Origin of the sequence: Hyphomicrobium zavarzinii ATCC 27496, assembly GCF_000383415.1 — a bacterium.
Lineage (GTDB): Bacteria > Pseudomonadota > Alphaproteobacteria > Rhizobiales > Hyphomicrobiaceae > Hyphomicrobium_C > Hyphomicrobium_C zavarzinii.
This window is the reverse complement of the sequence record NZ_KB911258.1, coordinates 1-114,664: the sequence shown is the minus strand read 5'-3', so window position 1 is coordinate 114,664 and position 114,664 is coordinate 1. Positions and strand designations below refer to the sequence as shown.

The window sequence follows — 114,664 nt, the reverse complement described above, 5'->3', positions numbered from 1 at the left end:
ATTGCCTGTGGTTCGCGTTCTATTGGGGCAACCACGAGGGCGCGAAGCGCTACATCGGCGTCTATGCGGTGCTGAGCCTGGCTCTCTTCATTCTGGACGGTCTGATCATGCACGCGCTCGCCTATCAGGCGATCCTGCCTGACAGGTGGATGGAGTGGTATGCGCCGGGCGGGGTCGTCGATACGAGCGGCTCGAAGCTGCATGCGATCGAATGGCCGCGCTACTTGTTCATCATGAGCCTGTCGGCGCCGGCCGTCGGTCTCTATCTGATCGCGTATGCGGACTATTTCGCCACGCGTTCCGACAAGACGCCGGAGTATCGCGCATTCGCCCGCCTGCTCGGCCGCACCATCGCCGTCCCGGGACTGGCCGTTTCCGCGCTTCTCGCGTCGTGGTGGCAGCTCGACCATCCCGCTGCTACAGGGCTCTCGGAGCAACCGCTGGGCTGGCTCTTGCCGGGCTTCCTTCTCGTCCTGGCAGGCCTCACGGCAGCGGGATACCAGCGCCTTCACGGCTATGCGTTTCTCGGGATCGGCCTCGGCGTTCTGGCGCTGCTCGCCTTCTGGCGAGAGGTTGTTCGCATCACCTACCTCACGCCCTTCGGCTACATCGCATCGGACTACAAGGTCCATGCGGATTGGCCGTCCCTTGTCCTGTTCTTCTCCACGCTGGCCGGCGTGGGCGGGCTGGTTGGCGGCTACTACCTGGCGCTCCTCTACCGCGCTGGCCGTGTGCAGGGCACCTATACCGCCGAGCCCCCGATCGCGCGTCTCGGCACGGCTGCAGTCGCCGTGCTCGTGGTGTGGATCGGCGTGTTCTTCGTCTACGGCGTCGCGATCTGGATCCGCAACGCGCTACTCGCATAGGAATTGGAGGAACCCATGTTTTCGGCAAAGATCAAGATCGCGTTTGCTTTCGCACTCATCGGACAAACCGCTCTCGCACATGACGCGAACGCGCAATCTGCGGATATCGCCGCAGGTCAGAAGCGTGCGGAGGTGTGCATGGCCTGCCACGGCGAGAAAGGCCGAAGCCAAGTGCCGGGCATCCCGCACCTTGCGGGCCAGGATCGCGACTATCTCATGGCCGCACTCAACGCCTATCGCGCGGGGAACGTGCGGACGGATCCGACCATGGTGGAGATGGCGAAACCACTGACCGACAAGGACATTGAGAACCTTGCGGCCTTCTGGAGCTCGCTCGGCTCCGTCGTCGCGGTGCAGGAGTAGAAAAAAGGGCCGGGGTCCCGTTTGCGGGGTCCCGGCCCGATCCTTTGCCGGTCACATCCTTTTCCCGTCGCACTTCTTTGTCTTCATGTCGCAGCTCGTTTCCCACGTGTCGCAGTATGCGGCCGCGCGCAGGCCCTCTATACAGCCTGACCGCGATCGCAGACCTTCACACGGCAAAGCCGCGTCCTACCCATCAGGATCCGACATGATGACCGGCATCACGCTCTATGACGTTGTGGCCTTCACCACGTTTCTCGTGTGCTGGCCGGGCTACCACTGGGCCGCGCGGCATGTGGATGCGCGCCGCCCGAGCCTGATGTCTCTCGTCAAAAAATTCCGCCATCAGTGGATCGAGCGGATCGGCCAGCGCGAAAGCCACGTCGCGGATGCGACGCTTCTCGGCAACCTGCTGCGTGGGGCGCTGTTCTTTGCCTCCACCACCGTGCTCATCCTCGGCGGCCTGCTGGCACTGCTCGGCACGGCGAGCAAAGTGGCGGAGCTCACCTCGCACCTGCCGTTCGTGCGGTCTTCCGATCCCGCGCTCGCGGAGCTGAAGGCGCTCATCCTGATCCTGGTTTTCGTCTACGCCTTCTTCAAGTTCACGTGGTCCGCCTGGCAGTACAACGTGCTGTCGATCCTCGTGGGCGCCATGCCGGATCGCGATCACGACGGCCCGCAACGCAAGACCTACATCGCGGCGGCCGGGGACGTGGCCGCGCTCGCCGGAGAGGCCTACAACAATGGCGTGCGGGCCTACTATTTTTCGATCCCGCTGATGGCCTGGCTGGTCGATCCGCTGCTGTTCCTCGGCGCCACGCTGCTCGTCACCCTCGTGCTCTACCGCCGCGAGTTCTCGTCGCCCGTGATGGACGCGCTAAAGAGCGTTCAGAGGCAAGCCGCCTCCGAATGAGGCATACGCGTAATCAGCGCACGCCGTGCTAGGCTCGCGGAATGAGTCGGCAGGCCGCGAGGTGGCTGATGAACGAGCGCGTCAAGGCAATCCTGATAACCGCTCTCAAGCTCTCTCCTGAAGAGCGGGCCGAACTCGCCCAGACGTTGCTCGATAACATCGAGGCCGATTCAGCGCTCGTGGATCAGCTTATGGCCGAGGATTCTTCAGGCCGCGCGGCCGAGGAAACGCTGCCGCAGCCCACTTCCGACGTTCTCGCCAAATATCTCGACATCTGAGAGCGCTCCCGGCTTTGCCCGCGCGGCCGGCATGTCGAGGGCATTCTCCGCGATGGCCTTGCGAAGCTGCTCCATCTCGTACTCGAGCGAAGCGATGGTCTCCTCCGTCTGCGCGGTTTCAGCGCGAACCTTACCGATCTCGGTGTTGAAGTCGTCGAGCGCGCGCTGGATGACCGCGAAGGCCGCATCTGCGTCCATGATGGAGTTATCCCCCTAATCCACAGGACCGAGGTAGTGCGATTCCGAGCCGTCGCGCGCACGGCGTTCAGAGTTTTGCTCAGTTTTATGGGTTGCACAGACTGTCTTTAGGCGGGCCTCCCTCCGGCTTTAGACGGAGAGAGGCAGCCAGGCGATCAGCCCAGAAGAGCGGCGGCCGCGTCGGCCTCGCCGTACATGGTCATCATCGGCTCGTCGTCGAGGATCGCTTCCTCGTACTTGCCGTAGCCGTTGAAGTCACCGGCAATGGCGCGGCCGTAGGCCCCCACGTTGCCGATCTCCAGATAGTCGCCTTCCTTGATGCAGGCCGGCAGCACGAACGGACCCTTCATGTGGTCGATGGAATCGCAGGTAGGTCCCCACAGCTCGTAGGAGATGGGCGCCTCGCCGCCTGCGGGCTCGCGGTTGATCAGGCGAGCCGGATAGATCCAGCCGAGATGGGCCGCATCGAACAGCACGCCGTAGCCGCCATCGTTGATGAAGAGGTCGTTGCCGCGACGGGCTTCCACCCGCACGATCAGGCTTTCGGCCTCGGCGACGAGCGCACGGCCGGGCTCGCACATCAGGCGCACATTCTCGCGCACCGGAAGCTTGTCGATGCTCTCACGGATGGCCTGGAGGAAGCGCGCAAGCGGGGCAGGCTTCATGCCGGGATAGATCGACGGGAAGCCGCCGCCGACATCCAGCCGGTCCACGACGACGCCCGCCTTGCCGATGAGGCGCTGCACCTCGGCAAGGGCGTTGACGTAGGCGTCCGGCGTCATGGTCTGCGAGCCGACGTGGAAGGTGATGCCGAGCTCTGCTGCGACCTGGCGTGCCTTGACCAGGAGGCGGGCGGCCTTCTGGCCGCCGGTGCCGAACTTCCGCTCGAGAGGAATGCGGCTGTTTATGGCGGGCACGGACACGCGCACGAACAGCGCGAGATCACGCGCGGTGCCATCTTCGCCCGCGGTTTCCTCGACGATCTTCTTCAGCTCGTCCTCGGTGTCGAGCGAGAAGCTCCTGACGCCGTGCTGGTGATAGGCGCGACGGATCGCTTCGCGCGACTTCACGGGATGCATGAAATGCAGCTCGGCGCCGGGAATGGTGGCCGCATCCTCGATCTCGGGCAGCGACGCCACGTCGAAATGGCGGATGCCGGCGCCGTACAGGGCACCGATCAGAAAGACCGAGCTATTCGCTTTGTAAGCATAAGCCACGTCTCCGTCGAAATTTTCGACGAACCAGCGCGCCGCGCGGGCGGCGGCGTGGGGACGGGCACAGAGAACGGGACGCTCCGGCTTACGTGCGGCGACAAGATCAGCCGCTGAGGCAAAACGCTCCATATCAACGGACCTCCACCAACAATCGGGTTGGAAAAGAAGCGCCGTGCGAAGCGAGATCGCCGCCGTGCGTAAGGTGGATTTAGGGCCTATGGGCCGCGATGTAAAGACCCTTGCTGCAGAAAGGATTATGCGACGTTTTCATGACGTTATTCGGCTGACCCGAGACAGGGCGCCAATCATGAAAACGTCGCCGTGCAATTGCCGCTATTTCCTCTCCTGAGCCCGGCGCAAGGCGGCAGCGAGGGCGCTCTCGCCTGCGGGCTCCGCGCTTTTGCGCGGGGGCGGGGAAAAGTTCCGGGATCCACCCTGCGGGGAGGACGCTCCCGAGGGGCGCTGCGCGCCGGCACCCGCCGCGGCGCTGCGGTCGATTGTGCCCGAGCGCATGGTCAACGCGATGCGCTTGCGCTCGGCGTCCACCTCCTTCACGCGGACGCTCACGACGTCGCCCACCTTCACCACCTCGCGCGGGTCCTTCACGAACCGATCGGCCAGCTCCGAGATGTGCACGAGGCCATCCTGATGCACGCCGATATCGACGAACGCACCGAAAGCGGCGACGTTCGTCACCGTGCCCTCGAGTTGCATGCCGATCTTGAGATCCGAGATCTTCTCGACGCCGTCGGCAAAGGTCGCGGTCTTGAACTCGGGACGCGGGTCGCGGCCGGGTTTCTCGAGTTCCGCGATGATGTCGGTCACCGTCGGAATGCCGAAGCTGTCGTCGGCGAACTCTGCGGGACGCAGCGACTTCAGGAACGCGCGGTCGCCGATCATGGCCTTGAGCGGGCGCTTCGTCTTCTCGGCGATACGCTCCACCACCTCGTAGGCTTCGGGGTGAACGGCGGAGGCATCCAGCGGGTTCGTGCCGTTCATGATGCGCAGGAAGCCCGCCGCCTGCTCGAACGCCTTCGGCCCGAGGCGCGGCACCTTCTTCAATGCGGCGCGTGTCTTGAACGCGCCGTGCTCGTCACGGAAGGCGACGATGTTGGCGGCGAGCGTCTGGTTAAGGCCGGACACGCGCGTCAGCAGCGGAACGGAGGCCGTGTTCACGTCGACGCCGACGGAGTTCACGCAATCCTCGACGACCGCGTCGAGCGAGCGCGCAAGGCCGGTCTGATCGACGTCGTGCTGATACTGGCCGACGCCGATGGCCTTCGGCTCGATCTTGACCAGCTCGGCCAGCGGATCCTGGAGGCGGCGCGCGATCGAAACGGCGCCACGCAAGCTGACGTCGAGACCGGGAAACTCCTTGGCGGCGAGCTCGGAGGCCGAATAGACCGAGGCGCCAGCCTCGGACACCATGACCTTGGTGAGCTTGAGCTGAGGCATCTTGCTCATCAGCTCGGCGACGAGCTTGTCGGTCTCGCGGCTGCCGGTGCCGTTGCCGACGCTCACGAGATCGACCTTATGCTTGGCGCAGAGCGCCGCGAGCGCGGCCAGCGAGCCCTGCCAATCGCGCTTGGGCTCGTGCGGATAAATTGTCGTGGTGTCGACGAGCTTGCCGGTCTGATCGACGACGGCGACCTTCACGCCCGTGCGCAAGCCGGGATCGAGGCCCATGGTGACGCGGGGGCCCGCGGGTGCGGCCAGCAGCAGATCCTTGAGGTTCGACGAGAACACGGTGATGGCCTCGGAGTCCGCGCGCTCCTTGAGACGGGTCAGCAGATCCGACGTGATGGTGGTGGCTAGGCGCGCTTTCCAGGCGAGCCGCACCGTCTCGCCTAGCCAGGCGTCCGCAGGACGGCCTTTGTCGGCGATGCCGAACGCCGCGCGGATCTTTGCCTCCGCGGGATGCGCCTTGGTCTCGTCGTGCGCGACGTCGAGATCGATGTCGAGGACACCCTCGTTCACGCCGCGAAGCAGGGCGAGCGCGCGGTGGCTCGGCATCTCCTTGATGGCCTGGCCGAAGTCGAAATAGTCCGAGAACTTCGCGCCTTCCGTCTCCTTGGCCTTCTTCACCTTGGAGGTGAGCGTGCCTTCGCCCCATTCCCATTCGCGCAGACCGCCAACGATGTCTGGGCGTTCGGAGATGCGCTCGATCAGGATGTGGCGGGCGCCGTCGAGGGCTGCCTTCTGGTCGGCCACGCCCTTGTCGGCCGCCACGAATTTCTCGGCCTCTGCAACGGGGTCGAGCGCGGGATTGGCCAGCAGCGCTTCCGCCAGCGGCTCGAGACCCGCTTCTCGCGCGATCTGCGCCTTGGTGCGCCGCTTCGGCTTGTAGGGAGCGTAGAGATCCTCCAGCTCGACCTTGGTGCCGGCCGCGTTGAGCGAGCGGGCGAGCTCCGGAGTGAGCTTGCCCTGCTCCTCCACGCTTTTCAAAATCGAAGCGCGGCGATCCTCGAGCTCGCGCAGGTAGACAAGGCGCTCGGACAGGGTGCGGAGCTGCGTATCGTCGAGCCCGCCCGTCTTCTCCTTACGGTAGCGGGCGATGAAGGGAACCGTCGCGCCTTCATCGAGAAGGGTCACGGCGGCGGCAACCTGCCCGGCCGCAACGCGCAATTCGTCGGCAATACGCTGATTGATCTTGTCCATGGCCTACCTACAGAACGAAAAATCCCTTCCTCCTCGGAGAAAGGTCAGTCAGTCGGCATCCCTCTGAACCTTCAAAGGGACACTTGGCTCAATCGGAGACGTATCTGGATCCGGACACCCATCGACGAGGCTTAGATCCAGATAAGTCAGGTAAATTTTGTCCGGACTCGTGCTTCGCAACACCTATGCAAGAGGACGGGATTCCGGCAATGCGATGGCTTCATTGATCTAGGATGCGCGCTGCGTCAACTGTGCGGCGGACGAGGTGGCGGCTTCTCCTTCGAGAGCTTTGTCCTCGAGGTCGAGCGAAACCAAGCGCTCGCCCCGGCCGCTGATGCGGGACGCGGAGGCGGAGACCTTCTCGAGCGCCTTGCCCGACAAGGAGAAATGGCGCTCGAGTTCCGACACGCGCTCGACCAGGCGCGACACGTCGGCCAGCAGCAGACCCACCTCGCGCTGGATGAGCCCGGCCTGATCCCGCATCTTGGCGTCTTTGATAACTGCTTGCACGGTTTGCACCGCAAGCATGAGAATGTTGGGCGCGACGATCACCACACGCGCCCGGTGCGCGCGCTGGACGAGGTCGGCGAAATGCTCGTGCAGATCGCCGTAGACCGATTCCGAGGGCACGAACATCAGCGCCGTGTCCTGGGTTTCGCCCGGGATCAGATATTTCTCCGCGATGTCGTCGATATGGCGGCCGACGGCTTCACGGATGGCATCGCGGGCGGCCTTCACCTCGTCGGGAGCGCGGGCCACGCGCAGGGCTTCGAAGCCTTCGAGGGGAAACTTGGAATCGATGACCAGGGCAGCAGGCGTGTTCGGCAGGCGGATCACGCAATCCGGCCGCTTTCCGTTGGAAAGCGTGGCCTGGAACTCGTAGACGCCGGCAGGCAGCGCATCGCGGATGATGGTCTCCATGCGAAGCTGCCCGAAAGCGCCGCGCGCCTGCTTGTTGGCGAGGACGCCGGAGAGCGAGCCCACCTCGGACGAGAGATCGGCGAGGCTCTGCTTGGCTTCCGCAATGACGGCGAGACGTTCGTTCAGCGTCGAGAGGGTTTCGGTGGTGCGCCGTCCCGCCTCCGCCAGATTGTCGCCGAGCCGAGCCGAAACCGTATCGAGGCTCTGCGCCATGTGCCGGGACAGAGTATCGACCCGCTCAGACAGGCGGGCCACGGTGTCGCCGTTCTGGCGCTGCGTCTCGGCAAGGCTGTCCGACAGACGGCGGCTCACGCCATCGAGCGCGCTGCCGAGGCGGGCTGCCACCTGCTCCACACGCTCGTCGAGCGCACGCGCTTCTTCCGACTGGCGGCGCACCGTCATCTCGCTCATGGCGGTGAGGCGCCCCTTGATCTCCGCGAACTCGGCTGCGGCCAGCGCCTCGCGCTTCTGGGCCTCGGAGGCGCGTCTCAACCCCAGTGCCATCCATAGCAGCACAACGGCCAGCACGACGACGGCGCCGGCCACCAACGCGGGGTCGAGGCCGCTCGCAGCCGCGGTGAGAACCTCACGAAGCGCGGCAAGCCAGTCAGCCAGGGAAGAAGGGCTCGGTTCCACCATAGCCTTTGCGATTATCCGATTCGGCTGTTGAAAATTCGGCGCGGAGCGAAGCGCTCAACGGTTGGCCATTCCGGCGGGCGCAATGGGCACATAAATGGCCGCGCGGCCTTCGATGGCGGGGCCCTGCGGATCGACGGCGGCCGCCTCGGGCGGCGCGACGGGCGCCGACCGGCCCCTGCGCCTCGTGCGGCGCGCATTCTCCGCGGCCTCGCGGGCGCGAACCTCCCGCTCACGCTCGGGGGCGGTGCGAAGGAAGGTGCGCCAGTCTCCCAGCACGGCGAACCGCTGCTTTTCGTAGTCGTAGGCGATGCCCAACGGATCGCGCCGTTTGCGCTGACAGATGGCGACGATCTCCTCCTCGCCGCTTTCGTCGAAGCGGAGCTGATAGCCCGCGTCGTGGCCGGGAACCTGGATCGTGACGGAGGGCGCCACCAGATTTTCCGGCTCCAGCTCGTTGGGAAACAGCACGATCGCCTTGCCCGCCTTGTCCACGTTGATGAGCGTGAGATGACACGCCGTGCTGACCGAGGCGTTGAGGGTGACGAGGTCGCGCGGCCTGTAGGCCGGCTTGTCGGTCCAGAGCACGACGTCGATCTCGTCCGCCGCCGGTGCGGTTGCCGCCTCGTCTGTCGGACGCCGGCCGTCGAGAGCGGCCGCGAGGCGATTCCAGGCCGCACGCGTCAGTACGCCATGCAGAAGGCGCCGGGCCGGAAGGAGAAGATCGCCTTCCATCTTGGAGAGCGTGTTCGCGAGATCGGCCGGAGGGAGGCCACGCTCGGCGGCGGCGCGCAAGAGATCCACGTCGCCGTTCCACGAGCGGGCGAGCTCTTCTGCCGCGCTGAGCGCGGCGCCATCAAAACTCTTCACCATTCTTTCGAGCGCGCCACCCGGGCGCGCGTTGCCGAGAAACTGGGCTGCGAACCAATCGATCGGGATTGCATCCCCGCTCACGACCGTGGGCGGAGGATCGATCAGAACGTCCTCCTCGTCCGCCGGCCGGTGGAACTCGCTCAGCCGGAAGGTCAGGATGGCGCTTTCCTCGCCAACCGTCTCGATATCCATGGCTCCGTTGCGGCGAGCCAGCGCCTGGAGGAACGTTGTGGCGGCCTCGCGGAACTCCTTCATGCGCGCGGGCGTGGTACACGCGTTCCAGAGATGGGCCAGCGCAACGAAGCGCGTATCGGCGGCTTTTGCCTCACCCGCCGCTTTCATCCAGCGGTCGATCTGCGCTTCCATGTCGGCTTTTCCGATCACCGCGCGGTCGCGGCATCCTTCGTCGCGCGCAGGCAGGCTTTCTATCCAATCGCGCACAGTCTCGATCTCGCCGGGCGTAGCGGGACCGGGAACGGGCGGCGCGGCGGTCTCTGCGTCCGGCTCCTTGCCCGTGCCTGCCGCCTCCGATTTCTTGCCGTTGCCCTCCCGTTGCACGGGCTCCTTAGCCTGGCTCGAAGCCAGCGACTGTTGTACGAGGAGTTGCTGATAGATGCGGGATGCATCGGGGCGCTTCGGCGTCACAAGACGCGGGTTAGCTGCGATCGCGTCGAGGTCGAGCGGTGCTCCCTCGCCCTTCGCGGGATCGCGGCAGGCCGGACAATGGGCTTCGAGCACGGCGCGCGCGCGTTCGGGCAGCGGCTTCGTCGGCTCGGGCGGCGACGCGGCGGATGAAGGCGCGTCCTGGGCCGTGTCCGGCTTGGCGGCGGCCGGCACAGCCGCACCCGCGCCCAGCGCAATCGCCACGGCGAGCAGACCGCCCGTCCTCGCGAGCGCTTGCGCAAGCGTTCTCATCGACCCCGCCATCACCTCTCCTGTTCCAGAGCAGAATACCGGCTGGATGCGGGAGGCGGCTAGCGTCGCTTTGGCCACAGCGCAGTGTGGATAATTTGCGCGCCTGTTTACCGTCGGTATTTACCTAACGAGCCCACGCGCGGCCCGCTCGCCGAGCTGCGCCGCCGCAAGAGGTAGCCCCGGCGGCTCGTGTGTCCTATGTGTGAAGGTAAACCTCGAACAAACGGACCGCGGAACTTCATGGCGCACGGTGGAAAGATCCTGATCGATCAGCTCGCGGCCCATGGTGTCTCCCGCATCTTCGAGGTCCCGGGCGAGAGCTTCCTGGCGGCGCTGGACGGCCTCTACGATATGCCCGCGATGCAAACCATCATCTGCCGTCACGAGGGCGGCGCGGCGCTTATGGCGGAAGCGACCGGCAAGCTCACCGGCCGGCCCGGGATCGCATTTGCGACGCGCGGGCCCGGCGTCGTCAACGCCGTGGCGGGGGTCTACGTCGCGCAACAGGATGCGACCCCGATGATCCTGTTCGTCGGACTGCCGACGACGCCGCTCGAAGAACGGGCTCCGTTCCAGGAGATCGACATCGAGGCTCTGTTCGCGGGTATCGCCAAGTGGACGGCGGTGATACGCTCGGCGGACCGGATCTCCGAATATGTGGGGCGCGCCTTCCGCGTAGCGCAGTCGGGCCGTCCGGGACCTGTGGTGATCGGGCTGCCGGAGAACGTGCTGTCGTCCCCCAGCACGGCGCCGCTCGTTCCGCCCACGTCGCTTGCTGGCGGCGCCCCCACCTCCCGTGACATGAGCGAGCTCGCCCAGCGCCTCGAAGCAGCCGAACGGCCGCTTCTGGTCGTCGGCGGGCCTGGCTGGAGTGCGGACGTGGGCCGCGCGATCGGGACTTTCGCGGCGGCCTTCGACCTCCCTATCGCATCCTCGTTCCGCTGCCAGGACTACGTGGACAACCGCCATCCCTGCTACGTGGGGCATCTCGGTTTCACGACCGACCGGAAGCTCAAGGACGGGCTGCGCGCGGCCGACCTCGTGATCGCGATCGGCGCGGAACTGGGCGACATCGCGACCGGCGGCTATTCGCTGCTCGGCGGGCCGGGGCAGACGTTCGTGCAGGTGCATCCGGAGCCCAGCGCCATTCTCGGCTATCGCGATGCCTCGCTCGTCATCGCCGCAACGTCGGAAGCCTTCGCGGAAACGCTGCCCGGCTTCGCGCCCAATCTGCGCGGCCCCGCAGGCGGCACGCCTCCCGAGCGGCGCTGGAGCCGGTTCAGGTCCGATCTCAGGGCCGCTTACGAAGCGAGCCTCGCGCCACGCGCCACGCCGGGAGCGGTGCGAATGGAGGACGTCGTCACCACGGTTTCGCGCGTGTTGCCGGAAAGCGGGCTCATCACAAACGGTGCGGGCAACTACTCGCAATGGGTGCACCGCTATTTCGAGTTCAAGCGCTTCCGCAGCGGGCTCGCGCCCACGTCGGGGACAATGGGCTACGGCCTTCCGGCAGCGATCGCGGCCAAGCTCGAGCACCCGGAGGCACCCGTCGTCTGCTTCGCCGGAGACGGCTGCTTCGCAATGACCTCCAACGAGCTCGGCACGGCGGTCCAGTATGGATTGCCGATGGTGATCCTGATCGCCAACAACGGCATGTATGGCACCATCCGCATGCATCAGGAGCGCGCGTATCCGGGGCGCCCCAACGGCACCAGCATCGTCAATCCCGATTTTGCCGCGCTTGCCAGGAGCCACGGCGCGCACGGCGAAACGGTGACGCGTGGCGCGGATTTCGAGGGTGTCTTCCGCGCTGCACTCCACGCGGACAGGCCGTTCGTCATCAACCTCAAGCTCGATCCCGAGGCCATCAACCCGATGGAGACGCTTTCGGGCGTGCGTGAAGGCGCGGCGGGGGAGAAGTCGCGCTAGCGAGCTGCGCAATCCGTTTCGCTTCCCGTCACGAGGCAGGCGATCTCGGGAGGCGGCGTCTCGCCTCGCGCCCGCATGGCGTTGGCCCACGCGGCGAGCTGCTCGCGTGGCACGAGGCGCTGGAGCACCGTGAAGTTCATTCTGCCGAAATCCCAGGCCGGGATGATCACGGGAGCTTCATCCTTCACGCTGACCACGATCTCATCCAGCGGCTTGGGCGACTTCCCTCCACTCTGCCCAACGCGGTGCACGATCCCGGCAACGCCAGTTTTTTCCACCACGCGCGTCCCCGCACTCGCGCCCGTGCACGTGTCCACCACCATACGGCCGTCCGATACCTCGATGCTTTGGAGCTGGTGCAGCGTGGTGAGGAACACCCACACCACAGCGATCAGCAAGACCGGCGACAGCACCAGGAACAGGATGTTGAGCACGCGAAGCTGGTTCACGTCCCTGCGCATGAAGAGACGCAGGATTGCGTAGAGACCCGCCATGATCAGCGGCACCAGGACAACCGCCCACCCGGCGGCGCCCCACGCGAGCTCTCCGCACGTCTGATCTGCCCATGGCGATCTGTAGAGCGTCTCCATCACCCTTCTCCAAGCCTTACATCACGCACCAAGCCACGCTTGCGGGCTCAAAGCTATAGCCGCGTCGTTGTCGCAGGAAAAATCCCAAGGCCGCAGGCATGGTGTCGAGGCGTCACGCTCGGCAAAGTGGGGCTGGCTTTGATATCATCGCCGCGGCCGCAGCAGGCCGACTGGAGATCCGTCATGCGCCAGCTCAAGCTGAGCCGGGCTTTCACCCTCATCGAGCCGGGCCCCGTGGTCCTCGTGACGACCCGCGACGGAGACACCAACAATGTGATGACCATCTCCTGGACCATGGTGATGGACTTCACGCCGGTATTCGCCCTCACCACCGGTCCGTGGAACCATTCCTTCGCGGCGTTGAAGCGAACCCGGGAGTGCGTGATCGCCGTTCCGGCTGTGGACCTGCTGGATCGGGTCGTCGGGATCGGGACATGCTCCGGCACGGACACCGACAAGTTCGCCAAGTTCAAGCTGACCGCCGTACCGGGCAAGCTGGTCAAGGCGCCTTTGATCAAGGAGTGCCTCGCCAACATCGAGTGCAAGGTCGTCGACCTGGTCGACAAGCACAACATCGTCGTTCTGGAAGGTGTCGCAGCCTACGTCGATCCCACGCACAAGGAGAAGCGCATGATCCACGCGGTCGGCGACGGCACCTTTGTCGCGGATGGCCGCCGGTTCGATCGCCGCAAGATGATGGCGTCGAAACTTCCCGAGGGGCTTTGAGGCGCTGGTCCTATTCCGCCGCCAGACGGGCGTAGGTGCCGTTCGGCACGGGGCAAGCGGCCCAGAGCTGTTCGAGCGCATGGACGAGACACGCCATCTGCTCGTCGGTGTGCACGGGTGACGGCGTGAGGCGCATACGCTCGGTACCCTTCGGCACCGTGGGATAGTTGATCGGCTGCACATAGATCCCGTGACGGTGGAGGAGCGCATCCGTCACGGCCTTGCAGTGAACGGGGCAGCCGACCACCACGGGCACGATGTGGCTCGGGTTGTCCATGACAGGCAGGCGCCTGGCGTGAAGCGCGCTCTTCAGCGTCCGCACCCGCTCCTGATGGCGGGCCCGCTCAATCGTGCTGCTCTTCAAATGGCGGATGGAGGCGAGCGCGCCTGCCGCGATCGCGGGCGGAAGCGAGGTCGTGAAGATGAACCCGGGGGCGAATGAGCGGATGGCATCGCAGAGCGTGCGAGAGCCTGCGATGTAGCCGCCCATCACGCCGAATCCCTTGGCCAGTGTGCCGTTGATGACGTCGATGCGGTGCATCACGCCGTCGCGCTCGGCAATGCCGCCGCCACGCGGGCCATAGAGACCGACGGCGTGCACCTCGTCCAGATAGGTCATCGCCCCGTATTTCTCGGCGAGATCGCAGACCTCCGCGAGTGGCGCGATATGCCCATCCATGGAGTAGACGCTCTCGAAAGCGATGATCTTCGGCGTGCCCTTGGGAAATTTTTTGAGCTTCGCTTCGAGATCGGCCACGTCGTTGTGGCGGAATATCTGCTTCTCACCCCGCCCGCGGCGGATGCCCTCGATCATTGAGGCATGATTTTTCTCATCGGAGAAGACGACTGTACCGGGGACGAGCGCGACGAGGGTCGAGAGCGTCGCGTCGTTGGCGACGTAGGCCGATGTGAAAAGAAGGGCCGCTTCCTTGCCGTGGAGGTCGGCGAGCTCGCTCTCGAGCTCCACGTGATAGCGTGTCGTACCGGAGATATTGCGCGTGCCGCCGGAGCCGGCTCCAGCAACGTCGATCGCCTCGTGCATGGCCGCCAACACCGCCGGGTGCTGGGCCATGCCGAGATAATCGTTGGAGCACCAAACCGTGACCTCACGCGGCCCTTCCGTCGCGAAATAGTCTGCAACCGGAAAGCACCCGCGGCGGCGTTTCAAGTCCGCAAAGACGCGATAGCGGCCTTCCCGGTGAAGGGCCTCTAGGCGTCGCTTGACCATGTCTTCGAAATTCATATCCACCTCCGTCTTTTCGACAGGAGCGCGCACGCTCATTCGGTCTTCAAGCCAAGCTCAGCCGCCGCGGCCATGATCTGGCCGGATGCGGTCGCGTCGTCCTTGAAGACTTCGAGCGCCTTGCGGAACGCCGCCGTGGCGGCCTCCCTCTCGCCCAGCACGACGCGAGAGCGCATCAAGCGTGTCCAGCCCTCGATGTCGCGCGGAGCGCTTTCCAGTCGCTCCGCCAGGCCATCGACCATGGACCGGATGGCGGCGCCCTGCTCGCCCGACGGCCTTGCTTCGGGCGCGTGCTCCTTCCCGGCGTCCGGTGTGCCGCTGCCCGTGCCTTCGGGCGCCGTTTGCGAAGACGCTCTCATCTCCGCTCCGTTGCTTTCGGACGCTTTCGTTTTCGCCTGGTCCAGCGCCCGCTTCAGCTCCTCCGAACTCGCATCAAGCTCTACCGCCCGCGCATAGGCGCCTGCCGCCTCGGCATAACGCCCGGTGTTGAAGTAGGACCAGCCGAGCATGCGCCAGCCCTGGAGGTCGCCCGGCGCGGCCTCGAGCCGAGCCGCGAGCCGCTCGATCATGGTGCTCACATCTGGAAGCATCTTGTCCGACGTCGACGCCGAGGTGTCTGCCGAGGCCGTCGGCACAGGCCCGATGGAGCGGGTGTAGTCGTCGAGGCGCGCGAGGATTGCGCCATCGCTCTCCTCCGCGGGAGAGGGCTCAGGCCCCTTCGCCACGTAGGATGTGGCTGTGCCGATGCCAGCCACGGCAAGGAATGCCGCTGCCGCCGCGATGAGGCTTCCGGAGGTCGCAGTGTTCAGCTTCCGCAGCTTGAGCCGCGCGTGAATATCCTGCGGAAGCGCGCTCCAGGCGAGATCCAGCCGCTCTTTCCGCGAGCCTTTTGTAAGCAGCGAGACCATCAACCGCGCCGACACGGCGACGGACGAGACGATCAGAAGCCATCCGATGAGCGTCAACGACATCCGCAAGCCCTCCTCTGGCGCCACGACGCGGCGCGGTGATAGCCCGCCTTGGCGACACACTTCCGGCTCCGTTCGGTGCAGCCGCCTCCGGATCTCGGGATGTAGTAGACATAGCCGCCGATGTGCTTCGGATAGTGGCCGCGGGCGTAGTAGTAGGGATAGTCGTAGTAGATGTATGCCGGCCCCACGGGCAACCAGATGCGCGGGGCACGAGCGCGCCTGTGAGCGTATCTCCTGCTTTCAAGAACGTAGCTCCTGCTCTCCCGCGCCTTCGCGCCGGATTGACCGGCCGACGCGGGCGAGATCACCGGCGGCGTTCCGAGGAGACACGCAAGCAGCAGACACGCCATCACGCCCCTCGCGAACAAACTCGTGTACGTCATGGCCTGGCCTCCCCCTGTCAGAACTTTCTCCTGACCTCGGCGCGGATGCCGAAGTTGTCTTCATCCTCGCCTTCGAGGATCTGATAGGTTGCGTCGGCGCGGAACAGCCAGGCCCGATCGATCGGGATCTGATAGCGAACGCCGAAGCCATACTGCGTGTCCTTGGCGCCGACACCGTCGTTATCGAACGGCTCCACCATTGCCACCTCGAAGACGAGTTGCTGGTCGAGGTTGAACAGATACTGCAAGCCGAGCGCGCCACCGAAGGCGTTGGAGCCGGTGTCGTCGAGTTTCGGGTATCCGGTGAGGGCATCGGTCTCGAAGTTGATACCGACGTTCTTCAGGATGCCGGCGCCGTTGCCGTCTACCAGAGGCTGCGGATTGCCGAAGCCGACAAAGAAGTTTGCGTAGGGCAGAAGCGTGCTCGGCAGGCCCGTGACCAGGCTGTTTTCCGAAATGACGGCGACGCCATCGCTCTCTCCGTTGGGAGCATCACCGAAGTTCGCGAACACGCGGGTCGAATTCGAAACCGTGTTGTAGTAGCGGTGCGTATAGGCGGCCGTGAAGAAGTGCGTGAGAAGATCCTCCTGCTCGTCACGCCCCTGGATCAGGCCGTAGCCCGTTTCGACGTAACCGTCGAAGGCGTCGATGAAGGCGGTCACGCCATAGAGGTTGGCGAGGTGGTTGTCGCCCTTCGCGTTTCCGATGAGGCCCGCGTTGTCGACGTTGTCGAAGGCCGCGAAGAAGGTCACGTCGAAGTTGGAGAGGCCGAGCGCCGCCGAGTTCTTTGCGGGGAGGCTCACGGCGCCGCCGAGGATTGCGTCGTTGGCCCAGATGCCGTTCTGCAGGAACAGCGGGAAGAGACCCACGGTGAACGGCAGATCGAAACTCGCTTCCGTGCCGGAGAGGCCGGAGTAGATCGAGCCGAAGTCTCCCTCGAAGAACAGCGTCTGCGGATTGAGGTCGAGCTCGTCGTTGAACTTTCCGTTTCCGTCGGCGCCGCCGAACTCGAAGCGCGTGAACTCCTTGTTTGCCTTCTGAAGCGGCGTGAAGAACGCGTGAATGCGCTCGGTGCCGGTGATCTTGAAGTCCACGTCGAGGTTCAGACGCGTCGCGATCTGCGCGATGTCCTTGCCGTTATTGTTGTTGTAGGCGACCGCCGTGCGCCAATCGCCGTAAACCGCAAGGCCGGGAAGAAGCGGGTTCTTCGCGCCAAAGAGCGTGCTGCTCTCGTCATAAATGCCGGAGGTGTACTGCTGACGCCCGATCTCCACCGGCGGGCGCGGGGGCTCGACGGCACTCTTCGCGCCATAGATGTCGACCTGTCCTTGCGGATTGTAGCCGCCTTCGTATTGCGGATCGGGGCGGAACAAATCTTCCTTGGCCTTGGTTTTTGCTGCGGTCTTGGTCTTGGCTTTGCCGGGGGCCTTGTCGGAGGTCTTCTTCTCCGCAGTTTCCTCCTCTGGCGCAGCGCCCAGGTGCTGGGGAGCGGCGCGGCCTTCTCCGGCATCGACCCAGGAGGTCCGCGGCAACACTTCGGTCGACCATCCCTGCGCTTGGGCGCCGCCTGCGCTTTCACCGGCCGTCGCACCGGATATGGCGAGATAAGCGCCCACCGACAGGACGACACCGGCAATCGTTGTGCTCGCACGGTACGCAATACACATCATGTGGAACTCCACGCCGTGGCACTAACCAGCGGAGCAAGGCTGGATACGCGCGTCTTTGAACTCACCCAATTCGAAACGCCCGGCCCTCGGGGCTAGCCCTTCACGTCGAACTCCACGGCGTAGGCGTGAAAGTTCATGATGCGCTCGTTCATGCTCTGCTCCATTTCCTTGGTGGAGCCGACGAAACGCATGAAGTAGATCGGCTCGGCGCGGCTGCGCATGCGGAACGCCAGGCGGTATTTGCCGGGCTTGGTGATGAGGTTGCCCGGCACCTTGTAGCGCGCCGCCTTCTCGGCCAACGGCGGCAACGAGCGGTTCTCCATGCGCACGAGCGGAGGATGGTTGAGCACGGTGGTCGGCACACCCGGCGGACGCAGATGCGGCAGCGGATCGATGTCGAAATTTACCGGGAGGTACATCTCACGCTCCGTGCCCTTCACGTTGGTGGTCAGGAACTTGGTCTGGAAGTGCACCAACTGCTGATCCGTCTTGATGCGCCCTGCCGCGACGTCCAGGCTGTGCAGGTCGGCAATGTCGCCGTTGCTGTCGACATAGCCCGACTCCCAGATGTTCTGGCCATCGGGATCGAGGAGCGCGACGTTCACCCAGAGCTGAGGCTGCGCACCCAGCGATCCAGACGGCAGGTTATGGCCGGAGTTGGTGTTCTTGATCTTGTAGGAGAACGCCAAATCCTTGCCGACCGCTGGCGTGCCCTCGATGTTCGGGCCGTCGACGTGGCTGCCGTTTTCAAGCACCTGCTGGCGGATCTCGTCGCGCTCGTCGAGTCGCTTCAGATTCTCGTCGATGATCTGGCGCGCGTCCTCGCGCTCGGCCGCGTCCGCCCACCGCTTCGGGAACGCGGTCTTGACCTTGCCGTCGGCGACCTTGTCCTCGAACTCCGAGGTGCCCCATCCGGCACGCCAGTCGAACTCCAGCCAATCCTTGATGCTGATCGCTTGCGCCTTAGTGTTGTGCGGGAAGACGCCGGGGTGAGCGATGGAGTAGCCCGGACCGATGAAACGATGGTTGGCGTGCTTGCGCCCCGGATTGACCTCCTTGCCGCCGACGATGGCGGAGGGCGCCGTCGCATAGCCTTCGGGCTTTCCTGGCACCTTGCCCATGTGGCAATCTTGGCAGGTGACGCCGGCTTTGCGCGCCGGGCTGTCGCGATACTGGTCCCAGACGATCTCGAGCTTGATCCCGAGATTGACCGCCACCTGATGGCAGCTCACGCAGAACTCCGACTTGGTGATCTGATCGTTGGTGATCATGCCTTTGTGAATGTCGTTGCCGCGCCCCTTCGGGCTGGTCTTGACGGCGAAGGTCTCCTTGTTTGCCAGCACGTCTTTGATGACGCTCTTCTCACCGCTGCCATAGACCGGCTCGTAGATCTTGCCCGGCTCGACGCGGCGCTCCCCGTTGACCTTGCCGTATTGCTCCTTCACGCGGTGGCAAGTGATGCAGCTCACGCCTTCCCGCGATATCTGGCTGCGCGCCCAGAGCGGGGTTTCACGGTTCTCGCCAAGCTGGGTGCCGACCTGCTGATGGCAGCGCACGCAGAAGGTGCCGACCGTGCCCTGGGTCAGGTCCTGGAACTTCTGCTCGAACTTGTGGAACATCGGCGAGATCGACGCGTAGGCGTGCTGTGACGACGCCCACTCCTCGTAAATCTGCTTGTGGCATTCACCGCATTGCGCGGCGGTGGGATAGAGCGTCTCGTCGTTGAGGAGGCTGTCGTGCCCCTCGGGCTTCGCCTTATCAAGATCGGCCTTCTTGACGGATTTCTCCTCCGCCTTGAGCTTACTCTTCTGATCCCCCTTGCTGGCCGCCTGGGGTGGCGTGCGCACATCGGCCGCGTTGGCTTCTGCCTTGTCGCTTCGCGCGAGCGGTGCTCCACGCTGCGTCTCCGCGGTCTTCACCGGCCCGGCTCCGGCTGATCCGGCCATAGCATGGCCGAGGATCGCCGGGGCCAGGACTGCTGGGCTCAGCAGCATCGCGCTCGCGAGAACGCACGAAACAATCGAAGCATCGGGCAATCTTTTCATCGCCTTACCATCTCGATAAATTTCAGGGCAGCATCCCATTCAACTCGCTTGCGCGAAAACGGCGCCCGACCGCCGCATGGAATTTCTGATCCAAAATTAGTACGTGAAAATTGTCGGCGATAAGGCTGCGAATAAAATAGAAATTACGCGAAAAATGCAAAAACTGAGACGATCATCCACCCACCGTCGCGCAACGTTCAATCCGAGCATCCAAAACGGAAGGACACATACAAAACAATTCGCTGAGCAGATGCCGCGCGATCGCCTGACTCCAAGAAGCTTTTTGTTCGCTTCGTCTTTGAGCCCGAACGAACACAACACTGTTCATCCATGATAAAACCTATCGCATGCCGGAGCATCAAAAACACGGTTCACTCTGGGCATCGCAAACGCCCGCGCGGACGCTCAAAATCCTGCATGGAATAAAAGCGCCGCTCAATTCGTTATTGCGAATCTGCTTATTCATATGGCACCGATATTTCGCCACAATTGACACATGAACAGCCGTTGCTGTTTCTTTTTATTTGTTATTCTTGAAATCTTCATTTCCGCAAATAGACGTATATCGCCAACAAAATGTCATTCTCCGACCACGATGGGTCTTTAGGCAAATCCCTATAATCATTGCGCCTGACACGTTTCTCGGAGCGCGCTCCTCAATCCTGCCGGGGCTGCACAATGACGCGACGTCACCAAATCACGATCAACGGACAATGCTTCCTCGCGCACCACGGCGAGCTTCTCCTGGATGCGGCGCTCAGCAATGGCGTCAACCTGCCTCACGACTGCCGAGCTGGCCATTGCGGCACTTGCTGCGTCAGGCTGGTCGCGGGCGAGGTGAGCGGTGGCGCGGGCTCCGAGGCTGGCATTGTTCATGCCTGCCAGTGCCGCATCGTCGACGACGTGGTGATCGAGAAAAAGCAACCTTCGGGTGCTCGCACGGTCGAGGGTGTGCTGAGCTCGTTGCGCCCCCTCTCGCCGGAGGTGATCGAGGTCGGCATACGGACCCAGCGCGCGCTTCCCTATCACGCGGGACAGTACGTGCAGATGCGCTTCAACGGATATCCGAGCCGTCCATTCAGCATCACCCACCCCTTGCACGGCGATGCAAGCGGCGCGTCGATCTGGTTTCACGTCCGGCGCATGAGCAACGGCTTGGTGACCTCGTCGCTCGGCAAGCGCATCAAGCCCGGTCATCGGGTGACGCTTTCCGGACCTTACGGCTCGGCGCACTTCCGGCCCAATCTGAATGGCCGGCTGCTGCTCGTCGCAACCAACACCGGCTTTGCGCCGATCTGGTCGATTGCCGTCGCCGCGCTTCGCGAGAACCCAGCGCGCATGATGATGATCATCGCCGGAGGACGCGCCCTGGGATCGCTCTACATGGCTCCCGCTCTCGTGCGGCTCGCGAGCTTCCCAAATGTCCATGTGGTGCCTGTGTGCAGCACGCTCGAGGCGCCGATCTCAGCGGTTCAGCCAGGCCGGCCGACGGACTATCTGCCGCGCCTGCTGCGGAGCGACGTGATCTACGCCTGCGGCGCGCCGGAGATGGTGGGCTCCGTCAAAGCCATCGCCGCTGCGGCCGGCGTGACCTGCCATGCGGATCCTTTCCTGCCGACCGCAGACGGCGCGTCCGCGCAAAGCGGGCTGAGCCGCACATTCGGGTGGCTCGCTCTCAATCGCTTCCGCACTCCGCGAGAGCTGCCGATGGAGGCTGCAAGTTTGGCCGACGCAAGGGTGAGAAGTCATTATCGTCCTCAGAGCGCATAGCCTTCGGTCGATCCGGTTCGGCGCTGGCTCGCCTGTCCGGTCTTCCGTTCTTCTCGTCTGCGGCTTGCTGATGCTTCTCGGCTTCGCCGCGGCGGGCGCAACTGCGTCCGACCCAGCGAAGACAGTCGGGCCTAATGCCTGCGCGGAATGCCACAAGGAAGAAGCCGAAGCCTGGAAAGGCACGCATCATTTCAAAACATTCCGCGAGTTGCCGCGCGACACGAAGGCCAACGAGATTGCCGATAAAATGGGCGTGCGGCGCATCAAGTCGGACAACTTGTGCAAGAGCTGCCACTTCACGACGCAGCAGAAGACCAACAGGGAGGAGCCGATCGCAGGCATCTCCTGCGAATCCTGCCACAGCGCCGGGCAGGACTGGATCAAGGTTCACAGCGGGTTCAGCGGAAAGACCGTTCTGTTCGAAAGCAAGGCCGAGGAGAAGGAGCGCTGGAAGCTCTCCGATTCAAAGGGAATGATCCGGCCGCGCTCGTTCTACCTGCTGGCGAAGAACTGCTACGGCTGCCACGTGGTGCCGCAAGAGGATCTCGTCAACAAAGGCGGGCACAAGTCCGGGAGCGACTTCGAGCTGGTGTCCTGGTCGCAGGGCGAGGTCCGGCACAACACCTGGTATTCGAAGGGCAGAGAGAACGTGGCGGCCAGCGCGGCCCGCAGGCGGATGCTCTATCTCGTTGGCCTCGGCGTGGAGCTCGAGACCGCGCTACGCGGGATCGGCCGGGCGAAAGTCAGATGGCTCTACGCCTTCGAGATGGCCAAGCGTGCCGACCGCGCGCGCAAGCAACTCACCGCGGCAGCGCAGGCCGCGCCGGACGTGCCGGAGATCGCGGAGATCATCAAGTTTTCCAAGTCGGCCGGGCTGAGGCTGAACAATGAGCGGCGCCTGACCGCCGCAGCCGACGGCGTCTCGCAGCAACTCGTCCTCATTACCGAGAAGTACGACGGCAGCACGATGACGGGGCTCGATAGCCTCATCCCCGGGCCGGACAAATACAAGGGCACAGCGAGAAAGCCGCCGAATTGATCCCTTTGGGAGCAGAGCCACGCGTTTGAGCAAGTCCTGAGGTGCTGCCGTGACACCTGACGCCATCGGGCGCCGCCCGGCGAAATATCCCGCAAGCCAGATCGTTCAGGGGGCTTTGATCGCGGCCCTCTCGGGCGCGCTGTTCTGGCTCGTGTGGATCTATGGCAACGGGCTGCGCGATCCGCGCTATCTCGACGGCTGGATTCTGGCGGGCGGGATGGGGCTGCAGATCTCCTTCCACGTCGCCATCAAACGGGGCGCGTTCTCGCCGAAATCCGCCACGCGCTGGCGGAAGATCCATGTCTTCGCCGGATATCTGCTAATCGCCGCCTTCATCTCGCATTCGGATTTTTCTCTGCCGGATACCGGCTTCGAATGGGCGCTGTGGGCGGGCTTCGTGCTGGTGACGCTGAGCGGCATATTCGGCACCTATCTCGCTTGGTCGTTGAAGGCGAAGGGCCATATCGACGAGGGCGTGAGCTACGATCGCATCCCGGCCCTTCGCGCCGAGATCGCGCAGAAGGTTTATGCCATCGTCGCGACACCCGATCCGGCAGCGACCGCAATCGCCTTGCCGGGACTGCCGCATGATGCGTGGATCGCGGATCTTTACTCCACCCATCTCAGCGCCTTCTTCCAGGGCCCGCGCAACATGCTCGCCCATCTCGTCGGCTCGCAGCGTCCGCTCAGGCGGATGACCGACGAGATCGACGCCCTCTCGCGCTATGTAGGCCAGCAGGGCCAGGAGAAACTGGGTGCCATCAGGCGTCTGGTCGTCGAGAAGGACCGGCTGGATTTCGCCCGTGTCTATCTCTCGCTCACCAAAGGCTGGCTGTTCCTCCATGTGCCCGTCACTTATGGGCTGACGGTTCTCGGGGTGCTGCACGTCCTCGTCGCGTACGCGTTTTCATCGGGAGCCTGGTGATGTGGCGCCCCGACTGGATCAGCTCGGTTTGGCCGCTGAAGTCAGAGGCACAGGCGGCGCCCGGCGCTTCCCGCGATCGCATTGCCAAAGCGCTCGCGCTCGCGACTGTCGTCTGCGTGGGCGCGGCGTTGCTGCTCTCCAAGGGGACGCAGCTTTTCATGCCGGGGCCGCTTGCGAGCGCTCACGGCGGCATCGAGAAATGCAGCGCCTGCCACACCAAGAACGGCGACAGCAAATTAAGCTGGGTCCATGGTCTCGTCGCCGGCGACCCGCTTGCCGACAGCAAGGCGTGCCTCACCTGCCACAAAATGCCGGACACGGCCTTCAATGCGCATGGAGCTTCGGCCGACGTGCTGGAGCAGAGCACGAGACGGCTGACCAAAATCGCAGCGCAAACCCCTCAGCCGCACGCGGCGCGCGCGCAGGCCGCCGCCTTTCCCACCCATGACGTGGTCGAACGGGGACTCTTTTGCGCGACCTGTCATCAGGAGCATCGGGGCGCCACTTTCGATCTCGCCAAGATCTCCAATGAGCAGTGCCGCTCCTGCCACGTGGTGAAGTTCGACAGCTTCGACAGCCGCCACCCGCAGTTCGAAGCCTATCCGTTCAAAAGGCGCTCACGCATCGTCTACGATCATGCCGGACATTTCGGTAAGCATTTCCCGGAAGTGGCGAAGAAGACCCCGGGACGGCGCATCCCCGACACCTGCTCGGCCTGCCACAACAGCCGGGAGGACAAGCGCGTGATGGCGGTCGCGCCCTTCGAGCAAACCTGCACCGGCTGTCATCTCGACCAGATCGCCGGCAAGGAGCGGGCCAGCGGACCAAAAGGCATCGCGTTCCTCAGCGTGCCCGGCCTCGACCTCGTGACGCTCAAAAAGAAGAAAGCCTCGGTCGGCGAATGGCCCGATGCGTCCGAAGCCGATCTCACGCCGTTCATGAAAATGATGATCAGCCGGAACGAGGACGGCCGCGCGTTGATCAAGGCGGTGGACAGCCTCAACCTGCAGGACCTGACGGCCGCCACCGATGAGCAGATCCGGGCCGTGACCAGGCTCGCGTGGGAGATCAAGGGGCTGTTCCACGCTCTCATCTCGGGAAAAGCCTCGGACGTGCTCGGCACCTTCGACATCGGCGGCGGTGCGACGCTCTCCCCCGGTCTCGTCACCGACCTCACCGCAAGCATTCCGCGCGATGTGATCGTCAGCGCGCAACAGCAGTGGCTTCCCAACCTCGCGACGGAGATGGCGAACCGGCCGCAGGCGCGCGATCAGAAGCAAAGCGGCTGGAGCGCAACGATCGAGGACGCGAGCCCGGGCGGGGCAACTTCCGAACGCGAGGCGCGGGCCTCGGAGGATGCGGCCCCGGCCGCTAAGAATCCCAGCCAGCAGGATTCCGGGAGTAAACCAGCCAAGCCCCATGGCGTGGAGGTGAAGACCTACACCACGAACGCCGGGCCGGAAGACAGCAGCGATGGGGCATCCGGAGAGGACACCGGCGGTCCCATCAAAGGGCGCTCGCTCTTGCCGAGCGGAACACCTCGCGCGATCGAGGCTCGCAGAAAGGACGCGGAGCAGGCGGGCGACGCCGAACCGCCGAGCGGAAAGACCGAAAAGGAAGATCGCAACGATGACGTGCGTCGCGCGGGCGACCCGGATCGCGCAGACAAACCAAGCTTAAAGGAAGGTGGCGTCGGAAACGCCGACGCCGCGCCGAAGCCCGATGCCACCAAGGAGGCACAGCCTCCGGCCGAAGAGCCTCCAGGAAAAGCTACCGAGCAAACCGACGATCTGCTGTTCCCGACGGAGGATGAGCTTCGCGCGATCAAAGCGGGCACAAAGAGCCCCGCGGTGGCAGCGGCGCAGTCCGAACGCGCAGACGGAAAGGCCGAGGCCAGAGACGCCAAGCCGGATCGCGCGGCATCCAAGGAGGCCGCCATCGAGGCACGTGCCGACGCTGAAGCCGGAAGCCCGGCCTCCGGGTCAGGGGCGTCTCCAAAGGGCGCGGCGCCCGTCATCAGCATCGCAAGCGATGTCGATCCGGAGAGCTGGGCCGACTATGGCGGCTGGTACCGACAGGATTACGCGATCTACTACCGCCCCACGGGCCACAAGGACAAATTCGTCTATTCGTGGCTCGTTCTGACAGGGCCTCACGCGTCGAAGGGCAATGCGAGCCCGGCGACGGCAGTCTTCGATGCTCTCACGGGCAAGGACGCCCAGGGATCTTGCACGAAGTGCCACAGCATCGACGACGTCCAAGGCAAGGGACGGCTCGTCAATTTTTCTTCTGCGTCGGCGGCGGGCAAGCAGGGACGCTTCACGTCCTTCATCCATGAGCCGCATTTCGGCAGCGTCGAGTCACGCGGCTGCCTCACGTGCCACAACCTCGAGAAGGAGCGCCCCTATCTCAAGAGCTACGAGCAGGGCAATCCGCACACCTTCTCATCCAACTTCGGTGCGGTGAAGAAGGACCTCTGCCAGAGCTGCCACACCAGTGGCATGGCGCGTCAGGATTGCCTGTTGTGCCACAGCTATCACGTGAACGGCGTGACCACACCGATCACGAATACGAAGCTGCCAACCCAGTAGGCCGGCGCGCCCTGCTCCAAGATCCGCACGCTCGGGGTCCCTCGCCCCCTCCGACGTGGAACCAGACCGCCCTTCCCAAAGCCTCTTCCCCGACCTGGCGGCCCCCAAAAAAGCAAGCCCGGGCCGTCATTGAAGCTTGCACCCTACCAAAGGGTGAGATCTAATGTCGCAGGGGCACCTATCTGCAGAAGCAGGGCACTGAGAATGAACAAGCCCGGGAGGAATGGCCCGCATATTCGACACGCGGACGTTGTGCGTGCGACAGTGGAGCTATCGTCGTGTGCCACCCAATCTGCCGTGGCGGCGTCCTGGCGCCGGTCGCTGCTCTACCATCAGCTCAATCCCGAAGCGTCCTCTCCGCCGGAAAGGATCGAGGAAGCCGGGCTGCGCGAAGCTCGCGAGCGGCTCGGCATACTGGTAGGCGCCGCCGGCCCGGTCATCGATCGGATGCTGGAAACCCTCGGCCAATCGGGCTTCTGCGTCCTCCTCACCGACACCGACGGGGTGATCGTCGATCGGCGCGGCCTGCCGTCCGACGATGACATCTTCTCGGGTTGGGGTCTCTGGACGGGAGCAATCTGGAGCGAGGCGAAGGAAGGAACCAACGGCATCGGAACATGTCTGGCCGAGCAGCGTCCCGTCGCCATTCTCCGCAATCACCACTTCCGCGTGCGCAACACGGAAATGAGCTGTATGAGCAGCCCCGTTTTCGACCATACGGGGCGGCTGGCGGCTGTGCTCGACGTCTCCTGCTGCCGCGATGACGTGATCGCGAGCCTGGCCCCTCTCGTCAGCGCGCTCATTGCCGACGCGGCGCATCGCATCGAATGCGCGGCTTTTCGCGCCGCATTTCCGAACTGCCGCATCCTCATGATCCCCTCGCAAAGCCAATACCCATCGGCTTTGCTGGCCGTCGACCGCTACGACCTGGTGGTGGGCGCAACGCGCATGGCCCGCCAGGCCCTGGGCTTGACCACGGATTGGCTGGAAAGACCCGCCGCAGACCTGATCGGCGACGGTAGCCAGGCGTCGAGCCTGCGCATCGCCGAGCAGGCGGAGCTCCGCCGCGCGCTGGCGCGCACGAAAGGCAATGTTTCCGCGGCCGCGCGGGAGCTCGGCATCGGCCGCGCCACGCTTTACCGCCGCATGCGCCGCGCGGGATTGTCCGAATACTCCGAGATCCCAGACATCCCCCTCGGGATCGCTCCGGCCCACGGGGAGGGGCCTTTCTGTCTCAGGACTGAGACACATCCCGCCAGCCACACGCAGCGGGACTGGTGACACGAACCTCCGGTGCGCACACACCATTGCGCCAAGCCAGTTCGGCTTAGCTTCGGGATGCTCCGGGGCCATGACTGCGCCAATGACGCGGCGCGTCGGGACCTCTCCGCGATCTCCCAGGAGGAAACCTTGATCCAGAACGCGCCCAACGCAGCACTCGAGACCGGCGAGCCGCTCCGGGAGGCTTTTTCCGTCGAGGTTCTTGCGCCGCAATGACGACGAAGCTTCTGATCGTGGAAGATCATCCGATCTACGCCGAGGCGCTCCAACTCGCCGTCACCAGCTCCATGGACAATACGTCGGTCACGTGTGCGTACACGATCGCCGAGGCCTTGCGCGTGCTGGCCGGATCCCAGCGGTTCGACCTTGCTCTTCTGGATCTCTGGCTCCCCGACAGCCAGAGCCTCACCGGCCTGCTCGAACTGCGCGTGTGCTTTCCCAACCTCCCGGTCATCGTCGTATCGGCTTCCGACCACGACTCCCTCGTGCACGCGTCCCTGCTCTGCGGGGCAGCCGGCTTCGTCTCAAAGGCTGAGAGCAAGAAGGTTCTCGTCGAGGCCATTCATTCCGTTCTCGCCGGGGACCAGGTCATACCAGGGGGCTCTCCGGGGCTACAAACCGAGCTGAGCCCCAACCTCGACGGCGCAATCAGAAAGGTGATGTCGCTATCGAGGCAGGAGCTGCGCGTTTTGAAGCTGATCCATCAGGGCTATTTGAACAAGCAAATCGCCCATGAACTCGAAATCACAGAATCGACCGCGAAGGCTCACTCGAGCCAAGTCCTGAAGAAACTCGACGTTATCAACCGCACGGCAGCGGCGATCGAAATCGCAAAGCTCGATCTGAGATCGATCGTCGGCCTTCTGGAGACCGGTATTTATCAAACCGATCCTAGCGCTATCGGGTTTTCAGAGGATCCCGCGTAGCGTCCCTTTCCAATTCGAGTCTCTCGAAGCAGGCAGCCTCTCCTGCCTGCCGATCGAACGCTTCCAGACGGACACTTGCTCCCCGGCGGCTGGATTTTGCACTATTTTTTTGCACTGCGTCACGAGATCTAACTATCTATTTTCACTATCTAATCTAGATGCATGCTCGTTTGTTGATCCAAAGTTCGATTGCTACTGCGTCAATCTCATGCTGCGATAGCACATTGCATGGCGACACGACCTCAGCTCGTGCACATCTGGCGGGATAGATGCCAAATGACCTTGCGGCGAACGATAAAACAAAGCTCCCAGCACCACGCTCCGGTTTCCGACCGGAACATCATCAACACGGCCCGATTTATCGTGGCCCAATTTCCCGACATCTCCGACGAGGCTGCTTTCTCGCTATTGAAAGCCGCTGCACATCCCGCAGACTCGCGCGCTGCGCCGCGATCGCATAGACGACCGCCCCTTCATCCCAGAAAGCCGAACTGAACTCGCGTCGCGCTGCGGGCGACTTCCGCGCGCTCGCCATACTCCGCGATCGCTCCGGGGCAGCTATTTCCAGATCCTGTCGTACAGCCCGAGCACGACCTCGAGCAGGATGAGCGCGATGATGTACCATTCGAGGCGATGGCTGGTGCGCGTGCTCACAAGATCGGTGAGTGTCGCCGAGGTTTCCTGAATGGCTTCGAGCTTGCGCGCGATCGCGCGGCTTCTCACAGTGAGATCGTACTCGTCGACCAGGCGAGTCCAGAGCCGCTCCAGCTCCGGATGATCCCAGAGAACGTCGGGTTTCTCATCGAGATCGACACGGCCGGCGAGGCGCTGCTGGATCAGGAGCGCATCGCCAATCTGGCGCAGAAGCTCGGCCTGCGGCTGCTCCGGCAAGCGCCCGCCCTTCAAACGCTCGGCGAGGGGCGCGATGCGCTCGAAAGCCTGGGCGATGCGCCGTTCGTCGTAGGCCATTGCCACGCTCGTCGCCAGCGCCTGCGCAATCAGCACCAGACGGTTCGCGTCCAGGCTTCGGATGTGAAGCGTGCCAGCGGGGCCTGCGAGGTCGTCGGCGTCCGGTTTGACGACGAGGTGCGCAGTTTCGCTTTCGCGCTCGCTCTCCTCGATGGGCTCGGCGATCCGTCCCGCCAGACTGTCGATCAGCGCGTCCTCGGCGACCGGGGTGAGACCCACGAAGACAGCGGTGCCGCTCTTGAACAGGACGACGGCGCCCCCCTCGGGCGTGCGGAACGCCAACGGGCTGGTCGAGAACGTGTCCTCACGCTCGAGGCCCCTGAGATCGATCCGCTCCCCGAGTTGTAGGGCGCGCACAGTGACGGGCTTGTCCATCTCGATCCTGCGGGTTGCTGCTTCGCTTCAGCGGGCGGCGTCTTGCTTGGGTCTGCTGGTCAGCCGCAGCGCGGTGAGCACTGCGAGCACGATGCCCAGCCCGAGGCCTACGGCGGGGCCGATGATGAGGCCGTAGGCCATGGCGCCCCCGCCGTCCTGGTCATGGACGCCGAACCACTCGGTTTGCGCAATGTAGACGCACATGGAGAGGACCCACCCGGCAACCGCGCCGACCACAAAGGCGAGCACCACAAAGGCCAGGATACGCATTCAGGCTCCCCCCATCACGTCAGTCAGCAAGCTTACGATGGGCGCTTCTCTCGGGAAAGGCTTGCCAATTCAAGTCAAGCACAGTAGAAGCCGCCCCATCTCACACGCGTACTTCCATGCGCCTTGCGGATTGAAAGCCCCGCAGGGTCGCTCCGGTGGAAACTTCAACTCGTTGATCGAGCTTGATTTTTCTTCTCAGGGTACGCGGAGGATCAACCGGAAAAGGATACGTCGCACATGTCCGTGCCGCAATTCAACATGCGCCAGCTTCTGGAAGCCGGCGTGCACTTCGGTCACCAGGCTCACCGCTGGAACCCCAAGATGGCGCCCTTCATCTACGGCGCCCGCAACAACATCCACATTCTCGACCTCACCCAGACCGTGCCGATGCTGCATCAGGCACTGAACAAGGTCTCGGATACGGTCGCATCGGGCGGCCGCGTGCTGTTCGTCGCCACCAAGCGCCAGGCTTCGGATTCGATCGCTGAAGCCGCCAAGAAGTCGGCTCAGTACTTCATCAACCATCGTTGGCTCGGCGGCACGCTGACCAACTGGAAGACGATCTCCACCTCGATCCGCCGTCTCCGTCAGCTCGACGAGATCCTGGCCGATCCGCAGGGCCGCACCAAGAAGGAAATCCTGAACATCCAGCGCGAGCGGGACAAGCTCAACCAGGCGCTCGGCGGCATCAAGGACATGGGCGGCGTGCCGGATCTCCTGTTCGTCATCGACACGAACAAGGAAGGCATCGCGATCAAGGAAGCCCGCAAGCTCGGCATTCCGATCGTCGCCATCGTCGACACCAACTGCGATCCCGACGGCATCGACTTCCCGGTTCCGGGCAATGACGACGCCGGCCGCGCTATCACGCTCTACTGCGATCTGATCGCACGCGCTGCTCTCGACGGCCTCGAGCGGGGCCAGGGCTCTTCCGGCATCGACATCGGCGCTTCGGCAGAGCCGCCCTCAGAGGATCTGGTAGCCGTCACCGTGTTCCGCGGCATCGACGGGCCGCGCGGCGAGGCCGACGACCTCAAGCGCATCACCGGCATCACGGTCAAGATCGAGCAGAAGCTCAATGACGCTGGCGTCTTCCACTTCTGGCAGATCGCCGACCTCGACGCCGACAACCTCTCGGCGCTCGACCGCAAGCTGAAGCTCAAGGGCCAGATCGAGCAGGAAGGCTGGGTCGGCCAGGCCAAGAAGCTCGTCGAAGCTTCGGCCGCCTGAGACGGCAGGTAAGTCAGCGCGAGGCGGGGTTCCCGCCTCGTGCATCGATTTCTCCCGCGCGGGCCGATCCTCGGCCCGCCGGTTGCCATTTTACCGGGTCGTTCCCGCGCTTCGCCGAAGCACGCCAAAGGCCCGAACACTCGAGTGAACGTGCTTCGCACCGAAAAGCCGTTTCACGCTTTTCCGAAGCACCCCCAGAGACACCGCACCCTGCGAGCCCGGTGCAAAAAGGAGCAGTCATGAGCACGATTTCCGCCGCCACCGTCAAAGAGCTGCGCGACAAGACCGGCGCGGGCATGATGGATTGCAAGCAGGCGCTGACCGAAACCAACGGCGACATGGAAGCCGCGATCGATCTCCTGCGCAAGAAGGGCCTTTCGAAGGCTGCCAAGAAGTCCGACCGCGTTGCGGCTCAGGGCCTCATCGGCGTTCTCTCGAAGGTCAAGTCCGGCGCAGTCGTCGAGGTCAACTCCGAGACCGACTTCGTCGCGCGCAATGCCCAGTTCCAGGAGATGGTGCAGAACATCGCGTCGCTGGCGCTGGCCGCCAACGGCGATGTCAGCAAGCTGCTTACCGCCACCTATCCCGGCACGTCGGCCACCGTCGACCAGCAGATCAAGGACGCCATCGCCACGATCGGCGAGAACATGGCTCTGCGCCGCACGGCCGCGCTCTCCGTCAAGGAAGGCGTTGTCGCCGACTACGTGCACAGCAAGGCCGCCGACGGCCTGGGCAAGATCGGCGTGCTCGTCGCGCTCGAGAGCGCCGGTGACACCGATAGCCTGATGGCGCTCGGACGCCAGCTCGCCATGCACATCGCCGCCTCTAATCCGATGGTCGTCAACGTCGAGGACCTGCCGAAGGAAGCCATCGAGCGTGAGCGCGCGATCTACGTCGAGCAGGCCAAGGCCGAGCCCAAGAACGCCGGCAAGTCGGACGAGATCCTCGCCAAGGCAAGCGAAGGGCGCCTGCAGAAGGAGTTCATCAACCAGTCCGTTCTGCTGAAGCAGGTGTTCGTCATCGACGGCAAGGCGACCGTCGCCGAGATCCTGAAGTCGGCGGAGAAGGACGTCGGCGCTCCCGTCAAGGTCGCGGGCTTCGTGCGCTATGCCCTCGGCGAGGGCATCGAGAAAAAGGCCGAGGATTTCGCCGCGGAAGTGGCGAAGACGGTCGGCGCAGCCAAAGCGGGCTGACCGCAGCAAGATCAAAAGCCGGCGAGAGCGCCGGCTTTTTTTTGCGAGTGCGCGCGTTTGGCTGTCGAGCTTTCGGCCGGAACGCGCTAACTCGCTCGCACGACGACACGACGAAGGTTCGAGATTGCGGAGGCCCGCATGGCTACGGATGGTGGATCGCTGAAATACAAGCGCTTGCTGGTCAAGCTATCCGGCGAAGCCCTGATGGGGCGCAACGGATACGGTCTCGATACGGCTGTCGTGGACCGCCTAGCCGCCGACCTGTCGCAGGCGCTGGCGGCGGGATGCGAGCTCTCGGTCGTGGTCGGCGGCGGCAATATCTTCCGGGGCTTGCAGGGCGCCGCCAAGGGCATGGACCGCGCGACGGCGGACTACATGGGCATGCTCGCCACGGTCATGAACGCGCTCGCGCTTCAGAGCGCGCTGGAAGCGGCCAACGCGCCGGCGCGGGTTCTTTCGGCCATCACGATGCCGACGGTCTGCGAGCCGTATGTGCGCCACCGGGCGCTCTACCACCTCGAACGAAAGAGAATTGTCATTTTCGCTGCCGGAACGGGCAATCCGTTCTTCACGACCGATACGGCCGCCACGCTGCGGGCGATCGAGATGGGCTGCGATGCGGTCGCCAAGGCTACTCAGGTGGATGGCGTCTACTCCGCGGACCCCAAGAAGGACCCCAACGCCCAGCGCTTCGAGCGGCTCACCTATTCCGACGTTCTCGCCCGCGACCTAAGGGTCATGGACGGCGCGGCAATCGCCCTTGCCCGGGACAATCATCTTCCGGTAATTGTCTTTTCCATCGAGGAGCCGGGCAATCTGAACAAGCTGCTCACGGGATCCGCACGGGCGACGGTCATTCACGACTGAGCCGCAAGGACCTCGGTTTCAAACGGCCGGGCGCGCCCGTCTCCGGGATCGAGCATCTCAGACGCGCCCCCGCGCCACATCCGATCGAGAGACCCCCGCGGCGCGGACCGGTCTCGAGCAGTCCCGATCCAGGCTCGCGCGCGTTTGCGCCGGCCGGCGAAGACAAGAAGGAGAACACCCCGGTGTCGATCACGACTTTCGATCCCAAGGATATCGAGGCGCGGATGCGCGCTTCTCTCGAAGCTCTCAAGCGCGAGCTGGCAGGCCTGCGCACCGGCCGCGCAAGCGCCCATCTGCTCGATCCCGTGCAGGTCAACGTTTACGGCGCGCGCATGCCGATCAATCAGGTGGCGACCGTTACGGTGCCGGAGCCGCGCATGATCTCCGTGCAGGTCTGGGACAAGAGTAACCTTCAGGCCGTCGACAAGGCGATCCGTGAGGCCAACCTCGGCGTGAACCCCGTCGTGGACGGCACGATCATCCGCCTGCCGATCCCCGCCCCCACCGCCGAGCGGCGCCAGGAGCTCGCCAAGCAGGCTCACAAATATGCCGAGGCCCACCGCGTGGCGGTGCGTAACGTGCGGCGCGAGGGCATGGACCTTCTCAAGAAGCTCGAGAAGGACGGCAAGATCAGCGAGGACGAGCACCACAAGAACTCCGCAAAGGTGCAGGAGCTTACCGACAAGCTCATCAAGGAGATCGACCAGACGCTGCAGACCAAGGAAGCCGAGATCCACAAGGTCTGAGTGGCGGTTTGCTTCCGTCCCATCAATAAAGATGTGACTTACTCTCCAAATTCCATACGAAGACTGGAGCTCCCGTGCCAGAGTGATGAAACTGGCACGGTAGCGCCCGCAAGCACAGTTTCCCGGGTCTCGATGTGCCGTCCGGTACTGACGTGGGCCGTCGAAGCGGCCTATGATCCGGCCTCGGAGCGCGCTGGATAGCACCCGGAAGACTCCGGTGCTTCCCCTACGCGCCCCCAGGAAACAGGCCTTTGGGACGTTTTCCGGTCAGACCGCTTCCCGGCCGGATCGGACAGCGCCCCGATGGTTTGTTTTTTGCTGCATTTTTCTACGATGAACGTGTGTCCACTTCGCTCGAAAATGCTCTAGTGTCCCTGTTCCGAACGTACGGCCCGCGCCATCGGCGCAGGGCTGGCCGCAACGATCCGACCACCTGAAGCCGCAACAAAGCTCGAATGCCCGTGGCAGACAGATCGATATCCTCCGAGGCGACGCCCAGCGCAGCAATCATGCCTCGGCACGTCGCTATCATCATGGACGGCAACGGTCGGTGGGCGGCGGAGCGCGGATTGCCCCGCGCACTCGGACATCGCTCAGGCGTGGAGGCGGTGCGGCGCACGGTGAAGGCGGCGATCGATCTCTCTATCCCCTATCTCACCCTCTACAGCTTCTCCTCGGAAAACTGGTCGCGCCCGCAGGCCGAGATCGACGACCTGATGGGGCTGATGAAGCGCTTCATCCGCTGCGATCTCGCGGAGCTGCATCAGAACAACGTGCGCGTCCGCGTGATCGGCGAGCGGGAGAACATCGATCCCGAGATGCAGGCCCTCATCGACGAGGCGTGCGAACTAACGCGCGAGAATACGCGCCTGACCTTGATCATCGCCTTCAACTACGGCGCGCGCAGCGAGATCACGCGGGCCGCGCGCCGGCTGGCGGAGGACGTGGCCGCGGGACGCCTCACGCCTGCGGACATCACGCCGGAGCGGATCACAGCCGCGCTCGACACCGGCGACGTTCCGGACCCAGACGTTCTCGTCCGCACGAGCGGCGAATGCCGTCTTTCCAACTTCCTGCTTTGGCAGTGCGCCTACACCGAGTTCGTCTTCCTTGATGCCTACTGGCCCGACTTCGGCCGCGAGCTGCTTCTGGAAGCCGTCTCTCAGTACAAGGCGCGCGAGCGCCGGTTCGGCGGCCTGCCCTGCCGGTCGACGGCTTAGAGGCCGGCCCGCATGGAAGAAGATGGAACTCTTGCAGAACCGCGGATCATCGCGCCACCACCCAAGTCTTCCGACCTCTGGTCGAGAGCCGCGTCGGCCATCGCGCTCGCTGTCGTCGCCTTCGGCCTCGCCTGGGCCGGCGTGCTCCCGTTCGCGGGGCTCGTGCTCGTCGTGGCGCTGGTGATGAGCTGGGAATGGTGCCGTGTCGTGCGTGGCGAGGGCATCGACATCTGCCTGATCGTGCAGGGCCTCTCCATCATCGCGGCCGTCGCGCTCGCGAGCTTCGGGTTCGCCGCGCTCGGCGTCGCCGTGCTTCTTATCGGCACCATCATCGTGCTCGCGCTCGAATTCGGCGGGCACCCGATTTTGTCCGCAGCGGGCGTTGGCTATGCCGGGCTCCCGGCGGTGGCGCTGCTCTGGCTTCGCGGCGACGAACCGAATGGGTTCCATGCCGTGCTGTTCATCGTGCTCGTGGTCGCTGCGACGGATACGGCCGCCTACGCCTTCGGGCGCCTGATCGGCGGTCCGCGTCTCGCCGCCCGGATCTCGCCCAACAAGACGTGGAGCGGGCTCATCGGAGGCATCACGACGGCGGGCCTCGCGGCTGGCACCTTCGGGTATGTGATCGGAAGCCCGGTTTTGGGCCTCGCAGCGGCAGGCGTTCTCATGGGGCTCATCGCGCAGGCGGGAGACCTTGCGGAATCGGCGCTGAAGAGGGCCTTCAACGTCAAGGACGCGAGCCAACTGCTCCCCGGGCACGGCGGCTTCATGGATCGTATGGACGGTCTCGTGACTGTGGCCGTCGCTGTCGCGCTGGCGGCGCTGTTTCTCGACCCACAGGCGCCTGCGAGCGCGCTCTTGGCAGGGCTGCCGATCGGCGGCGAATGAGGCGGCAGGCGCCGGCCTGTGCTGGTAGAATGACCCGATGTGACGCATAACGCGTCCGCGCAACGGATGGAGACTGGCGTAGCATGGCCGAGGCGGTCAGCGTATCGAACGGCGCGGCTGACCGTAAGGACCGGCCTGGCGATCTTGCGCGGGCGGCGCTCAGCGCATCCGGCGGGCCAGTGCGGATCTCGATCCTCGGCGCCACCGGCTCCATCGGCAAGAGCACGCTCGACCTCGTCGGACACCATCCCGAGAAGTTCGACGTCGTGGCCCTGACCGCGCAATGCAATGCGCGCCGTCTCGCCGAGCTTGCGATCACGCATCGGGCGAAGATCGCGGTCATCGGCGAGGAAGCTCATTACGACGAACTCAAGTCTCTGCTTTCCGGGACGGGTATTCGCGCCGCGGCCGGCGCCGCCGCCATCGAAGCCGCCGCGCTCGAGCCCGCCGACTGCGTGATGGCCGCCATCGTTGGTGCGGCAGGGCTCAGGCCCACGTTCGCCGCCGCGCGGCAGGGTTCGCGCGTGGCACTCGCCAACAAGGAATGCCTCGTTTGCGCAGGCGACATCTTTTTGCGCGAGGTGGAACAGCACGGCGCGGAACTGCTGCCGGTGGACAGCGAGCACTCGGCCGCTTTTCAATCGATCGGGCAGACGCCGGGCCGCTCCATCGAGAAGATCATCCTCACGGCCTCTGGCGGGCCGTTCCGTACTTTCGACAAGGAACGGCTTTCGCGCGTGACGCCGGAGGAGGCGCTCAAGCATCCCAACTGGTCGATGGGCGCGAAGGTGACCATCGATTCCGCGACGCTCATGAACAAGGGGCTGGAGCTGATCGAGGCGTTCCACCTTTTTCCAGTCGGCGCGCACCAGCTCGAGGCGATCGTGCATCCGCAATCCGTGGTGCACTGCCTCGTGATGCTCGAGGACGGCTCGGTCATGGCGCAGCTCTCGCAACCGGACATGCGCACGCCGATCGCGCTGGCGCTCGCCTGGCCCGAGCGGCTTGCGACGCCGGTCTCCCGCCTCGATCTCGTGACACTCGGCAGCCTCTCGTTCGAGGCTCCGGATCTCGACCGCTTCCCCGCGCTCGGTACCGCGATCGAGGCGCTTCGCCGCGGCGGCGCCGCGCCCGCTGTTCTGAACGCTGCCAACGAGATAGCCGTCACCGCATTCCTCGAACGGCGGATCGGTTTCCTGGAAATCGCCAGCACCGTGGCCTCTTGTCTTGAAAAGGCCGAAGCTCGGGGTCTCTTTAATGGTGTCGATACACTGGACGACGTGCTCGCCGTCGACGGCGAAGCGCGAAACATGGCACGGATGATGCTTCCGGGATAAATTGCGCAAAGCGGCCGGAAAAGGTCCCCGCCGGGAGCGGGGTGCGCACGACTTAAGCAACGGGAATTAAGCAGAATGATGGAAGGCTTACTCAGCCAGGTTCTCACGTGGATCCTTCAGGGGCTCGGCTTCCTGTTCGTGCTCAGCGTGGTCGTATTCTTCCATGAGCTGGGCCATTTTCTCGTGGCCCGCTGGTGCGGGGTCACCGTCACGACCTTCTCGATCGGCTTCGGGCGTGAGCTTTTCGGATTTTACGACCGCCACGGAACGCGGTGGCGGATCGCGGCTATTCCGCTCGGCGGCTACGTCAAGTTCCTGGATGACGCCAACGCGGCGAGCCAGCCCGGCACCGCCGTCGAACTCTCCCCCGAGCAGCAGGCCGGCTCGTTCCACGGCAAGCCGGTGTGGAAGCGCGCGCTGGTCGTCGCCGCCGGTCCGGCTGCGAACTTCCTGATCGCGGCCCTCATCTACACCGGCGTCAATGCAGCCTATGGCGTCTCCATGGTCAGCGCGCGCGTCGACGAGGTGGTCGCGGGCATGCCGGCCGAGAAGGCGGGCCTCAAAGCCGGCGACCTCATCACCGAAATCGACGGCTGGTCGATCGAGAATTTCGACGATGTCGTTCGCATCGTCACCACGAGCAGTGGGCGGACGCTCTCCGTCACCGTCGATCGCGACGGCAAGAGCCTGACGTTCCCCGTGCACCCCGCCATGCGCGAACACAAGGACGACCTCGGCGTCACGGTCAGCCTCGGCGACATCGGTGTCCGGCGCAACATTCCGGCCCGGATCGGCGCCGTCATCCCGGATTCGCCAGCCGCGAAGGCCGGTTTTGCTGCAGGCGACGTGATCGTCGCCATCGACGGGACGCGCGTCAACTCGTTCGAGGACGTGATCTCAGCGGTGAGCCCCGCGGCCGGACGTTCCCTCGCCTTCACCATCGACCGTAAGGGTACGCCCCAGACGGTCGACGTGATTCCCGAGACCACCCAGACCAAGCAGCCTGACGGGACAACCGTAGATCGCGGACGGATCGGCGTCGCACCCGATCGCCCGGAACCGGTCGCCGTCTCCTTTCCGGAGGCCGTTCGCCTGGGAATCCGCGAAACCTATGCAAACATCGTTCAGACGATCACCGGCATCGCGGACATCGTCACCCGGCGCCAGTCGGCCGATCAGGTTGGCGGCCCAATCCTGATGGCCGAGGTCACGGCCCGTGTCGTCGAGCTCGGCTGGGAGCCGCTGCTGCGCTGGACCGCCCTCATCTCCGCGAACATCGGCCTTTTGAATTTGCTGCCGATTCCCGTCCTGGACGGCGGTCATCTCGTGTTCTACGCGATCGAGGCCATCCGGCGCCGCCCGCTGAGCCAGCGCGTGCAGGAGATCGGCTTCCAGATCGGCATCGCGGTGGTCTTGATGCTGGTCGTGTTCGTCAACCTCAATGACCTGATGCGCCTTGGGAAAAGGTGGCTATTTGGTGGCGGCTAGAATCTGAATTGAGTGACGTAAACTTGCCACTTCCCAGCCTCTTACCCAGTTGTTAAGAATGGCCTAAGTGAACGGCTTAGGCGGCGCGATTCGAGGCTGGGGGCTTCGATATTTGTTGCGCCGATTTGGGTCGCTTATTCGGGGGATCAACCTCGGACAAGATCACGACGGGACTACGGCGCTGAACCATTGCCGACGGGTTCAGGAGCCGAGGGGGATCGGCACAAGAAAGGCGAGGCAGATCCGCACATGGTGCAGTTACGGATCATGTCATTGGGGGGAATGCGCCTCCTCTTTTGGCTGGCAGCAGTAACCCCTGCAGCTTTTGTCACGCAGTTCGTGACTATGGCGAGCCCTGCGCAGGCGCAGGGTGTCGTGCGAGAAATTCGCGTGGAAGGAAACCGGCGCGTCGAGCCGGAGACCGTGCGCTCCTATCTCCAATTCTCCGTCGGCGAGGCTTATGACGCCGGCAAGGTCGACCGCTCGCTGCAGGCTCTCTTCGCTACGGGCCTTTTCGCAGACGTCTCGATCGATCAGGACGGCCAGGCTGTCGTTATCTACGTCGTCGAAAATCCGGTCATTAATCAGGTGGCCTTCGAAGGTAACAGCGAAGTCGACACCGACACGCTGCGCGCCGAAGTTCAGCTCAAGCCGCGCTCCGTCTACACCCGCGCCCGCGTACAGGGCGACGTGCAGCGCATTCTCGACGTCTACCGCCGGCAGGGCCGCTTCGCCGCGTCCGTCGAGCCCAAGATCATCGAGCTCGAGCAGAGCCGCGTGAACCTGGTCTTCGAGATCAACGAAGGCGGCGCCACCAAGGTTCAGGGCGTCAACTTCGTCGGCAACCACGCCTTCTCCGACGCACAGCTCCGCGACATCGTCTCGACCACTCAGAGCGGCTGGTTCGACTTCCTCAAGGGCACGAGCATCTACGACCCCGATCGTATGAACCTAGACCGCGAGCTTCTGCGCCAGTTCTACCTCAAGAACGGCTACGCGGATGTGCGGGTCGTGGCAGCCAATGCAGAGCTGGATCGTGAGGGCTCGGGCTTCTACGTGAACTTCGCGATCGACGAAGGCGAACTCTATACGTTCGGCAACGTCACGATCGAAAGCTCGCTTCCTGGTGCCGATCCGCAGAGCCTGATCGGCGAGGTGCTCACCCATCAGGGCGAAACCTATAACGGCGCCGACATCGACAAGAGCGCAGAGAAGCTCACGCTTCTCACCGCCGAGCAGGGCTTTGCCTTCGCCCGCGTGCGTCCGCGCGCGGTGCCGGACCCCGCAACGCGCACGATCGCGCTCACCTACATCGTCGATGAAGGTCCGCGCATCTACATCGAGCGCATCAACATCAGCGGCAACCTGCGCACCAAGGATCACGTGATCCGCCGCGAGTTCCGCCTCGCTGAGGGCGATGCTTACAACCCGCTGCTCGTCGACCGCGCCAAGAAGCGCCTCAACGGTCTCGGCTTCTTCAAGTCCGTCGATATCAAGCGCCGTCCCGGCTCTGCACAGGATCGCGTCGTGCTCGACGTGGATCTCGTCGAGCAGTCGACCGGCGAACTCTCGTTCGGCGCCGGCTACTCGACCTCGGAAGGCGTGATCGGCGACGTCAGCATCAGCGAGCGCAACCTGCTCGGCAATGGCCAGTTCCTGCGCCTCAAGCTGGCGGGCTCTCTGGAGCGTATGCAGGTGGACCTCTCGTTCACCGAGCCGCGCTTCCTCGACCGCAACCTCTCGGCCGGCTTCGATCTCTTCCATAAGGAAGTCGATCAGACGGACGAGTCGGGCTTCTCGTCGACGCGCACCGGCGGCACCGTTCGCCTTGGCTTCCCGCTCTCCGAGAACCTCTGGATGCAGACGGGCTACACGCTCGACTACAGCACCATCGACGTGGAGGCGAAGTACGAAGCGCGTGTCTCCAAGCTCGTGATGGAGGAAATCAGGACACGCGGCGAAGACTCGCTCACCTCCTCGTTCGGTACCTCGCTTACCTACGACAAGCGCAACCATCCAAAGAACCCGACCAGCGGCTACTATCTGCAGGTTTCGACTGATATGGCTGGTCTTGGCGGCGACGTTCAGTACGTCCGCGTCAACGGTGAAGGCCGCGCTTACTATCCGATCTCCGAGAAGATCACCTTTGTTGGCCGTGTTATCGGCGGCCACATCGAAGGCTGGGGTGGCGACGACATCCGTCTGACGGACCTCTACTATCGCGGCGGTGAGACGATCCGCGGTTTCGATCGGGGCGGCTTCGGTCCGCGCGATCTGGCCAGCTCGGGTCGGGACGCGATTGGCGGTACGACCTTCTGGGCATCGACGGCCGAAATCCGCTTCCCCCTGCCCTTCATTCCGGACGACCTTGGCCTTTCGGGCGCGGTGTTCGCGGACGCTGGCTCGCTGTTTAATGCCAACGACTTGGCTAAAAAAATGGATGCTGCTGGTCAAATCGATCTCGCGGACGACTCCTCGATCCGCTCGTCGGTCGGCGCCAGCATCATGTGGAACTCGCCGGTTGGCCCGATCCGCATGGACTTCGCGAAGGCGCTCACCAAAGAGAAGTACGACGAGGAACAGTTCTTCCGCTTCGGCGCTTCGACCAAGTTCTAAGAGACATACCCATCTTGAAGGCGACGCCGCGCTCTGCGCGGCGTTTCCTTTTGGGCCCCCCCCTCAGCCCCTCCTCTTCGTTGCATAGGTCTCGCCCTTGGCGGCCTGTTTACGGGGTGTATGCCGTGGGCTTTGAGATTTGGGCCGCCGGCCGCCTCCGTCGGGTTTTCCGCTGAATTGGCGCGCTTCTCCCGGCCCTGGCGCTTGTTAAAGCGCGCTTTTTGTCGGAAAACCGGGGCCCAACTTCGAGTATCCGGCGCGCACCGGACGTCCCGTGCCGCCGCGTCATCCCTGCCGGGCCACTCGCGAGAGCGCCCTCAAGTCACGCTCCGGGCCAGCGGCATCCGAAGCGATCGAGATCTAGGTTATCGAGGTCCACACGCCATGAACCACCCCGGTTTCTTCCATAACGCCGGGCCCTTCACGCTGGCTGAGATCGCTGCGGCGGTTCAGGCTGAGGTGCGGGGCGACGACGCGGCCAAGACGCGTAAGGTCGACAGCGTGCAGCCGCTCTCCGAGGCCTCACCACGTCACCTCTCGTTCTTCGAGAACCGCAAGTATCTGCCCCAGCTTCTCGCGACGCAGGCGGGGGCGTGCCTGGTCTCCGCGCAGTTCGCCGATCGCGTGCCAGCGCATACCATCCCGCTCATCGTCAAGTCTCCCTACCGCTCGTTCGCAATGGCGCTCGGGCTCTTCTATCCGGAAGCTATCCGCAGCAAGGCGGCCGGGGCGGGCGAGGAGCAGCGCATCTCTCGCTCGGCGCAGATCGAGGATGGGGCCGAGATCGAGCCAGGCGCCATCATCGGCCCCGAGGCCAGGATCGGGCGGGGAAGCCGCATTGCCGCCGGTGCCGTGGTCGGCTACCGGGTCTCGATCGGCCGTGACTGCTACATCGGCCCGCTTACATCCGTGATGCATGCCCTGATCGGAGACCGGGTCATTCTGCACGCGGGCGTGAGGATCGGACAGGACGGCTTCGGCTTCGCGATGGGCGCCCAGGGGCACCTCAAAGTGCCGCAGGTCGGGCGGGTCATTATCCAGGACAACGTCGAGATTGGAGCAAATTCAACCGTCGATCGCGGGGCGCTTAAGGATACCATCATTGGTGAGGGGACGAAAATTGATAATCTCGTCCAGATCGGGCACAACGTAGTCATCGGGCGCCATTGCGTGATTGTCGGGCAGGTCGGTATTTCGGGATCGACCGAACTCGGTGACTACGTCGTCATGGGCGGTCAGTCCGGCGCTGTCGGACACATCAAGATCGGCAACGGAGCGCAAATCGCAGGCGGCTCTCATCCGAAGGACGATGTTCCGCCGGGAGCTGTGCTGGCGGGTACTCCCGCGCGACCTTTCAAGCAATGGGCGCGTGAAGTGGCCGCCGTAACGCGGCTCGCAAAGCGCGGCGGGGATCGCCCCGACGACGACGCGAGCAGCACCTGAAATTTTTGGATCGAATGCCCTCGCCAGAGTCGAGACCGGTTGGGCAAAAAGGAGTGTAATGGGGATGGACGACGCGACGAAGAAATCTTCAGCGACGACAGCGGATATCAGCAAGATCCTGAAGCTGCTGCCGCATCGCTACCCCTTCCTTCTTCTCGATCGCATCTACGACATCAACGGCGATGAGACGTGCGTGGGAATAAAGAACGTCACGATCAACGAGCCGTTCTTCCAGGGGCACTTTCCCCAGTATCCGGTCATGCCGGGCGTGCTGATCATCGAAGGCCTCGCGCAGACGGCGGGCGCGCTCTGCGTGCACAGCCTGGGCGAGGACTACAAGACCGAGCTCGTGTATTTCATGGCCATCGACAAGGCCAAGTTCCGCAAGCCGGTGCTGCCGGGCGATCAGCTGCACTACCACGTGAGAAAGATCCGGAACCGCGGCCGCGTCTGGCGCTTCTACGGCGAGGCGAAGGTGGACGGTCACACGGTGGCAGAGGCGGAGATCAGCGCCATGCTCGCCGACACCGCAGAGGCTCGGGCGTTCGCGGCGAGCAAGAATGGCTGAGACCAGGATACACCCCAGCGCGATCGTCGAGGACGGGGCCCGGATCGCGGACGGCGTGACGATCGGGCCGTTCTCGGTGGTCGGCGCGAACGTCACGCTCGGAGAAGGCGTCGAGCTTCAGAGCCATGTGGTGGTGACCGGGCGCACGACGATCGGCGCACGGACCCGCATCTTCCCGTTCGCGTCCATCGGGCACCAGCCGCAGGATCTCAAATACAAGGGCGAGGCCTCGACCCTCGAGGTCGGCACCGATTGCCTGATCCGTGAAGGGGTGACGATGAACCCCGGCACGGAAGGCGGCGGGCTCAAGACAGTGGTCGGCAACTCGTGCGCGTTCCTCGCGAACTCTCACGTGGGCCATGACTGCACCGTGGGCAACAACGTCATCCTCTCGAACAACGTGATGCTTGCCGGGCACGTCGAGGTCGGCGACTTCGTCATCATCGGCGGGGGCGCGGCCGTGATCCAGTTCGCCCGCGTGGGCCAACACGCCTTCCTCGGCGGAATGAGCGGCCTCGAGCAGGATCTCATCCCCTACGGCATGGCGCTCGGCAATCGCGCCTACCTCTCCGGCCTCAACATCGTGGGGCTACAGCGGCGCGGCTTCTCGCGCAGCGAGATCCACGACCTGCGGCGCGCCTACCGTCTTCTGTTCGCGCAGGAAGGCACGCTTCTCGAGCGCGTGGCCGACGTGGCCGACGAGTTCAAGGACCACGCGACGGTGATGGAAATCGTGGCCTTCATCAAGGCTGGCGGCAAGCGCTCGATGTGCACGCCAAGAAACGGCGCGGACGCCTAGGGCGTCCTTCTCTTCAGGGCTTACTGCCCCTCTCCGGCGCCGCCTTCGCCGCTGCGGCCGTCGGAGAACTTCGTCTTCGCCGTGGCGTGCTTCTGAATGGTATCGAAGTACGCGCTATCGTCGCCGATCGTGAGCGTCGGCGAGCAGTTCGGCGTGCAGCTATAGGACTGGCGCAATCCGCCCTTGGTCAGATTCACCGTGCGGACCTCGTCGCGCTGAACGACGATGCGCTGATCCTGGATGATGTTGCGCTCCGCATCGAGCGCGATGATGTTCGTCACACCGAAGGTCTTGCCCGTCACCACGAGCAAGTTGCCGCCCTGGATCGCAACGTCGGCGATCGATGGGTTGCCGATGATGACGCTGGCCACCGGCCGCGGCAGACGCAGAAGCTGCGACTGGTCGTAGGCGACGACCAGATCCGAAGCTCTCGCCTTTGCCGACACGAGAAGAGCGGCAAGCACGATGAGCGCGCCCGTTGCCAGCATTGCCCGGCGAACGGGGGCATCTGTGCGCACGGCAATGGCTGCAGTCGGCACCATGGCCCACTCCTCCTGTTCCAGATTGCCACCAATCTGCGGCCGATTAGGTAAACGAAGATCTAACGCGCGCTTCGAAACGGGCGCGGCATGCTGCACATGAGGGAACGCTTTCGCACCGCGAGCGTTTTTTCACGAGCAAGTGGATTTCTCACAGGAGTTTTCATGTCGCGCACTACGCTTCTCATTCTCGTGGCGGCCGTCGTGCTGATGGGAGGTGCTCTCGCAATTGCACAGAGAGATGCATCCGGCCCTGCTGTTTCGAGTGGCGAAGGAACGCGCGTCGACGCGCCAGGCACTACCGTCGAGTCCGACAACGAGAAGACTCGCATTCAAGCGCCGGGAGTCGACATCACCGTTCCGAAGAGAAATGACGAAGACTGATAGTTTGAATTTATCATTTCTCTGAAGAGCGACTTGGCTTATCCTCCTGCCCGTTTCACGTCCTCCGGAGGAACTCAGCCGTGACTGCTCTCGAGCTTCTCTATCCCTCGGGGTCTCTCGCTTATGTGGAGGTCGTGTTTCGTCTCGTGCTCGCAGCGGCGCTTGCGGCGCTGCTCGGCTGGGATCGGGAAGAGCGAGATCGTCCGGCCGGCATCCGCACCTACATGCTGGTTGCGCTCGCGGCTTCAGTCTTCACAGTGCTGACATTCGAAATCTACGAGACGGTACGCCTCAGCCATTCCGAGGGCGCGTCCGATCCGATCCGTATCATCGAAGCCGTCACCGCGGGCGTCGCGTTTCTCGCGGCGGGCACCATCATCCAGGGACGCAATAGCGTGCGAGGGCTCACCACGGGTGCTGGCATGTGGATGGCCGGTGCACTCGGCGTCGCGTCAGGCGCAGGCCATTACATGCTCGCGATCGTGGCCGCGCTTCTGTCGTTCGTGATTTTGAGGTTCATCCAATCGCCGCGGTCCAGCCCGGACAGCTCGCGGGAGTCCGCTCTTATCATCGAAGAGGATGAAGAAGGCGAAGACACCGACTTGCGGCGCTGAACTCGGCGAAGCGGGCGGCGGCTTGCGCTTCGGCCTCGGCGTCATAGCCCCACTGCTCGCGCTGCCACGTCTCGTCCACGGTTGCCGCGGCCCATGCCTCGTCGAGAGACAGACGTCCCCTGGAATGAGCGAGCGCCAACAGGGCCGAGCCGCCGATGGTGGTCAGCACGTGAAGCGCTGCGAGGCTCAGCGCATCCAAGCTGCCCAGCGCGCGACCGATGGCTTGCAGAGCCTCGGGCGGCTGCTCGATCGGCATCAAGCCCTTCTGAAGCTTGAACTCCGCTTCCAGCTCCTCGCGCGCCCATGCGAGCACAGGATCCCATGCCGAGGCCTGCCGGCGCACCAGCGTCTCCGGAGATTCGGCGCGGTAGCACAGAAGATCGCTGCCCGAGAACGCCACCACATCGCCCACGACCTCCGCCATGCGGGCGGACACGGCATCGATGGCGGAGTTCGCGATGCGGGTGAGCGGCATTGTGGCCGGGTCGATGCGTTCGCCCTGCTCTGCCCATTCGGCGGCGATGGCGTCCGCCAGCGCCTCGGCCGGAACGACGAGCGCGCGCTTGCCGGGGGTCTTGATGGCGCGTCCATCGAGCAGGATCGCGAAGCCTTCCGGCTGCTGCTCGACGGAAACGGACTTGTAGAAGCGCTTCGGAAGCGGAGCGCGCAGCGAATCCTTGATCTCGAGCCCCGGCGCGCCATTGGCCTTGCCGTTGGACCTCGTCTCGTCACCCGTCATCAAGCTCGCTCCCGATGGAATACGATGCGATCGAGCGCCTGCTCGAGCTCGGCGCAATCGGCCGAGACGTGGTGCGCGCCGGCCGCCCGGAGCGCATCCTCCGGGTGGTAGCCCCAGCTTACGCCGATCGCGGAGGTGCCGGCCTCTCGTGCCATCTCGATATCGAAGGTGGTGTCACCGATCATCACGGTGTCCGGCGTTTCGGCGGCCGTCTCATCAATGGCGGCGTAGATCATGGACGGATGTGGCTTCGAGGGGTGCGTGTCGGCCGTCTGGATGGTGGCAAACAGATCCCCCCACCCCTCACGCTCGAGCACGGCGTCCACGCCACGGCGCGATTTACCGGTGGCGAGGCCCAGAAGAACGCCGTCCCGTGCCGCGAGCTTCGCCAGCGTCTCGCGGACGCCAGCGAACAAGGGTTCCACGTGATCGGGCCGACGGCGCAATTCGCCGAAGGCGGCCTTGTAGGCTTCCGCCAGCCGGTCGACGCGCTCGAAGTCCGTCCCCTCCGGCACGAGGCGCGCGACCGCAATGTCGAGCGACAGGCCAACGACGCCGACGATGCGGTCACGCGGGGGTGCGATCAGCCCTTCCGATGCGAACGCGCCCTGCATAGCGGCCACGATGACGTGCTGGCTGTCCACCAGCGTTCCATCGCAATCGAAGATGACGAGCTTCACGGCCGTCATGCCTCAGCCATCGTCCTTGTCGAAACGGCGCGGATCGAGACCCAGCAAATCCCAGGTGACGAGCATGTGGGGCGGCAGGGGTGCGGAAACGTCGATCTTCGCCTTCCCGGCCGGGTGCGGAATGATGAGCCTGCGCGCGTGAAGGTGCAGCTTCGGCTCGATGTTCTCCGCCACCAGATCCATGCCGCCGTCATATTTGTTGTCGCCGACGATCGGGTGCCCGATCATTTCCATGTGCGCGCGGAGCTGGTGCTGACGCCCGGTGACCGGCTTGAGCGAGACCCACGACGCCTTATGCGCAACCCGGTCGATCACCGAGTAGTGCGTGGTGGCGTGCATGGCTTCCTTCTGCTCGCCGGGCCGCGCCTTGCGAATGCGATCTCCATCGGGACCGGACGCCTTGACGAGTGCGGCCTCGATCTTGCCCTGCGGCGGCTTGGGCACGCCCTTGACGAGAGCCCAGTAGGTCTTGGCGGCGGAGCGTGTCTGGAAAATGCGGCCGAGCTTCGCCGCCGCGGCGCGATGCTTCGCGACCAGCAAAACGCCCGTGGTGTCACGGTCGAGCCGATGGACAAGACGGGGGCGGTCCCCGAAGCGGTCGACCATACCGGCGAGAATGCCGTCGATATGGCGGCGCGTCCCCGTGCCGCCCTGCACCGCGATGCCGAACGGCTTGTTGAGGACGAGCACGTCGTCGTCCTCGAACAGGATCATGCTCTCGATCAGCTCGCGATCGGCCTTCGATGCAGACGGAACGGAAGCCTGCGCGGCGGCGGGGCTTCCTTCGCGCGGCGTGCGCGCGGCCTTCGGCACGCGGATCTTGGAACCGGCTTCGAGGCGCTCCTTGGCCTCGACGCGCTTCGCGTCCACCCTCACCTGCCCGGACCGCAGCAGCTTCTGCAGGTAGCCGTGGGTGATTTCGGGGAAGTGCACGCGGAACCAGCGATCCAGGCGCATGCCCGCCTCGCGCTCCGTCACCTCGATCGTCTCAACGCGCTCCTGCGCGCGGTCAGTCATGGGAATGGGGTCTTTCAGCTTCGTGCGGACAAGCTTCGATGGGCCGCAAACTCCATCCTCGGCCGCTTCATGCCTGTCGCAGCCGTTTCCGTTCGCCGGAGGACTTCCGATAGCACCCTTGCCGGGCGCGCGCGAGGGCTCAGTCGGCGCGCGATCCGCCGCGGAGCGGGCCGCCGATCACCCAGCCGATGGTCCAGCCCACGATGAGGCCGGCGAGGTTCACGACCATATAAGCGAGCTGGTTGATGTTCTCGGCCTCGTCCGAGCTCTCGTACTTGAACTGGAGGGCGGCCCAATCCGCCACGGGGCCGCTCAAAAACTTCATGGCGAGGGCGGCGCCCACGATGGCGAAAATGATTGCAACGAGATAGCGCATGAACCCCTCCGGTCGTCCTCGGGTGTCTCCGCTTGCGCTCCCCACCCCTCTTGGTCGTCTTCTTTCGCGCTCACTTAACTTCCCAGAACCAGATCTCTCCGGCGCCGGCATAGTTCGAATAGTAACCAAGCCAGGAGAACCACTCCATCAGCCATTTCGCGGAGGAGCGGTAGCCGTTCCACACGTCGATGTGGTCGCCGGTGGGGCGCCCCGTATCGGAGGAGCGGCGCCAATAGTCCTGGATGTAGATGATGCCCGTGCGGCCGAAGATCTTCGGGTAGAACTCGGCGGCGTCCGCGCCGATGAACTTCTCCGTCGGGCCGATGCCGTCGATCTTCGCCCGCGCGATGCCCTGGGCGAGCTGGCTGGCGTTGATGAAGTGCATCTCATCGCGCGGATGGACGGAGCAGTGCGAGATGCCCGAGAGCTGCGACGGCTGAACGCCCGCCCTGCGGAGCGCGACGCCCATGCGGATGGCGCACTGGTTCGAGAAAACCGGAAAACCCGCGAGGATCGTCTTGCCTTCAAGATTGGTGAGATTGTGGGGAGCGATACACGGGGTCGACACGCTTTCGTTGATCGGATGCCCGCGCCAAAGATCGTTGAATTCAATCATGAAACGCTTCCCTACCTCGATCCGCCCCGTCGAGCGGCCAGAGCGCTCAGTCCCTCCCCGGCCGTCGCGCCACGGACTATAGGGGGCGGCCGCGAGGTTGGCCAGATCGCCCAGGCCACGGTTTTCCGGTTATCTGAGCTGCATGAGCCTATTGGCTGTCCTGCCGCTTTCTGCGCAGGCCGTCCCAGTAGGAGAGGCGTTTACCAAGCTCCCGCTCGAAGCCCCGCTCGGGGGGATCGTAGAACTTGGGACGGGTGCGCATCTCGTCGGGAAAGTAGTTCTGCCCCGAGAAGGCGTCCGGCTGGTCGTGGTCGTAGAGATAGCCGTCGCCATAGCCCTCCTCCTCCATCAGCTTGGTGGGGGCGTTGAGGATGATCTTGGGCGGGCTCAGCGAGCCGTGCTCCTTGGCGGCACGCATGGCCGCCTTGTAGGCCACGTAGTTGGCGTTCGATTTGGGGGCGGTGGCCAGGTAGATGGTCGCCTCCGCAAGCGCCAGCTCCCCCTCGGGGCTGCCCAGAAAATCGAACGTCTCCTTGGCCGCGTTGGCGATCACGAGCGCCTGGGGATCGGCAAGGCCGATGTCCTCGATGGCCATGCGCACGAGACGGCGGGCGATGAACAGGCGATCCTCTCCCCCGTCAAGCATCCGGCACAGCCAGTAGAGGGAGGCATCGGGATCCGATCCGCGCACGGCCTTATGGAGCGCAGAGATCAGGTTGTAGTGACCATCACGCCCCTTGTCATAGAGCGGCGCGCGGCGCTGCACGAGCTTGACGAGAGCCGCCCGGTCCAGAGGCTTGCCGCCGGGCTTCACCGCCAGCAACACCTCCTCGGCAAGATTGATGACGGCCCGGCCATCGCCGTCGGCCATCGACTTCAGGGCATCGCGGGCGTCCGCGTCCAGCGGGAGGGGCCGACGCTCCTCGGCTTCGGCACGCTTCACGAGATCCTCCAGCGCATCCTCGTCGAGACGGTTCAGCGTCAGAACAGTCGCGCGGGAGAGCACGGCGGCGTTGATCTCGAACGACGGGTTCTCCGTTGTCGCGCCGACGAGCGTGATGGTGCCGTCCTCCATATAAGGCAGGAAGCTGTCCTGCTGAGAGCGGTTGAAACGATGGATCTCGTCGATGAAGAGCAGCGTGCCGCGACCCTGCTCACGGCGGGCCTTGGCCCGGTCGAAGGCTTTGCGCAGCTCCGCAACGCCGGAAAAAATCGCCGAGAGCTGCTCCAGCTCGAGCTTGGTCTCATGGGCGAGAAGGCGCGCGATGGTGGTTTTTCCGCAGCCGGGCGGTCCCCACAGGATGAGGCTCGGCAGACGGCCGCTTGCGAGCAGGCGCGTCAGCGTGCCTTCGGGCCCGACGATGTGCGCCTGCCCTGCCACCTCCGACAGCTTCTGCGGCCGAAGACGATCGGCCAGCGGGCGGGGCGCGCTTTTTTCGAGCCCGGCGGCTTCAAAGAGATTGCTCATGGATCCGATGTTAGCCTGGAGGGGACGCTTCGCCTATCCCGGCACCTGGAGATTGAACACCTTGTCGCCGCGGCGCACGGCCACGAGCCACATGCGCTGACGAACGGCAAGCTGCTTCTCCAGGTCGCTCACGGTCGAGACCTGCACCTGGCCCACCTGCACGATGATGTCGCCCGGCTGGAAGCCAAGGCGCGCGGCGGTGGAAGAGCGGCGGACGGAGAGAACGACGACGCCTTCGCCTTCATCGATGCCGAGCTCGTCGGCGACCGCGGGCAGAATGTTGGAAACCCGGGCGCCATCGAGCGGATGCTGCCCGGCGAGGTTACGCACGTCGTCGCGGCCGGGCTGCGGCGCGGCCACGAGGGTCAGCTCGAGCGTCTGCGGCTGTCCTTTGCGGATGACACCCACTTTGACCTGGCTGCCGATGCCGCGCGTCGTCAGGCGATAGTGGACCGCGCGCGCGTCTCCCACCTCGAAGCCATCGACGTTGACGATGACATCTCCCGCGATCAGTCCAGCGCCTGCGGCCGGCCCCTTATCGGACACGCGCGCGACGACGGCGCCTGCGACACGATCGAGACCCAGCGCCTCGGCCATGTCGCGCGTGACCGTCTCCAGGCGCGCACCGAGCCACGGCCGCTCGACCTTGCGGCCCTCCACGGCACCCTGCACGTAAAGGCGCACGAGGTTCGACGGGATCGCGAAGCCGATGCCCTGCGAGCCGCCGGATTGGGAAAAAATCATCGTGTTGATGCCGACGAGCTTGCCCGACATGTCGACGAGCGCGCCGCCCGAGTTGCCGGGGTTGATCGCCGCGTCGGTCTGAATGAACACCTGGGAATCCGAGTTTCCGATCTCACTCCTGGCGAGCGCGGACACGATGCCGCTCGTCACCGTCTGGCCAACGCCGAACGGATTGCCGATGGCGAGCACCATGTCGCCCACTTCGAGCGTGTCGGAATCCTCCAACTCGAGCGTCGGGAAGCGATGATCGCCGTTCTCGATCTTGAGGATCGCGATGTCCGTCTTGTCGTCCTGGGTCAGAACCTTCGCGTCGAACTCGCGCTTGTCGGCGAGCGCGATGCGGATCTCGGTCTCGCCGCGCCCCCGGATGACGTGCGTGTTGGTGACGACGATGCCTTCCGGGCTCACGATCACGCCGGAGCCGAGCGAGCTTTGAATACGCTCGGAGGGCTGGCCGAATGCATCGCCGAAGAACTGACGGAAGAAGGGATCGTTGGCGAAGGGCGAGGAGAAGGTCTGCACGCGGCGCTGAACGTAGACGTTGACGACCGCCGGCGCGGCGCGGCGCACGATCGGCGAGAACGAGTACTGCGCAACCTCGCGCGACGGCGGCACCTCACGCGCGACGCCGATCTCCGCCCTTTGCGCGGTCGCCTCCCGATCGAACATCGAGGCGCCCGCGACGCCGAGCAAGCCAGCCGCAACGAGAGCGGCGAATTCCTTGAAATAGCGAGACATAAATCCTGCCCCTGTCCCTTGCTCCGGTCGCATCTTCTACGCCGAACCGGGGTGCGGTTCGCGTTACAAATGTTCCAGATTCCGCCCGTGGATATAGGACAGGGATGGGACGTGCGGAAGATGGCACAGGCGCCCTTGCAAACGCTTGTTCCTTCAGTCTTTTTCTTGAGGTACCCAGAACTCGCCGCCGTTGCCCGTGAGACTTAGCGGGCGACCAGCCCCGCGCGATAGGACGAAGGCGACCAGCCGCTATCCTGCTGTGGCTCGGCCGCCGCGTAGCTGCGGGGTGCATAGCTTGGGTTTGCCGCGTTCCGGTTGAACGCGCCGTCGGCGTAGGCAACCGGCGGCACCCCCACGGGCGGCTGGGCTTCCTGTGCCACGCCCTGCGGTCCGAATGCCTTGCGTCGGTACTGCTCCCACTCCCGCGCGGACTGATCCCGCTCGTAGGCGGCGATGTCGGTTCCGCCATTCCCCGAGCGGCTGGCGAGATACTGGCGCTCGCGGGCATCGTTACCGTCGAGGGGGGCCGGTCCGGCGTAGCGGACGCGAACCCGCCCGGTTCCGCCGGACATGAGGCCCAGCTCACGCGCCGAGGCTCTGGAAAGGTCGATCATGCGCTCGCCCACGTAAGGGCCGCGATCGTTGACGCGCACCAGAATGGTGCGGTCGTTGGCGAGGTTTGTCACGTAGACGTAGCTCGGCATCGGCAGCGTCGGATGGGCGGCCGTCAGCGCATTCATGTCGAAGACTTCGCCGTTGGCCGTATGGCGGCCGTGGAAATCACTGCCGTACCACGAGGCCACGCCGATGCGATCGTAGTCGGGCTGCTCGCGCGGATTGTACCAGCGTCCGCCAACCTGATAGGGCTCACCCACCTTGTAGCGGCCGCCACCCTTGGGAATGCGCTCGTTCTCGCCTGCGACACGACGGCTGGCGGAGACGCCCCATTTGGATTCGGGGAACATGGGCTGCTTGGACGACGAGGCGAGCGGTGAGAAGGCGCTCGACACCGCGCTCTGCGTGCTGGAGCAGCCGCCCAGGGCGCTCGCAACCAGCGCAGCGGCCAGGGCGACGAACGGCGCCGGACCTAGTTTGCGCGCGGGGATCTCTCGAGAAATCGGTTTCAAAAGCCGAGGCGCGGACGCACCTTGGCTGTACACACTCAACATGACGCCATCCCACGGGCTCCGAACGCGAGCCCTCCTGCCTAGCCGCTTCCGGGTGCCGCTGTTTGCGCGGTCTTCACCGATAAGCCCTCGCAGCATCGCAGAAAGCGATTGCCATCCCGTTAAGTGGCGCGGCCGGGGGCCTTCATGCCGCGTTAACCTGTCCTTGAGGGCCAAGGCCGGAGTGTGTATAGGGTCCCACGCCGCTCGGCGACCGGCGCGCCGGCAGATGTGCCAGCTCGTTTTGGAACTGGGCCGAAGCTTCGCAGCTCGCCATTCGGCGAGAGGCTTCGACAGCTTCGGACGTTCGCGGCCAGAACAGCCCTGGCTTCGGCGCGCGCCGAGACGGACCCTGCGGAGGGATGGTCGAGTGGTTTAAGGCACCGGTCTTGAAAACCGGCGTGGGTGCAAGCCCACCGTGGGTTCGAATCCCACTCCCTCCGCCATAGCGTCCAATCCTACATCGTTGAAAATGTTAAGCGCACTCCTTCCGGCAGCGGCGTATGTCGTAGCTACGAGGGGTTCCTACACACAATGACTAGCCAAATCCCGTGTGATTGATGGGAGGCCGGTCCATTTTCAACGGATGCCCCATGTCTAGGAAACGCGAACCGGCTCGGCCCCGCAACGTCAACGGATACTGGTGCCTCGTCCGCCGCGTGCCGAAGGAATTTCAATGCCTCGAAGCACGCCGGTGTGGTGATGCTATCGACCAACATCCGTATCTCCGATGACCCGCGCGGGATCAGAGCCCAACACGCCGTCGATATTATCGATGCCGAGCTGCTCCTGTCCTGGCGCGATGCCGCGATGGGCAATGTTGGTCAATCCCGAAACCGGCTTCAGAAGGCGCAGGACACCGCCCGCAGCTTCGGCTGCGATTACATCGAAGCGCCATCCCTCAAGCCCCAGCTCAGCGAACTCCTGGGGCGAATGATGCTGCTAACCCAACTTGGGCAGAACGAATTGCCAAGAGCAGCTCCAGCGCTCCGTCGGCAACATCCTGCTCTCGCCATCACCGTTTGTGCTTTTCAAGCCAGACCTTCACATCGGCCAAATCATAGAGAACCTTTGCCTTGCCGCCCTCTCCAAGACGGACATACCTAGGCCCACGCCCGGTACACCGCATCTTTTCCAGCCCGCGGGTCGACATCTTCAACAACTCGGCCAGTTCAGCAGTGCTGAGATAGACCGGTGGCGTCCTGTTGCTGTCACTCATTCCTGTAAAATGGGAGACCGCATCGCCGGGATGGCGCGTTCGGGGCGTTGACGGCTGCTGGCGAGATCGGGTTTTGAGGTGAGCCTCTACCCGAGTATCTGCAGCAGGTTTTGAGAGCCGCTATTCGAAATTTCAAGCGTTTGAATCGCTAGCTGCTCCTGCGTTTGCAGGGCCTTCATTTTGGCAGCCTCCTCGCTCAGGTCTGCGTCGACGAGCTGGCCGATGCCGCGGGTGTTGGAGTCGATGAGATTTTTTACGAAGGCGTTGTTGCCCTCAATCCGCGCCTTCGTGGCGCCGACGACTGACGCGGACAGAGTGAGCTCGGAGAGCGCGTCATCGACCGCCTTGATGTAGCGGTTCAAAATCTCCTTATCGAGATCCGTGTCCGTCAGGCGCGAAATGTCGATATTCGATACCGCGACTTCAGACGCGGCGGACCTGTCCGAACTCGCAATCTCGCGGGTACGTGTGAAAGTCGGGGAACTTACACTCGTGATCATTGCGGCCTCCATACGTAGGGGCCAGTCTAGCGCGCGCTTGCTGACATTTAATTTTCACGATGTGGATGAATTGATTCAAATTGAGGAGACGTCAGTTTCTGGCCCGTGGCTAACCAAACCCATGGAGCAGGTTCGTCTCATTAGGCGAAATCGCCAGCATCCATGGCCGTGCCGAGACGGCTCTACAGACCCGCGTCCGCTTGCAGGCCAAGATCGGGCATACTTCCGCGTCAGCTTACATCAGTACTGAGTGCCTTGGCTTCCGAAGTCAGAGGCAAGAGTTGAGAGCACCTGGTCGGCGGCCTCGTTGAGTTGGTTGGGAACGGAGGCGTTCGATGCGTCAGATGCGATTTTACCAGAATGTCCCTTGCTTCCTGGCCCGCCTTGATAAGGCTGTCGCACACCGGGAGAATGGCCGTCCCGCAAGGGACGGCCAAGAGTTCACATTAAACCGGCCCGAACACGCAGCTTATGCAGCTGCGATGTTGGCAACGGCGGTCTTGCCCGACCGGCGATCTTCCTGCGTGTCGAACGAGACCTTTTGGCCTTCGTTCAAACCATGCAGTCCTGCGCGCTCAAGCGCGGTGGCGTGGACGAAGACGTCCTTGCTGCCATCGTCCGGCTGAATGAAACCGAAGCCCTTTTGGGTATTGTAGAATTTCACGGTACCATTTTGCATTTTAGTTCCTCATTTTGCCAAGCAAAAGCCAATGCTCACGCTCAAAAGCGTGGCACATCCGGTAAACGATTTTTTGAGATGTTCTAAGCGTACGCCCAACAGCGTGGGCAGACGGCCCGATTGTCTGGCCAAAACCGATAATGCTATTGATGCTATTTACATCCGAATAGCAAGATAATTCACTCCGAGAAGACACATCATCATCTGAGCGTCAGGAGCGGCTGCCTGCCAAACGCAGTCCGCACGGACTGCGGACGGCACGCGAGATTTCCGCTTATGACCCGTTGGTCTGGTTCGGCAGCTGGTGGGCGACATCGCTGTCGGGAGGCCTTCGTTGAGTTCTATCGATCCAGCTATGAATGCGGAAGCATCGGCGGTAAATTAGGAATGAGCCGTCCTGGAACGAAGATATGTCGCGCCTGCATATCCATCCCGAGTCCCATCTCGTCTCCCGCATCGGCTGGCTACGGGCAGCAGTTCTCGGCGCCAACGACGGTATCGTCTCGACTGCCAGTCTGATCGTTGGTGTGGCGTCGGCTGGGTCAGGACGGGCGGAGGTATTGATCGCAGGGCTTGCGGGGCTTGTCGCCGGGGCGATGTCGATGGCTGCCGGTGAGTACGTCTCGGTCAGCTCGCAATCGGACACCGAGCAGGCGGATCTTGCCCGCGAGCGAGCCGAACTCGCAACCCAGCCTGAGTTCGAGCGCGAGGAATTGGCGCAGATCTACATCGGCCGGGGAGTGTCGCCCGATCTGGCGCATCAAGTGGCGGACCAGCTCATGGCGAAGGACGCGCTCGGGGCACATGCCCGCGACGAGCTGGGAATATCGGAAGTGACGACAGCTCGCCCGATCCAGGCGGCGTTGACCTCAGCTGCGACCTTTGCCGTAGGTGCGGCCCTTCCGCTTCTTATGGCGCTGCTCCTGCCGGCCGCGATGCTTGTGACGGGTGTCTCCGTGGCATCGCTCCTGTTCCTGGCGATTCTCGGCGCGATCGGTGCCCAGGCGGGTGGAGCAAATGTACTCAAAGCCACCCTTCGCGTGACCTTCTGGGGCGCGCTTGCCATGGCTCTGACGGCAGGGATCGGGGCGGTCTTCGGGGTCGCGGCTTGATAGCGCAGCGATTTCGCAAATTGAATCCGGCCGGCGAAGGATGCAGATGCAGAATTACTAAATGAGTGTGGCATCTGTCATCAGGTGCTCATCCGAGTGACCTCCGCTCCGGGACGCATAGGAGGAACGCAAAATGACCAACTCAATTCGACGGACGATCGCGGCAGCAGCTGTCCTGGCTACGGCAGCGGGTTCGGTGGCGTTTGCGCAGGACCAAGGTGGCCACTCGGCGCCCATGATGGGACCCGGCATGATGGGTCGAGGCATGGGACCAGGAATGATGGGCTGGGGCATGATGGGGCCCGGAATGCAGGAGATGATGGGCCCCGGCATGATGATGGGAAACGGCCCAATGATGGAGGGGCGGCTTGCGTATCTCAAAGCCGAGCTCGGCATCTCCGAGGCCCAGACAGAAGCCTGGAACGGGTACGTGAACGCCGTCAAAGCCCGTGCTTCCACTATGCAGAGCACATACGCAGCGATGATGCAGACCATGCAGTCAGGCAGTGCCGTCGAGCGTTTGCAGGCGCACATTCGAGCGATGGAGAGCATGGTCGAGACTCTGAAGGCCCTCTCCCCGGCTACCGAGGCGCTCTACAAGGTGTTGAGCGATGAGCAAAAGAAGAAGGCCGACCTGCTGCTGGGTGCAGGCTGCTGCATGATGTGACGGTGTTAGGCGCGTGCCGGCGACGATTGGCATATGTGGGAGGCAGGCACTGGAAATCCGGGGCATTGCTCATTCAGGTCGCTTGCGTCCGGTGAACATACCCTTGGCCAGATTCTCTCCGTGCTCCATGCTGGGGATGATGACGCCCGTGACATGCAGTCCAACGACGGTGAGCGTAATGTAGGCGAGTGCTTCGTGCACAATCTCGAGCATCGTGGATCCCCAGCAGGCGTCGGTCGTCATCGCAAAACCCGTCACGCAATGCGCGGCAAGCAATACCATCAGGATGACGATCATGGCGCGACGGCCTTCCGGCCACGGACGCGATGCTTTCGATCAACTTCCTCCCAAATGCTGTAGAGCGGTCGCGACGCAATGGCCGCTGAGTGTTCCCCGCACACGCGGGGATGAACGGGGGGTGCCGCTACGACATGGATCAAATGGGACAGACTGCGCCCCAAGCGATCTAGCCTCCAAGTCACCAGCACGTCACCTGGCCGAAGTTGACCCAAAGCTCGGTCCAGGGCAGGGCGGCTTCCCCCGGGCGCCAGAAACTCCTTCGTCAAGAAGGACATGTTCGCAGCCGGCTTTGACAAGCGCATCAATCACGCGCCCATGGGCACTCCGCGAGGGCGGGCTAGGCTTTGCGCCCCAGTCGTGCACATTTGTGACGTCAACGCGCTGTGCCAAGGGCTCAGCCGTGCTTGTGCTCTGACGTGCTGGCTGACGACGGTGCTTTCTGCTCGAATACCGGATCCGCCGAAACGGCGGGTGCCGGCTCCGGGCATTCAGCACGATACACGAGCGCCAGCGGGCGCTCCGTCCGTTGCGGCTCCGCCTTCTCCAAAAGGTTTTCAACCATCAAGCCCTTCATCATCGCGTAGTAGACAGCGCCGAGCGCGAGGCCAAGAAGGACGAACGCGGCTGGAACGTTCAGAGAATTGGAGCCGAGTGAACCGGTCGCCTGCAGAAAGAACCCGACAACGACAAGCGCGCCACCTACGCGGGAATCGAGCCACTGCTCGTAGAGCTTGCGTCTGGCGAAGGCATCTCCCGGTGCGCCGGCTCTCTCGGGAGCGGGTGTAAGAAACAACGAATTGCAGAGCAGGCATGCTCCAGCGAGAGCGTAAACCATCCCAGCGATGGCCCAAAGGTTGGCGTTCGTCGATAGTATCATGTCCGATCTCCGATCCCCAATCTGCACCCCGCCGGTTGAGCTCAGACTTTCCCTTTTTAGGGGGCCCGTCAATGCCCGCAGCGCACGTCAATTCTCGATGTCGGCGTCGCTTCTCGGGGCTGCGTTTTGATCTTCCTTGACTTCAGGTCTCGCACTGCGTTGCCGGTCGAGCCGCCTGCAGACCAGCTCGAGGATGGCCCAGGCGACGGCGAACGCGGCAACGACGGCCAGTTCGATGAACGCAAGTGGCGAAAATGCGGTCATGGCTGCCGCCGCCCGTCATCGCCCTCGTCCTTGTCTTTGCGTTGGCGACCAAGGCTCTTGCGCACCGCATAAAGCTCCCACACGGCCACCGCCAGCACGACACCGAAGACAAACGCCAGTTCGATCAGGCCATAACCCACCATCCACGTCCGCTCTCAGAGATGGCTAAGGGCGGCGCCCCCGGTCAGCACATCGTTGCCGATCATCGCAAGAACGACCCCGACAATACCTGCCGCGTCCAGCCCTGCCGCCGCGTACATGGCGTCCGGCGCTCCGTGCTCCATGAACACGTCAGGGAGGACCAGAGAGCGGATGCGCAGCTTGCCGTCGAGCAGGCCTTCTCCGCTGAGGGAGTGGAGAACCTGGCTGCCAAAGCCGCCGATCGAGCCTTCTTCAACGGTGACGAGCAATTCGTGATGGCGCGCCAGCTGGCGCACGAGCGCGTGATCTATCGGCTTTGCGAACCGCGCGTCCGCTACTGTTGTCGATAGTCCGAGTGCAGATAGCTTATCGGCTGCGGCGAGACATTCCTTCAGGCGCCCGCCCAGAGAGAGGAGCGCAACTTTCGTGCCTTCGCGAACCACGCGCCCAACGCCAATCGGCAGTGGGGCGCCCTCTCGAGGAAGTGGAACTCCCGTTCCTTCGCCTCGCGGGTAGCGAATTGCCGAGGGCCCATCGTCGAGGGCCGCTGCGGTGGCCACCATGTGGACCAGATCGGCCTCGTCAGCCGGTGCCATGATCGTGAAGTGAGGCAGGCAACCGAGATACGCCAAATCGAACGACCCGGCGTGGGTCGCCCCGTCCGCACCGACGAGCCCGGCGCGGTCGATCGCGAAGCGCACCGGGAGCCGCTGGATCGCCACGTCGTGCACGACCTGATCGTAAGCACGCTGCAGGAATGTCGAATAGATGGCTGCAAACGGCTTGAGGCCCTCGGCCGCAAGACCAGCCGCGAACGTTACGGCGTGCTGCTCGGCTATGCCAACGTCAAACGCGCGATCCGGGAACTCCTTAGCAAACACGTCAATGCCGGTCCCATCGGGCATCGCCGCCGTTATGCCGACGATGCGACTGTCCTTGCGAGCTTCCGCCACGAGGCTGTCGGCGAACACGCGCGTGTAAGATGGTGCCTTCGGCTTCGGCTTCGCTTGTGCACCGGTCAGCACGTTGAAACTGACCACTCCGTGGTATTTGTCGGGCGATGCCTCGGCCGGGGCATAGCCCTTTCCCTTCTGCGTCACGACGTGCACCAGGATCGGCCCGCGATCGGCGTCGCGGACGTTCTGCAGCACGGGCAAAAGTTGAGACAGATCGTGTCCGTCGATGGGGCCGACGTAATAAAAGCCCATCTCCTCGAAGAATGCGCCTCCGGACCAGTAGGTCCGCGACAGTTCCTCGATCCGCGCGGCGCGCCGCTCCCATTGCTTCGGCAGTCTCTTGGCAAGCTGCTTCGCGAGATCGCGGACGTGCAAATACACGCCACCCGAGGTGACGCGCGTGAGATAGCGAGACAGCGCCCCCGTGGGCGGCGCGATAGACATATCGTTGTCGTTCAAAACGACGATAAGACGCGCATCCGCCGCTCCCGCGTTGTTCATGGCCTCATACGCCATGCCTGCGCTCATGGCGCCATCCCCGATCACGCAAATGACATTGTTCGTCTCGCCTTTGAGATCGCGAGCGACGGACATGCCGAGACCGGCGGAGATCGACGTCGAGGAATGCGCCGCGCCGAACGGATCGTACGTGCTTTCGGAACGGCGCGTGAAGCCCGAGAGCCCGCCGGGCTGGCGCAGCGTGTGAATCCGTTCTCGCCGGCCCGTGAGAATCTTGTGCGGATAAGCCTGGTGCCCGACATCCCAGATCAGCCGATCTCTGGGCGTGTCGAAAATGCGGTGCAAGGCGACGGTGAGCTCGACGACACCGAGGCCGGCGCCGAGATGCCCCCCGGTGACCGACACAGCGTCGATCGTCGCCTGCCGGAGCTCATCAGCCAGTTGAACGAGGTCGCTCTCCGGCAAAGCGCGGAGGTCGGCCGGAATTGAGACGCGATCCAAAACCGGCGTGCTGCGTTTCTTGGGCGTGCCTTCCATCGACGTCATGTGTTGCACCCATTCCCGGCCCTGCCCGGACCGAACGAACTACTTCTCTTCATAGTGCCGCGCGCTCGCGCCTCTCGAGCCGCTCCCAGATTTCAATCAGCCGGACGGCTTGCCCATTCAGATTCCACCATGCAGGCAGCGTATCTGCGGGCTCGAGGTGAGACGCGGCGTCGATCAGAAACTTCGCCGCCGGCGCGGGCGGAAGATCGCGCGCGAGCGGCGCCTCGTTTGGCGGGACAAGCGCTTGGGCGATCAGCGCAAGCTTACGTTCCTTGGACACGACGGCGCGACGCGAGACGGAATCGTGCCTGTTGCGTGTGACCTCTCTACCGATCTCGGCGTAAATCAGGCGGGCGGCATTGACGCCTGGACGGCAGAGCGCCGGCAGGGCCGCGATGCCCGAGTCGGCCCGCCGATAGAATTCGTCTGCCGTAAGAAGCAGTCTCCCGACCACCCGGGCTAGTGCTGAGGATGGCCTCGGCGCAGCAAGCCAAGCGTCCGGATCAAGCCCGCTCTCGCGCATCCATCTCAACGGAAGATAGATGCGGCCCGCAGCAGCGTCCTCGCCCACGTCTCGCGCGATATTTGTAAGTTGCATCGCAATGCCGAGGTCGCAGGCACGCGCCAGAAGCTGAGGGGATCGAACGTTCATTGCGAGCGCAAACATGATGCCCACCGTCCCTGCGACGCGCACCGCATAGGCAATGAGATCATCGATGGTCTCGTAGCGCCGCCCGGCGGCATCCCACGCAAGGCCCTCGATCAGCGCTCTAGGTACTTCTTGCGGAATGCGATGCTGCAGCGCTACCCGCGCGAAAGCCCTGTCAGATGCGATCGCCCAAGGCTCGCCGATGTAGGCCTGATGCAGGCGTTGATGAAGCATCTCTATCGCGCCCGGATGGCGCGCTGCAACGTCGATGGCGTCGTCCGCCACTCTGCAAAAGGCGTAGAGCGCCGTCGCGGGCTCCCGTACAGAGCGGGGAAGAAGGAACGAAGCAGAGTAGAAGGATTTCGATCCGTCGCGGAGCAGAGCGCGGCAGGCCATGAGATCTGAATGCGCGCCGTGCGCGAGTTCAAGCGAGTGCGGCTGCATGAGGTACCACCGTGTCGAGAATCCGAGCCGACGAGAGAACGCCCGGGACTCCTGCTCCCGGATGGGTGCCCGCTCCTACGAGATAGAGGCGATCAATATCTTCGCTGACATTGTGTGGGCGAAACCAAGCGCTTTGGGTGAGGATCGGCTCGAAGCTGAAGCCGGCTCCCTTGAACGACAACAACTGGCTTTCGAAATGCAGCGGCGTCGCCACGCGAGAGGTCGCGAGATTTTTTTCGACCCCGGGCAGCACTGTCGACTCCAGGACGTTCGCCACCGCGCGGCGATACCGCTCTGCCTCGCTGTTCCAATCTATGGATGCGCAGAGGTTTGGAACGGGCGACAGGACGTAAAATGCGTCGCAGCCGGGCGGAGCCATGGAGGAATCCGTCGCCGTGGGCCGGTGAAGGTATAGGCTCATGTCTTCTGCGAGCGTCTTCTTTCGGAAGATGTCGCGCAGAAGCTCCCGGTACCTGGGGCCGAGCAGGATAGTGTGGTGCGGGACATCCGCATAGCGCCGCGTCGTCCCGAAGTACCAAACGAAGAGGCCCATGGAGTAGCGGGCCCGCTCGAGCTTCCGGTCCGTCCAGCGACGACGCGCGTGGGATGGAACGAGCTTGTGGTAGGTCCACGCAGCGTCGGCATTAGAGACGACGATGTCGGATCGCATGATGGCGCCCGTTGCGAGCTTCACGCCAATCGCCCTGCGACCATCGAGGAGCACCTCTGCGACTTCGGCGCCGTAGACGATGCGGCCGCCTTGCCCCGCGATCAGACGCACAAGTCCCTCGACCAGCGATCCCATTCCACCCATCGGAAAGTGCACGCCCCATCGACGTTCCAGGAATGAAATGAGGCCGTAGATCGACGTGACGTCGAACGGGTTGCCGCCCACGAACAGCGAATGGAAGCTCAGAAGGATGCGGACCTGTGGGTTGCGTACATACTGCGACACCACCCCATAAACGCTACGAAAGCTCTTCAGGCGGAGGAGAGACGGCAAAACGCGCGCCATGTCGGTCCACGAAGAGAACGGTACATGCCCAAGCTTCTCGAAGCCGGTGGTATAGATCTCCTCGGAGAAGCGCATGAAGCGGTCGTAACCGGCGACGTCTTCGGGAGCGATCCGGCGAATTTCCTCCCGCATCGCGGCCGGATCGCTGTTGCAGTCGACTGTCCGTCCGTCGTGGAAGCGGATCCGGTAGAAGGGATCGAGCGGCCTCAGATCGATGTCGTCCGACATGCGCCGTCCGCAGAGCCCCCAAAGCTCTTCAAACAGGAACGGCGCTGTGACGATTGTCGGGCCAGCATCGAACGTGAAGCCGTCCTGGCGGAAGACGGCAGCGCGACCGCCGGGCTTCAGCTGCTTTTCCAGGACGGTCACGCGGTAGCCCCGTGCACCGAGCCGGATGGCTGCAGCCAGCCCGCCAAAGCCGCTGCCGATCACGATCGCATGTGGGCGGCCATCAGAAGACGCGGCGTTGCGGGAATGTGACGGAAGTGTCAACATAGTTTGACATTAAATACTGTAATTACATTATTCGCAACCGTCTTGGCGGGAAATCACGCATTTCGCGCCGGAGGGCTCAGAAGCGACAACCGCATTGCCGTTTCGACTACAATTTCCGCGATCTCTTCGGGCTTCTCCTCGTGCGCGAGGTGTCCGGCGCCTGCGACTCTCACGATGCGAGCCGACGGCGCGAGAGACGCGGCTCCTTCCGCATCCGCAGGAGAAATCGCGCGATCATCCTCTCCAACGACGAGCACGAGCTCCGGGCCGAGGCGGTGCATGTCGCTGACCAGGCTGTCGAGATCCCAGCTCGCCATCATGCCGAGTGCCGACTGGACGTGTCCCGGATTGCCAAACAGACGACTATAGAACGCCACGTCCTCACGTGACGGCTTCGAGCCTGTTCCGCGTAGCACGCGCTCCACCGCGGACGGGCTTTGAGCGCGCCACGCCATGATGTGTCGCACGACGGGCGACAGCGCCATCATCCGGGCAATCGGTGAAAAGAGCCGCCCGACCGGTGTCCTGAACGGGAGCAACGCGCCGTTGATGCTCACGATGCTCGCGGGCTTGATCTCTCCGTCCAGAGCCGCGCGGATCAGGATCGCCGCCCCCGCCGAATGACCCGCCGCTAGAACGGGCTCTGCGCCCAGCTTGCGCATCAACTTGCCAATGCCCCCTGCCATCGCGGGGAGGCTCAGTCCAGTTGCATCGGCTGGCACAGCCGTAAACCCGTGACCGGGCAAATCAGGGGCGATTACCGTGAACTGTCGGGCCAGCAACGTCATGATCTTGCGCAGCGAATGTGTGGACGCGCCTGTGCCATGGATCAAAAGCAGCGTCGGGCCGGCCCCCATCATTTGCACATGCCAGACGAGCCCTCCCGCCGAGACGAAACTGCTGGCATCGCGGTTAGGCCAGTCACGGCCGTCGCGCTGCCAATCGAGGGGGGCTGTCACAGTCCGCTCCGGCGGGCGTGATGGCGTACGGCCTGCGAAAGCGTCTCGGCATCTCCGTGCGGCAGCGGCAGATATCGCGCGCCCAGAGCTTCGGCAACCCGCTGAGCCGGCTCGCTTGCACGACGGTTCGACGTGTCGATCAGAATGCCGGGCACGTTACCGGACTTGATCGCCGCCGCGGCTGCCAGGGCATCCGACATAGCGCGCGGCCGGTCCGCGGTTCCATCGATCGCCAGATTTGCGCGCCCGTCGGTCAGCAAAATCAGCAACGGGGACTGCCCTCTGCGACGAACCTGTGCAGCAAGCTTTCCAGCTGCGCAGATGCCCGACGCCAGCGGCGTTCCGCCTCCGCCAGGCAGATCCGACAAATCCCGCCGGGCCTTTGTCAGCGATCTCGTTGGAGGCAGCAGAAGATCGGTGCCGCGCCCCCCGAAGGCGATCAAGGCCACCTGGTCTCGACGGACGTAGCAATGCGCCAGCAGGAGTTCAATCGCACCCTTCGCCTCGGCCAGACGGGCGATGGCCGTCGATCCAGAGGCGTCGACCACAAAAATAACAGCGGTTTCGGATTTGTGTTTCAGCCTTGTGACGCGAAAGTCGTCCGGCCTGACAAGAATGCGACGGGACCCTGGAGAGGTTTTTCGCCTGATCTTCTGCCATGGCGCGGCGGCGCGTAACGTCTCGAATATGTTGAGACGCGCGTTACGGTCCCAGCGCCCGGCGCGTATGCCGGCAGGACGACCCCGGCGCGTTGCTTTTATCGGCTGTCCTGCGCGGCCGGATCGCAGGGACCGCTTGCTCGAAGTGCCATTGTCCAGGCTGCTTAGAAGACCGGGAGGAAGAGCGGACTTCGCTGCCGCAACGATCATATCCCGTGCGGAGGAACTGCTTGAGGGATCGGTGTCGTCGGGCCGTGGCTGGTCGCCAGCACTTTCCTGCTCCGGCCGGTCCGGCGTCCCTTCGACCGGCAGTACGATTGCACGCGGACCAATGACGAGGCGCGCAGCCGCAGCGACGTCGTCTTCACAAACCTGCGTGCGGCCCGCGAGCGCGGCGCTACACCGGGCGACGCGGACCGCCGACGAAAAAACGTGAAGCGACCTCACGCCAAACTGGGCCGCGACCTCGTCCAACGTGCGCAGCCATTCGTCTCCGATGTGCACAACCTCAAGGCGCAACCTCGCTTGCGCCACATCGTCGATCGTCCAGCTCGCTGCGGTTAGCGGCGCGCGATCATCGTGACTGCAAATCATCGCCAGTCTATCGGACAAGGTTGCAGGCACCCCCTCATCGTCGTCCAAACTTTCATCGAAGGCGACAACCGCGAACGATGCAGAATGTCTCTCCGTAAAACCATCGCGTTCGACGACGAACTCACGGCGATCGAGAGCAGACGAGAGCAGCGACGCTGCGTGGCGGTCGAGACGCTCCGCGGACCCGATCAGAAGGGTCCCGCCGTCGGCTGCGGCAAGCAGGCCGCGCTCGAAAAGAGGCCGCCCGGCTGCAAGCGTCGCCGCCAGGTCGAGTCCTCCAAGAAGCCGGGCCGACGTCGCGTGAACCGGCAGTCGTGTGACGCGCGATCGATCAGACTGGAGCGAGCCGAAATGCGCCAACCAGTGCTCTCTCTTGGGACCGGGCGGTCCCCTGAGGACGAGACCGCGAAGGCCCACTGGATCGACAGCGAGAAGAGCCGCGGCGAACGCAGCATCGTAATCCGCGTTGACTGCCTCGCCCGCCATGGCCTCACGCTCTGAAGTTTTCCTCGATCGCACGGCCGATGCGCACCGTCGAAGCGCTTTCGTCGAGCGGGTCGCGACGCAGCCGATGCCGCAATGCTGCTGGCGCGACCTCGCGGACGTGCTCCACGACCACGGCATGATTACCTTGCAGCGCCGCCAGCGCCCGCGCAGCGCGCACGATCGTCAACTCTCCGCGCAACCCGTCCGCGCCGACTCGCACGCAGAGCTGGGATGCCTGCCGCAGGATCGCGTCGCCGACGTAAACCGCATGCAGTCTCTCGCGAGCAGCCACGATCCCGCGCCGCAGCTCATCCGTTTGAGACTGCCAAGCCGCGAGGAACGTGGATCCATCGCGTTCGAAGGCATCGCGCCTGCGGACGATCTCGACACGCGTCTCCACGTCCTCCGGCGTCACCGCCTCCACGCAAAGACCAAAGCGATCGAGCAATTGGGGCCGCAACTCTCCTTCCTCGGGATTGCCGCTGCCGACCAGCACGAACCGTGCCGGATGGCGAATGCTCAGGCCCTCGCGCTCGACGACATTCTCTCCGGACGCCGCGGCGTCGAGCAGGAGGTCGACAATGTGATCTTCAAGCAGATTGACTTCATCGATGTAGAGAAATCCCCGGTTCGCCCGCGCGAGCAGTCCCGGCTCAAAAGACTTGACGCCCTGCGTCAGTGCCCGTTCGAGATCGAGCGCTCCGACGATCCGATCTTCCGTCGCGCCGAGCGGAAGGTCGACGACGGGAACGGATATGATCTCGCTCTTGAGCGGCTCATCCTGCCGGCGCTCCTGACATTCGGCACACCCTGATCCGTTGGCGTCAGGATCGCAATGGTAACGACAGCCAGCGGTGGCGAGCATCGGCGGCAGCAGCTCGGCCAGCGCACGAACAGCCGTCGATTTGCCCGTTCCGCGATCGCCGAAAATCAAGACTCCCCCGATTGCGGGATCGACGGCCGCTATCATGAGCGCGCGTTTCATTTCCTCCTGACCGAGGATCGCAGAGAACGGATAGGTCTTCGCCATGCCTGTCACCTTCCGATGCCGCTCGCCGCCCGCACGGCTCCATCCAAGAACCTGTCCGGCAGGCGAAATCGTACGGTCTCTTTCCGGCCGTCCATTTCCTCAACACTCACGGATCTCAGCTCGCTCATTCGTACGACGAGATCCTGCACCAGCCGCTCCGGCGCCGATGCTCCTGCGGTCACGCCGACAGTACGGACGCCCTTGAGCCAGTCCGGATCGAACGCGAGCGCATCCTCAATCATGTAGGTAGGCACACCCCGCGCCTCGCCGATTTCTCGCAGCCGATTGGCGTTCGAGCTGTTTTTCGAACCTAAGACGAGAAGCAGGTTGATGCGGTCGACGATGCTGGCGATGGCCGCCTGGCGGTTCTGCGTCGCAAAGCAGATGTCACGGGTGTCCGGCCCGACGATGGAAGGAAAGCGCCGCTTCAAGGCTTCGACGGTTTGCCTCACGTCGGTCAGACTGAGCGTCGTCTGCGTGACGTAAGCTACTCGCGTGGCATCCGCGACGTCTATCGCGGCGACATCCGCCGGCGTTTCCACGAGGTGAATTTTCCCCATAACGCCAATTTGGCCCATCGTGCCCTCGACCTCGGCGTGGCCGCGGTGGCCGATCATCACGACGTCATAGCCCTGTTGGACATAGCGACGTCCCTCACTATGGACCTTGCGGACGAGAGGGCACGTTGCATCGACGACGTCGAGAAAACGCTGCTTGGCCTCCTCCTCCACGGATGGCGAAACGCCGTGCGCGCTGAAAACTGTCGTCGCGCCTTCGGGGATATCAGCGATCCGATCGACGAAAATCGCGCCTCGGGCGCGCAGGTCCTCGACGACACTCTTGTTGTGGACGATCTCGTGGCGAACGTAGACCGGCGGTCCGCTGAGCTCGAGCGCACGCTCTACGATCTCAATCGCGCGAACCACGCCCGCACAAAACCCTCGGGGTCTAGATAGTATGACAGTTATATGTGTCAACTTCTCTGACATGCGCTTTTATAGCATCGGCGCGCGCCGTTCGTCACCTGCCAAAAAAAATGCTCGCCCAGTTCGGGCGCGCGCGCCCGAACACAAACTCATTGTCACCGGAATCCAGGGGGACCCAAGTGTTACGAAGGCAATCGTCAGGAGAGTTGTCAGTGAAGCGTTTCGTCGGAGGCTTTGGGCGGATTGACCTGCACCAACAGATCCTGAAGGCAGGTTAATGCGCGTTCGAACTCGCTGAACGCGCACATTTCAGCCTTCCAGAGATCTCCGATCAGTCGCGCCGCCGGTGCGACGTGCGACTTGAATAGCATCTCCAGCGTTACGCTGGGAGTTTGCAAGCGCTCGACCAGCGCCGTCGCGGCGGCCGTGTCCTGGGAGAGCGCAAGCCGCGCAAGCTCCGCAATCTCGTCCGATAGAGCCGCTGCCGCGTTTTCGGAGGACGAATGGCCGTGCGCCAAAAGCAGCCTCGGAATGATCTCGGCCTCGATGGCACGGATCAGCTGCGAGCGATCCAGAACCGGGAGGTGGCCGGGCGTGCGCGAGTCGGCTTTGCTGCTGGAGGTGGCCGACGTGCGCGACGCCTTCTCAAGCCAATAGCTCGCCAATGGCCCGATCTTGCGCTCCCAATCGTCCAGCTCGAACGGCTTCACGACATAGGCATCGGCGCCGGCATGCTGACAGAACTCGATGTCTCGGGGGTGGGACGACGTCGAGAGCACGATGACCGGCACCTGCCGCTTGGGATCGTGATCGCGCACGGCCTTCAAAACCTGGCGGCCGTCGATACCAGGCAGATTGAGATCCAGCAGGATCAGCGTCGATTTTCGCTGGAGCGGGCAACTCGCGCCGAATTGGCTGATGGCGGTGCCGCCGGTCGTGAAGCGTTCGAGTTCAGCGTCGATTTTTGAGGATTTCAGCGCGAATCTCAGGGCCATGAAATCCGTGTCACTGTCCTCAATGGAAATGATCTTGCCCTTGCCAGCTGTCATCTGGATGCCTCCGGGCCGAGAGTGAAGAAGAACGTCGAGCCTTCGCCGACCGACGACTCCACCCACAGCCTCCCACCGTGACGCTCAATCGTGCGGCGGGCAATCGTGAGCCCCGCCCCTGTGCCGCCGCCGAACTCGTCTTGCCCATGCATGCGGTGAAAGATCTCGAATATCTGTTCCTTGGCCGCGTCGGTAATACCGATGCCGTTGTCTCTCACAAAATACCGTTTCCGTGGCGCTTCCTCTACGACAATCTCCTCTACGCCGATTTCGACGATCCGGTTTGGTTTGTCGTTGTACTTGATTGCATTAATGATGAGATTGGCGAAAACCTCCTTCAGCCTTACCGCATCGCACAACGCAGTTCCGAGCTGTTCCGCACGCCGAATTTCCGTCGCGGTATCAGTGATCAACCGCCGGCACGCCAGAAGGGTTTCATCGAGCAGCACATCCAGGTCGGCATTCTGAAGCGACAGCTCGGTGCGCCCGGTTCGCGAATATTGAAGAAGCGATTCAATAAGATCATCCATCCGGCGGGTTAGCCGCAGGATCGCATCCAGTTGCTGACGGCCCTCCTCCGTGAGTTGGTCCTGCTCGCCCCGCTTCAGGAAACTCGCCAGGTGATGCACACCCCGGAGGGGCTCCTTGAGATCGTGCGATGCCGCATAGGCGAAGCTATCCAGCTCGACGTTCGCATCAGCCAATTGCCGATTGAGGCGTTCGATCTCCTCGGCGCGGGACGCTATTGAGCTCATCAGCGCCTGCCGGAGGTGCTCGACAACATCCTTCTCGTCTTTGCGCCATGGCTCGCTCCGGCCGGTGACGCTCTGCTTCCACAGCGCAAACGAAGCGCGAGGTTGCAATCTAACCTCTCCATCCGTTTCGCAGATCTGCATCGGCTTTTTCGGGTCACCAGCCCAATTCACGATTTCGATATGCTCGGGCCTGAACCAAAGGAGCATTTCTGTGGTGTGCGCGGCCAGGCGGGTTGCAAGGACGCCACTCGCCACGGACTTGTAAGCCGCCGCTGCGGGATAGATTTCCGACAACCTGTCAGTGGCAATGACCGGAAGGTTCTGGTCGGCAACCCATCGCACCAATTCAGCGGTCTGCTCGGATGTCGGCGTCAGTCCGATCAAGGACAACTTCCCGCGCGAGCTTACAGCCGCTCCTTGCGCCGGAAGCAGGCTCAAAAGGTTCAAATTGCGGTCCTGAGATCCGAGCGAGCTGTGAAGGTCGGGGTCCTGCCGCGCCTCCTCGACCAATTGGTCCGCGACGGCGCTCATGCGGAAGCGGGTTTCGTAGAATTCAGAATCCTCTTTGCCCGCCATGAGCAGCGAAACCATGTGGGAGAGAAACTCGGCCGCCATGCGGACCTCGTAGGGCACGTGGCGAGGACCGCTGTGATGCATGGCCGATATCAATCCCCACAGCACCCCTTCCTTCATGAGCGGCATGACCATCGTCGAGTGCACGCCCATATTTTTCAGGTATCCGGCGTACATGACGGAAACGCTGCGCAGGATCGAAAAGCTCATGTCGATCGGGCGCCCCGTGACGGGGTGAACATCGGGAATGAGGGGGACGGCGGTGTAGTTGACGTCAGGCAAATGCCGAAGCCAGCTCAGCCCGAAAAGACGCCGGGCAGGCGCGGGAATGTCGGTCGCCGGGTAATGCAGGCCAAGATAGGGCTCGAGATCCTCTCGCTTCGCCTCCGCGACGACGTGGCCGCTGCCGTCTTCCGCGAACTTGTATGCCATGACGCGGTCGTATCCCGTGAAGGCTCGAATACGGTCTACGGCAAGGTCGTGAAATTGCTGAATCCCCCGGGCTTTTTCCAACTTCGCGATGCTCTCCCGAACGTCGGAATAGAGCTGCGTGCTGGCCGGCTCCGTGGCGCTCGTAATCGCCTCGAGCTCGAGAATAAGCACACCGTCGCAACGGTGGGCGAAGATGTTCACGCCACTGGTCGAGCCGGCGAAGCTTTCGCGCACGACATGAACGGGGCCATACTCCAGCGCCATACGGTGCATGCGCTCGAGCATTTCCGGCGCGCGTTGGCCGAACACATCGGCGATCGACTTGCCAAGAAGGTCCTTTGCATCAACGCCGATGATTTCCCTGCAGTTGAGGCTCGCCTGCTGGATGCGAAAGTCCGGCTCGTCCACGATGAGCATAGCGCCGTGACCTTGCACAGCACCGGGATATTGAATTAACTCACGGTCGCAGTTAGAGAAATCGACATTGCGAGCCGTGACGAGATCGCTGCTCGACGGTGATTTTGCGCGGGACATGGCAGCCTCAAGCCTGCAAGCGCAGGCCGGCGTCGGCACGTGCGACCGCGTCGGGCCAAATTCGGCGCAAGTTCGTCTCCTCCGAGGGGGCTCTTTTTGGCGAGCCCGTGACGTATCGTCATCGTCATTTGCCCGGCTGTCAAGCCAACGAGACGTCAGGAAAGCCGACCCGCTGGCGGGCCGGGGCAGCGCTCAGCGGGGGCGGCTTTTGAACCTCGGCATTCTGAACGGCAACATCAACCGCACCACCGGATTGCTGACACGATCCAGCGAAAGGGATTCGTGGATCCACGACAAGCGCTCGCCTTCCATGGTGCTTTGAATCAGGCTCCTGGCATAGAACGGCGTATCCTCGAGTGTCTTGACGATACGGGGCGGAGCATCCCGGCAGGAGCGCATCGCGCGCGGCATGCGCCAGACGATCGACGGCGGCAGCTCTGCCTCCGATGGAGGCTCGAAATCCTTATGCTCACCCGTCTCGCTCAATTGCCGGGCGATTGAAAGCCGCGCACCGTCCCTGCGCTCCGCGTCGTAGATCACGTGCGTGCGGCGCCCCGCGTGAGCGCGCGCCCACGTCCAGCGCCTGAATGCGCGCTCAAGGGGTTCGCTACCCCAGTTGCGATCGAAATACGCGTTGCCGGTCCAGCTCAAGAGCGGCTGCTCGAAGGCGACGTGAATTCGGGCGTGAGGCGCTACGGGCCGCCAAAGATGGGCTCCCCGACCGTCCAGCGCAACGGACGCGCAGCCGGGTGTGAAGTCTGTGACTGTGACAGTGCCTTTGACGATCCGGGGCAGCGGCACGGTGCGCTCGTCAATCGAGATGGTGAGCCTGCCTTCCTCCCACTGGAGACCGCTGGGTCCGATAGCCAGACTGGCGGGCGATCGCATCAGATCGGCGCGAGGCCGTTCCGTCATGCACCAGCGTTTTCCGTGGTTTCCGTACAGGGCCAAGTTGACGGCGCAATGCTGCGCGGGATCGCCGCTGCCGAAGCGTCGGTTGAAGGCATAGTAAGGGGAGAACACGCTGCCGATGAAGGCAATCAGCGTCAATGCGTTACGGCCGTCGTCGCTCAACGCATCGATGTACCACCAGGCGTAACCGCTGTGCGGAACTTCGACGTCGAAACCAGGTCCGAAATCACCTGCGCCGCGGCCAGCCGACCCGAAATGGCTGCCATCGGCACCCCCGGCCCCGGATGCGTCCCTCCCCCCGTAAGATAGAGCCTCGGAATGGGCGTCCTGGCCGTTGGCCGCGTGAAGGACGCCGTCCAACCGTGAGACGCCTGGCCGTAGAGAGCCCCGCCCGTGGCCGGAAACATCCGCTCGAAGTCCCATGGTGTCGTCACCTCCGTCCGGCCGGCGCGGGCCTGGATCGAAAGTCCGCACCGCTCCAGCACCGCGAAAGCCCTCGTTCGGCATTGCTCGATCTCCGATTTTTCGAACTTGCGGGTGTCCCCGATAGCCGGAGCGTTGACGAGGACAAGCAGACGTTCCTCACCCTCAGACGAGGTGCCGCCGCGATCGTCTCTGTCCTGAGCGCAAACATAGACCGTAGGCTCGGCGATGAGTTGCTCGCGACGGAAGACGTCGGCGAACTCGCGCTCGTAGTCGCGAGAGAAAAAGACGTTGTGGCGCGAGAGCGGAAAGCCGCTCGTCTCAGCGACCATCGACCAAGTGACGGCAGAAAGTGAACGGCTCGACCGCGGCACGTACGCGGCCGGCGCGACACTGTCACCGAACCGGCCGTCGTGGACAGCAGCCGGATCGCCGTTCAGAACGATGCCGTCGAAACTCATAAGTTCGCCGGTCGACAACTCGACCGCGGCGGCCTGGCCCCGGCTCATATGGATCTGACCAGCTTCGGTTCGGTAGCGGAAAGAGACGCCCCACTGCTGGCAAAGCCGTGCGAGCGCTGTCGCCAGCCTGTACATGCCGCCGCGAACCAGCCAAACGCCGGATTGCTCGACGTGCGCGACAAGCATCAGCGTTGCGGGCGATTCGAACGGAGACGAGCCGCAGTAAGTGGCATAGCGTCCGAAGAGCTGCCGGAGGCGAGGATCGTGAAAGTGATCCCCGAGTGCTCGCCATAGCGTCTCGAACGGAGAGGTTCGCCAGAGATCACCGATCCCCTTGAGTCCTCCACTCATCGCGAGCGATACCGGACTCGGCTTCGGGGACAGGATGAACGGCTTTTCGAGCGCATCGTAAGTCAACCTCGCCCGTTCGCAGAACTCCAGATATCGCTTGGCCTCGGCGGGGCCTGCAAACTCCCCAATCGCTTCCGCATTCCGTTCGACATCAGCGACGAGATCGAGGCGATCCGTCTCATTCCAGGCGTGCCGCGCAAGGATTTCAGCCCTTACAAGATCGAGCTCGTCGCCGAGGACGGCTCCAGCATCCTCGAAAATCGCCTCGAACACCCACTTCATGGTGAAGACTGTGGGACCCGAGTCGATCGCGCGCCCGTCGATCAGGATCTCCCGCATCTTCCCGCCGGGCGACGCCGCGCGTTCGACTACGAGAACGTCGCACCCCTGCCGCGCGAGATCGAGCGCAGCGACAAGCCCGCCGATCCCTGCGCCTACGACGATGATCTTCGGGGCCTGAGCCACGCTCCACACCAAAAAGAAAAAAGCATTTGCCAATGCGCTCAACGATTGTCAATATTATTGGACATATATTGATGACTTGCAACATGGACAGTCATAGGTGACAGACATGTTTCCGATCGACCGGATCGAAGCTGCACTTGAGAATTCTCTGCTTGGCCCGTGCTCTGCTCCTTGCCCTCCACGGCTTTCCGCGGCCCTGAGATACGCGGTTTTTCCCGGTGGCGCGCGCGTCCGTCCGCGTCTCTGCCTCGCCGTTGCATCAGCATGTGGCGATGACAAGCCTGCGCTTGCCGATGCCGCCGCGGCCTCGATCGAGCTCATTCATTGTGCATCGCTCGCTCACGACGACCTTCCATGCTTCGACAATGCCGCTATGCGTCGCGGAAAACCTTCTGTGCAGAGCGCCTACGGAGAGCCGCTCGCGCTGCTCGTCGGCGATGCATTGATCGTCGCAGCATTTGAAACGCTCGGCAGGAGCGCCGCAACGGAATGCGCACGCGCCGCCGGCCTGATCGGCATCCTGGCCAAGGCTTCCGGCGGGCCCGGAGGCATCGTAGCGGGGCAGGCCTGGGAGTGCGAGGACGAGGTTTCGCTGGCGCACTATCACAGCTCGAAGACTGGCTCCCTGTTCGCGGCGGCGACCCGTGCCGGCGCCATGGCGGCGGGACATGATGCCGAGGCCTGGAGCAGGCTCGGCGAACTGCTCGGAGAATCCTATCAAGTCGCAGACGATATCTGCGATCTGGTTGCAAGCGCAGAACAGCTCGGGAAGCCGGTTCACCAGGATAGCCTGCTCGGCCGACCGAACGCCGTGGCGGAACTCGGGATCGATGGCGCGGTTGCGCGCCTCAAGCGGCTGCTTTCTAACGCCATGGACTCGGTGCCCCCCTGCCCCGGACAGGCCGAGCTCAAATCCCACATCCTCGATTCCGCGCGCCCTTACCTGCCGAAGGAGCTCGCGCGCGCGGCAGCCTGAGAGGCCAAGTGTGGCCCGAAACTCCAAGCTCGGACATGCCGTGCAAGAGAGCGCTCCGAGATCCGGCCTTATGGATCGCCTGCTGCGGGCGCGCGACCGCCTTCTCGCAAGCGAGAAATTCCAGTCCGCTGCTGCCGCGTTTCCCCTGTCGCGGCCTATCGCGCGCGCCAGAGCCAGCGCCTTGTTCGACCTTTGCGCCGGCTTCGTCTATTCGCAAATCCTTTCCGCCTGCGTCCAGCTCAGGCTTTTCGATCTGCTGCTCGAGGGGCCGCTCACGATCCCGGAGATCGCATCGCGGAGCGGCCTTCGTCCCGAGGCGTGCGACCGGCTTGCAACCGCCGCAACGGCCTTGCGGCTTCTCGAAAAGCGACATGGCGAACGCTATGGACTAGGCGCGCTCGGCGCCGCCCTCGCCAACAATCCGGCCCTGACACAAATGATAGAGCATCATTCGGTGCTCTATCGCGATCTCTCCGATCCTTTGGCGCTCTTGCGAAACGAGGCGCGGAACACGGGGCTATCCAGCTACTGGGCCTACGCAGGCAGCGCACAACCCGTCGCCCTGGCGCCGGAAGAGGTGCAGGCCTACAGCATTCTGATGACGCGGTCCCAGCCGCTGGTTGCTGCCGAAGTTCTGGACGCCTATCCCGTGGCCCGGCATCGCGTGCTGATGGATGTCGGCGGTGGAGAAGGCGCATTCATTGCCGCGGCGGCCGAGCGCGCGCCTGGCCTGCATTTCAAGCTTTTCGATCTGCCGGCAGTCGCGCAGCGTGCAATCGCCTACCTTCGAGAACGCGGGATCGATGAAAGGTGCCAGGTCCACGAAGGCGATTTTTTCCGCGAAACACTTCCAGGTGGGGCCGACCTCATAACCCTCGTGAGGGTAGCGCTCGATCATGAGGACGAGAAAGTTTTGCGCCTTTTGCGCAATGCCCGCGCCGCGTTGACGCCGGGCGGCACCCTTCTCATTGCAGAGGCGATGTCAGACCCGGATGCAGGCGAGCGCATGGGTGCGGCCTATTTCGGATTCTATCTTATGGCGATGGGGCGTGGCCGTGCCCGCACACGAGGCGAATTAGAGAGCCTTTGCAAGGATGCAGGCTTTCGTGACGTGACACACATGCGCGGACGCGGCGTGCTTGGCACCGGAATAATAGCGGCGAAGATCGGATTGACTGTATAGTTTGCTTGACACTTTATGTTGTCCGTCCCAACATACACCAACTGAGCTTGGGTGACAGAACACTGTCGGTACCCATAACGTCGCGGAAGGTGGCAATGGACAGCATCGCGATCGTTCTCGAGAAGCCAAGGCAGCTGGCGCTGAGCCACCTGCGCTTGCGTGCTCCTAGCGACGAGGACGTGGTGGTGGATGTCGAATGGAGCGGCATCAGCACCGGCACCGAACGCCTGCTGTGGTCGGGCCGGATGCCGCCATTCCCCGGCATGGGATATCCACTCGTTCCAGGCTATGAAACCGTCGGTCGCGTCGCGGCTGCCGGATCGGCGTCCGGCCACGAGACCGGCGTGCGCGTGTTCGTTCCGGGTGCGCGCTGCTTCAGCGACGTGAATGCGCTTTTCGGCGGCGCCGCATCGCGGCTCGTGGTGCCTGGCAACCGTATCGTCGAGATCGGAGACGAGATCGGCGAGCAGGGGATCCTGCTTGCGCTCGCAGCTACCGCCTACCATGCAATCAAGGGCGGAAGCCTGCCTGACCTCATCGTCGGTCATGGCGTTCTGGGCCGGTTGCTCGCGCGCCTCACCCTTGCCCTCGGCGGCAACCCGATCGTCTGGGAGACAAATCCAGATCGCAGAACGGGCTCGTCTGGCTATCAGGTCGAGGACCCTTCGTCCGAACCGGCGCGGCGTTATAGTTCCGTATACGACGTCAGCGGAAGCTGCAGCATCATAGATAAGCTCATCGAGCGGCTCGCTCCGCGCGGCGAGATCGTTCTCGCCGGCTTCTACGCCGATCCGATCTCGTTCGCATTCCCCGGCGCCTTCATGAAAGAGGCTCGGCTTCGAGTCGCAGCGGAGTGGCAACCCGACGACCTCGTCGCGGTGAAGGGGCTCGTCGAGACCGGGCGGCTTTCGCTCGCCAGCCTGATCACCCATCGCCATCAGCCGGAGCACGCGCAGGCTGCCTACCTGACGGCTTTCGAAGACCCGGCTTGCCTCAAGATGATCCTGGATTGGAGAACCTGCCAATGAGCGGCTGCGGAAACATATCGTTCACGCCGGGGAAGCTTGCCGTGCAGGATTTCCTGCGAGCCGAGGCTGCCATCGAGCCCGACCCCGTGTCCACGTCGCCGCCCACCAAGGAGACGCAGATCATCGCCATCTACGGCAAAGGCGGTATCGGCAAAAGCTTCACTCTCGCGAACCTCTCCTACATGATGGCGCAGCAAGGCAAGCGCACGCTTCTGATCGGCTGCGATCCGAAGAGCGATACGACATCGCTTCTGTTCGGCGGACGCGCCTGTCCAACCATCATCGAGACCTCTTCGAAGAAGAAGCTTGCCGGCGAGGACGTGAAGATCGGCGACGTCTGCTTCAAGCGCGACGGCGTGTTCGCCATGGAGCTCGGAGGCCCGGAAGTCGGGCGAGGCTGTGGCGGGCGCGGCATCATTCATGGGTTCGAGCTGCTCGAGAAGCTAGGCTTCCACGAATGGGGCTTCGACTACGTCTTGCTCGATTTTCTCGGCGACGTCGTCTGCGGCGGGTTTGGCCTGCCGATCGCCCGCGACATGTGCCAGAAGGTCATTGTTGTCGGCTCCAACGATCTGCAATCGCTCTATGTGGCCAACAACGTCTGCTCGGCGGTCGAATACTTCCGCAAGCTCGGCGGCAACGTGGGCGTGGCGGGAATGGTCATCAACAAGGATGACGGCACCGGCGAAGCCGAGGCGTTCTGCAAATCGGTCGGCATACCGATCCTCGCAGCCATTCCTGCACACGACGACATCCGCAAGAAGAGCGCGAACTACGAAATCATCGGGCGGCCCGAGTCTCACTGGGCTCCGCTGTTCGAAGGCCTGGCGCTGAACGTCGCCGAAGCACCGCCCATGAGGCCGCATCCCCTTTCACAAGACCAGCTTCTCGGACTGTTCAAGGGCGATGCGGTGGGCCGCGGCGTCGTGCTCGAACCCGCGTCGCAGGAAGACATGCGCGGCGGAATAGCGATCACGAAGCCTTCACTCGAAGTTTTTTACGACACCGTTTGAACCAGGGAACCGGTCACACCCATGACTGACCGCCTGCCAGATCAATCGTCGACGCCACATGAGAGCGGCGAGGTCATCTATGATCGCGCCGGCGAAGCCGCCTTAAGCAACGATGCCGATCTCGCGGCGCCGAGAGAAGATGCGCCGCCGATAAATCTCGCGGCGACCCAAGGTGATGGCGTCGGCTGTCATGCCGGCAAGCAAGAGATGCGGCGTGCGGCCGAGAAGGCTGGAAACAGCGAACTGCTTGAACGCTACGCCGCAGACTATCCGGCCGGTCCGCACGACCAGCCGCAGAGCATGTGCCCGGCTTTCGGATCGCTCCGGGTCGGCCTGCGGATGCGTCGCACGGCTACGGTGCTGTCCGGGTCCGCATGTTGCGTTTATGGCCTCACTTTCACATCGCATTTCTATGGAGCCAAGCGCTCCGTGGGATATGTGCCGTTCAACTCCGAGACGCTCGTCACTGGCAAGCTGTTCGAGGATATCCGGGAGGCGGTCTACAAGCTTGCAGATCCGGCGCTCTACGATGCCGTCGTCATCATCAATCTTTGCGTGCCCACCGCGTCCGGCGTGCCGCTGAAGCTGCTGCCGGACAACATCGACGGCGTGCGCATCATCGGGATCGACGTGCCGGGCTTCGGCGTTCCAACCCACGCGGAAGCGAAGGACGTGCTGGCCGGGGCGATGCTGAAGTATGCGCGCACCGAAGCCGAACAGGGCCCGGTGCAGGCTCCGCGCGGCGGCAGAAGCGCCCGTCCCACCGTGGCGATGCTGGGTGAGATGTTCCCGGCCGATCCGATCGGCATCGGCATGCTGCTCGAACCGCTCGGTCTTGCCGCTGGGCCGGTGGTGCCTACGCGAGAGTGGCGCGAGCTCTATGGTGCCCTGGATTGCGCGGCGGTCGCGGCGATCCATCCGTTCTACACCGCCTCGATCCGCGAATTCGAGCACGCCGGGCGACCGGTCGTTGGATCGGCTCCGGTGGGCGCCGACGGAACCGCCGATTGGCTCGATGCCATTGGCGCCGCCTGCGAGATTCCGGCCGAACGGATCGCGGCAGCCAAGAACCGGATTCTGCCCGCGATCCACGGGGCTCTATCGAACAAGCCGATCAAAGGACGCATCACGCTCTCCGGCTACGAGGGTTCTGAGCTTCTCGTGGCGCGACTGCTCGTCGAAAGCGGCGCGGATCTTCGCTACGTCGGCACCGCGTGTCCGGCAACGAAATGGTCCGAAGCCGATCGCGATTGGCTTTCGAGCAAAGGCGTGCGGGTCGCATGCAGGGCTTCGCTCGAGCAAGATCTGGCTGCGCTCGAGGAGTTCGAGCCCGACCTTGCCATTGGGACGACGCCGGTCGTGCAGATGGCCAAGCAGAAAGCCATCCCCGGGCTCTACTTCACCAACCTCATTTCCGCGCGGCCGCTGATGGGCATCGCCGGGGCCGGATCGCTTGCGCAAGTCGTCAACGCCGCCATCGCGGGCAAGGCGCGCTTCGACACCATGAAAGCCTTCTTCGAGGGCGTGGGCGAAGGCTTCACTGCCGGAGTTTGGCAGGAGGTTCCCAAGGAGCGCCCGCAGTTCCGGGCCGAGTATCGCCGCCGCCTCGAGAAAGAGGCAAAGAAACGCAAGGCCGAGGAGATGATCTGATGCTCATCCTCGACCACGATCGCGCAGGCGGATACTGGGGATCGGTCTATGCCTTCACGGCCATAAAGGGCCTTCAGGTCATTATCGACGGACCTGTCGGCTGCGAGAACCTGCCCGTCACCTCGGTTCTGCATTACACCGATGCATTGCCGCCGCACGAGCTGCCCATCGTCGTGACCGGATTGGGCGAAGAGGAGCTCGGCCAGACCGGCACGGAAGACGCGATGCGCCGCGCGCACAAGACGCTCGATCACGATCTGCCGGCCGTCGTCGTGACAGGGTCGATTGCCGAGATGATTGGCGGCGGCGTGACGCCCGAAGGAACCAGCATACAACGCTTCCTGCCTCGCACGATCGACGAGGATCAGTGGCAGAGCGCCAATCGCGCCATCTATTGGCTGTGGACGCAGTATGGGCGCAAAAAAATCCCCGAGCGCAAGCCGCGCAAGGAGGGCGAAAAGCCCCGTGTCAACATCATCGGCCCGATCTACGGTACGTTCAATACCGCCTCCGATCTCGCTGAGATCCGGCGTCTGATCGAAGGAATCGGCGCCGAGATCAACATGGTTTTTCCCCTCGGAAGCCATCTCGAGGATGTCGGCAAGCTGGTCGATGCGGACGTCAACGTGTGCATGTACCGTGAATACGGACGCATGCTTTGCGAGGCGCTCGAGCGGCCTTACCTGCAGGCCCCGATCGGTCTTCATTCGACAACGAAGTTCCTGCAGACACTCGGCGCTTTGACCGGCCTCGATCCCGAACCCTTCATCGAGCGCGAGAAGCATACGACGATCAAGCCGCTTTGGGATCTTTGGCGGTCCGTGACGCAGGATTTCTTCGGCACAGCGACCTTCGCGATCGTCGCAAACGAGACCTATGCGCGCGGCGTGCGCAATTTTCTCGAAACCGAGCTCGGATTGCCCTGTACCTTTGCCTTCGCCCGGTCGGCTGGAAGCAAAACCGACAACGATTCGGTGCGAAGAGCCGTGCGAGAGAAGACCCCGCTGGTCCTTTTCGGCAGCTTCAACGAGCGCATGTACTTAGCCGAAGCCGGCGCCAAGGCGATCTTCGTTCCAGCGTCGTTCCCCGGCGCCATCGTGCGCCGGCACACGGGCACACCTTTCATGGGATACGCCGGGGCGACCTACCTCCTGCAGGAGGTCTGCAACGCGCTGTTCGATGCTCTCTTCAACATCCTTCCACTGGCAACCGATCTCGACAAGGTTGAAGCGACTCCGGCGCGCCTTGCTCCCGAAATTCCATGGGACGAGGAGGCGAAGACCGCTCTCGACGACATTCTCGAAGCTCACCCGGTGCTGGTGCGCATCTCTGCAGCCAAGCGTCTTCGCGACGCCGCCGAGAGAGGTGTGCGTCAAGCCGGTGAGGGGCGTGTGACCGCAGCCAGAGTTGGCCAGGCTCATGCTGCGCTCATGGAGGGCCACTCCCTATGAAGTCTCCCCGGCTCTCACCGCCCACTCCTTCAACGGCGCGGCCTTCTCCATCCAAGGCACAGGCGCCGAAGCATCCGTGTTCCGTCGGCTCACATGGTTCTACTGGGAGGTCGCAATGGCAGACACGTTGTTGAGAGAAGCCACGACTCACGCGCGCCACGTTTCTCGCGAGAGCCTTGAGTACCGCCTCATATTCGGCGTTTGTTTAATCGTCTTCCTGCTGGCCGGATTCATAGAACGTCTTTTGCCGCCGAGTTGGCGAACGTCAACGCGCGACATGGGACCCCCGCTCTCGCTCCTGCAACAAGCCTGGGGAGCAGCGGGAACCTGCACGGCCTACGCCTTCAAGGGCTAGGCGAGCATTTCATCCGGAGACGTTCTCCGGACGAAAGGGCCGCCTGAAACCCAGGCGGTCACTCCAGCCGCGCGGACGTGCGCGGTAACGACTAGGAGGAACTCGAAGGGAGAACTGAGAATGGCAGTAGATGACAGGCGGGCCGGATCTTTATCCGGTTTGACTGAACAGGAAGCGAAGGAATTCCACTCGATATTCATGACGAGCTTCATCCTGTTCACGATCGTCGCGATCATTGCTCACATCCTCGTCTGGATGTGGCGCCCTTGGCTGCCCGGACCCGGAGGCTACTCGTCTCTGACGGACGGCCTGACGAACGTGGCTACTCTGATCACCACGCTAGCCACATAGGAGGAAATGGACATGTGGCGACTTTGGCTTCTGTTCGATCCGCGGCGTACGCTGGTCGCACTCTTCACGTTTCTGTTCGCGCTGGCATTGATCATTCACTTCATCTTGCTCAGCACGAACAGGTTCAACTGGCTCGATGGCCCCGGCGCGGCACCCGCACCGAAGGCCGCAATCGAGCTTCCGGTGAAGCCGGTTTAACGCCGGCTAGCGCCACGGACGCGGCCCTTCCGGTGGCCTTGACCCATCGTGCGGGGCCCGTCCGTAACTCAACCGGCTTGGAAGATTGGCATAGCGCCTAACGCAATCGGGGAGGACCACCGATGGCAATGTTAAGCTTTGAGAGAAAATACCGCGTCCGTGGTGGCACTCTCATCGGCGGAGATCTGTTCGATTTCTGGGTGGGACCGTTCTACGTCGGCTTTTTCGGGGTTACGACAATACTGTTCACGATGGTCGGCGTGGCCATGATCCTCTTCGAGGCATCGCTTGGACCGACGTGGAGCATCTGGCGCATCAGCGTCAATCCACCGCCGCCAGAGTTCGGCTTGTCTTTCGCCCCGCTCAAGCAGGGTGGAATCTGGCAGATCGTCACCGTGTGCGCGATCGGCGCATTCGTTTCGTGGGCGTTGAGAGAGGTTGAGATCTGCAGGAAGCTCGGCATCGGGTATCACGTCCCGATCGCTTTCTCGTTCGCCATATTGGCCTACGTGACGCTCGTGGTATTCCGCCCGGTTCTCATGGGATCGTGGTCTCATGGTTTCCCGTACGGCATCATCAGTCATCTCGATTGGGTGTCTAACACGGGCTACACCTACGGAAACTTCCACTACAATCCCGCGCACATGATCGCCATCACGTTCTTCTTCACGACGTGCCTGGCGCTGGCGCTGCACGGAAGCGTCATCCTGTCGGCCGTCAATCCCGGCCGCCACGGAATTGAAAACGAGCCCGTGAAGACGCCCGACCATGAGAACACGTTCTTCCGGGATACCATCGGCTATTCCATCGGCACTGTCGGCATCCATCGGCTTGGGCTCTTCCTTGCACTGTCCGCAGTGTTCTTCAGCGCCGTGTGCATCATCATTAGCGGCCCGCTCTGGGCTGAAGGCGATGCCTGGGTCAACTGGTGGGACTGGTGGCTCAAAATTCCGATCTGGTCTTGATGCGAGGAACGACAAATGACCCAATATCAGAACATCTTCCATCAGGTACAGGTCAGAGGTCCCGTGGAGTTCGGCGTGCCCGCACGCATGGGACTCTGGCCACGCCAAGGCCAGCCCTTCTTTTCCTATTGGCTGGGTAAGATCGGCGATGCGCAGGTCGGCCCCATTCACCTCGGCACGACCGGCTTCCTGTCGATCGTGTGCGGCGTGATTGCGATCGAAATCATCGGCCTCAACATGCTGGCGTCCGTGAACTGGAGCCCGATCGAGTTCATGCGCAGGCTTTTCTGGCTGTCGCTCGAACCGCCACTTGCCAAGCACGGCCTTACGATCCTGCCGCCGATGAAGGAAGGCGGCTGGTGGCTCATGGCGGGCTTCTTCCTCACGACATCGATCCTGCTGTGGTGGGTGCGGATGTACAAACGAGCGCGCGACCTCAAGATGGGCACTCACGTCGCCTGGGCTTTCGCGGCGGCCATCTGGCTTTATCTCGTGCTCGGTTTCATTCGCCCGATCCTGATGGGAAGCTGGCATCATGCAGTTCCGTTCGGAATTTTCCGGCACCTGGATTGGACGAACCAGCTCTCACTCGACTACGGCAACCTCTTCTATAATCCGTTCCACATGCTCTCGATCGCCTTCCTTTACGGGTCGGCCCTTCTATTTGCGATGCATGGTGCAACCGTGCTCGCCATAAGCAGGTACGGCGGCGATCGCGAGCTCGAGCAGATCACGGATCGTGGCACTGCGTTCGAGCGCGGCGCGCTGTTCTGGAGGTGGACGATGGGCTTCAACGCGACGGCGGAGTCGATCCATCGCTGGGCCTGGTGGTTCGCGGTGCTCTGCCCGCTCACCGGCGGCATCGGCATCCTGCTCACCGGAACCGTGGTCGACAACTGGTACGACTGGGGCCTGAAGCACGGCCTCGGACCCACGACCTATACGCCTTAAGCCCAGGTGCGGAGGCATCTACGGCTCACACCCGCAACCGGAGCGATCAGCTCTTCATCGCTCCGGTAGCAACTCGGTGAGACGCCCGGCCACAGACTCCGGCGGTTCATCGAAATTCCCCTGAACGTGCATCCAACTCGGCGGCGCCCGCATTCCGGTCGCCGCCGTTTTTATGACTGTATGAGGGATGTGCATGAGGGACGCTGAGCGAGATCGGTGTTCTCGTGGCCGGCGCTCTTGGCGCTTGACGGCAGTGCAAGCGGGGCGCGCGAATGCGGGACTGCGCCCCCAATACCCGCTTGAGTAAACAATGGTGCTGCAGGCCGTTCCTTATTCGGCGGCGAGACGGACGTACGTGCCATTGGCCACCGGGCACGCCATCCAGAGCGTCTCGAGCGCGTCAACGAGCTGATCCATCTGCACGTTGCTGTGAACGGGCGACGGCGTGAAGCGCATCCGCTCAGTTCCCCGGGGGACTGTGGGATAATTGATCGGCTGGACGTAGACGCCGTACTCCCGCAGCAGGACGTCCGTCACGGCCTTGCAGTGAGTTGGGTCGCCGACCATAACCGGGACGATGTGGCTCGGGTTGTCGATAACAGGCAAGCGCCGCGCCTTGAGCATCGATTTGAGGCGCCGGGCCCGCTCCTGATGAGACGTTCTCTCGACCGTGCTCGACTTCAGATGGCGAATGCTGGCCAGGGCACCGGCGGCAATTGCCGGAGCGAGCGACGTCGTGAAGATGAATCCGGAAGAGAACGAGCGAATTGCATCGCAGCAGGCGGCGCTTGCGGCGATGTAGCCGCCCATCACACCGAAGCCTTTGGCAAGCGTGCCGTTGACGATATCGATGCGGTCCATGACGCCATCGCGCTCCGCAATGCCGCCGCCGCGTGGGCCGTACATGCCGACGGCATGCACCTCGTCGAGATAGGTCATTGCGCCGTACTTCTCGGCCAAGTCTGCAATGGATCCGAGGGGCGCGATGTGGCCGTCCATAGAATAGACGCTCTCGAAGGCGATGATCTTCGGGGTGCCCTTGGGGTACTTGCGAAGCTTTGCTTCGAGGTCTGCGAGATCGTTGTGGCGGAAGATGACCTTCGCGCCGCCACCATGCTGAATGCCGGCGATCATTGACGCGTGATTCTTCTCGTCGGAGAAAATGACCGTGCCAGGAATGAGCTTGACGAGCGTGGAGAGCGTCGCGTCATTGGCAACGTAGGCCGACGTGAACAGGAGCGCTGCCTCCTTGCCATGCAGATCGGCAATTTCCTGCTCGAGCTCGACGTGATAGTGGGTCGTGCCCGAGATATTGCGGGTCCCGCCTGATCCGGCGCCGACCGTGTCGATCGCCTCGTGCATTGCCGCTACGACCTTTGGGTGCTGGCCCATGCCCAAGTAGTCGTTTGAGCACCACACGGTAATCTCGCGACGTCCCGACTGGGAATAATGATCGGCAACGGGAAAGCTGCCCTGACGCCTCTTCAGGTCGGCGAACACGCGGTAGCGCCCTTCCTGATGGAGCTGATCCAGATGCCGCTCGAAGATATTATTGTAGGTCATCTTTCCCTCCCGACGTCATGACGTCTTGATTCCGAGTTTCTGCCGCAAAGCGGGTGCGCGACGCGCGATCGGGGCAGGTTCTGCAAATTTCGTTGCTACTGCCGGCGACCCATCGTCTTCGCTTCGCGACGCCAGGCCCCAGCTCCACATTGCCGCCGGCGACATCGGCAGCACGAGAAACCAGTGCTCGACGACGACCAGCGCCATCAGCGCGGCCAGCATCGTGAATGCGGCGACTTGAAACGGGTCTGCGCCGGGCTCGAACGCCATCAGCGCCAGGACCGCCGTCGTCGCGGTCGCGACCGTGATCGAGACCGGGATCAGGAAGTTCATTGAGCGCTTGCGGAAATAGCTCGGCAGATACCGCAGATGCGGCGGCAGAAACTCTTCTGTCAGGTTCGCGACGCCGAGATAGACGTTCAGCTTTGCGCTGAGGCGGGCGATCCACAAAATCAACAGCGTGTACAGCCCGACCTGGTTGGGCATGCCGGAGGTCAAGAGCCAGGCGACCAGCACAGACGCGGCGATGGCAAGCTCATGGTAGATGACGGTCTGGGCAGCCGCCGAGAACCGCGCCCATCCTTTCGCGCCAACCGGGCATTCGCTTGTCCGCGGACCGGTCACGAGGCCCGTGAGAAAGCTCAACTCGTTCCAGGCCCAAATCACCAGCCCGCAGAGGAATCCGCCATACGCGGCGGCCGGCGTCTGCATGTCTCCGATCGCCCACAGGCCAAAAAACGCCATCGCTAGCGCAAGCGTGATCGCGCCCATCGTCAGCGGGTAAGTCAGGCGCGGCATTCCCACGAGATAGAGAACCGCGCCCGTGCTGATCCACCAGGCGAACACGACGAGAGCGATGGCGGCGGCGAAATCCAACGCGAACTCCTACCAGATCGGTGACAGGTGACTGGAAGCCGGCAGCGTGTTGTCGAGCGGGCGCAGCAGGAAGAGCCGGCCAAACACGGCCGCGGCTCGCGCCGAGAGCCACGCGCGTTTCACCCTGCTTTTTACGTCCGTCGCATCCGCAATTTCCGCGATGCTGGCGTTGATCCGGTGGAGCCGGTCCAAGCCTTGGCGGAATGTCGGATTGTCGATGTCGATAACGACCGGGAAGCACTGCCGCGAGATCTCGTTCGTGATCGAGAAAACGCGGTAGTCGTAGTCCGTCGGGTCGATACCGATCGCCTTGTGGAACTCGGGGCGCGCGTGATCGCGGACGTACATCGTCGCGTAGACCGCGAGCAGAAAGAAGCGGACCCAGAGCTTGTTGATCCCGGACAAGAACTGCGGGTTCGCGCGCATGAGCAGCGCGAAGGCTTCGCCGTGCCGGAACTCGTCGTTGCACCACTTCTCGAACCACTTGAAAATTGGGTGGAAGCGGCGGTCCGGATTCCGCTCCAGGTGCCGGAAGATCGTGATGTAGCGCGCGTAGCCGATCTTCTCGGATAGGTACGTCGCATAGAAGATGAACTTGGGGCGGAAGAACGTGTACTTCTTGGTCTTGGTGAGGAAACCGAGGTCTATCCCGATGCCGAAATCGCGCAAGGCATCGTTGATGAAACCGGCGTGACGCGCTTCGTCCCGGCTCATGAACTTGAACAGTTCGACGATGTCCGGGTTCTTGCCGCGCTTTTTCATCTCCGCATAGAGCACGCACCCGGAGAATTCTGCCGTCAGCGAGCTTACGAGGAAGTCGAGGAATTCCTTCTGCAAGCCCAATGGCAGACTTTCGAGGTCGATCTTGTCCCAGTCAGCGTTGCGGCGGAAATGGCCCTTGTTGGGATCGGCTCGCATCTCTGCCAGCAGCAAATCCCATTCGCCGCGAACACTGTCGACCTGCATGGCATCCAGCTCATCGAAGTCGGTTGTATAGAAGCGCGGACTTAGAATGGTATTTTTCTGCGCCTCGAGGGTGGTGTCATTCGGGCGGCCGATGGTTTCAATGGTCATAGCTTCCTCCCAGACGAGAAGCTCACTTCATAAAGCTCGGTAAACTCGAGACGCGCGAGCAGGCGCGTCCAGGCCTTATCGAGCCAGTTGGCGCGCGTGACGGTTGCGAGGCGGCGAAGCACGAGCTTCTCGCCGTACGGCACCGTTACCTCGTCGCCATGCACAAGAACCTCGTCACCGACCTCGATCGCGATCTTGCCATCGAGATCCACGTGAGCGTGGAGGCTCTCAAAAGTGTTCTCGATTTCGACCGTGCACAGCACGTCGAACCGTTCTCGTGGTGCAATCAGTTCTGCAATCATTTCGCCTCACTCCCAGCCAGAAGCAGTTTTGCGAATGCATTGACGTTGTCCTTCCCGAACCCGGTCAGCATGATCTTACGGCCTGTCGTGGGGTCGGAAATCGTGAGGCGGCCATCCGACCACCTTGTCAGCATGAAGGGCAGTTCTTCGCCGAAGCCTTTGGACTGCCGTTCTCGCGCCAGTCCGCGCATGACGATCCGAATGAAGCCGTTGGAACCCGGCTCCATCAGCGCGATCAGCTCGCCATTTCCGGCGGCGTGGACGGCAACGGCGCCGTCGGCGCGGTCCATGAAGCGAAGCTCTCGCTGCTCGAGCGGTGTATCCTCGCTCAGCCGCGTTGTGCCGACATCGAAGAATTGCGCGAAGGCCACGGCACAGAGTGCTACGAAGATCAAGGCGCCTGCTCCGGTGAGCGGGAGCGTCGGGAAGCGATTTGCGACATGATCTGTCATGGTGACCTCACGCTGCCGCTTGTCCGTGCGCCACGGGCGCGCCACCCGGCGCGGGCGTCTCGACGCGGACAGGAACGGCGAATGCGTCCGGGAACTCCACGCGGAGCGCCGCAGCTAGAATCTCGGCGACACGAGACGCGTCGGGAATACATCTCAGCATCGGTTGGGGATCACGGGCCCGCCACGGCCGTACGTGGGGCCACAGGACAACCATCGACTGGCGCTTTGGCGCGCTGACGACGAGCGGAATGTCGCCGGTGCCGTCGGAATACACTCTGAGATCGGCGGACTTGATTTGCTTGAAGGGAATGTTGAGCACGATCGGGAGCGCGATGCCGAACCGCATGACGACACGGCGGGTGGTGATCGTGTAGAGCGCCGATCGGGTCGTGAGGGCTGCAAGAGCGGCGAGAAGCGCGAGCGCCACCAACGCGCCCGGAACAACACCGGCGGCAGCTTGCACGGCATCGCGGGTGGTGCCGCTGGCCGACAGCTCGTGCCACGCAAGCACGACCGCCAGAACAACGAAGTAGATCGCGACACCGCTCACATGGAAAGCGCGCCGCGCCAGTGCGACCCATTCCGGCCGCCCCTGCCAGAGGATACGCTCTCCCTCCGGCAGGTGCTCGGGTAATCCAGGAACGGGCTCGCTATCGAATTCTCTCACAGCAAGGACTCCCGACGCTGCAGCGTTGCGTAAAGCGTGCCCGCACCGTAGTAGGCGCAGATCTGCTCCTCCTCGAGGAAGGTGACCTGGTTCGCGGTCTTGATCTTCGGGACCTGTGCGAACTGCGAGGCGAGGATCGCATCGACGTTCACCCGGCGGCGGCGGCCATCGATCGAAGAGAACGTCATCGGCAGAAGGACCGTCGTATTGGTACCTGTGACCGCGACTTCGAGATAGCGGATCAGAACTTCCGAAACGTCGATCCATACGTCCTGAACGGTGCCAGCCGCCCGGCCATCCGCGCCTATCACAGTCATTCCGCGCGGATCGGGGTCTCTCGGGCTCAAGGTATAATGCTTGTAATGTCCGGAGTTCGGTGGCTCGGGCGCGGTTTCGGTGCCCTGCGTCGCGTGGGTCACGAGTTTCTCGCCCGATGCGATACGGAGCGGAACGATCTTCGGCAGACCCTCGAGCGTCAGATCCGGCGTGTCGGCGCGCAGCGCATAGGCGCCGGGCCCCGCCCCGGAAAGCATCGCATCTCCGACGGGTTCGAGCGGCGCCCCGATGAAGGGGGCCACAGGCTCCGCGCGGTAGTCTATCTGCGGGTCGGATGCGCGTGGCGCCTCGACCGATCCACCATGCGCGAGGAAGAACGTCTTCGGTGACGGGATGGCGGGGAAGTTCAGATACGGCGCGGTGTCGATCCGCTCGTATGCAAGGGGATACCCCTCGCGCTTGTCCTCTCGGCGCAGGTACCAGATCAGCCCCAAGAAAAATGCCCAGAAGAAGTAGAGCACGACCTGGGCGACGTCGATGTATTGCGTGATGGCACCCTTTTCCATTTTCTCCACCTAGCGATTGGGTTTACCCGGGAAACTCAGATAGTCCGAAACTCGTAGAATGGCCGCGCTGCTCGCTGCGAGGCCGCACGAGCGGTCCGACCGCGGCCAACGTGACGAGCAGCAGCATGATTTCGATGTAGTAGACGAAGCCGTAGCCGACGGCGGGGCCGACCAGGGCGGGGCCCAGCTTGCCGCTGACCGCAAGTCCCGACATCACGTCCCGGATGCCGCCACCCAAGGCGATCGCGACGCCGGAAGCGGTAGCCTGCACCGCTCCCCATGCGCCGAGCGCGAGGCCGCTATGGCCTTCCTCAGCCAGAGTCATGGCAGCGGTGAGCGTGCCGACGGCGAAGAGGCCGCCGCCAAAACCGATCAGCACGGTGCCGATCCGGAACAGCGCAGCGGAATCGAAGGGCGCAGCGAAGATAACTGCGGAGAAGGCGATGATGCCGACGAGCGCTCCGTATCCCGCCAGCCGATAGGGATCCATGCCGGACTCTAGGGACTTTGCAGCGATTGCGAAGGCGGCCAGCGTTCCGGCGGCAAGCAGAGCTGTAAGCGCAGTCGTGGCACCTACGCCCAGCATCAGGACCTCGCCTCCGTACGGCTCCAGCAGAATGTCCTGCATACTGAAGCCGGCGCTGCCTAGACCCACTGCCACCAACACGCGAGCGGACCGGCCGCCGGTACGGAACGCGTGCCAAGATTCCCTGAAGACAGGCCGCTCTGCGGCACTCGCCGTCCGCGACGGATCACGCATTTCCTGCTTCCAGAGGGCGGTCACGTTGAGAGCCATCGTGAGCACTGCCACACCCTGAATGAGCTGGATGAGCTTTACCTGAGAGAAATTGCTGAGGATCGCGCCGAACGTCATCGAGCTTGCGACCATTCCGAACAGCAACATTACATAGAGAAACGCCACGACGCGCGGGCGGGCACGCTCAGGTGCGAGGTCGGCGGCCAACGCAAGCCCTGCAGTCTGAGCGGTATGCAGTCCAGCACCTACGAGGAGGAACGCCAGCGCCGATGCGGCATAACCGATCCAAACCGGTCCATTCGCGTCTCCCGACAAGACAATCAATGCGAACGGCATGATAGCGAGGCCGCCGAACTGGAGCAGGCTTCCAAACCAGATGTACGGCGCGCGCCGCCAACCGAGAACGGATCTGTGGTGGTCGGATCTAAAGCCGATCAACGCGCGGAAGGGGGCAAATACCAACGGGAGCGCGATCATGAAGGCCACGAGTGCGCTCGGCATTCCAAGCTCGATGATCATCACGCGATTGAGCGTGCCGTTGAGCAGAACCAGAACCGCGCCCACGGCTACCTGGAACAGCGAGAGGCGAAGAAGCCGGCCTAGCGGCAACTCCTCCGTCGCGGCGTCCGCGAACGGCAGGAAGCGTGGGTCCAGAAGTGCCCAGCCTCGCGCCAATCTCGCATTCAGACGCTTCATACCCTGGCCAACTCCAATGCCTGCGAGATGTAGAACATGTTCTGAACCCGGCGCGTGCGCCGCGCCTCGACGAACGAAAGCCGCGGCTCCTTCTCGATCAGCGCTTCAATCTTCCCAGACGAAACCGGCTCGATCGCAGGCGCGCGGTCGCTGCGGGGAAACGCGCGGCCGATCGCGTGCTTGACGGCCAGCATCGGCGTACGTGGCGCGTAGGTGAAGACGAGGCTGCGGTCGGCCCGTGCGGCTAGGCGCGTCAAGGATTCGACCATGTCGTTCGATGCATAATGGATCAGCGAATCCATGCAAACGACATGGTCGAAACGGCCGAAGCCGGGGTGAAGCATGTCGCCAACCTCGAACGTCACGCGGCCGGGCGACGCTTCTAGCGATCTTTCGCGTGCGAGTTCGATGAGACTCAAGGAGAGGTCTACGGCAACGACATCCGCGCCCCGTTTCGCCATTTCGATCGCAAGCGCGCCTGTGCCGCAGCCGGCATCGAGAATCCGCAACCCGCTGAGATCCTGTGGTAGCCATGAGAGGATCGCGGCCCGCATCTCGTCGCGTCCCGCGCGCACCAGCTTACGGATGCGACCGAGCGGAGCGTCGGACGTCAGCTTCTTCCAGGCATCGACGGCAGTGCGGTCGAAATACGTCTCAAGCTCACCGCGCCGTTCGAGATATGAGAGCGTAGGCATCAGTCGAACCCCAGGAAATCGAAGATCTCGCGATCTTTCATCGGTTGCGCAGACAAAGCGGGCGCTCCGGCCCACAGCGTTTCGGCGAGCCGGAGGTATTCGGCCTGAACAGCACGAAGCTCCGGGCTGTCCTCCATTTCGAACAGTGTCGACTTTTTGAGACGGCTGCGGCGGATCACGTCGAGGCTCGGAATGAGAGCGAGGCGGCGTAGGCCGATCGCGTCACTGAAGCGGTCTATTTGGTCGGTCGCGTCCGACCTGTTGGCGATGCAGCCGGCGAGGCGAACCTGGTAGTTCCGCGACTTCGCCTGGATTGCGGCCACGATGCGGTTCATCGCAAAAATGGAGTCGAAATCGTTCGCCGTTACGATCAGCGCCCGGTCGGCGTGCTGAAGCGGTGAGGCGAAACCACCACACACAACGTCGCCCAGCACGTCGAAGATCACCACGTCGGTATCCTCAAGGAGATGATGCTCCTTGAGAAGCTTCACCGTCTGCCCAACGACGTAGCCGCCACATCCGGTTCCGGCCGGCGGCCCGCCAGCCTCGACGCACATTACGCCGTTGTAGCCTTCGTAGACGAAGTCCTCGACGCGCAACTCCTCGCTGTGGAAGTTGACCGACTCGAGGACGTCTATCACGGTCGGGACCAGCCGCTTCGTGAGCGTGAACGTCGAGTCGTGCTTCGGGTCGCAGCCGATCTGCAGCACCCGCTTGCCGATCTTGGAGAACGCGGCCGACAGGTTCGACGAGACGGTGCTCTTGCCAATTCCGCCTTTACCGTAGATCGAAAACACCCGCGCGTTGCCGATCGCGACGTTCGGATCGAGCGCGACCTGAACGCTGCCCTCGCCGTCGGGGCGGTTCGGGAGGTTCGCTGCTCTGTAGAGGGTCTGTACACCCGCCGTCATGCCGCAACCTCCATGCCGCCGACACGCTCGACGCGATCCTCAAGTTCTTCTCCGGCCTTGCGAAGGGCTGCCAGCGTTTCGGCATCCGGCGTCCAGTAGTTGCGCTCGTGGGCTTCGAGCAGCCGGTTCGCAAACTTTGCAGAGGCGACCGGATTGAGCTCTGCCAGCCGCCGGCGCATCGCATCGTCGATGACGAAAGTCTGCGTGAGGCTCTGGTAGACCCACGGCGCCACTTGACCAGTGGTCGCCGACCACCCGACTGTGTTCGTTACGTGGGCTTCGATCTGACGCACCCCTTCGTATCCGTGGCGAAGCATGCTCTCGTACCATTTGGGATTGAGAACGCGCGTCCGGGTTTCGATGGCTACCTGCTCGGCCAGCGTGCGCACCTTGCCTTCGCCGCGCGTCTGATCGCCGATGTAGACCGGGATGTCGGTGCCGCGGGCACGACGTATGGATCGGCTAATGCCGCCGAGCGTGTCGAAGTAGTGATCGACCGTCGTGACGCCGAGCTCAACCGATTCCAGGTTCTGATAGGCAAGATCGACGTTCGACAGCATTGCGTTGAGCAACGTCGAGTTCTGGCGCGATTTCCCGTCGCGCCCGTATGCGAAGCACTTGCGACGTGTGTAAACTTCGGCGAGCTCGTCTTCCTCGGTCCAGCGGGCGCCGTCGATAACCTGGTTGACGTTCGAGCCGTAGGCACCCTCTGCATTCGAGAACACACGCAGCGCTGCCGTTTCCAGGTCGCCGCCGTGCTCTTCGAGAAACGCCAACGCGTGCTTTCTCACGTAATTCATTTCCAGGGGCTCTTCTGCCTCGGCAGCAAGCAGGGCCGCTTCGGCGAGAAGCTTGCACTGCAGCGGGAGGAGATCCCGGAATATCCCCGAGAGCGTCATGACGACGTCGATGCGCGGACGGCCCAGCTTAGCCAACGGAACAAGAGCGGCACCGGTCAATCGTCCGTAGCAATCAAAGCGCGGTTGTGCGCCCAAGAGATGCAGCGCCTGCGCGATCGGACCGCCTTCGCTTTTTATGTTGTCCGTTCCCCAAAGCACGATCGCCACCGATTCCGGCAGCTTGCCAGTCTCATCCAGGTGTCGCGCGAGGAGCTTTCCGCTTTGGCGCTGGCCGTCCTCCATGGCGAATGCGCTTGGCATGCGGAATGGATCGAACCCATGAATGTTGCGTCCGGTGGGCAGAATGGCCGGTGTTCTGAGAAGATCACCCGCGGGCGTCGGCCGGACGAAACGACCGTCGAGCGCTGTCACGAGCGCGGCGACTTCGTGGTCTTCGGCGAGCAGCAGCGCCGTGTTCGCGAGTGAACCCAGGGACTGCACGGTCTCGCTCGTTTTGGCCAACCCGGACAAAGCAAGGACGCGCTTCGCCGGTTCGCCGTTGATCAAAGCTTCGAGCGCGTGATCGTTGAGCCGCGCTCCGAGCTCGGTCTCAGAGAGCAGCCCAAGAAGCTCCAAGCGCTCTGCGACGCTAGGGGGCTCTCCGACAATGTGGAGGCCCTGTGGAATGAGCTCGTATTCAAGTTCCAGAACAGCGGCCTGCAAGGCAGCGACGTGGGCTTCGGATTCGCCATCGCTCCAAATCGGCTCTGCCGGGGCGAGGTTGAGCTCTGCTGCCTGGGCCTGGATTGCGGAAACCAGTGCGGAGCGATCGGACGCCTCGTGCGGGGCAAGCCCGCGCCAGCGCTCCATCGTAGACTTGAGCTCGAGGAGACCCTTGTAGAGCCCGGCGTGCCCGACGGGCGGCGTCAGATAGCTGATGAGCGTGGCTGCGGCGCGCCGCTTGGCGATGGTTCCTTCGGAGGGGTTGTTCGCCGCATAAAGGTAGAAGTTGGGCTGATCGCCAATCAGCCTGTCCGGCCAGCATGCCGCTGACATTCCCGACTGTTTGCCGGGCATGAATTCGAGCGCACCGTGCGTGCCGAAGTGCAGCACGGCGTGCGCGGCGAAATCTTCCCGCAGCCAGCGATAGAACGCCGAGAAGGCGTGCGTCGGCGCAAAGCCCTTCTCGAACAGCAGGCGCATGGGATCGCCTTCGTAGCCGAAACCCGGCTGTATGCCGACGAAGACGTTACCAAATTGAGCGCCGAGCACGAAGATCGACCGCCCATCGGCTTGAACCTTGCCGGGTGCCGGTCCCCACTGGGCCTCGATTTCGTCAAGCCAGCGCTCTCGCCTGACATGATCGTCCACGGCTATGCGCGCGGCGACGTTGGCCGCTGCACCGTATCGCGATGAATTGCCGTCGAGAATGCGGTTGCGCAGAGCCTCAACGCTGTCCGGCAGGTCTACCGTGTAGCCGCCCTGCTTGAGCGCCGTGAGCGTATTGAACAGAGACTCGTAGACGGACAGGAAGGCCGCCGTACCTGTCGCTCCCGCGTTCGGCGGGAAATTGAAGAGCACGATCGCGATCCGGCGGTCGGCCCGCGAGCTCGCCCGCAGCGCAACCAGTTTCTCCACGCGCGCCGCGAGCATGGCAGCGCGCTCGCCGTGGGCGTGCATGTCGCGCGGGTTCTTGGCGATTTCCGAACGCCCTCCGAACACAATCGGACCTGTCGCTCCGTCGATCTCGGGAATGGCGACCATCATCGTCGTTTCGACGGGCATCAGTCCGCGCTCGCATGCCTGCCATTGCTCGATGGATTCAAATTCCAGCGCGTGCGCGGCGACATAGGGCACGTCGAGGCGCGCGAGAATTTCTTCGGCACCTTTCGCGTCGTTGTATGCAGGACCGCCGACGAGCGAGAACCCGGTCAGAGAAACGACGGCATCCACAGTCGGCCGGCCGTCTTTCAGGAAGTACTGCTCGATGGCGGGGCGCGCATCGAGACCGGTCGCGAATGCCGGGATGCACCGCAAGCCGCGCGCTTCGAGCGCCGCGATCACACCATCGTAATGAGCGCTGTTTTTGGCCACGACGTAGGAGCGCATGATGAGAACGCCCACCGTGCCCATCACTCGGCCTTCAGGCAACGGAAGGACATCCGCCCGTGTATCGACGCGGCGCTCCAATCGGGGATGATAGACGCCGACGTCGGGATACTCGACCGGCTGGGGCACTTCCAGCTTACCGCGGAGGGCGCGGCGAGGACCTTCGGCGTAACGGTCGATCAGGAATCTGACGAGAGCGTCGATGTTCTCTTCAGAGCCCGACAGCAAATATTGCAGCCCGATAAAATAAGCGCGTACGTCCTGCGCAGTGCCGGGGATAAAGCGCAGGATCTTCGGGATACGGCGCAAAACGGCCATCTGCTGGGCGCCCGAGGTCGCGCCCTTCTTGGATCCGCGTAGCCGCTTAAGAAGCGACAAGACGCCCTTGTCGGACCCTGTCATGGTGAAGCCGCCGAGACGCGTAAGGCGGATGACCTCGCCGGCGCTCATGCCGCACAGGATCGCATCACAAGAGTCACGCCTCGCCGCAAGGTCGGCGAGCACGGGATTGATGTGGTCCTCCATGAACAGCATGGTGGTGATGATGAAATCGGCACGTCCGATGTCGGCGCGACACTGGGCGAGCGCTTCGGCGTCGCGTGCCCAATCCGTTGCCGCATGAAGCGTTATCTCGAAGCCTGGAATGTCGCGCTCGAGCGCCGGGCGCGCCCGCTCGATCGCGCCTGCCAAGTGACTATCCAGCGTGATGATGGCGACGCGGACCGGCACGCGCTCAGCGGCTGAAATGTGCTTTTGCATCGTACAGCGTCTCGAGGGTTATGGTTGCGACGCCGCTCTCGGCGGCAAATCGTTCGGTGTTCCGGCGCGCCTTTCCGCGCACGAAGAACGGAATTTTTCCAAGCTCCTTTTCGGCTTCTGGTGCCCACCCGATCGAAATCGGAGCAGGCGCAGGCGGCGGCGCTTCGGCGGGCCCCGCATCGTGGTGACCCAGGTGGGACGGCGCGGCGCCGTCGTGAAACTCGAAATCTTCGCGGAACATGCCGAGAAGATGCTCTTCGAGGCCCATCATCAGCGGATGGACCCAGCTATCGAAGATGACGTTCGCACCCTCAAACCCCATCTGCGGGGAGTAGCGGGCCGGGAAATCCTGCACGTGGACCGGGGCAGAGATGACAGCGCTCGGGATGCCGAGCCGCTTGGCGATGTGACGCTCCATCTGCGTGCCGAGCACGATTTCCGGCTGCAGCGCCGTGACCTGCGCCTCAACCTCGAGATAGTCGTCGGTGATAAGCGCCTCGAGCCCATAGCCCGCCGCGGCTTCCCGAACCTCGCGCGCGAATTCGCGACTGTAGGTTCCGAGACCCACGATGCTGAAGCCTAGCTCCTCGGAGGCAATGCGCGCGGCCGCAAGCGCGTGCGAGGCATCGCCGAATATGAAGGCGCGCTTGCCGGTCAGGTAGGTCGAATCGACTGACCGCGAATACCACGGCAGCCGGGAGTCCGTTTCGGCGATCGGCTGGCTAACTCCGCTCACCTTCGCCACCTCGGCAATGAAAGCGCGTGTCGCCGTCACGCCGATCGGTATGGTTTTGACGTAAGGTTGATTGAATGTCCGCTCGAGCCATTTCGCTGCCGGCAAAGCGATTTCCGGGTATAGGACGACGTTGAAATCCGCGTCCCCAAGCCTCGCCAGATCCGCAGGCGATGCGCCCAACGGGGCTGTCACATGCACATCTATGCCGAGCTCATCGAGCAGCTTTGTCACCTCGACGACATCGTCGCGATGCCGGAAGCCGAGCGCTGTTGGTCCCAACAGATTGCAGCGGGGCCTGAGACCATCGGCACGACGGGGGCGTTGCACTGCGGGCGATTGCGCGTGCTGCGCGGCGCATGCCCTTACGACGCGATAGAATGTTTCTGCCGCGCCCCAATTCTCCTTCTTCTGATAGGCCGGCAGCTCGAGCGGGATGACCGGAATTGGCAGGCCCAGCGCGAGCGCGAGTCCGCCCGGATCATCCTGCAGCAGTTCGGCCGTGCACGAGGCGCCGACCAGCATCGCATCAGGGCGGAAGCGCTCATAGGCCTCCCGCGCCGCCGTCTTGAACAGTTCGGCCGTGTCACTCCCGAGATCGCGCGCCTGAAACGTCGTGTAGGTCACGGGCGGGCGACGATCACGGCGTTCGATCATCGTGAAAAGAAGATCCGCGTAGGTATCGCCCTGCGGAGCGTGGAGAACGTAATGCACGCCCTTCATAGCGGTCGCGATACGCATGGCCCCGACGTGTGGCGGTCCCTCGTATGTCCAGACGGTGAGCTGCATCCGCTAGACCTCCAGCCTTTCGCGCCGTGACAGCGGGCGGGTAAAGAGCTCTGCGGCGTCACCTGCCTGGTCGTAACCCTGGATGGGCGTGAACAGCAGCTCTATGGACCATTTGGTGGTGATGCCTTCCGCTTCGAGCGGATTGGCAAGCCCGAGCCCGCACACGACGAGATCGGGATCGTCCTGACGGCATCGGTCGAGCTGCCGCTCGACGTCCTGGCCTTCGCTGATGCGGGCGGACGCCGGAAGTAGTGCCAGCTCTCTTTCAAGATGATCCTTGTGAAGATACGGCGTTCCGATCTCGGTCGCCCTCATGCCAAGCTCGCGGCAAAGAAAACGGGCAAGCGGCACTTCAAGCTGAGAGTCGGGGAAGAAGAAGATGCGCTTACCCTCGAGCTTCGCCCGATGCCGCGCGAGCGCCGCGGCGGCCCGCGCCCGGCCAGGGGCCGTAACGGCCTCAAGGCGATCATGCCGTATTCCCCAGCAGTCGGCCGCGGCCTTCAGCCATTCCGTCGTGCCTTCGGAGCCGATCGGAAATAGCGCGGGAATGATCTTCGCGCCGCGGGCTTCGAGCGCGCGCGCGGTATCGCAAAGGAACGGCTGTGCCAGGAGGCAATGCGTCCCCGGCCCTACAGGTGGAAGGTCTGCGGCGCGGCGCGGCGGCAGGAAGTGCACCGGTGATATGCCAAGGTCTTCGAACAAGCGCCGAAACTGATCCTCGACGATGTCGGACAGCGCACCTGCGACGAGAAGCGATCGCTCTTGGGTTCCTGCTTCCGGAAGCTCCGGCACAAGCGAGGCCAAACAGGCATCTTCGCCTTGCGTAAAGGTCGTCTCGATGCCGCTGCCTGAATAGTTGAGGATGCGCACGGCGGGAGAGCAGCTGCGCGTCAGACGGTGGGCCGCCCGCGCGAGGTCGAGCTTGATCACTTCCGACGGGCAAGAGCCCACCAGAAACAGAAGCTTGATGTCCGGGCGGCGTTCGAGCAAGCGCGCCACGACCCGGTCGAGCTCGTCGTTTGCATCCGCCAACCCTGCAAGATCCCGATCGTCCAGGATCGCCGTTGCGAAGCGGGGCTCGGCAAAGATCATGACACCCGCTGCCGACTGGATCAGGTGTGCGCAGGTGCGCGATCCGACGACCAGGAAGAAGGCGTCCTGAATCTTGCGATGCAGCCAGACAATGCCAGTCAGGCCGCAGAAGACTTCACGCTGGCCCCGCTCACGAAGAATTGTGCGGTCGCATCCGGGCTTGGACAGAGTCGGCGCGCCTGATTCCTGCTGACCGAAGGAGGAGCTCATCGAACACCTCCGGTCATCGGCTGCGTGTATGGGATGCCCGCATCCAGCCGGGCCAACCGCAATTTCCAAAGGAACTGAGCCGCATTGACCGCGTAGGTCGCGTAAGCGGCGAGCGCGAGGAGCATCTGCCCCCGTGCATCGAGGAAATGGGTGAATACAGCGAACAAATACGCGGTGTGGAGGGCCAGCACGAGCATGCTGACGACGTCTTCCCAGAAGAAGGCAGGAGCGAACAGGTACTGACCGAAGACATCCCGCTCCCAGATCGACCCCGTGATCATGATCGCGTAGAGCACGAGGGTCTTCGTGACGATGGAGAACGTCGCTGCCAAGTAGCCGTCACCGGTCGCGAGATAGCGGAGCACCAGTGACAAGCTGACAAGGAAAACAGCGAACTGCACGATAGCCAGGACACCCTGAACTTTCGTCCACGGGGACGAATCTCTCCGCTCGCGCTCCGCTACGCTGTAAAGCGGTGTTCTCCGAGGCTTCGGCGATTTTGGCATCGCTCGTTTCCCTCCCGCGCGAGCTCCCGAAAAGGGTGCACACAGTCGAGACAGAATACGGCCGGGACACAAAGAGTGTCAACTATTTTGGACGTAATTTTATCTTTACAAAAATTATGGACGGGGCAACTCTGTGTCCAATTGAAGTTGCGCATGAAGTGTCAAGTGTGATTAACTGACGCAGCGTGCGGCGAGCCTGCTGCCTGCATGACCCAGAGCGGTAACGCGACGTGGCGCTACCTCTGAGCCAAAGCCAAAGCGTTATTTCGTATTCGGCTATGGGGGAGGGATAAATGTCCAGCACACGGCATCTCGTCGAGTTCGAGCGGTGGCCGATCGCGCATAGTGAAAGTGGCTGGAAGAGCCCAGTGCCCATTCTATCCCGTGCCCGCAAATCACCTTGGACCGAAAGCCGCCGGCGCGTGCTCAAGGACACGGTCGAACGAGAGATCGTTCCGCGGCTCATGCTGGGCCACTATTCTTCTTCAGACATATTGCCGATATCTTCCGAGACATTAGCGGGAGATCTGCCTCGACCCAGCGCTTTGGAAATCGCCGAGATGGTGCGGCTGGTCTCGGGCGAGAGCGTGAGCCTGTCTCTTGCGCACGTCCGCCGAATAAGAGCGCGAGGCGTATCGATCGCCGAGATTTTCTTGAATCTGCTGACACCAGCGGCCCGTCTTCTCGGGGAACGGTGGGTGGACGACACGGCGGATTTCGCCACAGTTACAATCGCCACTTCGCGCCTGCAGCAAATACTGCGCGAGCTGGCGCCCGATTTTCAAGCCGACACACGCGTCAGCCGCCGAAGCCCACAGGCTCTGCTGGCTGCGATGCCGGGAGACCAGCATACGTTTGGCGTGTCGATGTTGCAGGAGTTTTTCCGCCGGGACGGATGGGCTGTCTGCGGCGACATTCCCAATTGCAGACAAGACCTTGTCGATATCGCGGGCAGCGCGCCTTTCCGTTTGATCGGGATCTCGGCTTCCTGCGATACCGCCCCAGACGATTTGAAGTCGTTCATCAAGAACCTGCGCCGCGCCACCGCCGATCCCAGATGCCAGATCGTCGTCGGCGGACGCTTGTTCCTGGCGCAACCCGATCTCGCGAGGGTCGTGGGTGCGGACGGCATGGCAACGGATGCACATACGGCGACGCGTCAACTATCAAGTCTTCTTGACACAAAAGCTGTCTGAAGTTGATAACCCACCAAGTACGATGATGTCTTTGGTGTGGGGATTGGCCCTGTGTTTGCTCGAGATCCAGGAGTCGTGTTCCGGACCCCCAAAAGAACTCTGGGAGATCTGGACGCCGAAATAGCCGCTAAGCTTATAGCGGCAGCGGCGGATATTGCGCTCGTGGTCGATCCCAAGGGCGTCATTCGCGATGTCGCGTGCGGCAACGACGAACTCGCCAAGGAAGGATTCGAAAAATGGGTCGGTCGGCCATGGGTCGATACGGTAACGACGGAAAGCCGTCAAAAGATTGAAGAATTGCTGGCGGATAACGCAGCAAACGAAGTGCCGCGCTGGCGCCAAGTCAACCATCCCACGAAGCGCGGCGATATCCCGATCCGCTATACTGCCGTGCGTATCGGACCTGGCGCGCGCCTCGTCGCGGTGGGCCGCGATTTGCGACCTGTCGCTGCGTTGCAGCAGCGCCTCGTCGAGGCGCAACAATCGATGGAGCGCGAATACGCGCGCCTGAGGCATGCCGAAACTCGCTACCGGCTGTTGTTCCAGATCGCCTCCGAGCCGGTGCTGATCGTGGATTCGACTAGTCTCAAAATCGTAGAAGCCAACCCGGCATCAGCACAGCTCCTCAACAAGACGGCGAAGCGCCTGACGAGCAGGAATTTCCTCGAACTTTTCGACGCCGAAGGGAGCAAACGGGTCCAGGCACACCTGTCCGCCGTGCGCACGGCCGGCAGCGGGGACGAGGTGAGCGTCAAGCTGAATGGTGAAAAGACGGATTGCCTCGTCTCTGCGTCGCTATTCCGCCAGGACACCAGCGCCCACTTCCTCGTTCGCTTGTCCCGAGCGGACGGCGCGACCGCGCCGAAAGGCGTCTCGAAGCTGTTCTCGGTGGTCGAGAATTTGCCAGACGGCTTCGTCGTCACCGATCTCGACCGCCGGATCCTGAAGGTGAACGCCGCGTTCCTCGACATGGTCCAGCTCGCCACTGAAGAACAGGCGAAGGGCGAGCTTTTCGATCGCTGGGTGGGCCGTTCGGGTGTCGACGTCAACGCGCTCACGACCGCGGTGCGCGAACATGGCGCCGTCCAGAACTTCGCAACGGTCCTTCGCGGCCAATTCGGCTCCTATGAGGATGTCGAGATATCGGCTGTGTCGGTGCTGACCGGCGAGCACCCCTGCTATGGGTTCACCATTCGCCGGGTCAATCGACAAGAATTCCCGAGGGCAAAGGGTAAGAAAGAGCTTCCGCGCTCAGTGGAGCAGCTCACCGGTCTTGTCGGCCGCGTCTCGCTCAAGGAGCTCGTGCGCGAAACGACAGATGTCATCGAGAAGCTCTGCATCGAAGCAGCATTGGAGCTGACAGGCGACAATCGCGCTTCGGCGGCGGAGGTTCTGGGGCTGTCGCGCCAAAGCCTCTATTCGAAGCTGAGACGTCACGGTATCGATTTCACCGACGACGAGCAGGACTGAGCGCCACCACGCTCGACTCCCATTTTCATGAATTCAGCCGAAGCGCGCCTGCACGAAAGTGTGCGCGCTGTTCGACACTTTTCGCTTTCGTCACGCCGAGTGTCATCATAGATTGACACTATGAAGCGTGCATTCCACACAACCACCTCGCCGATACCGTCCGCTTCGGCCGTGCTCGAGCTGCTCAAGCCCATCACCTGGTTTCCGCCGATGTGGGCGTTCGGATGTGGTGTCACGAGTTCCGGCGTAGCGCTCGACGGCCGATGGTCGTTGATCGCGGTGGGCATTCTTCTTACAGGTCCACTCGTGTGTGGCACGAGCCAGGCTGTGAACGACTGGTACGATCGGCACGTCGATGCGATCAATGAACCAGGCAGACCCATCCCATCTGGTCGCGTGCCCGGCGATTGGGGCTTCTATATCTCTCTCGTCTGGACGACACTTTCGCTTGCTGTTGCGGCATTGCTGGGAACTGAGGTTCTCATCGCTGCGGCGATCGGGCTTGCACTCGCGTGGGCCTACAGCGCGCCGCCGTTTCGCCTGAAGCGGAACGGATGGTGGGGAAATGCGGCGGTGGGCGCCTGCTACGAAGGCTTGCCGTGGATCACCGGCGCGGCTGTCATGGCCGGGGCTCTTCCCAACTGGCGCGTCTTTGCCGTTGCGGCACTCTACAGCATCGGCGCACACGGCATCATGACCCTGAACGACTTCAAGTCGATCGAAGGGGACAAGAGGTGCGGCGTCCGCTCGCTGCCCGTTCAACTCGGCGCCGATCGCGCCGCTCGCTTCGCGTGCATCGTGATGGCCGTGCCGCAGGCCATCGTCGTCGGCCTGCTGGTGGCATGGGATCGTCCCGTCCATGCCGCGATCGTCCTGGCTTCGCTCGCCTTCCAAGTGTTCCTGATGAGGAAACTGCTCAAAGATCCTCGCGCTCTGGCCCCTTGGTACAACGCGACTGGCGTTAGCCTTTACGTCACAGGCATGCTCGTCACAGCGTTTGCGCTCCGCGCGTTCCCGGGAGGTTCGCCATGAGCCATCAAAAGCTCGGCTGGTTCGGCATCGCGCGATTGGGTCTTGTTCAGGCCGCACTGGGATCGATCGTGGTTCTGACCACGTCGACGATGAACCGCGTGATGGTGGTCGAACTCGCCTTGCCAGCCATACTACCGGGAGCGCTGGTCGGATTGCATTATGCGACCCAGCTTCTGAGGCCCGCGTTCGGGCATGGCTCCGATCGAGGCGCGCGCCGCACCCCCTGGCTCATCGCCGGTATGCTGGTGCTGGCAATCGGCGCAATCGCAGCGGCCGGGGCGACCGCTCTCATGGGGGTGTCTCTGACCGCCGGTGTACTCGCCGCGGTTCTGGCGTTCCTGCTCATCGGCGCAGGTGTCGGAGCCGCCGGGACAACGCTCCTTGCGCTGCTCGCGACGGCAACCGATCCCGCGAAACGGGCCGGTGCGGCCATGGTCACCTGGATGATGATGATCGCCGGGATCGTGTTCACGACGATCTGTGCCGGAAATCTGCTCGATCCCTACTCGCCACCTCGCCTCATCGCTGTCACGGCGGGCGTAGCGATGATCGCAATTTCCGTAACTTTGATTGCGCTCTGGCGGCTCGAGCCTGCCGATGGCCACGTTGTCGAGGCGAGACCGGCGGCTCCAAACGCTACCGTTTCTTCCTTCAAGCGCGCTCTGGCAGATGTGTGGGCCGACCACCAAGCCCGCGCATTCACGATTTTTGTGTTCGTTTCTATGCTGGCCTATAGCGCCCAGGATCTCATCCTCGAACCGTTCGCCGGGCATGTCTTCGGCTACACGCCGGGGGAATCGACCAAGCTTTCCGGTGTGCAGCATGCAGGAGTTCTCGTCGGCATGCTTCTGACGGGCACGCTCGGCACGTATGCGGCCCGCCGCGGCGTGGGGAGCTTACGCTCCTGGTGCATCGGGGGCTGCATCGCTTCGGCTTTCGCGCTGGCCGGTTTGTCGTTCGGCGCCAGCGCGGGCGATTCCTGGCCGCTCTCCGCCAATGTGTTCGCGCTCGGCGCGGCTAATGGCGCGTTCGCCGTTGCTGCCATCGGCTCGATGATGGAGCTAGCGTCCTCCGGCGGAGAGCGCAAGGAAGGCATCCGCGTGGGGCTTTGGGGCGCCGCACAAGGTATTGCGTTTGGCCTCGGCGGATTGGCTGGCACAGCTTCCGTCGACGTGGCGCGCCTTTTGATTTCCGAGCCTGCAAGCGCCTATGCGCTCGTGTTCGCAGCGGAGGCTCTGCTGTTCATCGTGTCGGCCGTTTTGGCGGCGCGGCTTGCTCGCAGGGAGGAACGCGCTCAGGGCAAACCACCGATCAAGGCAAGCGTCGCGTTTCAATCTGGACGGGGGTGAAGCCATGGCCAGCATTCATGAGGCATTCGATGTCGTCGTCGTGGGAGGTGGACCGTCCGGCGCGACAGCCGCAACCGACCTCGCACGCGCGGGCTATTCGGTGCTGCTCCTGGATCGCGCCGGACGGATCAAGCCCTGCGGCGGCGCCGTGCCGCCCAAGCTCATCGCCGAATTCGAGATTCCCGATCATCTGATCGTTGCGAAGGTCGGAGGTGCGCGGATTTTCGCTCCCAGCGCGCGCAAGGTCGAGATGCCGATCGATGCCAACGGGTACGTCGGGATGGTGGATCGCGACGTGTTCGACGAGTGGCTGCGGGAACGCGCGCGGACGTCCGGCGCAGAGCGCCGCAGTGGAACATTCCTGGCCTTCTCGCGCAGCGAGGACGGCGCGCCTCTCATCACCTATCGAAGCCGCCACGAGGAGGGTCACGAAGAAACAACAACCGTCCGCGCGCGATGCGTCGTTGGCGCAGACGGTGCCTTGTCGGCGGTCGCGCGGCAGACCGTGCCCGGAGCAGACCGCATTCGCTATGTCTTCGCCTACCACGAGATCGTCAAGGTTCCGGATGGACTGCGCGCGGTCCACGGTTCGAACTACGACGGCGCGCGTTGCGACATCTACTATCAGAGCGCCTACTCGCCGGATTTCTATGCGTGGGTCTTCCCGCACGGGACCACCGCCAGCATCGGAACGGGCAGCGCCAACAAAGGCTTCTCATTGCGGAGCGCGGTCGGAACGCTGCGCGAAAGAACCGGCCTGGCGGCGACCGAAACCATCCGAAAAGAAGGGGCTCCCATTCCGCTTCGCCCGCTCCGACGCTGGGACAACGGTCGCGACGTCGTCTTGGCAGGAGACGCCGCGGGCGTCGTCGCACCGGCTTCGGGGGAAGGCATCTACTATGCAATGACGGGCGGGCGTCTGGCCGCCGATGCCGCCGCCATGTTCCTCGCTACGGGCGACGCGAGAGCGCTCCGAAGCGCGCGCCGGCGCTTCATGGGCGTGCACGGCCGCGTGTTCTGGATCCTCGGTATCATGCAGAAGTATTGGTACGGGAACGAGAAGCGGCGCGAGCGCTTTGTTACCATGTGTCAGGACCGCGATGTCCAGCGGCTAACCTGGGAGGCCTACATGAACAAGCGGCTTGTTCGTCGCGAACCCCTCGCCCACGTGCGGATATTCTTCAAGGATCTTGCGCACCTTTTCGGGGTGGTGTCGCCGTGACACGATCCAGTCTCTGGCTTCCTGTCCTCGCGGCAGGGTCGGCCGCGCTCGTCATCGCATTCCTCGGCGGCAGCATGACGGATACCGGTCCCTGGTACCAGGGATTGACGAAACCGGCCTGGCAGCCGCCCGGATGGGCTTTCGCACCCGCGTGGACGATCATATTCGCGCTTGCTGCACTCTCCGCAGCCATTGCCTGGCGCGATGCGCCGACTGACGCCGATCGAGAGTGGGTGATCGCAATGTTTGCGGCCAACGGTGTCCTCAACGTGCTTTGGAGCGGTCTGTTCTTCACCGCGCAACGGCCGGATTGGGCGCTCTTCGAGGTCGCGATCCTCTGGATTTCGATCCTAGTGCCGATTGTCGTTATCGGACGCTATTCCCGCCTGGCAAGCCTGCTCCTACTACCCTATCTCGCGTGGGTGGCTTTCGCCGCATTCCTCAATTACAGGGTCGTGCAATTGAACGGTCCGTTTGGGTGAACCGATGCAGGATCTTTTCGACAGCGGCCGGATCGTCGACCTGATCCTTCTCTTCATGGCCGTGGAAGGCGTGCTGCTGGTTCTCGCGAAGTCGCGAACCGGTGTCGGATTGTCTCTGCGCGGCGCAGTGAGCGTCCTAATGCCGGGGCTGGGGCTCCTGCTTGCTCTTCGCGCGGCACTGGCCGGACAAGACTGGACGATCGTCGCTCTCTTTCTTTTTGCTTCTCTCGTGGCACACATCGCGGATTTGCGGCTGCGCATGAGCACAAGCTCCGATCCGCAAAGAGAGCCCTGATCAAGTTTGCCGGCTGCGAGCCGTTCTGGCGTGCCGGCTGGCGCGGGGAATGAGCACCGAAACGTCGGGCAGGAAATCCCTGGCGTTGCTCACCAGGAATTTCCAAAGCGCAGTGCCTGCCGGAAGAAGCTTCTTTGCCTTCGGACGAAGAAGGTACCACTTCCTGACGACCGGCAGCCCCCGGACGTCCAATACGACAAGACGTCCCTCCGCAATTTCAGCAGCGACGGTGTGGGCCGAAATGAACGCCACGCCGAGCCCGGCCATCACCGCCTGCTTGATGGTCTCGTTGCTGCCGAACTCCATCGCAAGCCGCGGCGCTACATCGGCCTTTGCGAAGATGTGATCGTTAAGAATGCGCGTGCCGGACTCGGGCTCACGCAAAAGAAACGTCTCGTCAGCGAGCGCCCTTAGGGGAATTCCCTTCGCGGATACGAAGCGATGAGCTGGCGCGGCGACAATGACGTGCGGGTGGTCACCAATTTCCTGCTTCTCAAGCGCCACGGTTTCCGGCGGCCGGCCCATGATCGCCATGTCGACCTTGAAGCATTCAAGCGCTGCAATCGTCTCTTGCCGGTTCCCGACAAGCAATTCGAGTTGGACGTTTGGGTTGTCGCGGGCGAATGCAGCCAAGGCGATGGGCGCAAAATACTTGGTTGTGCTCACGACACCGAGTGAGGCCTTGCCGCTCTCAAGCCCCTTCAAGGCGCGCACCATGTCATCGCATTCTTCCAGCGCAGCCTCGATCCGGGCATGTAACTGCAGAGCGCATTTCCCAGCGTCGGTTGGTCGCATGCCTGCTTGAGCGCGATCAAAGAGGGGCAATCCGACGCTCTGCTCGAGCATCTTGAGCTGAAGGGCGACGGCCGGAGCCGTCACTCCTAACTGATTGGCTGCGCCCGTGATTTTTCCGCCATTCGCAACTGCAGCAAGAACGCGCAGTTGTTTCAAGGTGGCATTTCGCTGAAACGGCCCTCTAAGTTTTTCTTTCATCGCTACAAAGCAATTTGAAATTCACGAGCCCGCCCAGTCGCACCAACTTGACAGGTGTGAGCGTACCCCTGTCCGTCCATGTTGTCAGCCAAATTGGACGTCCAAATCGCGCACTGCGATCGCTCTCCAGCTTTCTCGTCTCGAATGGCATCAGCGCTTCGCCAATTGAGGCAACCGAACGGGAAAAGGGCCGCACATGACGCTCGGGACAATAATCTTCGCCCTTGATGGAGTTATCGCGGAGACGCATGAAGCGCGGCGCGAAGTATTCAACGACGTGTTTTCCGAAGCGGGCGTCGGGTGGCATTGGGACCGAGCCTGCTACGCTCAGCTCCTCAGAGATTCCCGCGGCCAGGAGCTGGCCGCCAGTGCCCTCATCGAGGCGTTCCTCAGAGAACGCGTCGTGCGCCCGCGACATCTCGGCGATTTGTCCAACATGATTGCCGCCATGGAACGGCGGCACGCGTCTCTATTGCGCGACCGCTTTGCGCATCGGCGCGTGCAACTTCGCGCCGGCATCGCACCGTTTCTACATGCGGCCGCAAGAGAGGGGATTACCCTCGCGATCATGGCGCGCGACGATAGCGAGAACTGCCGCACGCTTCTTGAAACGCGGCTGCCAGCCGAGTTGAGCGGAGCGATAGAGATTATCGCGCTCAAGCCGCATTGCGACATGAAAAATGGGCCCAGCACATATTCGAATATTGCCACCGCGCTCGATATGGACATGCGTCGCTGTCTCGTCGTGGAAAGCTCGGCTCCGAGCCTCGCGGAGGCGCGCGCGGCCGGGATCGCGGGGCTCATGACCTGGGGTCTCTACCCTCGGATGGACGACATCACGTCGCCGCGCAACCTAGGCCTCACAACATCCATCGCGGACGCATTCAGCTTCCTTCTCAACCGTTGGGACTGTGCGCCTCCCCGTGACCTGCTTTCCTACATCCGCGACGTGCACAGCATGCAATGCCGGCTTCTCTACCCCTCGGATATTTTTTCTCCTGCGAGCGCATTCCTGCAAAATGAGGTGAACCATGTTGGTCTCCGACATCTTGAAGCATAAGGGCGGCGAGGTAAAAACCGCGCGATCCGACGAAACAGCAATGTGTGTCGCCAAGCGGCTCAAGAGTGAGCGGGTCGGCGCTCTGGTCGTCAGCGACGACGGCTGGTCCCTCGACGGGATCATTTCCGAGCGCGACATTGCGTTCGGCCTCGCCGCTCATGGCGCAGGCCTCTACGCCATCCCGGTTGCCGATCTCATGACCCGTTCCGTCATTACGTGCGGACCGCGTGACAGCATCGCACAGGTCATGAGCGTGATGACGCAGCGGCGCATCCGCCATCTTCCGGTCCGCGATGGCAATCGTTTGATTGGCGTGATCAGCATCGGTGACGTCTTGAAGCACAGGCTTGGCGAACTCGAGCTGGAGGCAAACGTATTACGCGATTACGCCATCGCTCGCGGCTGAGGACCTCAGTCATGAGCCCAGTCAGCACCAATCACATAAAACGCAAGGGAGAAGGCCCGATGAAGCGACGCATTTCCAAGGTTTCCGATATCATTTCCAAAAAGCCGGTACACACCATCAAGAGCGACGAAACGATCGGATCTCTTTCAAGGAAGCTGCAGAAAGAGCGGGTCGGCGCAATGGTCGTCAGCGACGATGGCACTTCCATCGCCGGAATTATCTCCGAGCGCGACATCGCCTATGCGCTCTCGCTGCATCGAAGCAATCTTCACGAGATGACCGTGGGCGCGCTCATGACAAGGAAGGTCATAACCTGCTCACTGAATGATCGCGTTTACGACGTGGTGCGCCAGATGGGCGAATGCCATATTCGGCACGTTCCCGTCGTCGACAGCGGAAAGGTGGTCGGCATGGTCGGCATGCGCGACGTCCTCGAGCAGCGTCTCGAGGAACTGGAGGGCAATCTGCATCTCATGAAAAAGCTTGTCGTAGCAAGCTAACGGGGCAGTCAATGCGAAGCGCGGCGGACACCGCCGCCTTATTCGCATGCGATGACGAGCCCTGCTCCCGCCGGTCGCCGGCCCTGGCGCCTCCAGGGTTGGCATGCAAAGCGCGCAGCCCCAGCAGGATCGTCATCTGCGCGCGGCGAGCGGCAACAGGTCTGCCTTCCACGAGCCTCTCCGGAAATTGGCAATGGGAAGATGCCGGTGGAAGCGCGACTCATGCGCCTTCTACGGCGGCATCGGTGTTCGTTACCTGGAACACTTTGCGCAGCGGCAGGCTCCTGCGAGATGTATCTCGAAATACTCCTCGCCGTAGTCGTAAGATAGCTCTTCGCCAAGCTCGATCGCGCGGAGCGCGAAGACATAAATGCGACGTTTGCTGAGAACGATCTCGCAATTCGGTGCGCACGAGTGATTGATGAAGCGAGCCGTATTTGCCGGTATATTGCCGTCGATCATGCTCTCGTTGCTTGTCCAGAAGAGATATTTCCCGCGGTTCTCCTTGATCTGTTTGGCCGTGGCGGGCCGCCCGAAGTATTCGATGACGCATGATCCCTTGGGTATGCGTTCTTGGGCGAAAAGACCCCGGCCACTGTGCGACCGAAGTACTTTGAGCTGGAAGGCCCCCGGTACGAAGCGTCGCTTCATGGGGACAGCATGCCTTGCTTCATTTTCTCTCCATCTCGCATGCCACATGGGGGGAGCGCATGCCTAGCATAAAGCCGAAATTTCGCGAGTCCCGTAGAGACGCGATTGTCGGAAGGTCACCCCCCTCGCGTCGTTCTGCGGCATCACGGGCTCCGCCATCAGACGAGTGGGTCGAACATGATCTCCCGGACCTCCTGCGCGCAGCGGCAAGCGACAGCGAACTTGGCAGCCCACTCCAGCGCGGCAGCGTGTGACGGCACATCGAGAATGACGAACCCGCCTATAACGGCTTTTGTCTCCGGGAACGGGCCGTCAGAAACCGTTCCATCGGTGGCCACAATGCTCGCCCTCTGCCTTTGCACCCCGCCGCCAAAGATCCATACTCCTGCCTCCTGCGCGGCGTGGACGACCGCGTGAGCTGCCTCACCCACGGCTTCCAACTCCTCCTCGGGGATCTTCATCGTGCCATCGTCGAACGAGATCAGGTACCGCGTCATCTGAAGACTCCCTTGGCAGAGGTCACTGTTGATCCGGCGTTAACTTATGGCTCCTCGCGACGGACTAAAGGCTTTAAACAAAGCAAGCAATACCTCCCGCTTGTGCGACGGGGCTGGGCACGAACAATTCTGGGTTCCGCTGGCGTTTGACTGGAGACGAGGCATGTACGCGTTTGCGATCGCGGCGGGGGCAATGGCCCTCTACTTTGTGGTGGCGGCGGTGCAGCGGCCGCGGCCTGCCGGAATCCTAGCCGCGGTCTTGTGGGGGGCCTACTCCGTCTACGAGTACTATGTGGCCAACGGCACCCTGTGCGATACAGATTGCAACATCCGCGTCGATCTCGTGCTCTTTCTCCCGCTGCTGGGGAGCGCGGCCTATCTCGCCTTCCGGAAAGAGCCGCGTAGAGGCGCCGTCGCAATTCTCTACGTGATCTGCCTCGGCATTGTCGCGTGGGTGGCAGCGGCCTTCGGCTACATTGCGGTGGCTGTGGTCGCCGGCGTGGCCACGCTCATCGCCGCCGCCTACGGCCTCAAACCGAGCATCTCTGGCAGCCAAGCGTGACGAAGGCCGTGATCGACTTCGCAATTGTCTGCTAGGCTGGGGTACGTCGAACAGCAAGGTGTTTGCTTCGCGACTGGAGTCGTAAGGAACTGTGATCTGAGGAGGCACGGGTGCAGAAGTTTCTTTCGGTCGCGATGGCCGCTTTCGCGCTGCTGATCGGTGGAGCATCGAACGCCTCCGCTGGGCCAGAACCATCGATCCTGACCATCACGGGCGAGATTTCGCATCCAAATCGCGGGGCGCTCGACCCGTTCCGCGACGCGTTCCTGATGCATAAGGAAAAGACGTTTGCGAAGGCTTTTGCCTTCACGCTCTCCGCTCTCGCTGCCCTGCCGCAAACCAAAATTTCAACCAACGTCGAAGGCTGGCCGGGGAAGATCGAACTCGAAGGACCGCGGTTGCGCGACGCGTTGGCTGCAGCCGGCGTCGCCCCGGATGCCACGATCGCGGCGACCGCGCTCGACGGCTACAACGTCGAGCTGACGCCGGAGGAGATGGCCTCACACGACTGGATCCTGGCGGTCAGCGCCGACGGGGTGCCTTTGTCGATCGGCGGGCGCGGCCCGGTCTGGCTGATCCACGGCACAGACGGAAAAGCGGTCTCGCAGGAGGTGGAAGCGACGTGGGTCTGGGCGCTCTATCTTCTCGAAGTCAAATAGCCTGCAAGCGTTGCCGCGCGGATGAGACAAGCGGCATCGTAGCAAAAGCCCCTCACCTCACCATGCCTCACTGCCCAAACGGACGTTCACTCGGGCGAGCTGCTTTCAGTCGTTTTCACTATCTTCGTCGGCGGCGACCTGATTGTTGAATTCGACTGGGAAGAGAGGCGAAGTCTTGTCGCTGCTCCACCGTTCCATTGTTTGGCCAGCCACAAGTGTTTGCGGCGTCATCGAACTCAGGCTCGGACCTGACGGGGGCTTGGGATCGATGACGAGCATGCCGGGCATGTAGCCGATCGTATAGTTGCCCGATGACAGGCCGGAGACCGTGATGTCGTAGCTCCCGGTCTTGTGAGAACCCTGGGCGCTTCCGCCGTAAACGAGCGTGCCCCCCAGGACCGACGGCGTGTCCCAAACGGCGAGGCCGGCGTAGCTCACGCCGTTGCCACCGTAGAATGCGACGCCATCGTTGACGCGCGTGACATTCAACGCCGTGACAGTGAGCGAGCGCGGCGTGATGGCGAATGTCGTGCCCGGCGTGAAGGTGAGGTTGTAGTTCCCGCCAAGATCCAGCGAGCCCTGCTCGATAGCATAGCTGCCGACATTCTCGCCTGCCGCTCGCGACAGGTCGCCCGAGAACGCATCGCTCCCCACCAGCGAGCCGGAGCTGATCGCATACGCGAGAACAGGGTCGGCGTTGCCGTAGATCTTGGTTTGACCCGCGTTTGCAGCAACCGTCACGGGCCGCGGTGTGATCGCGAATGAGGTGCCCGGAACGAAGCTCAGCGTGTAGTTGGCGCTCAGCGCCAAGGAGCCTGCGCCGATGCCATACGTCCCGACGTTCTCGCCAGAAACGCGATCCAGTACTCCTGAGAACGCCTCGCTTCCCACGAGCGTGCCCGAGCTGATGTGATAGGTGAACACCGGATCGGCGTTGCCGTAGACCTTGGACTGGCCTGTGTCGGCAGTCACGGTGATGGGCCGCGGCGTGACCGCGAATGTGGTTCCGGGCGTGAAGGTGAGCGCGTAGTTGGAGGACGCCGCTATCGTGCCCTGGCCGATGGCGTAACTTCCGGCGTCCTCTCCAGTTGCGCGGGTCAGCGCGCCCGAAAGCGCATCGCTGAACGCCATCCCCATGCCGCCGATGGTGTAAGCGAACGCCGGGTCGGCGTGGCCGTAGATCTTCGACTGACCGGAATCCGCCGTCACGGTGATAGGCCGCTGCGTGACGGCGAAGGTCGTGCCCGCCGTGAAGGTGAGCGTGTAATTGGAGGACGCCGCTATGGTTCCCTGACCGATGGCGTAGCTTCCGACGTTCTCTCCGGCTGCGCGGGTCAGCGCGCCCGAAAGCGTATCGCTAAACGCCAAGCCCAGGCCTCCGATGGCGTAAGCGAACACCGGGTCGGCGTTGCCGTAGACCTTCGACTGACCGGCGTTTGCCGTCACGGTGATCGGTCGCTGCGTGACCGCGAATGTGGTGCCCGGCGTGAAGGTGAGGCTGTATTTCCCGCCAAGATCCAGCGAGCCCTGCTCGATAGCATAGCTGCCGACATTCTCGCCTGCCGATCGCGACAGGTCGCCCGAGAACGCATCGCTCCCCACCAGCGAGCCGGAGCTGATTGCGTAAGCGAACACCGGGTCGGCGTTGCCGTAGACCTTCGACTGACCTCCGTTTGCCGCCACGGTGATCGGCCGCTGCGTCACGGCGAAGGTCGTGCCCGGCGTAACCGTCAGGGTATAGTTTGGACCGAGCGTGAGCGAACCCAGCGCAATGGAATACGTTCCGACGTTCTCGCCTGTCGCTCTGTCGAGGGTGCCGGAGAACGCGTCGCTTCCCACGAGCGTGCCCGAGCTGATCGCGTAAGCGAACACCGGGTCAGCGTTGCCGTACACCTTGGCCTGGCCTGTGTCCGCCGTGACCGCAATCGCTCGCGGCGTGACCGCGAATGTGCTTCCGGGCGTGAAGGTGAGCGCGTAGTTGGAGGACGCCGCTATGGTGCCCTGGCCGATGGCGTAGCTTCCGACGTTCTCTCCGGCTGCGCGGGTCAGCGCGCCCGAAAGCGTATCGCTAAACGCCAAGCCCAAGCCGCCGATGGTGTAAGCGAACGCCGGGTCGGCGTGGCCGTAGATCTTCGACTGACCGGAATCCGCCGTCACGGTGATAGGCCGCTGCGTGACGGCGAAGGTCGTGCCCGCCGTGAAGGTGAGCGTGTAATTGGACGACGCCGCTATGGTCCCCTGGCCGATGGCGTAGCTTCCGACGTTCTCGCCTGCTGCACGGGCAAGAGCGCCCGAAAGCGTATCGCTGAACGCCAAGCCCAGGCCGCCGATGGTGTAAGTGAACG

At 63.2% G+C, this 114,664-nt stretch carries 107 protein-coding genes, 1 tRNA gene and 1 pseudogene (1 of these 109 cut by a window edge); 50 read left to right on the top strand and 59 right to left on the bottom strand.

Translation table 11 applies throughout. From position 1 onward, the window contains the following. The 3 genes from F812_RS0111630 to F812_RS0111620 form a co-directional block, all read left to right on the top strand. Positions 1-866, top strand: partial view of a hypothetical protein gene (locus F812_RS0111630; protein ID WP_020086154.1) — the 3' portion only. It extends 358 nt beyond the left edge of the window; 866 of the gene's 1,224 nt are visible here — the last part of the coding sequence; its start codon lies beyond the left edge, outside the window; its stop codon occupies positions 864-866. Between the two features lie 15 nt (positions 867-881). Continuing rightward, complete coding sequence (locus F812_RS0111625; protein WP_020086153.1) at positions 882-1,229, top strand: c-type cytochrome; 348 nt, start codon at positions 882-884, stop codon at positions 1,227-1,229. Positions 1,230-1,434: 205 nt separating this feature from the next. Beyond that, positions 1,435-2,139 (top strand): DUF599 domain-containing protein, encoded by a 705-nt coding sequence (locus F812_RS0111620; protein WP_020086152.1) that lies wholly within the window; start codon positions 1,435-1,437, stop codon positions 2,137-2,139. Between the two features lie 206 nt (positions 2,140-2,345). On the opposite strand, the gene F812_RS0111615 is transcribed toward F812_RS0111620, so the two are convergent. The 5 genes from F812_RS0111615 to F812_RS0111595 form a co-directional block, all read right to left on the bottom strand. Continuing rightward, positions 2,346-2,615 (bottom strand): hypothetical protein, encoded by a 270-nt coding sequence (locus F812_RS0111615; protein WP_020086151.1) that lies wholly within the window; start codon positions 2,613-2,615, stop codon positions 2,346-2,348. A gap of 155 nt (positions 2,616-2,770) precedes the next feature. Beyond that, positions 2,771-3,958 carry a type III PLP-dependent enzyme domain-containing protein gene (locus tag F812_RS0111610; protein WP_020086150.1) on the bottom strand — a complete coding sequence of 396 codons (1,188 nt, stop codon included), beginning with the start codon at positions 3,956-3,958 and terminating at the stop codon, positions 2,771-2,773. A 204-nt stretch (positions 3,959-4,162) separates the two neighbouring features. After that, complete coding sequence (locus F812_RS0111605; RefSeq protein ID WP_020086149.1) at positions 4,163-6,487, bottom strand: Tex family protein; 2,325 nt, start codon at positions 6,485-6,487, stop codon at positions 4,163-4,165. 228 nt (positions 6,488-6,715) lie between these two features. Continuing rightward, positions 6,716-8,047, bottom strand: coding sequence for a DNA recombination protein RmuC (locus tag F812_RS23615; protein ID WP_020086148.1), 1,332 nt, complete (start codon positions 8,045-8,047; stop codon positions 6,716-6,718). 54 nt (positions 8,048-8,101) lie between these two features. After that, a complete protein-coding gene (locus tag F812_RS0111595; RefSeq protein WP_198011187.1) occupies positions 8,102-9,832 on the bottom strand; it encodes a DUF4384 domain-containing protein in 1,731 nt (576 codons plus the stop codon). A 240-nt stretch (positions 9,833-10,072) separates the two neighbouring features. Here F812_RS0111595 and F812_RS0111590 point away from each other — a divergent pair, with 240 nt between their 5' ends. Next, positions 10,073-11,761, top strand: a complete 1,689-nt coding sequence (locus F812_RS0111590) for a thiamine pyrophosphate-dependent enzyme (RefSeq protein ID WP_020086146.1) — start codon at positions 10,073-10,075, stop codon at positions 11,759-11,761. On the opposite strand, the gene F812_RS0111585 is transcribed toward F812_RS0111590, so the two are convergent. Continuing rightward, the gene (locus F812_RS0111585) at positions 11,758-12,351 is read right to left on the bottom strand and encodes a hypothetical protein (protein WP_020086145.1); all 594 of its coding nucleotides are present in this window, start codon (positions 12,349-12,351) and stop codon (positions 11,758-11,760) included. The two genes, F812_RS0111590 and F812_RS0111585, sit on opposite strands and share 4 nt — an antisense overlap. Positions 12,352-12,534: 183 nt before the next feature. On the opposite strand from F812_RS0111585, the gene F812_RS0111580 reads away from it, so the two are divergent. Beyond that, on the top strand, positions 12,535-13,077 hold the full coding sequence (locus F812_RS0111580) for a flavin reductase family protein (RefSeq protein ID WP_020086144.1): 543 nt from the start codon (positions 12,535-12,537) through the stop codon (positions 13,075-13,077). A 10-nt stretch (positions 13,078-13,087) separates the two neighbouring features. On the opposite strand, the gene hemA (F812_RS23610) is transcribed toward F812_RS0111580, so the two are convergent. From hemA (F812_RS23610) to F812_RS0111555, 5 genes are all read right to left on the bottom strand, one after another. Then, positions 13,088-14,320, bottom strand: coding sequence for a 5-aminolevulinate synthase (gene hemA, locus F812_RS23610; protein WP_040498306.1), 1,233 nt, complete (start codon positions 14,318-14,320; stop codon positions 13,088-13,090). A 35-nt stretch (positions 14,321-14,355) separates the two neighbouring features. After that, complete coding sequence (locus F812_RS25480) at positions 14,356-15,291, bottom strand: tetratricopeptide repeat protein (protein ID WP_020086142.1); 936 nt, start codon at positions 15,289-15,291, stop codon at positions 14,356-14,358. Next, complete coding sequence (locus F812_RS0111565) at positions 15,282-15,674, bottom strand: hypothetical protein (protein ID WP_020086141.1); 393 nt, start codon at positions 15,672-15,674, stop codon at positions 15,282-15,284. The genes F812_RS25480 and F812_RS0111565 overlap by 10 nt, the downstream gene beginning before the upstream one ends. A gap of 17 nt (positions 15,675-15,691) precedes the next feature. Further along, the gene (locus F812_RS0111560; RefSeq protein WP_198011186.1) at positions 15,692-17,344 is read right to left on the bottom strand and encodes a hypothetical protein; all 1,653 of its coding nucleotides are present in this window, start codon (positions 17,342-17,344) and stop codon (positions 15,692-15,694) included. Between the two features lie 92 nt (positions 17,345-17,436). Continuing rightward, on the bottom strand, positions 17,437-19,389 hold the full coding sequence (locus tag F812_RS0111555) for a multiheme c-type cytochrome (protein WP_020086139.1): 1,953 nt from the start codon (positions 19,387-19,389) through the stop codon (positions 17,437-17,439). A 678-nt stretch (positions 19,390-20,067) separates the two neighbouring features. Here F812_RS0111555 and F812_RS0111550 point away from each other — a divergent pair. The 6 genes from F812_RS0111550 (at position 20,068) to F812_RS23600 (ending at position 27,921) form a co-directional block, all read left to right on the top strand. Then, positions 20,068-21,159 (top strand): 2Fe-2S iron-sulfur cluster-binding protein, encoded by a 1,092-nt coding sequence (locus tag F812_RS0111550; protein WP_020086138.1) that lies wholly within the window; start codon positions 20,068-20,070, stop codon positions 21,157-21,159. A 70-nt stretch (positions 21,160-21,229) separates the two neighbouring features. Then, positions 21,230-22,198 (top strand): cytochrome c family protein, encoded by a 969-nt coding sequence (locus F812_RS0111545; RefSeq protein WP_020665376.1) that lies wholly within the window; start codon positions 21,230-21,232, stop codon positions 22,196-22,198. A gap of 49 nt (positions 22,199-22,247) precedes the next feature. Next, the gene (locus tag F812_RS0111540; protein WP_020086137.1) at positions 22,248-23,123 is read left to right on the top strand and encodes a hypothetical protein; all 876 of its coding nucleotides are present in this window, start codon (positions 22,248-22,250) and stop codon (positions 23,121-23,123) included. Beyond that, the gene (locus tag F812_RS0111535) at positions 23,123-25,714 is read left to right on the top strand and encodes a hypothetical protein (protein ID WP_026868063.1); all 2,592 of its coding nucleotides are present in this window, start codon (positions 23,123-23,125) and stop codon (positions 25,712-25,714) included. Before F812_RS0111540 ends, F812_RS0111535 begins: the two co-directional genes overlap by 1 nt. Before the next feature lie 297 nt (positions 25,715-26,011). Next, a complete protein-coding gene (locus F812_RS0111530) occupies positions 26,012-26,995 on the top strand; it encodes a helix-turn-helix domain-containing protein (RefSeq protein ID WP_020086136.1) in 984 nt (327 codons plus the stop codon). Between the two features lie 212 nt (positions 26,996-27,207). Next, the gene (locus F812_RS23600; protein WP_020086134.1) at positions 27,208-27,921 is read left to right on the top strand and encodes a response regulator; all 714 of its coding nucleotides are present in this window, start codon (positions 27,208-27,210) and stop codon (positions 27,919-27,921) included. 558 nt (positions 27,922-28,479) lie between these two features. Here F812_RS23600 and F812_RS0111515 read toward each other — a convergent pair. Together F812_RS0111515 and F812_RS0111510 are read right to left on the bottom strand one after the other, a co-directional pair. After that, entirely contained in the window at positions 28,480-29,265 is a 786-nt protein-coding gene (locus tag F812_RS0111515; protein ID WP_020086133.1) for an RMD1 family protein, read from the bottom strand. Between the two features lie 27 nt (positions 29,266-29,292). Then, complete coding sequence (locus F812_RS0111510) at positions 29,293-29,535, bottom strand: hypothetical protein (protein WP_020086132.1); 243 nt, start codon at positions 29,533-29,535, stop codon at positions 29,293-29,295. A 237-nt stretch (positions 29,536-29,772) separates the two neighbouring features. Between F812_RS0111510 and F812_RS0111505 the strand changes: the two genes are divergently transcribed. The 12 genes from F812_RS0111505 to lpxA all read left to right on the top strand — a co-directional run bounded on the left by F812_RS0111505 (position 29,773) and on the right by lpxA (position 43,930). After that, a complete protein-coding gene (locus tag F812_RS0111505; RefSeq protein WP_020086131.1) occupies positions 29,773-30,765 on the top strand; it encodes a 30S ribosomal protein S2 in 993 nt (330 codons plus the stop codon). A gap of 239 nt (positions 30,766-31,004) precedes the next feature. Next, a complete protein-coding gene (gene tsf, locus F812_RS0111500; protein ID WP_020086130.1) occupies positions 31,005-31,958 on the top strand; it encodes a translation elongation factor Ts in 954 nt (317 codons plus the stop codon). A gap of 138 nt (positions 31,959-32,096) precedes the next feature. Further along, on the top strand, positions 32,097-32,825 hold the full coding sequence (pyrH, locus tag F812_RS0111495; protein ID WP_020086129.1) for a UMP kinase: 729 nt from the start codon (positions 32,097-32,099) through the stop codon (positions 32,823-32,825). Between the two features lie 182 nt (positions 32,826-33,007). Continuing rightward, positions 33,008-33,571 (top strand): ribosome recycling factor, encoded by a 564-nt coding sequence (gene frr, locus F812_RS0111490; RefSeq protein ID WP_020086128.1) that lies wholly within the window; start codon positions 33,008-33,010, stop codon positions 33,569-33,571. A 455-nt stretch (positions 33,572-34,026) separates the two neighbouring features. Further along, the gene (locus F812_RS0111485) at positions 34,027-34,791 is read left to right on the top strand and encodes an isoprenyl transferase (RefSeq protein ID WP_020086127.1); all 765 of its coding nucleotides are present in this window, start codon (positions 34,027-34,029) and stop codon (positions 34,789-34,791) included. Between the two features lie 12 nt (positions 34,792-34,803). Then, complete coding sequence (locus F812_RS0111480; protein WP_020086126.1) at positions 34,804-35,679, top strand: phosphatidate cytidylyltransferase; 876 nt, start codon at positions 34,804-34,806, stop codon at positions 35,677-35,679. An 83-nt stretch (positions 35,680-35,762) separates the two neighbouring features. After that, entirely contained in the window at positions 35,763-37,016 is a 1,254-nt protein-coding gene (locus tag F812_RS0111475) for a 1-deoxy-D-xylulose-5-phosphate reductoisomerase (RefSeq protein ID WP_020086125.1), read from the top strand. Between the two features lie 75 nt (positions 37,017-37,091). After that, a complete protein-coding gene (gene rseP, locus F812_RS0111470) occupies positions 37,092-38,504 on the top strand; it encodes an RIP metalloprotease RseP (protein WP_083929168.1) in 1,413 nt (470 codons plus the stop codon). 345 nt (positions 38,505-38,849) lie between these two features. Further along, positions 38,850-41,120, top strand: coding sequence for an outer membrane protein assembly factor BamA (gene bamA / locus F812_RS0111465; RefSeq protein WP_245257672.1), 2,271 nt, complete (start codon positions 38,850-38,852; stop codon positions 41,118-41,120). Between the two features lie 384 nt (positions 41,121-41,504). Beyond that, on the top strand, positions 41,505-42,563 hold the full coding sequence (gene lpxD / locus F812_RS0111460) for a UDP-3-O-(3-hydroxymyristoyl)glucosamine N-acyltransferase (RefSeq protein WP_020086122.1): 1,059 nt from the start codon (positions 41,505-41,507) through the stop codon (positions 42,561-42,563). A 64-nt stretch (positions 42,564-42,627) separates the two neighbouring features. Next, positions 42,628-43,131 carry a 3-hydroxyacyl-ACP dehydratase FabZ gene (fabZ, locus tag F812_RS0111455; RefSeq protein WP_020086121.1) on the top strand — a complete coding sequence of 168 codons (504 nt, stop codon included), beginning with the start codon at positions 42,628-42,630 and terminating at the stop codon, positions 43,129-43,131. Continuing rightward, entirely contained in the window at positions 43,124-43,930 is an 807-nt protein-coding gene (gene lpxA, locus F812_RS0111450) for an acyl-ACP--UDP-N-acetylglucosamine O-acyltransferase (RefSeq protein ID WP_020086120.1), read from the top strand. The genes fabZ and lpxA overlap by 8 nt, the downstream gene beginning before the upstream one ends. Positions 43,931-43,950: 20 nt before the next feature. Here lpxA and F812_RS0111445 read toward each other — a convergent pair whose 3' ends face one another. After that, the gene (locus F812_RS0111445; RefSeq protein WP_020086119.1) at positions 43,951-44,472 is read right to left on the bottom strand and encodes a pilus assembly protein N-terminal domain-containing protein; all 522 of its coding nucleotides are present in this window, start codon (positions 44,470-44,472) and stop codon (positions 43,951-43,953) included. A gap of 162 nt (positions 44,473-44,634) precedes the next feature. Here F812_RS0111445 and F812_RS0111440 point away from each other — a divergent pair, with 162 nt between their 5' ends. After that, entirely contained in the window at positions 44,635-44,853 is a 219-nt protein-coding gene (locus F812_RS0111440; protein WP_020086118.1) for a hypothetical protein, read from the top strand. A gap of 80 nt (positions 44,854-44,933) precedes the next feature. Next, positions 44,934-45,467 carry an MgtC/SapB family protein gene (locus F812_RS0111435; protein WP_020086117.1) on the top strand — a complete coding sequence of 178 codons (534 nt, stop codon included), beginning with the start codon at positions 44,934-44,936 and terminating at the stop codon, positions 45,465-45,467. Here the strand turns inward: F812_RS0111435 and F812_RS0111430 are convergent. From F812_RS0111430 to F812_RS27220, 8 genes are all read right to left on the bottom strand, one after another. Further along, positions 45,421-46,206, bottom strand: a complete 786-nt coding sequence (locus tag F812_RS0111430; protein ID WP_020086116.1) for an ATP12 family chaperone protein — start codon at positions 46,204-46,206, stop codon at positions 45,421-45,423. The two genes, F812_RS0111435 and F812_RS0111430, sit on opposite strands and share 47 nt — an antisense overlap. After that, the gene (locus F812_RS0111425) at positions 46,206-46,895 is read right to left on the bottom strand and encodes an HAD-IA family hydrolase (protein ID WP_020086115.1); all 690 of its coding nucleotides are present in this window, start codon (positions 46,893-46,895) and stop codon (positions 46,206-46,208) included. The genes F812_RS0111430 and F812_RS0111425 overlap by 1 nt, the downstream gene beginning before the upstream one ends. A 3-nt stretch (positions 46,896-46,898) precedes the next feature. After that, on the bottom strand, positions 46,899-47,912 hold the full coding sequence (locus F812_RS0111420) for an RluA family pseudouridine synthase (RefSeq protein WP_020086114.1): 1,014 nt from the start codon (positions 47,910-47,912) through the stop codon (positions 46,899-46,901). A gap of 139 nt (positions 47,913-48,051) precedes the next feature. Beyond that, positions 48,052-48,288, bottom strand: a complete 237-nt coding sequence (locus F812_RS0111415; protein ID WP_020086113.1) for a hypothetical protein — start codon at positions 48,286-48,288, stop codon at positions 48,052-48,054. 70 nt (positions 48,289-48,358) lie between these two features. Further along, positions 48,359-48,904 carry a type VI secretion system amidase effector protein Tae4 gene (locus F812_RS25475; RefSeq protein ID WP_020086112.1) on the bottom strand — a complete coding sequence of 182 codons (546 nt, stop codon included), beginning with the start codon at positions 48,902-48,904 and terminating at the stop codon, positions 48,359-48,361. Between the two features lie 148 nt (positions 48,905-49,052). Continuing rightward, positions 49,053-50,372 (bottom strand): replication-associated recombination protein A, encoded by a 1,320-nt coding sequence (locus F812_RS0111405; RefSeq protein ID WP_020086111.1) that lies wholly within the window; start codon positions 50,370-50,372, stop codon positions 49,053-49,055. 33 nt (positions 50,373-50,405) lie between these two features. Beyond that, positions 50,406-51,854, bottom strand: coding sequence for a Do family serine endopeptidase (locus F812_RS0111400; protein ID WP_020086110.1), 1,449 nt, complete (start codon positions 51,852-51,854; stop codon positions 50,406-50,408). A gap of 203 nt (positions 51,855-52,057) precedes the next feature. Next, complete coding sequence (locus F812_RS27220; RefSeq protein WP_051113813.1) at positions 52,058-53,023, bottom strand: septal ring lytic transglycosylase RlpA family protein; 966 nt, start codon at positions 53,021-53,023, stop codon at positions 52,058-52,060. Positions 53,024-53,376: 353 nt separating this feature from the next. Between F812_RS27220 and F812_RS0111390 the strand changes: the two genes are divergently transcribed. Continuing rightward, a tRNA-Ser gene (locus tag F812_RS0111390) sits at positions 53,377-53,466 on the top strand. A gap of 569 nt (positions 53,467-54,035) precedes the next feature. Here the strand turns inward: F812_RS0111390 and F812_RS27125 are convergent. From F812_RS27125 to F812_RS0111370, 3 genes are all read right to left on the bottom strand, one after another. Next, positions 54,036-54,239 carry a helix-turn-helix transcriptional regulator gene (locus tag F812_RS27125; RefSeq protein ID WP_020086108.1) on the bottom strand — a complete coding sequence of 68 codons (204 nt, stop codon included), beginning with the start codon at positions 54,237-54,239 and terminating at the stop codon, positions 54,036-54,038. 86 nt (positions 54,240-54,325) lie between these two features. Continuing rightward, positions 54,326-54,739, bottom strand: coding sequence for a flagellin (locus F812_RS0111375; protein ID WP_020086107.1), 414 nt, complete (start codon positions 54,737-54,739; stop codon positions 54,326-54,328). 469 nt (positions 54,740-55,208) lie between these two features. Continuing rightward, positions 55,209-55,418 (bottom strand): cold-shock protein, encoded by a 210-nt coding sequence (locus F812_RS0111370; RefSeq protein ID WP_020086106.1) that lies wholly within the window; start codon positions 55,416-55,418, stop codon positions 55,209-55,211. 410 nt (positions 55,419-55,828) lie between these two features. Between F812_RS0111370 and F812_RS0111365 the strand changes: the two genes are divergently transcribed. After that, positions 55,829-56,530 (top strand): VIT1/CCC1 transporter family protein, encoded by a 702-nt coding sequence (locus tag F812_RS0111365; protein ID WP_020086105.1) that lies wholly within the window; start codon positions 55,829-55,831, stop codon positions 56,528-56,530. 133 nt (positions 56,531-56,663) lie between these two features. Next, positions 56,664-57,197 carry a Spy/CpxP family protein refolding chaperone gene (locus tag F812_RS0111360; RefSeq protein WP_020086104.1) on the top strand — a complete coding sequence of 178 codons (534 nt, stop codon included), beginning with the start codon at positions 56,664-56,666 and terminating at the stop codon, positions 57,195-57,197. A gap of 69 nt (positions 57,198-57,266) precedes the next feature. On the opposite strand, the pseudogene F812_RS23580 reads toward F812_RS0111360, so the two are convergent. The 16 genes and pseudogenes from F812_RS23580 to crtD form a co-directional block, all read right to left on the bottom strand. Further along, positions 57,267-57,509, bottom strand: a pseudogene (locus F812_RS23580) (cytochrome b/b6 domain-containing protein); the annotation flags it as partial. Continuing rightward, the gene (locus F812_RS27290; RefSeq protein WP_425337463.1) at positions 57,491-57,772 is read right to left on the bottom strand and encodes a recombinase family protein; all 282 of its coding nucleotides are present in this window, start codon (positions 57,770-57,772) and stop codon (positions 57,491-57,493) included. The pseudogene F812_RS23580 and the gene F812_RS27290, both read right to left, overlap by 19 nt. Positions 57,773-57,891: 119 nt before the next feature. Continuing rightward, positions 57,892-58,374, bottom strand: coding sequence for a hypothetical protein (locus F812_RS0111350; protein WP_020086102.1), 483 nt, complete (start codon positions 58,372-58,374; stop codon positions 57,892-57,894). Between the two features lie 87 nt (positions 58,375-58,461). Next, complete coding sequence (locus F812_RS26525) at positions 58,462-58,638, bottom strand: hypothetical protein (RefSeq protein WP_020086101.1); 177 nt, start codon at positions 58,636-58,638, stop codon at positions 58,462-58,464. Beyond that, positions 58,635-58,781, bottom strand: coding sequence for a hypothetical protein (locus tag F812_RS26520; RefSeq protein ID WP_020086100.1), 147 nt, complete (start codon positions 58,779-58,781; stop codon positions 58,635-58,637). The genes F812_RS26525 and F812_RS26520 overlap by 4 nt, the downstream gene beginning before the upstream one ends. 12 nt (positions 58,782-58,793) lie before the next feature. Beyond that, on the bottom strand, positions 58,794-60,740 hold the full coding sequence (gene dxs, locus F812_RS0111335; protein ID WP_020086099.1) for a 1-deoxy-D-xylulose-5-phosphate synthase: 1,947 nt from the start codon (positions 60,738-60,740) through the stop codon (positions 58,794-58,796). Between the two features lie 49 nt (positions 60,741-60,789). Further along, the gene (locus F812_RS0111330) at positions 60,790-61,833 is read right to left on the bottom strand and encodes a phytoene/squalene synthase family protein (RefSeq protein ID WP_020086098.1); all 1,044 of its coding nucleotides are present in this window, start codon (positions 61,831-61,833) and stop codon (positions 60,790-60,792) included. Beyond that, entirely contained in the window at positions 61,814-63,343 is a 1,530-nt protein-coding gene (locus F812_RS0111325; protein ID WP_020086097.1) for a phytoene desaturase, read from the bottom strand. Before F812_RS0111325 ends, F812_RS0111330 begins: the two co-directional genes overlap by 20 nt. A 53-nt stretch (positions 63,344-63,396) precedes the next feature. Continuing rightward, positions 63,397-64,302, bottom strand: a complete 906-nt coding sequence (bchO, locus tag F812_RS23575) for an alpha/beta fold hydrolase BchO (protein ID WP_040498237.1) — start codon at positions 64,300-64,302, stop codon at positions 63,397-63,399. Continuing rightward, the gene (locus tag F812_RS0111315) at positions 64,299-66,041 is read right to left on the bottom strand and encodes a magnesium chelatase subunit D (protein ID WP_020086095.1); all 1,743 of its coding nucleotides are present in this window, start codon (positions 66,039-66,041) and stop codon (positions 64,299-64,301) included. The genes bchO and F812_RS0111315 overlap by 4 nt, the downstream gene beginning before the upstream one ends. A 4-nt stretch (positions 66,042-66,045) precedes the next feature. Beyond that, on the bottom strand, positions 66,046-67,071 hold the full coding sequence (gene bchI, locus F812_RS0111310) for a magnesium chelatase ATPase subunit I (protein WP_020086094.1): 1,026 nt from the start codon (positions 67,069-67,071) through the stop codon (positions 66,046-66,048). A 5-nt stretch (positions 67,072-67,076) separates the two neighbouring features. Continuing rightward, positions 67,077-68,060: a 4-hydroxy-3-methylbut-2-enyl diphosphate reductase gene (gene ispH / locus F812_RS0111305; RefSeq protein WP_026868056.1), complete on the bottom strand. Its 984-nt coding sequence runs from the start codon at positions 68,058-68,060 to the stop codon at positions 67,077-67,079. Positions 68,061-68,206: 146 nt separating this feature from the next. After that, complete coding sequence (locus F812_RS25470) at positions 68,207-69,046, bottom strand: response regulator (RefSeq protein ID WP_020086092.1); 840 nt, start codon at positions 69,044-69,046, stop codon at positions 68,207-68,209. Next, positions 69,043-71,340, bottom strand: coding sequence for an ATP-binding protein (locus tag F812_RS0111295; protein ID WP_026868055.1), 2,298 nt, complete (start codon positions 71,338-71,340; stop codon positions 69,043-69,045). The genes F812_RS25470 and F812_RS0111295 overlap by 4 nt, the downstream gene beginning before the upstream one ends. 192 nt (positions 71,341-71,532) lie before the next feature. Beyond that, the gene (locus tag F812_RS23565; RefSeq protein ID WP_245257671.1) at positions 71,533-72,414 is read right to left on the bottom strand and encodes a hypothetical protein; all 882 of its coding nucleotides are present in this window, start codon (positions 72,412-72,414) and stop codon (positions 71,533-71,535) included. Continuing rightward, positions 72,411-73,952 (bottom strand): 1-hydroxycarotenoid 3,4-desaturase CrtD, encoded by a 1,542-nt coding sequence (crtD, locus tag F812_RS0111285; RefSeq protein ID WP_040498285.1) that lies wholly within the window; start codon positions 73,950-73,952, stop codon positions 72,411-72,413. The genes F812_RS23565 and crtD overlap by 4 nt, the downstream gene beginning before the upstream one ends. Before the next feature lie 106 nt (positions 73,953-74,058). Here crtD and F812_RS0111280 point away from each other — a divergent pair, with 106 nt between their 5' ends. The 10 genes from F812_RS0111280 to pufM all read left to right on the top strand — a co-directional run bounded on the left by F812_RS0111280 (position 74,059) and on the right by pufM (position 84,073). Then, positions 74,059-74,928 (top strand): polyprenyl synthetase family protein, encoded by an 870-nt coding sequence (locus tag F812_RS0111280; RefSeq protein WP_020086088.1) that lies wholly within the window; start codon positions 74,059-74,061, stop codon positions 74,926-74,928. 10 nt (positions 74,929-74,938) lie between these two features. Then, entirely contained in the window at positions 74,939-76,111 is a 1,173-nt protein-coding gene (locus tag F812_RS0111275) for an acetylserotonin O-methyltransferase (RefSeq protein ID WP_245257670.1), read from the top strand. Between the two features lie 95 nt (positions 76,112-76,206). Next, on the top strand, positions 76,207-77,139 hold the full coding sequence (gene bchC, locus F812_RS0111270; RefSeq protein ID WP_020086086.1) for a chlorophyll synthesis pathway protein BchC: 933 nt from the start codon (positions 76,207-76,209) through the stop codon (positions 77,137-77,139). After that, positions 77,136-78,152, top strand: coding sequence for a chlorophyllide a reductase iron protein subunit X (locus F812_RS0111265; protein ID WP_020086085.1), 1,017 nt, complete (start codon positions 77,136-77,138; stop codon positions 78,150-78,152). Before bchC ends, F812_RS0111265 begins: the two co-directional genes overlap by 4 nt. A gap of 21 nt (positions 78,153-78,173) precedes the next feature. Next, positions 78,174-79,802 (top strand): chlorophyllide a reductase subunit Y, encoded by a 1,629-nt coding sequence (bchY, locus tag F812_RS0111260; RefSeq protein WP_020086084.1) that lies wholly within the window; start codon positions 78,174-78,176, stop codon positions 79,800-79,802. Then, positions 79,802-81,253 carry a chlorophyllide a reductase subunit Z gene (bchZ, locus tag F812_RS0111255; protein ID WP_020086083.1) on the top strand — a complete coding sequence of 484 codons (1,452 nt, stop codon included), beginning with the start codon at positions 79,802-79,804 and terminating at the stop codon, positions 81,251-81,253. The genes bchY and bchZ overlap by 1 nt, the downstream gene beginning before the upstream one ends. A gap of 475 nt (positions 81,254-81,728) precedes the next feature. Continuing rightward, positions 81,729-81,959: a light-harvesting antenna LH1, beta subunit gene (gene pufB / locus F812_RS0111245; protein WP_020086081.1), complete on the top strand. Its 231-nt coding sequence runs from the start codon at positions 81,729-81,731 to the stop codon at positions 81,957-81,959. Between the two features lie 12 nt (positions 81,960-81,971). Further along, positions 81,972-82,157, top strand: a complete 186-nt coding sequence (gene pufA, locus F812_RS0111240) for a light-harvesting antenna LH1, alpha subunit (RefSeq protein ID WP_026868052.1) — start codon at positions 81,972-81,974, stop codon at positions 82,155-82,157. A gap of 122 nt (positions 82,158-82,279) precedes the next feature. Further along, complete coding sequence (gene pufL / locus F812_RS0111235; protein WP_020086079.1) at positions 82,280-83,122, top strand: photosynthetic reaction center subunit L; 843 nt, start codon at positions 82,280-82,282, stop codon at positions 83,120-83,122. Positions 83,123-83,137: 15 nt separating this feature from the next. Then, on the top strand, positions 83,138-84,073 hold the full coding sequence (pufM, locus tag F812_RS0111230) for a photosynthetic reaction center subunit M (protein WP_020086078.1): 936 nt from the start codon (positions 83,138-83,140) through the stop codon (positions 84,071-84,073). A 330-nt stretch (positions 84,074-84,403) separates the two neighbouring features. On the opposite strand, the gene hemA (F812_RS0111225) is transcribed toward pufM, so the two are convergent. The 14 genes from hemA (F812_RS0111225) to bchF are packed head-to-tail and all read right to left on the bottom strand — an operon-like array spanning position 84,404 to position 99,945. After that, positions 84,404-85,636, bottom strand: a complete 1,233-nt coding sequence (hemA, locus tag F812_RS0111225; RefSeq protein ID WP_020086077.1) for a 5-aminolevulinate synthase — start codon at positions 85,634-85,636, stop codon at positions 84,404-84,406. Positions 85,637-85,651: 15 nt separating this feature from the next. Beyond that, positions 85,652-86,512 (bottom strand): putative photosynthetic complex assembly protein PuhE, encoded by an 861-nt coding sequence (gene puhE / locus F812_RS23560; RefSeq protein ID WP_020086076.1) that lies wholly within the window; start codon positions 86,510-86,512, stop codon positions 85,652-85,654. Between the two features lie 9 nt (positions 86,513-86,521). Further along, a complete protein-coding gene (gene acsF / locus F812_RS0111215; protein WP_020086075.1) occupies positions 86,522-87,586 on the bottom strand; it encodes a magnesium-protoporphyrin IX monomethyl ester (oxidative) cyclase in 1,065 nt (354 codons plus the stop codon). Then, a complete protein-coding gene (locus tag F812_RS0111210; protein ID WP_051113812.1) occupies positions 87,583-87,888 on the bottom strand; it encodes a hypothetical protein in 306 nt (101 codons plus the stop codon). Before F812_RS0111210 ends, acsF begins: the two co-directional genes overlap by 4 nt. Continuing rightward, a complete protein-coding gene (puhC, locus tag F812_RS0111205; RefSeq protein WP_026868050.1) occupies positions 87,885-88,340 on the bottom strand; it encodes a photosynthetic complex assembly protein PuhC in 456 nt (151 codons plus the stop codon). The genes F812_RS0111210 and puhC overlap by 4 nt, the downstream gene beginning before the upstream one ends. Before the next feature lie 7 nt (positions 88,341-88,347). After that, positions 88,348-89,007, bottom strand: coding sequence for a photosynthetic complex putative assembly protein PuhB (gene puhB / locus F812_RS0111200; RefSeq protein WP_020086072.1), 660 nt, complete (start codon positions 89,005-89,007; stop codon positions 88,348-88,350). Next, positions 89,004-89,849 carry a PRC-barrel domain-containing protein gene (locus tag F812_RS0111195; RefSeq protein WP_020086071.1) on the bottom strand — a complete coding sequence of 282 codons (846 nt, stop codon included), beginning with the start codon at positions 89,847-89,849 and terminating at the stop codon, positions 89,004-89,006. The genes puhB and F812_RS0111195 overlap by 4 nt, the downstream gene beginning before the upstream one ends. A 22-nt stretch (positions 89,850-89,871) precedes the next feature. Further along, positions 89,872-91,302, bottom strand: coding sequence for an MFS transporter (locus F812_RS0111190; RefSeq protein WP_020086070.1), 1,431 nt, complete (start codon positions 91,300-91,302; stop codon positions 89,872-89,874). Continuing rightward, positions 91,299-91,997 carry a magnesium protoporphyrin IX methyltransferase gene (gene bchM / locus F812_RS0111185; protein ID WP_020086069.1) on the bottom strand — a complete coding sequence of 233 codons (699 nt, stop codon included), beginning with the start codon at positions 91,995-91,997 and terminating at the stop codon, positions 91,299-91,301. The genes F812_RS0111190 and bchM overlap by 4 nt, the downstream gene beginning before the upstream one ends. Further along, complete coding sequence (gene bchL, locus F812_RS0111180; protein WP_020086068.1) at positions 91,997-92,908, bottom strand: ferredoxin:protochlorophyllide reductase (ATP-dependent) iron-sulfur ATP-binding protein; 912 nt, start codon at positions 92,906-92,908, stop codon at positions 91,997-91,999. The genes bchM and bchL overlap by 1 nt, the downstream gene beginning before the upstream one ends. After that, a complete protein-coding gene (locus F812_RS0111175; RefSeq protein WP_020086067.1) occupies positions 92,905-96,615 on the bottom strand; it encodes a magnesium chelatase subunit H in 3,711 nt (1,236 codons plus the stop codon). The genes bchL and F812_RS0111175 overlap by 4 nt, the downstream gene beginning before the upstream one ends. After that, positions 96,590-98,137, bottom strand: coding sequence for a ferredoxin:protochlorophyllide reductase (ATP-dependent) subunit B (gene bchB / locus F812_RS0111170; protein WP_020086066.1), 1,548 nt, complete (start codon positions 98,135-98,137; stop codon positions 96,590-96,592). The genes F812_RS0111175 and bchB overlap by 26 nt, the downstream gene beginning before the upstream one ends. A gap of 3 nt (positions 98,138-98,140) precedes the next feature. Continuing rightward, positions 98,141-99,439, bottom strand: a complete 1,299-nt coding sequence (locus F812_RS0111165) for a ferredoxin:protochlorophyllide reductase (ATP-dependent) subunit N (protein ID WP_020086065.1) — start codon at positions 99,437-99,439, stop codon at positions 98,141-98,143. After that, positions 99,436-99,945, bottom strand: a complete 510-nt coding sequence (gene bchF, locus F812_RS23555; RefSeq protein ID WP_020086064.1) for a 2-vinyl bacteriochlorophyllide hydratase — start codon at positions 99,943-99,945, stop codon at positions 99,436-99,438. Before bchF ends, F812_RS0111165 begins: the two co-directional genes overlap by 4 nt. Before the next feature lie 293 nt (positions 99,946-100,238). Between bchF and F812_RS23550 the strand changes: the two genes are divergently transcribed. The 7 genes from F812_RS23550 to F812_RS23545 all read left to right on the top strand — a co-directional run bounded on the left by F812_RS23550 (position 100,239) and on the right by F812_RS23545 (position 106,991). Continuing rightward, a complete protein-coding gene (locus F812_RS23550; RefSeq protein ID WP_083929166.1) occupies positions 100,239-101,141 on the top strand; it encodes a cobalamin B12-binding domain-containing protein in 903 nt (300 codons plus the stop codon). 108 nt (positions 101,142-101,249) lie between these two features. Further along, complete coding sequence (ppsR, locus tag F812_RS0111150; protein ID WP_425337467.1) at positions 101,250-102,611, top strand: transcriptional regulator PpsR; 1,362 nt, start codon at positions 101,250-101,252, stop codon at positions 102,609-102,611. Positions 102,612-102,731: 120 nt separating this feature from the next. Next, positions 102,732-103,643 (top strand): chlorophyll synthase ChlG, encoded by a 912-nt coding sequence (gene chlG / locus F812_RS0111145; RefSeq protein ID WP_020086061.1) that lies wholly within the window; start codon positions 102,732-102,734, stop codon positions 103,641-103,643. Beyond that, complete coding sequence (locus tag F812_RS0111140; RefSeq protein ID WP_020086060.1) at positions 103,640-104,992, top strand: BCD family MFS transporter; 1,353 nt, start codon at positions 103,640-103,642, stop codon at positions 104,990-104,992. Before chlG ends, F812_RS0111140 begins: the two co-directional genes overlap by 4 nt. A 4-nt stretch (positions 104,993-104,996) precedes the next feature. After that, positions 104,997-106,214 (top strand): geranylgeranyl diphosphate reductase, encoded by a 1,218-nt coding sequence (locus tag F812_RS0111135; RefSeq protein WP_020086059.1) that lies wholly within the window; start codon positions 104,997-104,999, stop codon positions 106,212-106,214. After that, entirely contained in the window at positions 106,211-106,696 is a 486-nt protein-coding gene (locus F812_RS0111130; RefSeq protein WP_020086058.1) for a TspO/MBR family protein, read from the top strand. The genes F812_RS0111135 and F812_RS0111130 overlap by 4 nt, the downstream gene beginning before the upstream one ends. Positions 106,697-106,700: 4 nt before the next feature. Beyond that, positions 106,701-106,991 carry a hypothetical protein gene (locus F812_RS23545; protein WP_020086057.1) on the top strand — a complete coding sequence of 97 codons (291 nt, stop codon included), beginning with the start codon at positions 106,701-106,703 and terminating at the stop codon, positions 106,989-106,991. Here the strand turns inward: F812_RS23545 and F812_RS0111120 are convergent, their stop codons facing one another. After that, complete coding sequence (locus F812_RS0111120; RefSeq protein WP_198011183.1) at positions 106,992-107,942, bottom strand: LysR family transcriptional regulator; 951 nt, start codon at positions 107,940-107,942, stop codon at positions 106,992-106,994. Positions 107,943-108,180: 238 nt separating this feature from the next. Between F812_RS0111120 and F812_RS0111115 the strand changes: the two genes are divergently transcribed. Genes F812_RS0111115 through F812_RS23540 form a run of 3 tightly spaced genes read left to right on the top strand, consistent with a single transcriptional unit; the run spans position 108,181 to position 109,950 of the window. After that, the gene (locus F812_RS0111115; RefSeq protein WP_020086055.1) at positions 108,181-109,044 is read left to right on the top strand and encodes an HAD family hydrolase; all 864 of its coding nucleotides are present in this window, start codon (positions 108,181-108,183) and stop codon (positions 109,042-109,044) included. Beyond that, positions 109,016-109,450 (top strand): CBS domain-containing protein, encoded by a 435-nt coding sequence (locus tag F812_RS0111110; protein WP_026868046.1) that lies wholly within the window; start codon positions 109,016-109,018, stop codon positions 109,448-109,450. The genes F812_RS0111115 and F812_RS0111110 overlap by 29 nt, the downstream gene beginning before the upstream one ends. A gap of 59 nt (positions 109,451-109,509) precedes the next feature. Beyond that, entirely contained in the window at positions 109,510-109,950 is a 441-nt protein-coding gene (locus tag F812_RS23540) for a CBS domain-containing protein (protein WP_020086053.1), read from the top strand. 252 nt (positions 109,951-110,202) lie between these two features. Here F812_RS23540 and F812_RS0111100 read toward each other — a convergent pair whose 3' ends face one another. Then, positions 110,203-110,601 (bottom strand): SET domain-containing protein, encoded by a 399-nt coding sequence (locus tag F812_RS0111100; RefSeq protein ID WP_020086052.1) that lies wholly within the window; start codon positions 110,599-110,601, stop codon positions 110,203-110,205. A 158-nt stretch (positions 110,602-110,759) separates the two neighbouring features. Then, complete coding sequence (locus F812_RS0111095; RefSeq protein WP_020086051.1) at positions 110,760-111,098, bottom strand: YciI family protein; 339 nt, start codon at positions 111,096-111,098, stop codon at positions 110,760-110,762. A 163-nt stretch (positions 111,099-111,261) separates the two neighbouring features. On the opposite strand from F812_RS0111095, the gene F812_RS0111090 reads away from it, so the two are divergent. Then, positions 111,262-111,660, top strand: a complete 399-nt coding sequence (locus F812_RS0111090; protein ID WP_020086050.1) for a hypothetical protein — start codon at positions 111,262-111,264, stop codon at positions 111,658-111,660. Positions 111,661-111,770: 110 nt separating this feature from the next. After that, positions 111,771-112,319 carry a putative pterin-binding protein gene (locus F812_RS0111085; RefSeq protein WP_020086049.1) on the top strand — a complete coding sequence of 183 codons (549 nt, stop codon included), beginning with the start codon at positions 111,771-111,773 and terminating at the stop codon, positions 112,317-112,319. A 105-nt stretch (positions 112,320-112,424) separates the two neighbouring features. Here the strand turns inward: F812_RS0111085 and F812_RS26810 are convergent. After that, the coding region (locus F812_RS26810; protein WP_020086048.1) for an MBG domain-containing protein at positions 112,425-114,664 on the bottom strand (2,240 nt) is incomplete at its 5' end.

Coding starts and splice junctions, on each gene's coding strand:
- F812_RS0111625 (WP_020086153.1), top strand. CDS start 882: ATGTTTTCGGCAAAGATCAAGATCGCGTTTGCTTTCGCACTCATCGGA.
- F812_RS0111620 (WP_020086152.1), top strand. CDS start 1,435: ATGATGACCGGCATCACGCTCTATGACGTTGTGGCCTTCACCACGTTT.
- F812_RS0111615 (WP_020086151.1), bottom strand. CDS start 2,615: ATGGACGCAGATGCGGCCTTCGCGGTCATCCAGCGCGCGCTCGACGAC.
- F812_RS0111610 (WP_020086150.1), bottom strand. CDS start 3,958: ATGGAGCGTTTTGCCTCAGCGGCTGATCTTGTCGCCGCACGTAAGCCG.
- F812_RS0111605 (WP_020086149.1), bottom strand. CDS start 6,487: ATGGACAAGATCAATCAGCGTATTGCCGACGAATTGCGCGTTGCGGCC.
- F812_RS23615 (WP_020086148.1), bottom strand. CDS start 8,047: ATGGTGGAACCGAGCCCTTCTTCCCTGGCTGACTGGCTTGCCGCGCTT.
- F812_RS0111595 (WP_198011187.1), bottom strand. CDS start 9,832: ATGAGAACGCTTGCGCAAGCGCTCGCGAGGACGGGCGGTCTGCTCGCC.
- F812_RS0111590 (WP_020086146.1), top strand. CDS start 10,073: ATGGCGCACGGTGGAAAGATCCTGATCGATCAGCTCGCGGCCCATGGT.
- F812_RS0111585 (WP_020086145.1), bottom strand. CDS start 12,351: ATGGAGACGCTCTACAGATCGCCATGGGCAGATCAGACGTGCGGAGAG.
- F812_RS0111580 (WP_020086144.1), top strand. CDS start 12,535: ATGCGCCAGCTCAAGCTGAGCCGGGCTTTCACCCTCATCGAGCCGGGC.
- hemA (WP_040498306.1), bottom strand. CDS start 14,320: ATGAATTTCGAAGACATGGTCAAGCGACGCCTAGAGGCCCTTCACCGG.
- F812_RS25480 (WP_020086142.1), bottom strand. CDS start 15,291: ATGTCGTTGACGCTCATCGGATGGCTTCTGATCGTCTCGTCCGTCGCC.
- F812_RS0111565 (WP_020086141.1), bottom strand. CDS start 15,674: ATGACGTACACGAGTTTGTTCGCGAGGGGCGTGATGGCGTGTCTGCTG.
- F812_RS0111560 (WP_198011186.1), bottom strand. CDS start 17,344: ATGATGTGTATTGCGTACCGTGCGAGCACAACGATTGCCGGTGTCGTC.
- F812_RS0111555 (WP_020086139.1), bottom strand. CDS start 19,389: ATGAAAAGATTGCCCGATGCTTCGATTGTTTCGTGCGTTCTCGCGAGC.
- F812_RS0111550 (WP_020086138.1), top strand. CDS start 20,068: ATGACGCGACGTCACCAAATCACGATCAACGGACAATGCTTCCTCGCG.
- F812_RS0111545 (WP_020665376.1), top strand. CDS start 21,230: ATGCTTCTCGGCTTCGCCGCGGCGGGCGCAACTGCGTCCGACCCAGCG.
- F812_RS0111535 (WP_026868063.1), top strand. CDS start 23,123: ATGTGGCGCCCCGACTGGATCAGCTCGGTTTGGCCGCTGAAGTCAGAG.
- F812_RS23600 (WP_020086134.1), top strand. CDS start 27,208: ATGACGACGAAGCTTCTGATCGTGGAAGATCATCCGATCTACGCCGAG.
- F812_RS0111515 (WP_020086133.1), bottom strand. CDS start 29,265: ATGGACAAGCCCGTCACTGTGCGCGCCCTACAACTCGGGGAGCGGATC.
- F812_RS0111510 (WP_020086132.1), bottom strand. CDS start 29,535: ATGCGTATCCTGGCCTTTGTGGTGCTCGCCTTTGTGGTCGGCGCGGTT.
- F812_RS0111505 (WP_020086131.1), top strand. CDS start 29,773: ATGTCCGTGCCGCAATTCAACATGCGCCAGCTTCTGGAAGCCGGCGTG.
- tsf (WP_020086130.1), top strand. CDS start 31,005: ATGAGCACGATTTCCGCCGCCACCGTCAAAGAGCTGCGCGACAAGACC.
- pyrH (WP_020086129.1), top strand. CDS start 32,097: ATGGCTACGGATGGTGGATCGCTGAAATACAAGCGCTTGCTGGTCAAG.
- F812_RS0111485 (WP_020086127.1), top strand. CDS start 34,027: ATGCCCGTGGCAGACAGATCGATATCCTCCGAGGCGACGCCCAGCGCA.
- F812_RS0111480 (WP_020086126.1), top strand. CDS start 34,804: ATGGAAGAAGATGGAACTCTTGCAGAACCGCGGATCATCGCGCCACCA.
- F812_RS0111475 (WP_020086125.1), top strand. CDS start 35,763: ATGGCCGAGGCGGTCAGCGTATCGAACGGCGCGGCTGACCGTAAGGAC.
- rseP (WP_083929168.1), top strand. CDS start 37,092: ATGATGGAAGGCTTACTCAGCCAGGTTCTCACGTGGATCCTTCAGGGG.
- bamA (WP_245257672.1), top strand. CDS start 38,850: ATGGCGAGCCCTGCGCAGGCGCAGGGTGTCGTGCGAGAAATTCGCGTG.
- lpxD (WP_020086122.1), top strand. CDS start 41,505: ATGAACCACCCCGGTTTCTTCCATAACGCCGGGCCCTTCACGCTGGCT.
- fabZ (WP_020086121.1), top strand. CDS start 42,628: ATGGACGACGCGACGAAGAAATCTTCAGCGACGACAGCGGATATCAGC.
- lpxA (WP_020086120.1), top strand. CDS start 43,124: ATGGCTGAGACCAGGATACACCCCAGCGCGATCGTCGAGGACGGGGCC.
- F812_RS0111445 (WP_020086119.1), bottom strand. CDS start 44,472: ATGGTGCCGACTGCAGCCATTGCCGTGCGCACAGATGCCCCCGTTCGC.
- F812_RS0111440 (WP_020086118.1), top strand. CDS start 44,635: ATGTCGCGCACTACGCTTCTCATTCTCGTGGCGGCCGTCGTGCTGATG.
- F812_RS0111430 (WP_020086116.1), bottom strand. CDS start 46,206: ATGACGGGTGACGAGACGAGGTCCAACGGCAAGGCCAATGGCGCGCCG.
- F812_RS0111425 (WP_020086115.1), bottom strand. CDS start 46,895: ATGACGGCCGTGAAGCTCGTCATCTTCGATTGCGATGGAACGCTGGTG.
- F812_RS0111420 (WP_020086114.1), bottom strand. CDS start 47,912: ATGACTGACCGCGCGCAGGAGCGCGTTGAGACGATCGAGGTGACGGAG.
- F812_RS0111415 (WP_020086113.1), bottom strand. CDS start 48,288: ATGCGCTATCTCGTTGCAATCATTTTCGCCATCGTGGGCGCCGCCCTC.
- F812_RS25475 (WP_020086112.1), bottom strand. CDS start 48,904: ATGATTGAATTCAACGATCTTTGGCGCGGGCATCCGATCAACGAAAGC.
- F812_RS0111405 (WP_020086111.1), bottom strand. CDS start 50,372: ATGAGCAATCTCTTTGAAGCCGCCGGGCTCGAAAAAAGCGCGCCCCGC.
- F812_RS0111400 (WP_020086110.1), bottom strand. CDS start 51,854: ATGTCTCGCTATTTCAAGGAATTCGCCGCTCTCGTTGCGGCTGGCTTG.
- F812_RS27220 (WP_051113813.1), bottom strand. CDS start 53,023: ATGTTGAGTGTGTACAGCCAAGGTGCGTCCGCGCCTCGGCTTTTGAAA.
- F812_RS27125 (WP_020086108.1), bottom strand. CDS start 54,239: ATGAGTGACAGCAACAGGACGCCACCGGTCTATCTCAGCACTGCTGAA.
- F812_RS0111375 (WP_020086107.1), bottom strand. CDS start 54,739: ATGATCACGAGTGTAAGTTCCCCGACTTTCACACGTACCCGCGAGATT.
- F812_RS0111370 (WP_020086106.1), bottom strand. CDS start 55,418: ATGCAAAATGGTACCGTGAAATTCTACAATACCCAAAAGGGCTTCGGT.
- F812_RS0111365 (WP_020086105.1), top strand. CDS start 55,829: ATGTCGCGCCTGCATATCCATCCCGAGTCCCATCTCGTCTCCCGCATC.
- F812_RS0111360 (WP_020086104.1), top strand. CDS start 56,664: ATGACCAACTCAATTCGACGGACGATCGCGGCAGCAGCTGTCCTGGCT.
- F812_RS27290 (WP_425337463.1), bottom strand. CDS start 57,772: ATGTCCTTCTTGACGAAGGAGTTTCTGGCGCCCGGGGGAAGCCGCCCT.
- F812_RS0111350 (WP_020086102.1), bottom strand. CDS start 58,374: ATGATACTATCGACGAACGCCAACCTTTGGGCCATCGCTGGGATGGTT.
- F812_RS26525 (WP_020086101.1), bottom strand. CDS start 58,638: ATGACCGCATTTTCGCCACTTGCGTTCATCGAACTGGCCGTCGTTGCC.
- F812_RS26520 (WP_020086100.1), bottom strand. CDS start 58,781: ATGGTGGGTTATGGCCTGATCGAACTGGCGTTTGTCTTCGGTGTCGTG.
- dxs (WP_020086099.1), bottom strand. CDS start 60,740: ATGACGTCGATGGAAGGCACGCCCAAGAAACGCAGCACGCCGGTTTTG.
- F812_RS0111330 (WP_020086098.1), bottom strand. CDS start 61,833: ATGCAGCCGCACTCGCTTGAACTCGCGCACGGCGCGCATTCAGATCTC.
- F812_RS0111325 (WP_020086097.1), bottom strand. CDS start 63,343: ATGTTGACACTTCCGTCACATTCCCGCAACGCCGCGTCTTCTGATGGC.
- F812_RS0111315 (WP_020086095.1), bottom strand. CDS start 66,041: ATGGCGGGCGAGGCAGTCAACGCGGATTACGATGCTGCGTTCGCCGCG.
- bchI (WP_020086094.1), bottom strand. CDS start 67,071: ATGGCGAAGACCTATCCGTTCTCTGCGATCCTCGGTCAGGAGGAAATG.
- ispH (WP_026868056.1), bottom strand. CDS start 68,060: ATGTCAGAGAAGTTGACACATATAACTGTCATACTATCTAGACCCCGA.
- F812_RS25470 (WP_020086092.1), bottom strand. CDS start 69,046: ATGACAGCTGGCAAGGGCAAGATCATTTCCATTGAGGACAGTGACACG.
- F812_RS0111295 (WP_026868055.1), bottom strand. CDS start 71,340: ATGTCCCGCGCAAAATCACCGTCGAGCAGCGATCTCGTCACGGCTCGC.
- F812_RS0111280 (WP_020086088.1), top strand. CDS start 74,059: ATGTTTCCGATCGACCGGATCGAAGCTGCACTTGAGAATTCTCTGCTT.
- bchC (WP_020086086.1), top strand. CDS start 76,207: ATGGACAGCATCGCGATCGTTCTCGAGAAGCCAAGGCAGCTGGCGCTG.
- F812_RS0111265 (WP_020086085.1), top strand. CDS start 77,136: ATGAGCGGCTGCGGAAACATATCGTTCACGCCGGGGAAGCTTGCCGTG.
- bchY (WP_020086084.1), top strand. CDS start 78,174: ATGACTGACCGCCTGCCAGATCAATCGTCGACGCCACATGAGAGCGGC.
- bchZ (WP_020086083.1), top strand. CDS start 79,802: ATGCTCATCCTCGACCACGATCGCGCAGGCGGATACTGGGGATCGGTC.
- pufB (WP_020086081.1), top strand. CDS start 81,729: ATGGCAGTAGATGACAGGCGGGCCGGATCTTTATCCGGTTTGACTGAA.
- pufA (WP_026868052.1), top strand. CDS start 81,972: ATGTGGCGACTTTGGCTTCTGTTCGATCCGCGGCGTACGCTGGTCGCA.
- pufL (WP_020086079.1), top strand. CDS start 82,280: ATGGCAATGTTAAGCTTTGAGAGAAAATACCGCGTCCGTGGTGGCACT.
- pufM (WP_020086078.1), top strand. CDS start 83,138: ATGACCCAATATCAGAACATCTTCCATCAGGTACAGGTCAGAGGTCCC.
- hemA (WP_020086077.1), bottom strand. CDS start 85,636: ATGACCTACAATAATATCTTCGAGCGGCATCTGGATCAGCTCCATCAG.
- acsF (WP_020086075.1), bottom strand. CDS start 87,586: ATGACCATTGAAACCATCGGCCGCCCGAATGACACCACCCTCGAGGCG.
- F812_RS0111210 (WP_051113812.1), bottom strand. CDS start 87,888: ATGATTGCAGAACTGATTGCACCACGAGAACGGTTCGACGTGCTGTGC.
- puhC (WP_026868050.1), bottom strand. CDS start 88,340: ATGACAGATCATGTCGCAAATCGCTTCCCGACGCTCCCGCTCACCGGA.
- F812_RS0111195 (WP_020086071.1), bottom strand. CDS start 89,849: ATGGAAAAGGGTGCCATCACGCAATACATCGACGTCGCCCAGGTCGTG.
- F812_RS0111190 (WP_020086070.1), bottom strand. CDS start 91,302: ATGAAGCGTCTGAATGCGAGATTGGCGCGAGGCTGGGCACTTCTGGAC.
- bchM (WP_020086069.1), bottom strand. CDS start 91,997: ATGCCTACGCTCTCATATCTCGAACGGCGCGGTGAGCTTGAGACGTAT.
- bchL (WP_020086068.1), bottom strand. CDS start 92,908: ATGACGGCGGGTGTACAGACCCTCTACAGAGCAGCGAACCTCCCGAAC.
- F812_RS0111175 (WP_020086067.1), bottom strand. CDS start 96,615: ATGCAAAAGCACATTTCAGCCGCTGAGCGCGTGCCGGTCCGCGTCGCC.
- bchB (WP_020086066.1), bottom strand. CDS start 98,137: ATGCAGCTCACCGTCTGGACATACGAGGGACCGCCACACGTCGGGGCC.
- F812_RS0111165 (WP_020086065.1), bottom strand. CDS start 99,439: ATGAGCTCCTCCTTCGGTCAGCAGGAATCAGGCGCGCCGACTCTGTCC.
- bchF (WP_020086064.1), bottom strand. CDS start 99,945: ATGCCAAAATCGCCGAAGCCTCGGAGAACACCGCTTTACAGCGTAGCG.
- F812_RS23550 (WP_083929166.1), top strand. CDS start 100,239: ATGTCCAGCACACGGCATCTCGTCGAGTTCGAGCGGTGGCCGATCGCG.
- chlG (WP_020086061.1), top strand. CDS start 102,732: ATGAAGCGTGCATTCCACACAACCACCTCGCCGATACCGTCCGCTTCG.
- F812_RS0111140 (WP_020086060.1), top strand. CDS start 103,640: ATGAGCCATCAAAAGCTCGGCTGGTTCGGCATCGCGCGATTGGGTCTT.
- F812_RS0111135 (WP_020086059.1), top strand. CDS start 104,997: ATGGCCAGCATTCATGAGGCATTCGATGTCGTCGTCGTGGGAGGTGGA.
- F812_RS23545 (WP_020086057.1), top strand. CDS start 106,701: ATGCAGGATCTTTTCGACAGCGGCCGGATCGTCGACCTGATCCTTCTC.
- F812_RS0111115 (WP_020086055.1), top strand. CDS start 108,181: ATGACGCTCGGGACAATAATCTTCGCCCTTGATGGAGTTATCGCGGAG.
- F812_RS0111110 (WP_026868046.1), top strand. CDS start 109,016: ATGTTGGTCTCCGACATCTTGAAGCATAAGGGCGGCGAGGTAAAAACC.
- F812_RS23540 (WP_020086053.1), top strand. CDS start 109,510: ATGAAGCGACGCATTTCCAAGGTTTCCGATATCATTTCCAAAAAGCCG.
- F812_RS0111100 (WP_020086052.1), bottom strand. CDS start 110,601: ATGAAGCGACGCTTCGTACCGGGGGCCTTCCAGCTCAAAGTACTTCGG.
- F812_RS0111095 (WP_020086051.1), bottom strand. CDS start 111,098: ATGACGCGGTACCTGATCTCGTTCGACGATGGCACGATGAAGATCCCC.
- F812_RS0111090 (WP_020086050.1), top strand. CDS start 111,262: ATGTACGCGTTTGCGATCGCGGCGGGGGCAATGGCCCTCTACTTTGTG.